The organism is Pseudoduganella flava (assembly GCF_007830495.1).
In the GTDB taxonomy this organism is placed as follows: domain Bacteria; phylum Pseudomonadota; class Gammaproteobacteria; order Burkholderiales; family Burkholderiaceae_D; genus Rugamonas; species Rugamonas flava.
The window spans coordinates 275021-363619 of record NZ_VLKW01000007.1 but is presented as its reverse complement, the minus strand read 5'-3'; the positions used below and the strand labels follow the sequence as shown (position 1 = coordinate 363619).

Sequence of the window (88599 nt, the reverse complement as noted above, 5' to 3'; positions counted from 1 at the left end):
ACGTTCCTGATGCCGGTGGAAGACGTGTTCTCGATCTCCGGCCGCGGTACCGTGGTGACCGGTCGTGTCGAGCGCGGCGTGATCAAGGTCGGCGAAGAAATCGAAATCGTCGGCATCGTCGACACCGTCAAGACGACCTGCACCGGCGTGGAAATGTTCCGCAAGCTGCTGGACCAGGGTCAAGCTGGCGACAACGTCGGCCTGCTGCTGCGTGGTACGAAGCGTGAAGACGTCCAGCGTGGTCAGGTTCTGGCCAAGCCGGGCTCGATCAAGCCGCACAACCACTTCACCGGCGAGATCTACGTGCTGTCGAAAGACGAAGGTGGCCGTCACACCCCGTTCTTCAACAACTACCGTCCGCAGTTCTACTTCCGTACGACGGACGTGACCGGCTCGATCGAGCTGCCGGCCGACAAAGAGATGGTGATGCCGGGCGACAACGTGTCGATCACGGTCAAGCTGATCTCCCCGATCGCGATGGAAGAAGGTCTGCGCTTCGCAATCCGCGAAGGTGGCCGTACCGTCGGCGCGGGCGTCGTTGCCAAGATCATCGCCTAATTTTCCAGGCCTGATCTAAAGCGGGGCCGGCTGTGTTATCATGCCGGTCCCGCTTTCTGTTGTAGCGGTTGTACCTTATTTACATTGCCGGAGCATCCTCGCCCGGTTCGTTCTTTTTAAGGAATTAGCATGTCCACCCCGAATCAAAAGATCCGCATCCGCCTGAAGGCGTTCGACTACAAACTGATCGACCAGTCCGCTCTGGAAATCGTTGACACCGCCAAGCGCACCGGCGCCGTGGTCAAAGGTCCGGTTCCTCTGCCGACCCGCATCCAGCGTTACGACGTGCTGCGTTCCCCGCACGTGAACAAGACGTCGCGCGACCAGTTCGAAATCCGTACGCACCAGCGTCTGATGGACATCGTGGATCCGACCGACAAGACCGTTGACGCCCTGATGAAGCTGGACCTGCCGGCTGGCGTGGACGTCGAGATCAAGCTGCAGTAATCGATTCGCGCCGGATGGCTGGGCCATCCTGCTGAGAAAACCGGAACCCGAGGGTTCCGGTTTTTTTTTGTCCCAGCGTTTCGCACCGTCCGAATAAAGTATCAGGCGTTACGACTCGCGGCCGAACGTTCGATGGACGCTTGGCAGTAATACAACAGTTATGCCATCCATACGCACTGTTCCGCAGAATGTTTTTGATAAGACAACCCTAATCGTGAGAAATTGCTAAGAAGCGTTACGAATTGTAACAGCGACCTTTCCACACAAGTTTCGGGAGTCTACGCATGCAGTTAATTCTGAAGACAAGCGTTGTCGCGGTCGCGGCGGCGCTTGCGAGCCCCGCCGCGTTCGCTCAGGCGCCGGCAAGCCAACCCTCGCAGACGGTCTACATCACCGGTTCCAACCTGAAGCGGGTCGACAAGGAAGGCACGTCGCCCGTCCAGGTGGTGACGGCGCAGGACATCAAGGACACCGGCGCACAAACGGTCCAGCAGCTGATGCGGTTCGTGCCGGCCATAGGTTCGGACAGCAACTACGACAGCACCGATGGCGGCTTCTCGCGCGGCGTCGCGACCGCTTCGCTGCGCGGCCTGTCGTCGACCTCGACGCTGATCCTGCTGAACGGCCGTCGCATGACCCCGTCCGCATACGCCGACCCGAACGACGGCAATTCCACGTTGTACGACCTGAACAGCATTCCGATCAGCGCGCTCGACCGTGTGGAGATCCTGAAGGATGGCGCGTCCGCCGTGTACGGCTCGGACGCCATCGGCGGCGTCATCAACTTCATCACGAAGAGTAATTACCAGGGCGCCGAATTGTCCGCCCGTTACAGCGCCAACGACGACGGCGAATTCGCCCGCCGGGGTGCCAGCGGCGCCTGGGGCAAAGGCGACCTCGACACCGACGGCTACAACGTGTTCGTCACGGTCGACGTCTCCAAGCGCGACCGTACGGCATTGCGCGACGCTACCGACATCGCGTTCGAACAGTACCAGCAGTTGAACGGCCGCTTCGCGACGCCGTATGGCAGCCAGGTATCGCAGTACCCGACGTTCTATCGCGAGAGCGCGCCCGGCTCGCGCAACTTCGGCGTCACCCGCGCCAACGCGGACCAGCGACTGCGTACGACGCTCGGCTGCGATCCTTCTGAACAGCTGGTGGGCACGACGCAGATGGGCTTCCCGGCGACCAGCGTGTGGGTCGGCCGCACGTTCTGCAACTACGACCTGACGCGCCACCTGGAAGCGCAAAGCGCAGGCAAGGACGCCGTGCTGATGAGCCGTGGCGTACTGAAGCTGGGCGCCAATGCGCGCGCATTCGCGGAGGTGGCCTATGCCCGGTCCGAGCGCAACTACACCGGCTCACCGCTGACGCTCGGACAGTCGTCCGTGAACAACTTCACGGCGACAGGCGTTGCCGACCCGTTCCAGGCCATCCTGGAAATCGGCCATCCGGACAACCCGTTCCCGAATGCGCGCGCCTCGGTGGGCTACCGCTTCGTCAACACGGACGGCGGCACTGACATCATCAACAAGAGCGCCCGCTTGCTGGTCGGTGCCGAAGGCGACTTCCGCGGCTGGAGCTGGGATACGGGCCTGCTGTGGAACCGGTCCGAGAAAGAAGACACGTACCGGGACCGCCTCTACCTGCCGACGCTGCGCAAGCTCAATACCGGCACGACGCTGGCCCAGCTGGCCGCCGATCCGACGCTCACGCAAGCCGTGACGAATACCGGCCAGGCATCCATCCTGCAGTGGGACGCCAAGGCCAACACGCAGTTCGGCCAGTTGCCGGGCGGTCCGATGGGACTGGCGCTCGGTGTCGAACTGCGTCGCGAGAAGATCAAGCTCGATCCGACGCCGGACCTTGCCGCGGGCAATATCTATGCTCTGGTCAACTCGATCATCGACGGCGAGCGCGACGTGAAGTCCGCCTTCGTCGAGCTGCGCACGCCGATCTTGAAGAACCTGGAAATGGACTTCGCCGGCCGTGCGGACAAGTACCCGAGCATCAAGACGAACTACGTGCCGAAGGTGGGCTTCAAGTGGACCGCGATCGACGGGCTGGCCTTCCGCGGCACCTACGCGAAAGGCTTCCGCGCGCCGGCGCTGGTGCAGGTAACGCCGGGCGGCTCGCAGGTGTTCCTGCGCGATATCTTCGACCGCCGCCGCTGCGAGCCGGACGAGCGCACGCCGAAGCCCGGCGCAACGGAAGTCGATTGCGCCAAATCGGCCGCCGGTACCGGTGGCGCCAACCCCGACCTCGTGCCGGAAAAATCGCGCAGTTACTCGCTGGGCCTGATCTACTCGCCGAGCAGCAGCCTGGACTTCCTCGTCGAGTACTTCCGCATTCGCAAGGAAGGCGAGGTGGTGCAGGGTTCCGCGTTCGAGGCGATCAAGAACGAGGACCGCTTCCCCGAGAACGTCGTGCGCGATCAGAATCCGGCCAACTTCGTGACCGATGCCAACGGCACGCCAATTCCTAACACTGGGCCGCTGTTGATGGTCCGCCTGCCATGGGAAAACCAGGGTTCGACGGAGGTGCGCGGTATCGACTTCGAAGTGCGCCACCGCGCCCGCCTGGGCGAGTGGGGCGCCCTCAGCAGCAAGCTGAACGGCACCTACATGACGCACTATTCCCTGGCGCAGCACCCTGGCGACATCGAGCACAACGTGGTTGGCGGCAATGCCGGGATCTACGACTGGAATCTCTCCAGCAGTATCGACGTGCCGCGGCTGAAGTTCAACCTGGCGAGCGTGTGGACGCGCGGCGACCACGCGGTAAATGCTTCCGTCAACTACGTCGGCTCCGTCTCGCTGAAGCGCTACGTCAATGGCACCACAGTGTACGAGCAGCCGTTCTGCCATTACGGCACCGCCAAGCCGACGGACGCGGAACCGAACCGTAATGGCACGGTGCCACTGTACGAGGACTACTACCCGGATTGCAAGATCGACCCGTGGGTCACGGTCGGGCTGGGCTACACCTATACCGGCTTCAAGAACCTGATGCTCTCGCTGAACATCCAGAACCTGTTCGACAAGCGCGCGCCATACGATCCGGGCCAAGGCATCTCGACATCGTTCGTGCCGCAGAATGGCTACAACGAAGGGCTGCACAACAACTACGGGCGCTACTTCACCGTCAGCGCACGCTACACGTTCTGACGGCTCGCTGGACGGTCCCGGGGCGGGATCGTCCGGTTTGCTGCAGCGAGCACGCGGCGGGAGGGGGCTCCTGCCGGCGTGCGCCGATGGTTGCCCGACCCGCCATTGTGTGCCTGTAAAACAACACTTGCCATAGTAATAGACTGTTACAGAATAAAACGTTCAGATACATCTTTCTTCAGAGTAAATGTTGTGCGAAATTACTCCTGACGCCGGCCGGACCGCCACGAGCGGTTACAAGAGCCGGCGCACCTCGATACAAACCACTGGGAGTAGTTTTGAAGCACACGAACACGTTGAGAAAGCGTGCCATCGCGATCGCGCTGGCCCTTGCCTACACCGAACACGCGGCAGCCCAACAGGCCGCCGAACCCGCGGAAAAAATCCAGCGCGTCCAGATCACCGGCTCAAGCATCAAGCGTACCGAGGCCGAAACGGCCGGCTCCGTGCAGATCCTGACGCGTGCCGACATCGACCGCACCGGCCAGACGACGGCCCTCGGCATCCTGACGACGATGTCGTCCGTCACGACCGACCTGAACTCGGCCAGCAGCAGCTCCGGCAGCTTCGCCACGGGCGCTTCCGCCGTTGAAATGCGCGGCCTGGGCAAGGTTGCCACGCTGGTCCTCGTCAACGGCCGCCGCATCGCGCCGTACGCGCTGGCCGACGGCGCCCAGGAAAACTTCACGAACCTGGACGCGATCGCCAGCGATGCGATTGAACGCATCGAGGTGCTGAAGGATGGCGCTTCGGCGATCTACGGCTCGGACGCGATTGCCGGCGTCGTCAACATCATCCTGCGCAAGCAGTATGAAGGCGCCCAGATCAGGGCCACCTACAAGACGGCGCGGCACTTCGAAGACCTGCGCAACCGGAACGTGTCGGCGATCGTCGGCTACGGCGACCTGGAAAAGCAGGGCTTCAATACCTACCTGACGATCGAAGGCTACAAGCGCGACGGCTACAGCACGGACGACCTGCGCGAACATTACCCGGACTGGCACCGCCTGACCCCGGGCCGCTCGACGTGGGACGCGCGCAGCTCGTTCTCGCCGACCGGTAACTACTACCGGAGCAGCACGAACATCGTGGCCGCACCGGGCTGCCCGGCGGAGGCGATCGACCCGAGCGACAAGCTGTGCAAATGGGACGTGCTGCCGTACACGGGCCTGAACACGGACAGCAAGCGGCACGCCATCGCCAGCGTTACGAACTTCAAGATCGGCAGCGATATCGAAGCGAACCTGGAGCTGACCAACGCCCGAGCGACCAACGACTACATCGTTGCGCCGTTCAGCACCAGCAACGGCAGCGCAACCAGCACGGGCAATATCTGGTACGACGTCTACGGCGGCCGCATGGTCGGCCCGTACTACTACCCGAAACTGCCGGTCGGCCACCCGAACAATCCTTACGACGCGCCCGTCGAATACCGCGCCCGCCTGATGGACACGGGCGACGGCTTCAACTTCAACAGCACCGAGTCCGAGCAGTCGCGCGTCATGCTGTCGCTGAACGGTACCCTCGGCAAGTTCGACTGGCGCTCCGCGGCCGGCTGGATGAAGTCGACGGGCACGAAAGCCACCCGCGCACCGAGCGCCAAGGGCTACACGGACGCGATCGTCAACGGCACCTACAAGTTCGGCCAGCAGAACGACCGCGCGTTGCTGGAATCGATGTTCCCGGTCCGCACGACGGAAGGCAAGGCGGAAGTGAAGTTCTTCGATGCGACGCTGTCCGGCGAAGTGGCGCAGTTGCCCGCCGGCCCGCTGTCGATCGCCGTCGGCACGGACGTGCGCAGCAATGCGTATGAGATGAAGAGCTCGGACAACGTGCTGAACGGTGAGCTGGTCGGCATCTTCGGCCTGCAGGTGAAGGACAAGGTCAACCAGTACGCCGTGTTCGGCGAAGCGACGATCCCCGTGATCAAGCGCGTCGAGCTGAACGCCGCGCTGCGTGCCGACAAGACCGACGGCAGCGATGCCCACGTCTCGCCGAAGCTGGGCCTGCGCGTGAACGCGACCGACAACCTGCTGCTGCGCGCCACGGCGGCCGGCGGCTTCCGGGCGCCGAACATCGTCGAGTCCGGCAACGGCCTGGGCCGCAGCTCGATCGTCAACTCGCTGAATGACCCGCGCCGCTGCCCGATCGCCAGCCAGCTGAACAACCTGATCCAGAATGCGCCGAACGCCACCACGGCCGACAAGGCACAGGCGAACACGTTCCGTAACAACGACTGCCAGGCGTCGCTGCCGAGCTTCGTGGCATCGAACCCGGACCTGAAGCCGGAAACCTCGCGCTCGTTCACGACGGGCCTCGTATTCGAGCCGGTCAAGAACTGGACGCTGGCGGTGGACTACTACCACATCGAGCGCAAGGATGAGATCGGCACTCGCGCGACCGCCGACATTCTGAAAGGCGAAGCGAGCCTGCCGGCCGGCCAGCTGATACGCGTCGACAATACGGGCACGGACAACGAGTTCATCGCGCTGGCGCGCAAATATGCGCCGGGCAACACGGTCGACTTCCAGGGGATCGGCAAGCTGGGCATGGTGTACAACCCGTACGTCAACACGGGCAAGACGCGGGTCTCCGGCATCGACTTCGACGCCGACGGCCGCTTCCGCGTGGGCGACGCCAACATCCGCATCAAGCTGGATGGCTCGTACATGCTGAAGTTCCAGACCTTCCTCGTGGCCGACAACGCCTACAGCGAGAACCAGGCCGGCACCTACGACGTGGGCGCCCGCCTGCGGATGAAGCTGCGCGGCGCGCTGAAGCTGGGCGCCTGGGACCATGGCGTGACGGTGAACTACCGCAGCGGCTTCTCCAACAACAGCCTCGATTCGCCGACCTATTGCGCGACCCAGAAGGTGGCCGAGCAGTACCTGGGCTACTGCGGCCGCGTGGGCAGCAACACGACGGTCGACTACAACCTGCAGTACACGGGTATCGAGCACGTGAAGCTGAACCTGTACATCGACAACGTGTTCTCGCAGACCGCACCGATCAACTGGCGCGACGGCTACCAGCCGTCGGCCCAGTTCCGGGTGGTGGGCGCCTCGGCGACCTATACGTTCTGATCGTGTAACGCGACCGGCAAGACCAGGCCTCGGCCTGGTCTTTTTTTTTGCCCGGCGCCGCGCACCGGGCCGGCAGCGATGTTGCTACCCGGCCGGCTTGTTCAGCATCAGCCAGAAAATGACGACGAGCGCGGAAAACGCGGGTATCCCCAGCACGAACCACAGCCGCTGGTAACGCCAGTACAACGCCGGCAACGGCGCGCCGGCCGCATCGGCCACGCGCGCCAGGTCGCGCATCCGGATCTGCAGCCACACGACAGGCAGCCAGCACACGCCGGCCAGCAGGTACAGCGCGACGGACCACACGATCCACGACGAGGACAGCGGGTAGCCCGCCAGCCAGATCATCGCCAACCCGGTGACCGGCTGGATGATGACGGCCGGCGTCGTGAACACGTAATCGGCCAGCACGGTCCGTTCCGTGACGATGCGGATCGCCCGCACGTCGCCGGCGCGGTCCGTGATCCACTTGAAGAAGGCGATGCCCATGCCGGTGCCGAACAGCACCGTCGAACTGAGCACGTGCAGCAGTTTCAGCAGCATATAGGTGTTCATGAGACGGATTATCGCATCGGCGGCGGAGTAGGACGGTACAATGGGCCGTTGCTCCACTGTCATCTGCCTTGGTCATCTACCGTTTATGAAACGACTCCTCAGTACCGTCCTGCTGGCATCGATCTGTGCCCACGCGGCGCCGTTGCCGGAAGCTGCGCCGGAGAGCCAGGGACTGGCGGGTGAGCGCGTGCGGCGGCTGGACGATCATTTCGCCGCCAGCGTCGCCCGCGGCGAATATCTGGGCGCCGTCGTGCTGGTGATGCGCAACGGCCGCATCGTCGACTTTCGCGCCTGGGGGCACCGCGACCTGGGCCGCCAGTCTCCGCTGGCGCGCGACGCCATCTTCCGCATCGACACGCTGACACGGGCTGTCACCGCGGCGGCCGTGCTCACGCTGCTGGAGGAGGGCAGGCTGGACCTGGACGATCCCGTCGCCAGGTACCTCCCCGAATTCGCCGGCGCCGCGCCGCGCCTGACGATCCGGCAGTTGCTGGCGCAGACGGCCGGCTTCGCGCCGCCGGCGCGGCTGGCCGCGGCGCAGGTGATGGATGCGCCGGACCTGGCCGAATTCACGCGGCGGCTGGCCACGGTCCCGCTCGCCTTTGAACCCGGCACGCGTTTCGCCGACGACGGCATCTGCGCAGCCGTGGCCGGCCGCGTCGCCGAGGTGGTGTCGGGCTTGCGCTTCGATGCGTTTCTGCACAAGCGGCTGTTCCTGCCGCTGGGGATGCGCGACACGGCGTTCGTCGTGCCGCCCGCGCAGCGCCACCGGATCGTCGACGTGGCCACCACCGACGAGCACGGCAAGCTGGCGCCGCCCGTCGAGACGGACGCGGCGCCGGGCCAGCGCCGCCATCCTTACCTGAGCGGCGCGGACGGGCTGTATTCGACGGCGGAGGATTTCGCCCGCTTCGCGCAGATGCTGCTGAACGGCGGCGCGCTGGACGGTGTGCGCGTGCTGGGCCGCAAGAGCATCGAGCTGATGATGCAGAACCACCTGTCGCTGCTGCCGGACCCCACGTGGGACGGCCGCCATGCGGAAGGATACGGCCTGGGCGGCGCGGTATTGCTGGACGTGGCGCGCCGTGCCCGGCTGGGCAGCGCGGGCACCTTCGGCTGGGCCGGCGGCCTGTCCGCCGAGTTCGCGGTCGATCCGCGCGAACGGATGGTGCTCCTGATGATGGTGCAGCACGTGCCGTCGGCGGCCGCGCCGGCCGCCGGCACCGACTTCCACAACCTCGTCTACCAGGCGCTGGCCAGGTAGCCCGTCACAGACTCCCCACTGGGCAATTGCGCGGCGCCATGCCGCGCGCACGGCCGCTTCCACGTGTTTCCGGCCGGGCCCGGCCGGCGGCTCAATCTTTATGCAACAGCAAGTGACATACCTCGTACTTAGTTGTTGCGTCAAGAGGGAAAGCAAAGTACACTAGCCGGCTTCGGTATGGATTTGTCTTTTTTCGTCCGTACCATTTCCAGTAGTGAAGTCAATTCACTGCCTGTAGTTAAACTTAGCCCCGCCCAATCGTAGGTGGGAATGGAGAAAAAATGAGCCTTGGCCTCCTCGGTCGCAAGGTTGGCATGATGCGCATCTTCACGGACGACGGGGATTCGATCCCTGTGACCGTGCTGGACGTATCGAACAACCGTGTTGCGCAAATCAAAACTCCTGACGTGGATGGTTATTCCGCTGTTCAGGTCGCATTCGGTCAACGTCGCGCATCCCGCGTGAACAAAGCCGCTGCGGGTCACTACGCCAAAGCTGGTATCGAAGCCGGTTCCTTCCTGAAGGAATTCCGTGTCGACGCCGCAAAGGCAGCCGAACTGAAAGCTGGCGATGCAGTCGCCGTTTCGCTGTTCGAAGTCGGTCAGAAGATCGACGTGCAGGGCGTCTCGATCGGTAAAGGTTATGCCGGTACGATCAAGCGTTACAACTTCGCATCCGGCCGTGCTACCCACGGTAACTCCCGTTCGCACAATGTACCAGGCTCCATCGGTATGGCGCAGGATCCGGGCCGCGTGTTCCCGGGCAAGCGCATGACCGGTCACCTGGGTGACGTCACCGTGACGACCCAGAACCTGGAAATCGCTCGTATCGACGCTGAACGCCAGCTGCTGCTGGTGAAAGGTGCAGTACCCGGCGCGAAAAACGGCCAGGTTGTTGTATCGCCAGCCGTTAAAGTCAAAGCTAAGAAGGGAGCTTAATCGATGGAACTCAAGCTCTTGAATGCGCAAGGTCAAGCCGCGTCCAACGTCGCTGCCGCCGACACCGTTTTCGGCCGTGATTACAACGAAGCGCTGATCCACCAGATCGTCGTCGCCTATGCTGCCAATGCCCGTTCCGGCAACCGCAAGCAGAAAGACCGCGAAGAAGTCCACCACACGACCAAGAAGCCGTGGCGCCAGAAGGGCACCGGCCGTGCTCGTGCTGGTATGTCGTCGTCCCCGCTGTGGCGTGGCGGCGGCCGCATCTTCCCGAACTCGCCTGACGAGAACTTCACCCACAAAGTGAACAAGAAGATGTACCGCGCGGGTCTGTGCTCGATCCTGTCCCAGCTGGCTCGCGAAGAGCGCCTGGTCGTGATCGAAGATCTGTCGATCGAAGCTCCGAAGACCAAGCTGCTGTCGCAAAAGCTGACCGGCATGGGTCTGGATTCGGTCCTGATCGTCACCGACAACATCGAAGAAAACCTGCTGCTGGCTTCCCGCAACCTGCCGAACGTGCTGGTCGTGGAGCCGCGTCACGCAGATCCAATGTCGCTGGTCTTCTACAAGAAGGTCCTGGTTACCAAAGCGGCACTGGCCAAGATTGAGGAGTTGCTGGCATGAGCGCCGTCAAATTTAGCGAAGAGCGCCTGATGAAGGTGCTGGTGGCGCCGGTCATTTCCGAGAAAGCTACCATGCTGGCGGAAAAGAACGAACAGATCGTGTTCCGCGTAGCGCCGGATGCGACCAAGCCGGAAATCAAGGCCGCCGTTGAACTGCTGTTCAAGGTCGAAGTGGAATCGGTACAAACCGTGAACCGCGAAGGTAAAGTGAAGCGTTCGGGCCGTTTCGTCGGTCGTCGCAACCACACCAAGCGCGCGTTTGTGTGCCTGAAGCCTGGCCAGGAAATCAATTTCGCCGAGGAGGCTAAATAATGGCACTCGTTAAGATGAAGCCAACCTCGCCAGGCCGTCGCGGCATGGTGAAGGTCGTGAACGCCGACCTGTACAAAGGCCGTCCGTTCGCAGCCCTGGTCGAGAAAAAATCGAAGACCGCCGGCCGTAACAACAACGGCCACATCACCACCCGTCATATCGGTGGTGGTCACAAGCAGCACTACCGCGTCGTCGACTTCAAGCGCAACAAGGACGGCATCCCTGCGAAAGTGGAACGCATCGAATACGATCCGAACCGCACCGCGCACATCGCCCTGATCTGCTACGCCGACGGCGAGCGCGCCTACGTCATCGCCTCCAAGGGCATGGCTGTCGGCGACACGCTGATGAACGGTTCCGAAGCGCCGATCAAGGCCGGTAACACGCTGCCGATCCGCAATATCCCTGTGGGCACGACGATGCACTGCGTCGAAATGCTGCCGGGTAAAGGCGCGCAGATGGCACGTACCGCCGGTGCCGGCGTCGTGCTGATGGCTCGCGAAGGTACCTACGCTCAGGTGCGTCTGCGCTCCGGCGAAGTGCGTCGCGTGCACATCGAGTGCCGCGCCACGGTCGGTGAAGTGGGCAACGGCGAACACAACCTGCGCAAGATCGGTAAAGCCGGTGCGATGCGTTGGCGCGGTGTGCGTCCGACCGTCCGCGGTGTCGTGATGAACCCGATCGACCACCCGCACGGTGGTGGTGAAGGCCGTACCGCAGCTGGTCGTCATCCAGTGTCGCCATGGGGCCAGCAGACCAAGGGCAAGAAGACGCGTTCGAACAAGCGCACTTCTTCGATGATCGTCTCGCGCCGCGGCAAGAAATAAGGATAAATCATGACTCGTTCATTGAAAAAAGGGCCGTTCTGCGACGCCCACCTGGTGAAGAAAGTCGAAGCCGCGCAAGCGACGAAAGACAAGAAGCCAATCAAAACCTGGTCCCGCCGTTCGACGATCATGCCCGATTTCATCGGCCTGACGATTGCTGTGCACAACGGCAAAGTGCACGTGCCCGTGTACGTCTCCGAGAACATGGTTGGTCACAAGCTCGGCGAGTTCGCGCTGACCCGTACGTTCAAGGGTCACGCTGCTGACAAGAAGGCGAAGAAATAATGGAAACCAAAGCTATCCTCAAAGGCGTGCGCCTGTCGGATCAGAAAGGCCGTCTGGTTGCCGATCTGATCCGCGGCAAGAAGGTTGACGCCGCGCTGAACATCCTGCAGTTCAGCCCGAAAAAAGGCGCCGCCATCATCAAGAAAGTGCTGGAGTCCGCTATTGCGAACGCCGAGCACAACGATGGTGCCGACATCGACGAACTGTTCGTGAAAACGATCTACGTCGAAAAGGGCCCGATCCTGAAGCGCTTCACCGCGCGTGCAAAGGGCCGTGGCGACCGTATCTCGAAGCAGTCCTGCCACGTCTACCTGACGGTCGGAAACTAAGGAGCCAAGATGGGACAGAAAATTCATCCAACCGGCTTCCGTCTGGCCGTTACCCGTAACTGGGCTTCCCGCTGGTACGCGACCAACGGTAACTTCGCTCAGATGCTGAACGAAGATCTGAAGGCACGTACGTACCTGAAGAAGAAGCTGAAGAACGCTTCCGTCGGCCGCATCGTCATCGAGCGTCCGGCCAAGAACGCGCGCTTCACCGTGTACAGCTCCCGTCCGGGCGTTGTGATCGGCAAGAAGGGCGAAGACATCGAAGTGCTGAAGTCCGAGCTGACCAAGATCATGGGCGTGCCGGTGCACGTCAATATCGAGGAAATCCGCAAGCCGGAAATCGACTCGCAGCTGATCGCCGATTCGATCGCTCAACAGCTGGAAAAGCGGATCATGTTCCGCCGTGCCATGAAGCGCGCGATGCAGAACGCGATGCGCCTGGGCGCCGTCGGCATCAAGATCATGTCGTCCGGCCGTCTGAACGGCATCGAGATCGCTCGTACCGAATGGTATCGCGAAGGCCGCGTGCCTCTGCATACCCTGAAGGCAGACATCGACTACGGCACGTCCGAAGCGTCGACCACCTACGGCATCATCGGCGTCAAGGTGTGGGTGTACAAGGGTGACCGCTCCGCTACCGGCGAAGCGCCTGTCATCGACACCCCGGCTGACGAGAAGAAGCCCCGTGGTCCGCGCCGCGACGACGGCAAGCCGGCAGGCCGTGGCCGTCCGGGTGCCAAACCCGCAAACGCACCAGCCGGTCGCCGCGCTGCGAAGCCGGCTGCAGCTGAATAAGCAGGAGAACAAGCATGCTGCAACCATCTCGCAGGAAATATCGTAAAGAGCAGAAAGGCCGTAACACCGGCATTTCGCACACGCGCGGCACGGCCGTGTCGTTCGGCGAATTCGGTCTGAAAGCCGTGGCTCGCGGTCGTATCACCGCGCGCCAGATCGAGGCTGCTCGTCGTGCCATGACCCGTCACATCAAGCGTGGCGGCCGTATCTGGATCCGTGTCTTCCCGGACAAGCCGATTTCGAACAAGCCGGCTGAAGTCCGTATGGGTAACGGTAAGGGTAACCCGGAGTACTACGTGGCTGAAATCCAGCCGGGTAAAGTGCTGTACGAAATGGACGGCGTGGCTGAAGAACTGGCACGCGAAGCGTTCCGCCTGGCTGCTGCCAAACTGCCGCTGGCTACCACCTTCGTGGTGCGCCAGGTCGGCCAATAATTGGAGTGAAATATGAAAGCATCTGAACTCCGCGGCAAAGACCAGGCAGGTCTGCAGAAAGAGCTGAACGACCTGCTGAAGGCACAGTTCGGCCTGCGTATGCAAGCCGCGACGCAGCAGCTGTCGAACAACTCGCAGCTGAAGAAGGTTCGCCGCGACATCGCACGCGTCAAAACGGTAATGAACACGAAGGAAGCCAAATGAACGAACCAGTGAAACAGTCGCTGAAGCGCACGCTGATCGGTAAAGTGGTGTCCGACAAGATGGACAAGACCGTTACCGTGCTGATCGAGCGTCACGTCAAGCACCCTCTGTACGGCAAGATCATCGTGCGCAGCAACAAGTACCACGCGCACGACGAAGCCAACCAGGCCAAAACCGGTGACACGGTGGAAATCCAGGAAGGCCGCCCGATCTCCAAGACGAAGGCGTGGACGGTGACCCGTGTAGTGCAAGCTGCACAAATCGTCTAAGAAGAAGACCGGACCGGGACCGTTGCGTCCCGGTCCGTTTTCCAATTAGTTCTTGCAGGCCCGCAGGTTGTATGTAATACTTGCGGGCTTCGTTCATGTATCCGCCGCTAAGTGTCTCTCCGCAGACGCGGTTTCGCGGTCAGTACTGTATGAAGGTCAAGCACCCAAACAGTGATGCAGCAGCATCTCTGGCGGGACCAAGACTGACCGAGAGGTCCGCATTGTGTGGATTCTTCGGCTTAAGTTGGGAAAGAGAATACTATGATTCAAACTGAAAGCCGGCTCGAGGTAGCCGACAACACCGGTGCGAAAGAAGTCATGTGCATCAAGGTGTTGGGCGGTTCCAAGCGCCGTTACGCTGGCATCGGCGACGTGATCAAGGTCACGGTTAAAGTGGCGCAGCCTCGCGGCCGCGTCAAAAAAGGTGAAATTTATAACGCCGTGGTTGTGCGCACCGCTAAGGGTGTGCGTCGCCAGGACGGTTCCCTGGTGAAGTTCGACGGCAACGCCGCCGTTCTGCTGAACTCCAAGCTGGAACCGATCGGTACCCGTATCTTTGGCCCGGTGACGCGCGAACTGCGCACCGAGAAGTTCATGAAGATCGTGTCCCTGGCACCGGAAGTCCTGTAAGGAGTCGCAATGGATAAGATTCGTAAAAACGACGAAGTCGTCGTCCTGACCGGTAAGGACAAGGGCAAGCGCGGCGTAGTGACCCAGCGCGTCGACGCTGAGCATGTCGTGGTGGAAGGCGTGAACGTGGCCAAGAAGGCCGTCAAGCCGAACCCGATGACTGGCGTTACTGGTGGCATCGTCGACAAGACCATGCCTATTCATGTGTCGAACGTTGCGCTGTTCAACGCCGCGACCGGCAAGGCAGATCGCGTTGGCTTCAAGCTCGTGGACGGTAAAAAAGTCCGCGTCTTCAAGTCGAACGGCGAAGTAGTGAAAGGGTAATCAGAAATGGCCCGTCTGCAACAACTGTACAAAGACAAGGTCGTCTCCGAGCTGACCGAGAAATTCGGTTACAAATCGGTGATGGAAGTGCCGCGCCTGACGAAGATCACCCTGAACATGGGTCTCTCCGAAGCCGTGGCGGACAAGAAAGTGATCGAGCACGCCGTTGGCGACCTGACGAAGATCGCCGGCCAGAAGCCGGTCGTGACGAAGGCTCGCAAAGCTATCGCAGGTTTCAAGATCCGCGAAGGCTACCCGATCGGTACGATGGTGACCCTGCGTGGCGCCCGCATGTATGAATTCCTGGATCGCCTGATCACCGTGGCCCTGCCGCGCGTGCGCGACTTCCGTGGCGTGTCCGGCCGTTCGTTCGATGGCCGCGGCAACTACAACATCGGCGTCAAAGAGCAGATCATCTTCCCGGAAATCGAGTACGACAAGATCGACGCGCTGCGTGGCATGAACATCTCGATCACCACGACCGCCAAGACCGACGACGAAGCGAAAGCTCTGCTCGCCGCATTCAAATTCCCGTTCAGGAACTAAACGATCATGGCAAAACTCGCACTGATTAACCGTGAACAGAAGCGTGCTGACCTGGTGGAGAAGTATGCCGCCAAGCGCGCAGCTCTGAAGGCCATCATCGATGACCAGTCCAAGTCGGAAGAAGAGCGTTACGAAGCACGCCTGAAACTGCAGGCCCTGCCGCGTAACTCCGCGCCGACGCGCCAGCGTAACCGCTGCGCCATCACCGGCCGTCCACGTGGCACCTTCCGTAAATTCGGTCTGGCCCGTATCAAGCTCCGTGAATTCGCCATGCGCGGCGAGATCCCGGGTATGACCAAAGCCAGCTGGTAATAGGAGAACAAGCAATGAGTATGAGCGATCCTATCGCCGATATGCTGACCCGCATTCGCAACGCCCAGGGCGTCAAGAAGACCTCCGTTGCAATGCCGTCGTCCAAAGTCAAAGTCGCTATCGCCAACGTCCTGAAGGACGAGGGTTACATCGAAGATTTCGCTGTGACCACGAATGAAGGCAAGTCGGAACTGCAAATCGGCCTGAAGTACTACACCGGCCGTCCGGTCATCGAGCGCCTCGAGCGCGTGTCCCGTCCGGGCCTGCGCGTCTACAAAGGCAAGGATGAGATTCCAACCGTCATGAACGGTCTGGGCGTGGCCATCGTGTCGACTCCGCAAGGCGTCATGACCGACCGCAAAGCGCGCGCTACCGGTGTTGGTGGCGAAGTCATCTGCTTCGTGGCTTAAGGAGTAACACATGTCTCGAGTAGCTAAAATGCCGATCGCCGTGCCGGCTGGCGCCGAAGTCGCCATCTCCGCACAAGCGATCACCGTCAAGGGCCCGCTGGGCACCCTGACCCAGAGCCTGAACGGCCTGGTCAAAGTGGAAAACAACAACGGCACGCTGACGTTCGACGTGGCCAACGACAGCCGCGAAGCCAACGCGATGTCCGGCACGCTGCGCGCGCTGGTCAACAACATGGTCAACGGCGTCACCAAGGGCTTCGAGAAGAAGCTGTCGCTGGTGGGCGTGGGTTACAAGGCACAAGCACAGGGCGACAAGCTGAACCTGTCGCTGGGCTTCTCCCACCCGGTCGTCCATGCGATGCCGCAAGGCGTGACCGTGGCAACGCCGACCCCGACCGAAGTGGTGATCAAGGGTATCGATCGCCAGAAGGTTGGCCAGGTTGCCGCTGAAGTTCGTGCTTACCGCTCCCCTGAGCCGTATAAGGGCAAGGGCGTCCGCTATGTGGACGAAGTGGTTAAGATCAAAGAAACCAAGAAGAAGTAATTAGGGGCTGACGATGGATAAAAAGCAATCTCGTCTGCGCCGCGGACGTCAAACCCGCATCAAGATCGCGCAACTGAAAGTGAACCGCCTGTCGGTCCACCGCACCAACCTGCACATTTACGCGAACCTGATCAGCCCGGACGCTAAGGTTCTGGTTTCGGCGTCGACCGTGGAAGCAGAAGTGCGCGCCGAACTGGCCGGCAAGTCGGGCAAGGGCGGCAACGTCGCCGCTGCCGCTCTGGTTGGCAAGCGCGTCGCCGAAAAGGCAATCAAGGCAGGTATCACCGAAGTAGCGTTCGACCGCTCCGGTTTCCGTTACCACGGCCGTGTGAAGGCGCTGGCAGATGCCGCGCGTGAAGCCGGTCTGAAGTTCTAAGGGTACGATCATGGCAAAAATGCAAGCAAAAATGCAGAGCGACAAGCCGGATGACGGCATGCGCGAAAAAATGATCGCGATCAACCGCGTGACCAAAGTGGTCAAGGGTGGTCGCATCATGGGCTTCGCGGCGCTGACCGTGGTTGGTGACGGCGATGGCCGCATCGGCATGGGCAAGGGCAAGTCGAAGGAAGTGCCGGTCGGTGTGCAGAAAGCAATGGAAGAAGCACGTCGCAACCTGATCAAGGTGCCTCTGAAGAACGGTACGCTGCAGCACAGCGTGGTTGGCCGTCACGGCGCGTCGCGCGTCATGATGTCCCCAGCCAAGCCTGGTACCGGCGTCATCGCCGGTGGTGCAATGCGCGCGATCTTCGAAGTGATGGGCGTGACGGACGTGGTGGCGAAATCCACCGGTTCCTCGAACCCGTACAACCTGGTGCGCGCCACCCTGGACGGCCTGTCGAAAATGAGCACTCCTGCCGAGATCGCCGCTAAGCGCGGCAAGTCGGTGGAAGAGATCCTGGGCTAAGGAGAAACCGCATGAGCACTATCAAAGTCAAACTGGTCAAGGGCCTGATCGGCACCCGCCAGGACCACCGCGCCACCGTGCGTGGCCTGGGCCTGCGCCGTGTCAACTCGGTTTCCGAGCTGCAGGACACGCCATCGGTACGCGGCATGATCAACAAGGTCGCCTACCTCGTCAAAGTCGTGTCGTAAGCACGATCTGGAGAAAACAATGGAATTGAATACCATTCAACCAGCCGAAGGCGCGAAACACGCCAAGCGTCGCGTTGGCCGCGGTATCGGCTCCGGCCTGGGCAAGACTGCCGGCCGTGGTCACAAGGGTCAGAAATCGCGTTCGGGCGGCTTCCACAAAGTCGGCTTCGAAGGCGGTCAGATGCCTCTGCAGCGCCGTCTGCCGAAGCGTGGCTTCAAATCGCTGAACGCAACCTTCAAGGCTGAAGTTCGCCTGTCCGACCTGAACGCCCTGGCAGTGTCCGAAGTGGACCTGCTGGTGCTGAAGCAGGCCGGCGTGCTGAACGTGCTGGCACGCGACGTGCGCGTGATCGCTTCCGGCGAAATCACCAAGGCAGTGTCCATCAAGGGCCTGAAGGTGACCGCCGGCGCGAAAGCGGCCATCGAAGCGGCTGGCGGCTCGGTAGCCTGAGACGCTTAAGCTTGAACGGAGCGAAAATTGGCGACTAATCCGCAGCTTGCTAAAAGTGCCGCAGCCGGTTTCCCCTGGAACCGTCTGTGGTTTTTGCTGGGCGCTCTGGTAGTCTACCGCATCGGGGCTCATATCCCGGTGCCGGGAGTCGACCCGGTACAGCTGGCCGCACTGTTCAAGTCGCAGGAGGGTGGCCTGCTGGGCATGTTCAACATGTTCTCCGGCGGCGCCCTGTCGCGCTTCACGGTGTTTGCGTTGGGCATTACGCCCTACATCTCGGCCTCGATCATCATGCAGTTGGTGTCGATCGTGTCGCCGCAGATGGAAGCGCTGAAGAAGGAAGGGGAGTCGGGTCGTCGCAAGATCACCCAGTACACCCGTTACGCCACCGTTTTCCTGGCCTTGTTCCAGGCATTCGGCATCTCGATCGCACTGGAAGCCCAGCCGGGCCTGGTGCTCGATCCGGGTATGGCCTTCCGCTTCACCTCCGTCGTGACGCTGCTGACCGGCACCATGTTCGTGATGTGGTTGGGCGAGCAGATTACCGAGCGTGGTCTCGGTAACGGCATCTCGATCATCATCTTCGCCGGTATCGCCGCCGGTCTGCCGAACGCCCTGGGTGGCTTGTTTACCCAGGTGTCGACCGGTGCGATCAGCGCGATTTCCGCCATCATCATCGTGGTACTGGTCGCAGCCGTGACCTATGCCGTGGTGTTCGTGGAACGTGGCCAGCGCAAGATTCTGGTGAACTATGCCAAACGTCAGGTCGGTAACAAGATCTACGGTGGGCAAACCAGCCACCTGCCGCTGAAGCTGAACATGGCAGGCGTGATTCCGCCGATCTTCGCATCGTCGATTATCTTGTTCCCGGCCACCATCGTGGACTGGTTCTCGCGTGGTGCGGACAACAGCAACCCTGTCGTCCGCTTCTTGAAAGATCTGGCTGCATCGCTGAGCCCAGGCGAGCCTATCCATGCATTGCTGTATGCCGTGGCAATCGTGTTCTTCTGCTTCTTCTACACCGCACTGGTGTTCAACAGCAAGGAGACCGCGGACAACTTGAAGAAGAGCGGGGCCTTTGTGCCAGGGATTCGTCCCGGTGAGCAGACTGCCCGCTACATCGACAAGATCCTGACCCGATTGACCCTGGCAGGCGCCGTCTATATCACCCTGGTATGCCTGTTGCCGGAGTTTATGCAAGCCCAGTGGAAAGTGTCGTTCGTCTTCGGCGGCACCTCCCTGCTGATTATCGTAGTGGTGACCATGGACTTCATGGCCCAGGTCCAGAACTACGTGATGTCGCAGCAATATGAATCGCTGCTGCGCAAGGCGAACTTCAAGGGCGGTATTCCGACCCGTTAAGCGACAAGGTCACCATGGCAAAAGACGACGTTATACAGATGCAGGGCGAGATTCTGGAGAATCTGCCGAATGCAACATTTCGAGTAAAGCTGGAAAACGGCCACGTGGTTCTTGGCCACATTTCGGGTAAAATGCGGATGAACTATATCCGCATTCTCCCCGGCGACAAGGTCACGGTGGAGTTGACGCCGTACGACCTCTCCCGGGCCCGTATCGTGTTCCGGACCAAGTAATTGTAAAAATCGAATCCAAAGAGAGTGCAAAATGAAAGTTAACGCTTCAGTCAAGCGGATCTGCCGCAACTGCAAGATCATCAAGCGCAAGGGCGTCGTTCGTGTTATCTGCGTCGAACCGCGTCACAAACAGCGTCAAGGTTAATCGAGGAATAACGAATGGCACGTATTGCAGGGGTTAACATCCCAAATCATCAGCACACCGTGATCGGCCTGACGGCAATTTACGGTATCGGCCGTCCGCGCGCGCAGTTCATCTGCGCACAGACGGGTGTGGCGACCAACAAGAAGATCAAGGACCTGGACGACAGCGAGCTGGAAAAGCTGCGTGATGAGATCGGCAAGTTCGTTGTTGAAGGCGATCTGCGCCGTGAACTGTCGATGAACATCAAGCGTCTGATGGACCTGGGTTGCTACCGCGGCATGCGTCACCGCAAGGGCCTGCCGGTCCGCGGCCAGCGCACCCGTACCAATGCACGTACCCGCAAAGGTCCGCGCAAAGCCGCTCAATCGCTGAAGAAATAATCTAGGGAACCACTATGGCTAAGCAACAAAGCAGCGCAGCAGCAGCGCGCGTTCGTAAGAAGGTCAAAAAGAACGTCGCTGAAGGTATCGCTCACGTTCACGCTTCCTTCAACAACACGATCATCACGATCACCGACCGTCAGGGCAACGCTCTGTCGTGGGCAACTTCCGGTGGCGCCGGCTTCAAGGGCTCCCGTAAGTCGACCCCGTTCGCAGCGCAGGTTGCTGCCGAAGCGGCTGGTAAAGTTGCTCAGGAATGCGGCGTGAAGAACCTGGAAGTGCGCATCAAGGGCCCGGGCCCGGGTCGCGAATCCGCTGTTCGCGCGCTGAACAACCTGGGTATCAAGATCACCGAGATCCAGGACGTGACGCCAGTGCCGCACAACGGCTGCCGTCCGCCGAAGCGCCGTCGTATCTAATTCGGGTACGGCAACGGAGCGATTCTGCGCGGATCCGGTCCATATGGACTGGTTGCCGTCAGGCCGATCGATTCGTCGTATCTGATTCCCGCCTGGGAAGCTCCTTCGAGGAATCCCGCGGAAATTCGACAATGGCCGGCCCGTGCGCTGCACGGCCGGCCACCGTCGCTCGTAGCAAAAATCGCTGGAACAGTTGATCGGAAACGGTTATACTGTCCGGCTATTTTCGCCTGTCCATTTTTTTGGTCAGGCTTGTTGAGCCACCGTCTGGCACACACCAGACTAGCGCCTGGCCGCATCCGATGCGGCGCTGGGGCGTCATTTTTATTATTTAAGGAAACCACCGTGGCACGTTATATCGGACCGAAAGCAAAACTCTCCCGCCGTGAAGGCACCGACCTGTTCCTGAAGAGCGCACGCCGCTCGCTGGACTCCAAGTGCAAGCTGGACATCAAGCCTGGCCAGCACGGCGTCAAGTCGGGTGCCCGCACCTCCGACTACGGCAACCAGCTGCGCGAAAAGCAGAAGGTCAAGCGTATGTACGGCATCCTGGAGCGTCAGTTCCGCCGCTACTTCGCCGAAGCCGACCGCCGCAAAGGCAACACCGGCGAAACGCTGCTGTCCCTGCTGGAAACCCGCCTGGACAACGTTGCTTACCGCATGGGCTTCGGCTCGACCCGCGCTGAAGCGCGTCAGCTGGTGTCGCACAAAGCGTTCACCGTGAACGGCAACGTCGTGAACATCCCGTCGTACGTCATCAAGGTCGGCGACGTGATCGCCGTGCGCGAAAAGGCCAAGAAGCAGACCCGTATCGTCGAAGCGCTGTCGCTGGCTGAACAAGTCGGCATGCCGGCATGGGTGTCCGTCGATTCCAAGAAAATGGAAGGCACCTTCAAGTCGCTGCCGGAGCGTAGCGAAATCGCCGCCGACGTCAACGAATCGCTGATCGTCGAACTGTATTCGCGTTAATCGTTGTTGACGCTGTAGTCCAGTTGTACCAAGCCCACTCCTAGCAGTGGGCATTTTCACTAATGCCATCAGCCTTATCGGTGTAACGAGCCGAGGGTAATGAAAAGGACATTTAACAATGCAAAACAGTTTGTTGAAACCACGTATCATCGACGTCGAAACGCTGGGCGCCGGTCACGCAAAAGTCGTGATGGAGCCGTTCGAGCGTGGCTACGGCCACACGCTGGGCAATGCCCTGCGTCGCGTGCTGCTGTCGTCGATGATCGGCTACGCGCCGACCGAAGTCACCATCGCCGGTGTCGTGCACGAGTACTCGTCGCTGGACGGTGTGCAGGAAGACGTGGTTGACCTGCTGCTGAACCTGAAGGGCGTGGTCTTCAAGGTCCACAACCGCGATTCCGTCACGCTGACCCTGAAGAAGGAAGGCGAAGGCGCCGTGCTGGCATCGGACATCGATCTGCCGCACGACGTGGAACTGATCAACCCGGATCACGTGATTGCTCACCTGACCGCAGGCGGCAAGCTGGACATGCAGATCAAGGTCGAAAAAGGCCGTGGCTACGTGCCGGGTAACGTCCGTCGCCTGTCGGAAGACACGAACAAGACGATTGGCCGCATCATCCTGGACGCATCGTTCTCGCCAGTGCGCCGCGTGTCGTACGCCGTGGAATCGGCTCGTGTCGAACAGCGTACCGACCTGGACAAGCTGATCATCAACATCGAGACGAACGGCGTGATCACGCCGGAAGAAGCGATCCGCCAGTCGGCCCGCGTGCTGGTTGACCAGCTGAACGTGTTCGCCGCGCTGGAAGGCACGGAAGCCGCCGCCGAAGCACCGTCGCGTGCTCCGCTTGTCGATCCGATCCTGCTGCGTCCGGTGGACGACCTGGAACTGACGGTCCGTTCCGCGAACTGCCTGAAGGCCGAGAACATCTACTACATCGGCGACCTGATCCAGCGTTCGGAAAACGAGCTGCTGAAGACGCCGAACCTGGGCCGCAAGTCGCTGAACGAGATCAAGGAAGTCCTGGCTTCCCGTGGTCTGACCCTGGGCATGAAGCTGGAAAACTGGCCGCCGGCTGGTCTCGAGAAGTAATGCAGTACCGCCCGCGGCATGTTGCCGCGGGCGTTTTATCTTACTAACCGACCCGCGCCTGACGTTCACCCGTCTGGCGATCGAAGAGTTCGGATTTAAACATTATCGAAAGGAAGTACCATGCGTCACCGTCACGGCCTCCGTAAACTGAACCGTACCTCGTCCCACCGTCTGGCAATGCTGCGCAACATGACCGTTTCGCTGCTGCGCCACGAAGCGATCAAGACCACGCTGCCGAAGGCAAAAGAACTGCGCCGCGTTGTCGAGCCGATCCTGACCCTGGGCAAGACCGATTCGCTGGCCAACAAGCGTCTGGCATTCTCCCGCCTGCGCGATCGTGAAATCGTCCTGAAGCTGTTCGCTGAACTGGGCCCGCGTTACGCAAACCGCAACGGCGGCTACCTGCGTATCCTGAAGATGGGCTTCCGCGTCGGCGACAACGCACCGATGGCTTACGTCGAGCTGGTGGACCGTCCGGAACCGACCGACGTCGAAGCAGCACCGACCGCTGAAGAGTAATCTTCGCTGTCTGATGAAAAAGCCGGGCTTGCCCGGCTTTTTCTTTTGCGCTGGTGTACCATCAGGCAGTTCCATTGCACGAGTAGCCGTATGTCCATCCTGCCGCGCCTGTTTGCCGCGATTGCCGCGTTCCTGTTCCTGCTGTCGCCCGTCCGGGCCGACGAGGAATTCCTCGATCCCCAAGTCGCGTTCCAGTTCTCCGCCCGCGTCGTCGACGGCAAGACCATCGAGGCGACGTGGAAGATCGCCGAAGGCTACTACATGTACCGCGAGCGCTTCGCGTTCCGCGCCGCCGGCGCGCAGCTGGGCGCGCCGCAGATCCCGCCGGGCAAAGTGAAGTTCGACGAGACGTTCAACAAGGAAGTCGAGACGTACCGCCACAGCGTGACGATCCGCATTCCCGTCGAAGCGGCCGCCGCGTTCACACTGACGGCGACGGGGCAGGGCTGTTCCGACAAGGGCCTGTGCTACTCGCCGCAGGATGCGACGGCGCGGCTGTCTCCCACTGGCGGCAGCGGCGCCCCCTTCAGCCTGCCGGCAATGAGCCGCGCCGGCGACGCGCAGGTCGATCTGCCACCGGATGTGCCGGCGGCGGCCGCCGCGCCGCAGAGCGAGATGGGCCGCATCGAAGGCGCGCTGCACGACGGCCGCCTGGCCGTCATCGTGCCGCTGTTCGTGCTGCTGGGGCTGGGCCTCGCGTTCACGCCGTGCGTGCTGCCGATGGTGCCGATCCTGTCGTCGATCATCGCCGGCGAAGGCGACAAGGCAACGCGGGCCCGCGGCTTCGCGCTGTCGCTCAGCTACTCGCTGGGCATGGCGCTCGTCTACACGGCGCTCGGCGTGGCCGCTGGCCTCGCCGGTCGCGGCCTGGCTGCCGAGCTCCAGAACCCCTGGGTGCTGGGAACGTTCGGCGTGCTGATGGTCCTGCTGGCATTGTCGATGTTCGGCGTCTACGAGTTGCAGGTGCCGGCCGTGCTGCAGACGCGGCTGGCGGCCGCGTCGGGACGGCAGTCCGGCGGCAAGCTGGCTGGCGTGTTCGCGATGGGCGCGATCTCGGCGTTGATCGTCGGCCCGTGCGTGGCGGCGCCGCTGGCAGGTGCGCTTGTCTACATCAGCCAGACGCGCAACGTCGTCGTCGGCGGCAGCGCACTGTTCTCGATGGCGGTCGGCATGAGCCTGCCGCTGATTCTCGTCGGGGTGTCGGCCGGCGCATTGCTGCCCCGCGCCGGCGCGTGGATGGACGGCGTCAAGCGCTTCTTCGGCGTGCTGATGATCGCGATGGCGTGGTGGCTGGTGTCGCCCGTCTTGCCGCCCGTCGTGCAGATGGCCGGCTGGACGTTGTTGGGAATTGCCTACGGCATTTATCTGCTGCGCACCTATAAAGGCTGGATCGCGCAAACCGTCGCCGTGCTGTTCATTGCTTTCGGCATCATTCAAATGATCGGCGTGGCGACCGGCGCGCGCGATCCATTGGCACCGCTGGCCCATTTGCGCGGCGGCGTCGAAAAAGGCCTGGAATTCAAACGCATCCGTAATATCGCTGAATTGGATAATGTTCTCGGGAATACCGGCGGTAAAACCGTGATGCTCGATTTTTATGCCGACTGGTGCGTGTCATGCAAGGAAATGGAAAAGCTGACCTTTACGGACAAAAACGTGCAGCAACGCCTGGCGAACACGATCCTGATCCAGGCCGACGTTACCGCGAATAATACGGACGACAAGGCGCTGCTGCAGCGCTTCAAGTTATTCGGCCCGCCGGGCATCATATTCTTCGATGCCCAAGGCAACGAGATTGCCGACAGCCGGGTGATCGGTTTCCAGGACAGCGGCAAGTTCCTGCAGTCGCTCTCCAAGCTGCCGTAACGGCCGGAAGAACAAGGGGCGCCCGCAGAGGCGCCCCTTCTTTTACTCCCTCCATGCCAGAATCTGGCGCGAACACGCCTTGATCTGGCACAAGCGGAGGGCTTCAACCGCGCCGATGCATGCCGCGGTGATTGGGGCCGCCGGCGGTCTGCTCGTCAAACACTTTCTGCTGCGCCGGGCTCAAGGTCGCATAGAACGTCTTCAACGCGGACAGCCGGGTTTCCTGTTGCTGCAGACGGGTTTTGGACAACTCGATCCACTTTTCCATCCGCTGTGGCGCCGGCAATTCCCTGAACGCCACCCGGTCCGCATGGCCGGCCGGTTGCTTCGGTGCGATCGCGGCAATATAGGTTTTCCACGCAGCTTCCTGGCTGGTATTCAGCTTCAGGGCGTCGTGCAGCTTTTGCTGGCGTTGCTCGAAACGCTCTGCACGTTTTGCTGGATCAAATTTCGTTGCCGCATAGGGATGTTTGGGCGGCGCTTCTTCCGCATGGGCGGCAAATGCCGCCGAGCCGAGGCTCAGAACCGTCACACCGGCGATAATGCTTTTACGCAGAATATTCATTTCTAAATCCTTCCAGGGTTGGCTTTTAAATGTGCACCGCACATCTGCATCTTCTCAACGCAGTGTTTCGCCGACGTTTCCTGGAGGCGCGTTTTTGTATCCGTTTGTTTCGTGTACATTATGGAAAGATCATATACAAGACGATACAAAGCGCCGTTGGTCTTCGCCTGCCGAACTGGCGATAATTGAGGCATGGAGCCTACCTCGACCATTCTGATCGTCGACGACGATCGCGATATCCGCACCTTGCTGGCGGATTACCTGGAGTCCAACGGCTACCGCACGCATGGGGCCGCGGACGGCACCGCCATGTGGAAGCTGCTGGACGAGACGAAGCCGGACCTGATCGTGCTGGACCTGAACCTGCCCGGCGAGGACGGCCTGACGTTGTGCCGCAAGCTGCGCGCCCACTCGAACCTGCCCGTCATCATGCTGACGGCGCGCAGCGAGCCGCTGGACCGCATCCTCGGCCTGGAAATGGGGGCGGACGATTACCTGCCGAAACCGTTCGAGCCGCGCGAGCTGCTGGCGCGGATCCGCAGCGTCCTGCGCCGCAGCAATGCGATGCCGTCCGGCGGCGTCGACAAGGCCACGCAGATCCGCTTCTCCGGGTGGACGCTGGACCTGACGGCGCGTCACCTGCTCAATCCGGATGGCGTCGTGATCATGTTGTCGGGCGCCGAATTCCGCTTGTTGAAAGTCTTCCTCGAGCACCCCAACCGGGTGCTGAACCGCGACCAGCTGCTGAACCTGACGCAAGGCCGCGACGCCGATCCGTTCGACCGCTCGATCGACATCCAGATCAGCCGCCTGCGGCAGAAGCTGGGTGAGGACGCGCGGGTGCCGCAGATCATCAAGACGGTGCGCAACGGCGGCTATGTGCTGGCGGGCACCGTCGCGGTCGAGCCGCGCACCTGACCGTGGCGATGGGCACGCTGAAGGCGTTCGTCAATTCGATGACGGGGCGGGTGTTCCTCGCCCTGATGGTCGGCATCATCGCCTCGGCGGCGTTGACCCAATGGCTGGCCGTCAACGAACGCCAGCGCACGCTGGAGCGTTACCGCAACTTCCATGCACTGGAGCGGGCCGAGCAGATCATCGAGACGGCGGACGTCGTCCGCCCCGAATCGCGCGCACAATACCTGGCCGTGGCCAGCAAGAGCGGCGTGAAGCTGGAAATCGCCACCGACAACGACCTGACCGTCCACCCGCCCACGGAATTCTCGATCGCGCTGGGGCAGCGCCTGCCGCGCGACTTCCAGGTGATCCCGATGGCGGAGCGCCCGCCGCCCTGCGTGCGACCGCCGCGCACCTTGACGGTGTTCGGCCCTGGCCAGTGGCGCGGCACCTGCGAGTCCGTGAAGATCGTGATGACGGATGGGCAAGTGCTGAAGCTGTCGATCCTGCCGCCGCGGGGCGCGCCGCCCACCGGCCACAACGAGTACGCTGTCTTCGTGCCTTTCCTGTTGTGCGTGGCCGTGCTGGCTTACCTGATCACGCGGATGACGGTGCAGCCGCTGAAGCACCTGGCGCAGGCCGCGAAGGACCTGGGCAACGACATCAACAAGCCGCCGCTCGAGCTGACGGGCGCCGCCGAGATCCGCCAGGCCAGCGCCGCGTTCAACGCGATGCAGGCCCGCATCCGGCAGTACATCGCGCAGCGCACGGAGATGCTGGCGGCGATCACGCATGACCTGCAGACGCCGCTGACGCGAATGCGCCTGCGGCTGGAGAAGGTGGGGGACCAGGATCTGCAACAGAAGCTGATCGGCGACCTGTCCGCGATGCAGCAGATGATCCGCGAGGGGCTCGACCTGGCGCGCAGCATGGATACGAACGGCGCCATGCAGAAGCTGGACCTGGATTCGCTGCTCGACAGCGTGTGCGCCGATGCGCTCGACGCGGGCCAGGCAGTCGAGCTGAAGGGGCACGCCGGCATGGCGTTGCTGGGCCGGCCGCTGGACGTGCGGCGCTGCCTCGTGAACCTGATTGACAACGCCGTCAAATATGGCCAGAAGGCCCACGTGACGGTGGAACGCCTGGCGGGTGCGGCCCGTATCCGCATCCGCGATGAAGGGCCGGGCATCCCGCAGGACCAGCTGGCGCGGGTGTTCGAACCCTTCTATCGCCTGGAAAGCTCCCGCTCGCGCGCGTCCGGCGGAACGGGGCTGGGCCTGACGATCGCCCGCAATATCGCCGAGCAGCACGGCGCAACGTTGTCTCTTGCCAACGGAGAAGGCGGCGGATTGGAGGCGGTGCTGACACTGCCGGAATTTTATGCAGGGAAGTAATCAATCGGTAGCGAACTGGTGAGACAATGACCGGTTAATGCCATACGGCAAGACCGCGCCGCCACCGCGAACACATCATTATCTGCACTACATAACAATGAAAAAGACCACTTTGGGAGTACTGGTTGCTGCTGCCGTCGCCATCGGCGCCGGCGCGTGGCAGTTTACGCGCGCGCCGCACGGAGAACCTCAGGGCGAGCAACATGCAGGCGCCGGTAACAAGGGGCGCGGCAATGGCCCGACCACCGTGAACGTTGTCACGCCGAAGCGGCGGGACGTGCCGGTAACGTTGCAGGCCAACGGCACCGTGAGCCCGATCAGCACGGTGGACCTGCACCCGCAGACGACCAGCACGATCGTCAAGGTGCATGTGAAGGAAGGCCAGTTCGTCAAGGAAGGCCAGCTGATGTTCTCGCTGGACAGCCGCAGCGAATCGGCCAACCTGGACAAGGCCGAAGCCCAGGTGCAGCGCGACCGCGCCAGCCTGGCCGACCTGGAACGGCAGTACAAGCGCAGCATGGAACTGCTGAGCCAGAAGTTCATCGCACAGGGCGCCGTCGATACGCTGAAGAGCCAGGTGGACGCGGCCCGCGCGCTGCTGGAGGCGGACATCGCCGCCGCGCGCGCCGTCCGGGTCGACCAGAGCTACACGACGATCAAGGCGCCGATGACGGGGCGGGTCGGCGCCATCAACGTCTATCCGGGCAGCCTCGTGCAACTGTCGACGTCGCTGACGACGATCACGCAGCTCGACCCGATCAACGTCGCGTTCACGGTGCCGGAGACGAGCCTGGCCGCGCTGCTCGATGCGCAGCGCGCCGGCAAGGTGCCGGTGCAGGTGTTCCAGAACAATTCCACGACGCCGATCGAAGGCCACCTGTCGTTCATCGACAATACGGTCGACCCGCAGGCCGGCGTGATCCGCGTGAAGGCGCAGTTCGACAACCGCGACACGCGGCTGTGGCCGGGCCAGTACGTGAACACGGCGCTGACGGTGCAGACGCTGAAGAACGCGCTCGTCGTGCCGCAGAACGCGATCATCACGAACTCGCATGGCACGTTCGTCTACACGGTGGGGCCGGACAACACAGCGAAGGTGGCCAACGTGGAGCGCGTGCATGCGTTCGGCGTCGATGCGGCGGTGCGCGGCCTGGCCGGTGACGAGAAGATCATCGTCGAAGGCAAGCAGAACCTTCGCCCCGGCGGCAAGGTGCGCGTGGCCGACACGCGGGGGGCCGACGTGAGCAGGCCCGATGCACGCGTGGCCGAGCGGGGCAATCCAAAGGGCGCCGAATGAACCTTTCCGAGCTCTCGATCCGGCGCCCCGTGATGGTGGTGCTGCTGTCGCTGTCGCTGATCCTGGCCGGCGTGCTCGCGTACAGCAAGATCCCGGTCGCGGCGCTGCCGAGCTATAACACGCCCGTCATCAACGTGTCGGCCGACCTGGCCGGCGCGAGCCCGGATACGATGGCGTCGTCCGTCGCGCTGCCGCTGGAAAAGCAGTTCTCGACGATCGCCGGCCTGACGATGATCACGTCGACAAGCACGCAGGGCAACACGTCGCTGACCTTGGAATTCGATTCGAGCATCGACGTCAACGAGGCGGCTGTGGACGTGCAGGCGGCGCTGCTGCGCGCCCAGCGCCAGCTGCCGCAGGAGATGACGGACCTGCCGTCGTACCGCAAGATCAACCCGGCCGATGCGCCGGTGCTGTTCATGGCGATGAATTCGCCGTCGCTGTCGCTGTCCGAACTGAATGACTATGCTGAGAACCTGATCGCGCCGAGCCTGTCGACGTTGCCCGGCGTGGCGCAGGTGACGGTCAACGGCCAGAAGCGCTTCGCCGTGCGGGTGCGCGCCAAGTCGGACCTGCTCAATGCCCGTAACCTGACGCTGGCCGATCTGCAGGCGGCCATCAAGAGCGCCAACGCGAACACGCCGCTGGGCGTGCTGGACGGCCCGCAGCAGACGCTGACGATCCAGGGCAATGCGCAGCTGATGCGCGCGGCCGACTACCGCGACCTGATCATCGCCACCCGCAACGGCGAGCCGGTACGGCTGCGCGATGTCGCCGACGTCGAGGACAGCTTCCAGTCGATCAAGTCGTTCGGCAGCTACAACGGCGAGCGCTCGATCGTGCTGCTGGTGCAGCGCCAGCCGGACGCCAACACGGTGCAGGTCGTCGACGGCGTGAAGGCGCTGCTGCCGCGCTTCCGCTCGCAGCTGCCGGAATCGATCAGCATTAACCTCGTTAACGACCGTTCCGTGTCGATCCGCGAAGCGATCCACGACGTGAACCTGACGCTGGCGCTGACCGTCGTGCTGGTCGTGCTGGTGATCTTCCTGTTCCTGCGCCGCGCGGCGGCCACGTTCATCCCGGCGATCACGATGCCGATTTCGCTGCTGGGCGCACTGGCGCTGCTGTACGCGCTCGGCTACAGCCTCGATAACATCTCGCTGCTGGGCATCACGCTGGCGGTGGGCCTCGTCGTCGACGATGCGATCGTCGTGCTGGAAAACATCGTGCGGCACATCGAGCACGGCAAGAAGCCGCTGCAGGCCGCGTTGACCGGCTCGCGCGAGATGGGCTTCACGATCGTGTCGATCTCGATCTCGTTGGTGGCCGTGTTCATCCCGATCTTCTTCATGCCCGGCGTGATGGGGCTGATGTTCCACGAATTCGCCGTCGTCGTCGCGCTGTCGGTGCTGGTATCGGCCTTCGTGTCGCTGACATTGGTGCCGATGCTGGCCGCGCGCTTCCTGCCGGCCGATTCCACCGAGACGTCCGGCGACGACACCTTCATCGGCCGTCATTTCGAGCGCATGTTCCGCGCCGTGCAGGGCGCCTATGCGCGCACGCTGGACGTGGCGCTGCGCCACCGCTACGTGGTGCTGGCGATCGCCGTCGGCACGTTCGCGTTGACGGTCGCGATGTACGTGGCGATCCCGAAAGGCTTCTTCCCCGAGGAGGACATCGGCCAGTTCCGCGTCAACACGGAGGCGTCGGAAGACATCTCGACGAGCGCGATGCTGGCATTGCAGGACCGCGTGGCCGCGATCATCAAGGCCGACCCGAACGTGAAGGACGTCGTGTCGTTCACGGGCGGCGGCAACACGGGCCGGATGTTCGTCGTGCTGAAAGCCCGCGAGGAGCGCAAGAAGATGGCGGACGTGCTGGAAGGCTTGCGCAAGAAAATGCGCGGCGTGGCCGGCATCGCCGTCTACATGTCGCCGGTGCAGAACCTGCAGCTGGGCGGCCGGCAGTCGAAGAGCCGCTACCAATACACGTTGCAGTCGGTGAGCCCGGATGCGCTGTCCGAGTGGGCCGAGCGCTACCTGGATCGCATGCGTTCCGACCCCGACTTCCGCGACGTGACGAGCGATTCGCAGCAGCGCGGCCTGCAGGCCAGCCTGAAGATCGACCGCGACAAGGCCAGCAACCTGGGTGTGGCGATCGGCGACATCCGCACCGCGCTGTACCTGGCGTTCGGCGAGCGCCAGGTGTCGACGATCTACTCGTCCGCGGCCAGCTACTACGTGATCCTGGAAGCGGCCGACGAGGACCGGCGCTACGAGGATGCGCTGACGAAGGTCTCGGTGCGCAACTCGGCCGGCCAATTGGTGAAGCTGTCCAGCTTTGCCACGGTGGAGCGCACCGTCGGGCCGACGGCCGTCAACCACCAGGGCCAGCTGCAGGCGATCACGCTGTCGTTCAACCTGGCGCCCGGCGTGCCGCTGGGCCAGGCGACGGCGAAGATCGACCAGATGGGCAAGGAATTCGGCCTGCCGCCGTCGATCATCACGAGCTATGGCGGTGACGCCGCCGTGTTCCAGAGCCAGCAAGGCAGCCAGGTGATCCTGATCATCGCGGCGCTGGGCGTCATCTACGTGCTGCTGGGCGTGCTGTACGAAAGCTTCATCCACCCGCTGACGATCCTGGCCGGCCTGCCGTCGGCGGCCGTGGGCGCGCTGCTGACCTTGCGGCTGTTCGGCATGGACCTGACGATGATCGCCATCATCGGCATCCTGATGCTGATCGGCATCGTCAAGAAAAACGCGATCATGATGATCGACTTCGCGTTGCAGGCGCAGCGTGAGCAGGGCATGGCGCCGCCCGCGGCGATCCGCGAGGCATGCATCCTGCGCTTCCGGCCGATCATGATGACGACCCTGGCGGCACTGATGGGCGCGCTGCCGATCGCGCTGGGCCTGGGCGCCGGCGCGGAACTGCGCCAGCCGCTGGGCCTGGCCGTCTGCGGCGGCCTGATCTTCTCGCAAGTGATCACGCTGTACATCACGCCCGTGATCTACCTGTTCCTCGACAAGTACAGCGGCAATGGCCCGATGAGCGACGCCGAGCTGGACGAAGCGACGGCCCAGCCGAAGGTCGAGCTGAAAGCGGTCAACCTGGCCAAATAAAGAAATTTCCAAAAATCGGGGTCAGACCCCGATTTTTGGGAATATTTGCGTCCGAACATTACTTAGCGCGGGCTGAACCCGGCCGTATGGGCGCCCACAGGATGGATACATACGGTAACATCCGTTAATTGCAAGCTCGCGTAAGCTTCCCCGACTTGGCCCGGCAATTCCGGTTTGTGCACAGAAAACGGTTTATCTTGTTCCAGTTCAGCCATACCCACGGTCCCGACGAAGTCTGCCCCACCTGCGGCCAGCCGCTGCCGCCCGGTGGCTATACTCCCCGGTATGGCGACGACAAGCCGAATCGCACCGGCATCGCCATTGCCGTCGGCCTGCACCTGCTGATCCTGGCGCTGATCCTGTTCAATCCGCAGACCTTCATCAAGCTCAAGCCGCCTGCGAAGGAGGGCGAGATGGTGTGGATCGCGCCAACGTCGCCGACGCCCACGCCGCCGAAAAAGCAGCCGACGCCGGATAAGCCGACGCCGCAAAAGCAACCGAAAGTCGCCCAAGCCAAGCCGCGTCCGGCACCGCAGCCGCGCACGAATCCGAACGCGATCACCGAGCCGCGCAAGCGGGAAACCTATACGCCCCCGGTGAAAGCGGACATGACGCCACCTCCGCCGGACGTGACCGACATGTCGCAGATGGTCGAGGCGGCACGCCGCCGCCGCGGCGCCGTCGAATCGCCGCCAGCCGACTCGGCCGAGAGCGAGGATGCGAAGGCCAAGGCCCGCGCGGTCGCCAACATCATGGGCGCCCAGGGCCGCAACGCGGCCGGCGAGCGGGAAGACTCGGGTGGTATCTTCGATGTGCAGAACCAGACCTTCAACAGCGCCGACCTGAAATTCCGCGGCTGGAACACGAACTTCAAGCGCCGCTGGCTGACGCAGGTGCACGTGGAACTGGGTGGCGAGATCGACATCGAGAACGCCATCGTGACGAAGATGATCGAGTTGATCCGCAAGGAAAAGCCGGGCGATTTCGAATGGGAATCGCACCGGCTCGGAAGGGTCGTGAAACTGTCGGCCCGCAGGGAGGATGAGGCGGAGCTGCGCGCGTTCCTGATCAAGGAAATGTTCCCGCGCTACGTCCGCCCGGCGGGACGTTAAATCGTTTTCCGCTGCGGGGCCTCGGTGGCCTCGCCAATCCAGTACAGCAGCGCCGCGGCCGGCATCGCCATGCCCGCCATCAGTGCGGCATGCCAGCCGTGGCGGGCATAGACCCAGCCGCCCAGTGCCGAGCCGATGGCGCCGCCGGCAAAGAACATCGCAAAGTACAGGCCGTTCAGGCGGCTGCGGACGTGCTCACCCAGCGTGAAGATCGCGCGCTGGCCCAGCACCAGGTTGGCGGCCACTCCCATGTCCAGCACGATCGAGGCCACGACGAGGATCGCCAGCGCCACGTTGCGCGAGCCGGGCGCCAGCAGCGGCAGCGCGAAACCGATGATGCCAAGCCCCAGCGCCGCCGCGGTGGCAGCCGTGCTGTGACCGGCATCGGCGAGGCGGCCAGCAACCGGCGAGGCGACGGCGCCCGCCATGCCGACCAGCGCGAAGATCGCGATACCCGTCTGCGACAGGTGGAACAGCGGGCCGGCCAGCACCTGCGGCACGACGGTCCAGAACAGGCTGAACGAACCAAACAGGCCGGCGTGGTAGGCGGCGCGGCGGCGCAGCACGGGCGTCGTCTTGAACAAGGTCCACAGCGAACCGATCAGCTTCGGATAACTGGTTCCGGCTTGTGGTTGGCGGACGGGCAGCTTCAGCCGCAGCACCAGCGCGACCACGGCCATGATGACGGCGGCACCCGCGAACACCGTGTGCCAGTTCGTCCGGTCGGCGATCAGGCTGGCGGCAGGTCGCGCCAGCATGATGCCCAGCAGTACGCCACTGACGACCTTGCCGACCGTGTGTCCCCGTTTCGTTTCATGCGACAGGTGGGCGGCGAACGGCACGAGGACTTGCGCGGCCACCGAGCCGAGGCCGATGGCCAGCGCCGCTGCGAGGAAGACCCAGGCGGTGGTCGCGAAGGCGGCCGCCAGCAGCGCAAGCGTGGTGGCGGCGAGCGCGGTGACGATCAGGCGGCGATTTTCCAGCAGGTCGCCCAGCGGCACGATGAACAGCAGGCCCAGCGTATAACCGATCTGCGTCAGCGTGACGACGAGCCCGGCGGCATCGGCCGACAACCCCGTCGCCGCCGCGATCGGGCCGACCAGGGTCTGGGCATAGTAGAGATTGGCGACGATGAGCCCGGCGGCCGTGGCCAGCAGCAGCACCATCGATGGTGCGATGTGTTCGTTGGAAGTTTTCATGGCTTGTTCCCGGTAAATGAACGGAACAGTCTACGCAGCGCCCGGCGGGAATTCCCCCGCCGGTGGCATCGCGCCGCACAGGCTGTTTGGATGGGAAAAGTGTACGGAACGAACGGGAGAAGATAATCTACCAATAATCCACCTATACTTTTCACATCATGTGAACAATGAAGGCGGAAATGGACAAGCTCAGGGCCATGCAGGTGTTCGTACGGATTGTCGAGGCCAACAGTTTTACCAAGGCGGCCGAAACGCTGGGGCTGCCCCGGGCAGCGCTGACGGCCACGATCAAGAACCTGGAAGCGTATCTGGGCACGACCTTGCTGCAGAGGACGACGCGTCGGCTTGCGCTGACGCCGGACGGCGCCGACTATCACGCGCAGTGCGTGCAGATACTCGAAGCGGTCGAGGCATCGGAGCGGACGTTCCGCGGCCCGGCAGCCGCCAAGCCGCGCGGCACGCTCCGCATCGATTTGCCGGAAGCCCTGGGCCGTCATGCGGTACTGCCCCATCTGGCCGGCTTCGCCGACGCCTGGCCGGAGCTGGCGCTGACGCTGAGCTTTTCGGACCGCGTCGTCGACCTGACGCAGGAAGGCATCGACTGCGCGCTGCGCGTGGGCGAGCTGCAGGATTCGTCGCTGGTGGGCCGGCAGATCGGCAGCATGCGCTTCGCCACGTGCGCGTCGCCCGCCTACCTGGCGCGGCACGGCACGCCGCAAACGATCGACGCGCTGCGCGCCCACCAGGGCATCACGCACTTCTCGGGCCGCACGGGGCGGCCGTTCGATTGGGACTTCGTCGTCGACGGCAAGCTCGTCAAGCTATCGGTGAATGGCCGCGTGGCCGTCAACAACGCCGACGCGAACGTCGCCTGCGCGCTGCAAGGCCTGGGCATCACGCAGGCCGCGCTGTACCAGGTGCGCGGGCACCTCGAGCGAGGCGAACTGGTCGCGCTGCTGGAACACACGCCACCGGCGCCGATGCCCGTCTCGCTGCTGTACCCGCAAGGCCGGATGGCCGCACCGAAGCTGCGCGTGTTCGCGCAATGGGTGACGGAGCTGCTGGCGCGCGAACCGGACCTACGCCTGAACAATATTTCCTGAATTCGGGGACTGTCCCTCAAAACAGGAAATATTTCCAGATTTGAGGGACAGTCCCTCGTTGTTTTACAACCAGCTCAGCAATGAGATGCGGCGATCGCGAGGCGGGCCGCCAGAGTGAGAGCGCGCTGACGTGGCCCGGCGCAGGTGCCAAAAACGCCACAGGGGACTGTCCCTTGTTTCAGGAAATATTTCCAAAAACGAGGGACAGTCCCCTGTTGTTTTGCGACCAGCTCAGCTATGGAGGCTTACAGGCCCTTCAGCTTGCGGGCGATGTCCAGTGCGAAGTAGGTGAGCACGCCGTCGGCGCCGGCGCGCTTGAAGGACAGCATTGCTTCCATCATCACTTTGTCGTGATCGAGCCAGCCGTTCTGGGCGGCGGCCTTGATCATCGCGTATTCGCCGCTGACCTGGTAGGCGAACGTCGGTACCTTGAACTCGTCCTTCACGCGGCGGACGATGTCCAGGTACGGCATGCCCGGCTTGACCATCACCATGTCGGCGCCTTCCTGCAGGTCGCCGGCCACTTCGCGCAGGGCCTCGTCGCTGTTGGCGGGGTCCATCTGGTACTGGTTCTTGTCGCCCTTGCCCAGGTTCTTCGCGGAGCCGACGGCGTCGCGGAACGGGCCATAGAACGCTGACGCGTATTTCGCCGAGTACGCCATGATGCGCGTGTGGATGTGGTTCTTTTCTTCCAGCGCCTGGCGGATCGCGCCGATGCGGCCATCCATCATGTCGGACGGGGCGACGACGTCCACGCCCGCGTCGGCCTGCGCCAGCGCCTGGCGCACCAGCATGTCGGTCGTGACGTCGTTGATGACGTAGCCGTTGTCGTCGATCAGGCCGTCCTGCCCGTGGCTCGTGTAAGGGTCCAGGGCGACATCGGTCAGAATGCCTAGGTCCGGATAGTTCTTTTTCAGTTCGCGCACGGCGCGCGGCACCAAACCTTCAGGATTTGTTGCCTCGACGCCATCGGGCGTCTTCAGTTTTGCGTCGATGACGGGGAACAGCGCCAGCACCGGAATCCCCAGGTTCACGCACTCCTCGGCGACCTTCATCAAGACGTCGACGGACACCCGTTCGACGCCCGGCATCGACAGCACCGGCTCGCGCTGGTTGGTGCCATCGAGGATGAATACCGGGTAGATCAGGTCCGCCGCCGTGACGACGTTCTCGCGCATCAGCGCGCGGGAAAACGGGTCGCGGCGCATGCGGCGCATGCGCATCGCGGGGAACTGGGCGGAGAAGTGGGGGCTGTGCATCGCGGTCTTCCTGTCAGGGTTGTTCGGGGGCGGGGGCGTCGTCGTTCAGGCCGGCCAGTTCTTCGATCTTCGCGGTCGCCTCGTCGATGCCGATGCGCTTCAGTGCGGAGAACAGTTGCACGGTGAACGGGAAGCCCTCGCCGTCTTCGTCGACATAGCTGTCCAGCTTGGCCTGGGCCTGGCGCAGCGTGTTGATGGACTCGTTGAGGTTGAGCTTGTCGGCCTTCGTCAGGATGCAGTGGATCGGCTTGCCGGTGGGGGCGAACCATTCCAGCATCTGGATGTCGAGGTCGGTGAACGGCCGGCGCGCATCCATCATCAGCACGAGCGCGGCCAGCTGGTCACGGCGCTGCACGTAGTCGCCCAGCAGGCGTTGCCAGTGCAGTTTCGCGTCGCCGGATACCTCGGCGTAGCCGTAGCCCGGCAGGTCGGCGATCAGGCAGCGGATCTCGTCGACATTGGTCGGGTCGTGCCGGTGCATCGCCACGTGGGCGCCGCCGATCGAGAAGAAATTGATGTGCTGTGTGCGGCCCGGCGTCTTCGACGCGAACGCCAATCCTTTCTGGTTGCACAGGATGTTAATGGCGGTCGATTTGCCGGCGTTGGACCGTCCGGCAAACGCGATTTCGGGCACCGTCGTTCGGGGTAGATCTCTCAGGTGATTGACGGTCGTGAAGAAGCGTGCTTGCCAGAGTTTGGACATAAAATTGCAACGAATACAGGCAGTTATGCCGGGAAGCTATTGTACAATAAGGAGTTCTCAGCCGTGATTCGTCCTCTTTTTGCTGCGGTAGAAGCTGGAACTGCGCGGACCAAAAATAGCCAACAAATAGCCAACATTTTTTTGACTCGTTTCGATAGGGAGTCTGAATGAACCGTCTGTTCTCACCAGTTGTAAGCTCGATGTTCCTTGCCTTGATGGCATTCTCCGGCGCGACGTATTCGGCGGAAGCGCCGAAGGCGGCCAAGGTCGATCCCGCGAAGGGCAGCACGCTGTACGCCGACGGCGACAACGCGCGCGGCCTGCCTGCTTGCGTGTCGTGCCACGGTGCCGCCGGCAATTCGACGATCACGGCCAATCCGAAGCTGGCCGGCCAGCCGCAGGAATATCTGTACAAGCAATTGGTGGACTTCACGAAGCCGGAACGCGCCAATCCGGTGATGACGACCTTCGCGAAGATGCTGTCGGACGAAGAGAAACGCAACGTCGCCGCCTATCTGGCCACGCAATCGAGCAAGCCGGGTGCCGCGAAGAACCGCGAGACGATCGACCTGGGCAAGAAGATCTACCGCGGCGGCATCGCCGAGAAGAACGTGCCGGCCTGCGCGAGCTGCCACGGCCCGGCCGGCGCCGGCAACCCGGCGAAATACCCGCGCATCGGCGGCCAGCACCAGGATTACACGATCGCCCAGCTGGGGGCGTTCAAGGCCAATGGCCGCAAGAACAGCCCGGAAATGACGACGATCGCGCAGCGCCTGTCCGACGATGAAATGAAGGCCGTCGCCGACTACGTTGCCGGCCTGAAATGAACCCGCGCCGCAGGGCGCGATAAAACACGATGATGGAAAATGAAAAAGGCGGCACCGTATCCGGGCTGCCTTTTTCTTTTTTGTTAGACTGCCTGCGGCCTCACTACCCCGAACCAGATCTCGCATGAGCATTACGACCACAGGCATCCGTCTCCAAACCCGCCGGCCGGCACTGAACGAAGCGTTCGAACTGCTTTCCTCGATGCGCTTCGCGATCGCGATCCTCGTGATGATCGCGATCTCCGCCGTCATCGGCACCGTCATGCAGCAGAACCAGCCGATGCCGAACTACGTCAACCAGTTCGGCCCGTTCTGGTTCGAGGTGTTCGACAAGCTCTCCCTGTACGCCGTCTACTCGGCCTGGTGGTTCCTCGTGATGATGGGCTTCCTCGTCGTGTCGACGTCGCTGTGCATCGTGCGCAATACGCCGAAGATGTTGAAGGACATGAAGAGCTGGCGCGAGAACGTGCGCGAACGCTCGCTGCGCAACTTCCATCACAAGGCGGAATGGCAGTCGCCGCTTGCCAGCGATGCGCTGGCGGCGCAGATGGCGCAGCGCCTGGTGCATGCGGGCTACCAGGCCAAGGTCGTCGAGAAGGAAGGCGGCACGCTCGTTACCGCGAAGCGGGGCGCGGCCAACAAGTTCGGCTATATCTTCGCGCACAGCGCCATCGTCGTCATCTGCATCGGCGGCATGCTCGATTCGGACCTGCCGATCCGCCTGCAGGAATGGGTGCTGGGCAAGGAGCCCTTTTCCGGCAACGGCCTGATCTCGGAAATCCCGGCCAAGCACCGCCTCGGCCTGTCGAACCCCACGTTCCGCGCCAACAGCATGATCCCGGAAGGGCAGGCCAGCGGCACGGCCGTGATCCCCCGCGCGGACGGCGTGTTGATCCAGGAGCTGCCGTTCACGATCGAGCTGAAGAAATTCAATATCGACTTCTACAGCACCGGCATGCCGAAGCTGTTCGCCAGCGACGTCGTGGTGCGCGACAACGCCACCGGCGAAACGAAGGCCGCCACGATCGAAGTCAACAAGCCGCTGATCTGGCAGGGCGTGGCGATCTACCAATCGAGTTTCGAGGACGGCGGCAGCAAGCTGAAACTGACTGGCTTCCCGATGCAGGGCTCCGGCAACCAGCGTTTCGAGATCGCGGGCGAGGTGGGCGGCTCGACGAAGCTGGACGACGCGCACACGATCGAATGGGCCGACTTCCGGCCGTTCAATGTGGAGAACACTGCGAACCAGGATCCGCGCGCCGTGAAGAAGGGCGAGCCGGTGGCGGACGGCTTCGCGCAAGGCCTCGGCAAGCACCTGGGGTCGGCCGCGAAGAACGCCAACAACAAGGACTTGAAGAACGTCGGCCCCAGCGTGCAGTACAAGCTGCGCGACAAGACGGGCCAGGCGCGCGAATACCAGAACTACATGCAGCCGGTGCTGCTGGAAGGCGCGCAGGTGTTCCTGTCCGGCGTGCGCGCGAACCCGGGCGACCCGTTCAGCTACCTGCGCATCCCGGCCGACGACGAGCACAGTGTGCGCGACTGGATGCGCCTGCGCGCGGCGCTGCACGACCCGGCGCTGCGCCAGCGCGCGGCAAGCTCGTATGCGCAGCGGATGTCGCCGAAGGGCTCGACGGTGCAATCGCAGCTGGCGCTGTCGGCCGCGAAGAGCCTGGAGATCTTCGCGGGCGACCAGCAGGCGGGCGGCTACATGGCCGTCAGCCGCTTCCTCGAGAAGGTGCCGGCGCAGGAACAGGAGAAGGCCGCGGACATCTTCATGAAGATCCTGAACGGCACGCTGTGGGAGCTGTGGCAGGCGGCACGTGCGCAGGACGGCTTGGCGCCGGCGGCGGTCGACGAAGCGCATGCCCGCTGGCTGCAGCTGGCGATGAACGCGCTGTCGGACAGCTTCTTCTACGGCGCCCCGGTCTACCTGCAGCTGGACGAGTTCACGCAGGTGAAGGCTTCCGTGTTCCAGGTGACGCGCTCGCCGGGCAAGGCCGTCGTCTACTTCGGCTGCCTGCTGCTGGTGCTGGGCGTGTTCGCGATGTTCTACATCCGCGAGCGCAGGCTGTGGGTATGGATCCGCCAGGAAGAGGGCGGCGCGCATGCGCTGATGGCGATGAGCACGCAGCGCCGCACGCTCGACTTTGACAAGGAATTCAACGAATTGAAGGAAAAGCTGCCGCAACCGGCGTAAGCTGTCGAAAACGGCTGGAGATCATCATGGACATCACGCAAAACCAAACCTATGCCGCGGCCCCGGGCTACTTCCGCCGGCTGTCCGCGTTCGACTGGGTGTTCGCGCTGGCGCTGCTGGCCGGCGCCCTGTTCGCGCTGAACCGCTACGGCGCCTACATGGACATCTACGAGAAGGCGATCCTCGTGCTGTCGGCACCCACGTTCGCGGCGCTGGGCTGGCACTGGAAGCCGGTGCGCTGGCTGATGCCGACCATCGCCGTGTTGGCGCTGGCCGCGATCGCGCTGTACGACGGCAACCTGGAAGCGGCGAACACGCGCTTCTGGCTGCGCTACATGCTGTCGTCGCAATCGGCGATCCTGTGGATGAGCGTGTTGTTCTTCCTGTCCACGCTGTTCTACCTGATCGGCCTGGCGGCCCGCGTGCCGGCGGCGCAGGACGGTGTAAAGGGCGCGGTCCATTCCCCGGCCGGCGGCGCGATCGGCTCGCGGCTGTGCTGGGCCGCCGTGCTGCTGGGCTGGACAGGCATGATGGTGCGCTGGTACGAGTCCTACCTGATCGGCACGGACGTCGGCCACATCCCGATCTCGAACCTGTACGAAGTGTTCATCCTGTTCTCGCTGATCACGGCGATGTTCTACCTGTACTACGAAGAGCGCTACGCGACGCGCCAGCTGGGCCCGTTCGTGCTGCTCGTGATCTCGGCCGCCGTCGGCTTCCTGCTGTGGTACACCGTGTCGCGCGACGCGTCCGACATCCAGCCGCTGGTGCCCGCGCTGCAAAGCTGGTGGATGAAGATCCACGTGCCGGCGAACTTCATCGGCTACGGCACGTTCGCGCTGGCCGCGATGGTCGCCGCCGCCTACCTGCTGAAGTCGCACGGCTACCTCGCCGACCGGCTGCCGTCGCTGGAACTGCTCGACGACGTGATGTACAAGGCGATTTCCGCCGGCTTCGCATTCTTCACGATCGCCACGATCCTGGGCGCGCTGTGGGCCGCCGAGGCCTGGGGCGGGTACTGGTCGTGGGACCCGAAGGAGACGTGGGCGTTGATCGTCTGGCTGAACTACGCGGCGTGGCTGCACATGCGGCTGATGACGGGCCTGCGCGGCCGTCCGGCCGCCTGGTGGGCGCTGGTCGGCCTGCTGGTGACGACGTTTGCCTTCCTCGGCGTGAACATGTTCCTGTCCGGCTTGCATTCCTACGGCAAGCTCTGATTACAGAGTTGTAATCTTCCAGTCATCTGCGTGTTATCCGGTTTGGTGTAAGGTTCTCCTGACCTTACCCAATCCGGAGCTGACATGCTGATCAAACGTTCCCCCAACGGTATCGACCTGCCGTTCCCTTCCGAAATCACGCCGCGCCATGTGTTCGAGTCGCGCCGCGACTTCATCCGGCAGATGGCCGTGGGCTCGATCGCCAGTGGCGCGCTGCTCGAGATGCTGTCGCGCGAGGCATTCGCCCAGGGCGCAGGCGCGAAGCTGCCGGCCAAGCTGAATCCTGCGTATTCGGCGCTGGACAAGCAGACGTCCCAGAAGGACGCCACGCACTACAACAACTTCTACGAGTTCGGCACGGACAAGAGCGACCCGGCCGAGAACGCGCACACGCTGCGCACCCGGCCGTGGACGGTGGCGATCGAGGGCGAGGTGAAGAAACCGATGACGCTCGACATCGACAGCCTGCTGAAGCTCGCGCCGCTGGAAGAGCGCGTGTACCGGCTGCGCTGCGTGGAAGGCTGGTCGATGGTGATCCCGTGGGTCGGCTACTCGTTCGCGGAAATCATCAAGCGGGTGGAACCGACCGGCAACGCGAAATATGTCGAGTTCACGACCTTGGCCGACCGCAAGCAGATGCCGGGTGTCGGCACCCGCGTGCTGGACTGGCCGTATGTCGAAGGCTTGCGCATCGACGAGGCGAACCATCCGCTGGCGCTGCTGACCCTGGGCATGTACGGCGACGTGCTGCCGAACCAGAACGGCGCGCCGGTGCGCATCGTGGTGCCGTGGAAGTACGGCTTCAAGTCCGCCAAGTCGATCGTGAAGATCCGCTTCACGCGCGACATGCCGCGCACCGCGTGGAACCGCGCAGCGCCCAGCGAGTACGGCTTCTATTCGAACGTCAACCCGGAAGTGGATCACCCGCGCTGGTCGCAGGCGTCCGAGCGACGCATCGGCGAGGACTCGTTCCTGTCGCGCAAGCGCAAGACCCTGATGTTCAACGGCTACAACGACGTCGCGTCGCTGTACGCCGGCATGGACCTGAAGAAGTGGTTCTGATGAATCCGACCGCCAAGCAGGTCAGTGCGATCAAGGCGGCCGTGTTCGTGCTGGCGTTGCTGCCGTTCGCCAAGCTCGTTTACCTGGTGCTGACCGATGCCCTCGTCGAACCGCTGCAATACATCACGCGCGCCACCGGTGACTGGACCTTGTACTTCCTGTGCATCACGCTGCTGGTGACGCCGCTGCGCCGCCTGGCGAAGTGGAACTGGCTGCTGAAGCTGCGCCGCATGCTGGGGCTGTACGCATTCTTCTACGGCGCGCTGCACTTCACCACGTTCCTGTGGTTCGACCACTTCTTCGACGTGGCGGAGATGCTGAAGGACGTGGGCAAGCGGCCGTTCATCCTCGTCGGCTTCGTCGCGTTCGTGCTGTTGATCCCGCTGGCCGTGACGAGCACGAACGGCATGGTCAAACGGCTGGGCGGCAAGAACTGGATGTGGCTGCACCGGCTGGTGTACGTGATCGCGCCGCTGGGCGTGCTGCACTTCTGGTGGATGAAGGCCGCCAAGAACGATCTCGCGCAGCCGCTGCTGTTCAGCTTTATCGTTGGGCTGTTGCTCTTGATGAGGGTTTGGTGGGCAAGGAGCCGGCGAAGCCCGGAGATAACCAACGGCAGAGGCCGGGGTCAGACCCGGCGGGTCTGACCCCAGGGTTTGCTTTTGGGGTGACGGCGGCCCTGTCGGCGCCTTACTTGATCACCGACTCGAGCACAAACAGCTCTTCCGGCTTTTCGCGCCGGCGCACCAGGTGCACCTGGTTGCCGTCGACGATCACCTCGGCGGCGCGGCCGCGCGTGTTGTAGTTCGACGCCATCGTCATGCCGTACGCGCCGGCCGCCTTCATCACGAGCAGGTCGCCCGCTTCGGCGGGCAGTTCGCGGTCGCGAGCCAGCCAGTCGCCCGATTCGCAGATCGGCCCGACCACGTCGAACACGGCGCCGCCGGCCTTGCCCTGCACGACAGGCTGCATGTCCATCCATGCCTGGTACAGCGCCGGGCGGGCCATGTCGTTCATCGCCGCGTCGACGATGCAGAAGTTCTTTTCCTCGCCGTGCTTGATGAATTCGACCTTCGTCAGCAGCACGCCGGTGTTGCCGACGATCGAGCGGCCCGGTTCGAAGATCACCTTGATGGCCTTGCCGCCATGTTTTTCGGCGCGCCATGCCTCGACGCGGCGGAACACGCGGCCGACATAATCGCCGGCCGGGGCTGGCGCGTTGTCGCCAGCCACGCCGTAGTCGATGCCAAGGCCGCCGCCGATATCCAGGTGGTGCAGGTGGATGCCTTCCGCCGCCAGCGCGTCGATCAGCTCGATCAGGCGGTCCAGCGCATCGAGCAGCGGCTGGTCGTCCAGCAGCTGCGAGCCGATGTGGCAGTCGATGCCGGCGACCTCCAGGTGCGGCAGCTGCGCGGCCTGGCGGTACGTGTCCAGCGCGTCGGAAAACGCCACGCCGAACTTGCTGGCCTTCAGGCCCGTGGCGATGTACGGATGGGTTTTCGGGTCGACGTTCGGGTTCACGCGCAGCGATACTCTAGCCTTCTTGCCCATCGCGCCGGCCACCTCGTTCAGGCGGTGCAGTTCGGGGATCGACTCGACGTTGAAGCACAGGATGTCGTGCCCGAGCGCCAGGCGCATCTCTTCCACGCTCTTGCCGACGCCGGAGAAGATCACCTTCTTCGGATCGCCGCCGGCGGCGATCACGCGCAGCAGTTCGCCGCCTGACACGATGTCGAAGCCGGCGCCGCGGCGTGCCAGCAGGTCCAGGATCGCCAGGTTCGAGTTGGCCTTCATCGCATAGCACACGAGGGCATCGCGGCCCGCGCACGCATTCGCGTACGCGTCGAAGTTCTCGAGCAGCTGGGCTTTCGAATACACGTACGTGGGCGTGCCGAACTGTTCGGCGATCGCGGGCAGCGCAACGCCTTCGGCGTGCAGCACGCCGTCTTGGTAGTGGAAGTGGGACATGTTCGAAATGCGGTGGTTACTGTTGGGATGCGGGAGGAGTCGACGGCACCGGGGCTGTCGCGGGCGCCACGCCTGGCTTGCCGACCTGCGCATCCGGCTTGGCCGGTGGCTTCGGCAGGTACAGGGGGCCGGTCTGGCCGCATGCCGCGAGCAGCGCGGCAATCAAGGGAAGCGCTAAGGTGGACTTCACGATTAGAATCTCGTTATGACAGAACCTATGGAGTGTAGCATGACCGAAACCGAATTCCTGGACCTGGCCGACAGCACGCTGAATGCGATCGAAGCCGCGCTGGACCGCCTGAACGACGACAACCGCGTCGACGTCGAATGCAGCCGCAACGGCAACGTGCTGGAGATCGAGTTCCTGCACAACGGTTCCAAAGTGATCGTCAACAGCCAGGCCGCGATGCAGGAACTGTGGGTGGCGGCGCGCTCCGGCGGCTTCCATTACCGCCGCGTGGACGGCAAGTGGGTCGACACGCGCGACGGCACGGAGCTGTTCACCGCGCTGTCCGCGATCGTCACGGAGCAGGGCGGCGCGCCCGTCGTGATCAGCGAATAAGGCAGGCCGGCGGCTCAGCCGAGCCGGTTGTCCGCGATGTGGTAGTGCGGGTCTTCGAACGCGTTGACCTCCACCATGCCCTTGGCCTTGTCGAGGATCTCCAGGCAGTCGGGCGATAGATGGCGCAGGTGCAGCGTCTTGCCGGCCTGCTGGTAGCGGGCCGCCAGCGCGTCGATCGCTTCCACGGCCGAGTGATCGACCACTTTCGCGTCGCGGAACTCGATCACCACGTGCTCCGGGTCGCCCTTCGGGTCGAACAGCGCCATGAAGCTTGCCGTCGAGGCGAAGAACAGCGATCCCTTCAGCGTGTAGACCTTCCAGCCGTTCGCGTCGGTCGTCACGGTCGCGCGGATCTCCTTTGCGTGCTGCCATGCGAACACCAGCGCGGCAAACACGACGCCGGCCAGCACGGCCACCGCCAAATCCGTCAGCACGGTAATCACGGTGACGCCCACCACGATCACGGCATCCTGCCGCGGGATCTTGCGCAGCGCCTGCAGGCTGCCCCACGCGAAGGTTTTCTCGCACACGACGAACATCAGGCCCACCAGCGCGGCCAGCGGAATCGTCTCGATCCAGCGCGACAGCAGCACGATGAAGCCCAGCAGGAAGATGGCGGCCGTGATGCCGGAAATGCGCTGCCGGGCACCGTTGTTAATGTTGATCATGCTCTGGCCGACCAGTGCGCAACCGCCCATCGACGCGAAGAAGCCGCTTAGCACGTTCGCCAGGCCCTGTGCCATGCTTTCGCGGTTCGGTCGGCCGCGCGTATCGGTGATGGCGTCGATCAGGTTCAACGTCAGCAGGGTTTCGATCAGGCCGATCGCGGCCAGGATCAGCGAGTAGGGCAGCACGATACGGAGCGTTTCCAACGTCACCGGCACATCCGGCACGTGGAACGACGGCAGGCCGCCGGCGATCGTGCCCATGTCGCCCACCGTCTTCGTGTCGATGCCCAGCGCCGCCACCAGGCCGGATACGGCGAGGATGGCCGCCAGCGAGGCCGGTATCGCTTTCGTCAGCCGCGGCAGCACGTAGATGATCGCCATCGTCAGCACCACCAGCCCGAGCATCGTCCACAGCGCCATGCCGCGCAGCCACTGCCCGTGCATCTTGAAGTGGCCGAACTGGGCGATGAAGACGACGATCGCCAGGCCGTTGACGAAGCCCAGCATTACCGGGTGGGGCACCATGCGGATGAACTTGCCCAGCCTGAAAGCGGCGAACAGCAGCTGGAACACGCCCATCAGCACGACGGCGGCAAACAGGTATTCGGCCCCGTGCGTGACGACAAGGCTCGTCATCACCACGGCCAGCGCGCCGGCGGCGCCGCAGATCATGCCGGGCCGTCCGCCCAGCGCGGACGTGACGAGGCATACGATGAAGGCCGCGTACAGGCCTGTCAGCGGGCTGACCTGGGCCAGCAGCGCGAAGGCGATCGCCTCCGGCACGAGTGCCAGCGAGACGGTGATGCCGGACAGGACATCGGTGCGCAATTGCGCGGTTGTTACATCTGACATGATCGGCTCACAAAAAAAATCGGGGACGTACCGCCGCGGCGATACGTCCCCGGTGCTGCTTCAATTTAGAACAGTTCGTTCTTCACCGCGTCGCGCGCCTTTTCCTCTTCCGGCGTGCCGCGCGTTGCGCCTTCCAGGCTTTCGACGCCGACGCCCGGCGGGTTTTCGGCGTAGTAGTAGTCGCCGTTCGCCATGATGATGCCGTCGGGGACGGGGCGCTCCTCGATCGGGATGTTCTTCAGCGCCTTCTGCATGTAGTTGATCCAGATCGGCAGCGCCAGGCCGCCGCCCGTTTCGCGGTTGCCCAGGTTCTTCGGCTGGTCGTAGCCGATCCAGGCGATGCCGACAAGCTTGGCCTGGTAGCCGGCGAACCACGCATCGACGGAGTCGTTCGTCGTACCGGTCTTGCCGGCCAGGTCGGGGCGCTTCAGGATCTGTTGCGCTTTCGCGGCCGTGCCGTAGCGCGCCACGTCGCGCAGCATCGAATCCATCAGGAAGGCATTGCGCTCGTCGATCACGCGGTTGCTCTCGACGCCGGCGCGGTCCGGCGCCGCCTGCGACAGCACGCGGCCGTTCGCATCCGTCACCTTCGAGATCAGGTAGGGCGTGACCTTGTAGCCGCCGTTCGCGAACACGGAATACGCGCCTGCCATCTGCAGCGGCGTCACGGCCCCGGCGCCCAGCGCGAGCGTCAGGTACGGCGGGTTCTTGTCCGCCTCGAAGCCGAAGCGGGTCGCGTATTCCTGGCCATACTTAGCGCCGATCTTGTGCAGGATGCGGATCGAAATCATGTTCTTCGACTTCGTCAGGCCGCGGCGCATCGTCATCGGACCTTCATACTTGCCGTCGTAGTTCTTCGGTTCCCATGCCTGGCCGCCCGTCTGTCCCGCGTCGAACGAGATCGGCGCATCGTTGATCACCGTAGCAGGCGACAGGCCGCGCTCCAGCGACGCCGAATAGATGAACGGCTTGAACGACGAACCCGGCTGGCGCCATGCCTGCGTCACGTGGTTGAACTTGTTGCGGTTGTAGTCGAAGCCGCCGACCATCGCGCGGATCGCGCCGTCTTCCGTGCTGGCGGCAACGAACGCCGATTCGATCTCCGGCATCTGCGTGATCAGCCAGTCTTTCTCTTCCTGCATCACGCGGATCACCGCGCCGCGGCGCACGCGGCGGTTCGGCGCGGCCTTCTCCGACAGCCAGGCCTTCGCCATCTCCAGGCCGGCGCCCGTGATCGTGATTTCCTCGCCGGACGCCGTCACGGCCGTCACCTTCGACGGCGACGCGGACAGCACCATCGCCGCGACGATGCCGTCGCTGTCCGGATGTTCGGCCAGCTCCGTCTCGATCACTTCGTCCGCTTCGGAGCGGCTCTTCGGCAGGTCGACGTAGGCTTCCGGGCCACGATACGCGTGGCGGCGTTCGTAATCCATCACGCCCTTGCGCAGTGCCAGGTAGGCGGCGTCCTGGTCGGCTTTCGTGATCGTCGTGAACACGTTCAGGCCGCGCGTGTACGTGTCTTCCTTGAACTGTTCATACACCAGCTGGCGCGCCATCTCGGCCACGTATTCGGCATGCACGCCGAATTCGCTGGAATCCGTCTTCACCTTCAGCTGTTCGTTCTTCGCCTGTTCGAACTGGGCCGGCGTGATGTAGCCCAGCTGCGCCATCCGCTGCAGGATGTACTGCTGGCGCGTCTTCGCCCGCTTCGGGTTGACGACCGGGTTGTACGCCGACGGGGCCTTCGGCAGGCCGGCCAGCATCGCCGCTTCGGCGATCGAGATGTCCTTCAGGTTCTTGCCGAAATAGATCTGCGCGGCCGACGCGAAACCGTACGCGCGCTGGCCCAGGTAGATCTGGTTCATGTAGACCTCGAGGATCTGGTCCTTCGTCAGGTTTTGCTCGATCTTCCATGCCAGCAGCGCTTCATACGCCTTGCGCTTCAGCGTCTGCTCGGAAGAGAGGAAGAAGTTGCGCGCCACCTGCTGCGTGATCGTCGACGCGCCCTGGCGCGCACCGCCCGTCGCGTTGTGCAGCGCCGCGCGCAGGATGCCCCAGTAGTCGACGCCGCCGTGCTCGTAGAAGCGATCGTCCTCGATCGCCAGCACGGCCTTCTTCATCACGTCGGGAATGTCCTTGAAGCGCACGAGGTTGCGGCGCTCTTCGCCGAATTCGCCGATCAGCACATTGTCGGCCGAGTAGATCCTGAGCGGCATCTTCGGCCGGTAATCCGTCAACGTGTCCAGCGACGGCAGGCTGGGGTAGGCCAGCGCCAGGCCGAACACGACGAGCAGCACGACGACCAGCACCAGCCCGACCAAAGAGGCCAGCGCCATCAGCAGCAGATTCTTGGAGGATTTGGCCTTGCCGGTGGAAGCGTTGTTCGGAGGAGTCATGCGGGGAATGCCTTCGTAATTTTGTGCAAGCATTATAAGCGAGCCGCCCGGCGCGACGGCGTTCCCTCAGGTGCTCCTCAGGCACGACTAAATTTCCTTGCAGAAATAGTTACGCTAGTCAACAACTGTCTTATCGGCCCGGCTACTCAGTCTGAAAACTGTGTGGTTTTCGACGCACAGCGAACGCCTGGTGCCCCCCAGAAATACCTTTACAGTTGCTCTGAGGAATTGCTAGCATCCACCTTACCGTCCTGCATTTGTAACGTAACTGACGGTTTCTAAACGGTTTTTTTCTAAATATGCAAATAGTCCCGACGCCGGCCAGCTGCCGCGCGGGATGGGGAATGCAGCGATGATGCCTGATCTGAAGACCCTGTTCGGTGGCGCCGCGCCGCCGCTCGTCGGGCTCGACATCAGCAGCTCCGGCGTGAGGCTGGTCGAGCTGACCGATGCCGGCAAGGACGGCATCCGCCTCGAGCGCTGCGCTTCCGAGCCGCTGCCGCGTGGCGCGGTGGCCGACGGCAACGTGGAAAACCTGGACCAGGTCGTGGATGCCGTGCGCCGCCTGCTGAAGAAGAGCGGCACGCGGGCACGCAACGTGGCGCTGGGCATGCCGCCCGCCGCCGTCATCACGAAGAAGATCGTGCTGCCCGCCGGCCTGTCGGAGGAGCAGCTGGAAGTGCAGGTCGAATCGGAAGCGAGCCAGTACATCCCCTTCGCGCTCGACGAGGTGAGCCTGGACTTCGACGTGATCGGCCCCGTCGCCAACTCGCAGGACGACATCGAGGTGATGCTCGCGGCCGCGCGCCGGGAGAAGGTCGAGGACCGCGTGGCCGTGGCGGAAGCGTCCGGCCTGAAGGCCTCGGTGATGGATATCGAATCGTATGCGGCGCGCGCCGCGCTGGACCGGCTGGTCGCGCAGATGCCGGGCGCCGGTGCCGGCCAGGTGGTGGCGCTGTTCCAGGTCGGCGCGACCGTCACGCAGATCTCCGTGATGCTGGACGGCGTCACCGTGTACGAGCGCGAGCAGCCGTTCGGCGGCAATTCGCTGACGCAGGACATCGTGCGGGCTTACGGCCTGTCGTTCGAGGAAGCGGAAGCGCGCAAGAAGAATGGCGACCTGCCGGCGGCCTACCAGGCCGACGTGCTGCAGCCATTCCTGGAATCGGCCGCGCTGGAAGTGACGCGCGCGATCCAGTTCTTCTTCACGTCGACGCCGTTCACGAAGATCGATCAGATCTTCCTGGCCGGCGGCAGCGCCATGTTGCCGGGGCTGCTGGACATCATCGCCAACCGCACCCGCATCTCGAGCGCCGTGATCTCGCCGTTCAAGGGCATGCAACTGGCGCCGGGCGTGCGTGAACAGCAGTTGCGTGCGGACGCGCCGGCCTATCTGGTCGCGTGCGGCCTGGCATTGAGGAGGTTCGGCTGATGGTTCGCATCAATCTGCTGCCGCACCGCGAGGAAAAGCGCCGGCTACGCAAGAAGGCCTTTGCCGCGCTGATGGTGCTGGCCGCGCTGGTCGGCGTGGGCATCGTGCTGCTCGTCGGCGGTTACAACGCCCGCGCGATCGCCGTGCAGGAACAGCGCAACAGCGTGCTGCGGACGTCGATCGCCGCGCTGGACGCGAAGATCGCCCGCATCGCCACGCTGAAACAGGAAATCGAGGCGCTGAAGGCACGCCAGCAGGCTGTCGAGGATTTGCAGGGCGACCGCAACCAGCCCGTCTACCTGCTCGACGAGCTGGCGCGGCAGACGCCGGACGGTGTCTACCTGAAGAGCTTCAAGCAGGAAGGCCAGAAGGTGAACGTGAACGGCTACGCGCAATCGCAGGAGCGCGTCTCCGAGCTGCTGCGCAACCTGTCGAGCGGCTCGCCGTGGCTGGAGCGCCCGGACCTGATCGAGGTGAAGGCGGGCGCGATCGGCCAGCCGAGGAACCAGCGCAACGTCGTCGAGTTCTCGCTGGCCGTGGCGATCAAGCGGCCCCGCGACAAGGACGACCACCGGGACAGCCCGGACAACGAAGGCGGCAAGCACCCGGCCGCGAAGGCACCCTGACATGGCAACGGACATCAAACGCATCGCGGACGGGCTGACCGACCAGTTCCGCGGCCTGAACGGCGTGCACCCCGGCCAGTGGCCGCTGGCGCCGCGCGTGCTGTGCGGGATCGGCGTCGCGCTTGGCGTCGCGGTGCTGGGTTATTTCGGCTACTGGCAGGGCCAGTTCGAGGAGCAGGAGGCGGGCGCCGCGCAGGAGCAGCGGCTGCGCGACGAATACCGGCTGAAGACGGCGCAGGCGATCAACCTGGAAGCGCTGACGGCGCAGAAGGCGCAGGTCGACCAGTACGTCGTGCGCCTCGAGAAGCAGTTGCCCAGCAAGGCCGAGATGGCGGCACTGCTGTCGGACATCAACCAGGCGGGCCTGGGCCGCGGCCTGCGCTTCGAGCTGTTCAAGCCGGGCCAGGTCGTCGCGCGCGACTACTACGCCGAGCTGCCGATCGACATCAAGGTCACGGGCAACTACCACGACCTGGGCGCCTTTGCCGGCGACATGGCGAACCTGCCGCGCATCGTCACGCTGAACAATATGGAGCTGGTGACGAACAAGGATGGCGGCCTGACGTTGAACGCCGTCGCGAAGACCTTCCGCTATCTCGACCAGGAAGAAGTGGCGGCGCAGAAGAAGGCGGCGGCCGAGAAGAAGAAGGGGGCGAAGAAATGACGAACCGGATTGCTTCCCCCCTCGCTCCCGCCCTCTTGGCGGCGCTGCTGGCCACGCAACTGGCCGGCTGCGGCGACCGCGACGAGCAGGAAGTGCGGCAGTGGATGAAGGAAGTGGACGCGACGACGCACGTGGCCGTCAAGCCGCTGCCGGAACCGAAGACGTTCGTGCCGTTCGCCTATGCGTCGGCCGGCCAGCCGGACCCGTTCAACCCGAACAAGCTGCTGACGGAGCTGGCGAAGGCACGCCCCGGCGGCGGCAGCGCGCCCGATATGGGGCGGCGGAAGGAATACCTCGAAAGCTTCCCGCTCGACACGATGAAGATGGTGGGAATGCTGAGGAAGGGCGGCACCGTGTTTGCGCTGCTGCAGATCGACCGCTCCGTGTACCAGGTGAGTACCGGGCAGCGGCTGGGCCAGAACTTTGGCCTCGTCACGGCGGTCACGGAAAACGCCGTGAACGTGAAGGAAACGGTACAGGATGCGAGCGGCGAGTGGGTCGAACGCATGTCCAGGTTGGAGCTGCAGGACAGCAAGGAGAACAAACAATGATCGCTATCGACACGATGCGCCGAACGGTTGGCCGCGCGCTGGGCCACGCCTGCGCGGCGCTGGCGCTGCTGGGCGCCGCCGCGAGTGCGCAGGCGCAGGCGGGCAATGCGATCGCATCCGTCACTGCCAACCAGCAGGGCTCGAACGTGATCGTCAAGATCGCCCTCGACCACGCTCCCGACAAGGCGCCGATCGGCTTCGCGATCACGAACCCGCCCCGCATCGCCCTCGACTTCGGCAAGACGGCGAACGCCACCGGCAAGACCACGCAGGAGATCGACCTGTCCGACCTGCGCAGCGTGAACGTGGTGCAGGCGGGTGAGCGCTCGCGCCTCGTGTTCAACCTGAAGCGCACGCTGAACTATGCGACGGCGATCGACGGCAACAACGTGATCCTGACGATCGAAGGCTCCGGCGGCACGGCCACCGCGGTCGACGCGCGCGGCCTGCCGGCAGCGAAGGCGCCGGCACCGGCCGCGGCTCCCGTGACGGCTACCGGCGCACCGTTGCTGCGCGACCTCGATTTCCGCCGCGGCAGCAATGGCGAAGGCCGCGTCGTCGTCGACCTGCCCAGCAGCCAGGTGGCGGTCGACGTGCGCCAGGGCCCGAACGGCGTGACGGTCGACTTCCTGAAGACCGGCCTGCCGCAGGCACTGCGCCGCCGGCTGGACGTGACGGACTTCGGCACGCCCGTGTCGCGCATCACGACGGCGCCGCACGGCGAGAACGTGCGCATGCAGATCGAGGCGAAGGGCCTGTGGGAGCAGAGCGTCTACCAGAGCGATACCCAGCTGGTCGTCGACGTGAAGCCGATCAAGGAAGACCCGAACAAGCTGACGCAGGGCACCCAGGGCTATCGCGGCGAGAAGGTGTCGTTCAACTTCCAGAACATCGAAGTGCGCGCGGCGCTGCAGGCGGTGGCCGACATCTCCGGCCTGAACATCGTCTCGTCCGACAGCGTGACGGGCAGCCTGACGCTGCACCTGAAGGAAGTGCCGTGGGACCAGGCGCTGGACGTGATCCTGCAGGCCAAGGGCCTGGACATGCGCAAGAACGGCAACGTGATCTGGATCGCCCCGAAGGACGAGCTGCTGACGAAGGAAAAGCTGGAACTGGAGCAGCGCGCGCAGATCGCCGACCTGGAGCCGCTGAAGTCGGAGATCTTCCAGCTGAACTACCAGAAGGCCGAGGCGTTCAAGATGGTGTTTGGCCTCGATGGCGCGAGCGATGCGAAGAACCGCATCCTGTCCAAGCGGGGCAGCGCGATCATCGAGCCGCGCACGAACCAGCTGTTCGTGACGGACATCGCGGCGAAGCTCGATGAAGTGCGCAAGCTGATCTCGAAGACGGACATCGCCACCAAGCAGGTGCTGATCGAAGCCCGCATCGTCGAAGCGAACGACGGCTTCACGCGCAACCTGGGCGCGAAGCTGGGCTTCGCCGACATGCGCGGTCTGCAGGGACAGCAGCCCGGCTGGGGCATCGGCGGCGGCCGCGGCACGCTGTCCGGCAACATGACAGGTGTCGGCCAGGTCACCGGCCAGGTCGAGATGACGGATGCGAACAACGACTTCGGCAACACGCAGTTCATCAACCTGCCGGCCGCGCCGATCAACGGCGTGGCAGCGGGCAGCCTGGCCATCAGCCTGTTCAACGCCGCCGCCAACCGCTTCCTGAACCTGGAGCTGTCGGCGCTGGAGGCGGACGGCACGGGCAAGATCATCTCGAGCCCGCGCGTCGTCACGGCCGACAAGTCGGTGGCGACGATCGAGCAGGGCCTCGAGCTGCCGTACCAGGTGGCCACCAGCAGCGGCGCGACGTCGATCGTGTTCCGCAAGGCGAACCTGCGCCTCGAGGTGGTGCCGCAGATCACGCCGGACGGCAACGTCGTCATCGACGTCGACGTCAACAAGGACAGCGTGGGCACGGAAACGCGCGCCGGCTACGCGATCGATACAAAGCACGTGAAGACGCAGGTGATGGTCGAGAACGGCGGCACCGTCGTCCTGGGCGGCATCTACCAGCAGACCGAGCGCAACACGGTCTCGAAGGTGCCGCTGCTGGGCGACGTGCCGGTGCTCGGCTACTTGTTCCGCAACACGAGCCGCACCAACGAGAAGACCGAACTGCTGGTCTTCATCACGCCGAAGATCGTGCAGGACCGGATCAGCGCGCGTTGAACCACGGTGCGGGCACCCGGCTTCCGGCCTGGGGTCCGCATCGATTCAGCCATCATCCTGCAAGTAGCCCGGCCGCACTGCTGCCGGGCTTTTCTTTTGCCGGCCATCGGCTCGGATTACAATGGTGCGATACGCACTAATCTGATCCGCGATGCAGAATGTTTTTTTGGTAGGCCTCATGGGGGCGGGCAAGACGACGATCGGCCGCCTGCTTGCCCGCAAACTGGGAATGCGCTTCGTCGATTCCGACCACGAGATCGAGACCCGCACCGGGGCCACGATCCCGTGGATCTTCGAGATCGAGGGCGAGGCGAGCTTTCGCCGCCGCGAAGCGGACGTGATCCGCGAGCTGTGCGGCCAGGAGGGCATCGTCCTGGCCACCGGCGGCGGCGCGATCCTGAACCCGGATTCGCGCGCGCTGCTGCGCGAGCGGGGCACCGTCATCTACCTGCGCGCCAGCATTCCGAGCATCCTCGCGCGCACGAGTCACGACAAGAACCGGCCGTTGCTGCAGACGGCCGATCCGCGCCGCAAGCTGGAGGAATTGATGGCGCAGCGCGAGCCGCTGTACCTGGAGATGGCGCATCTCGTCGTGGACACGGGCAGACCTAACGTACAATCGATGGTCCAGATCATCATCAACCAGCTGGACGCCCTGGCTTGCCAGGCCGCTCCGAACTGTACGACGCAGGCAGAACCTTCGATGAACGAACAAACCAATATCCTCCTGAACGTGGACCTGGGCGAGCGCAGCTATCCGATCGCCATCGGCCCCGCCGTGCTGGACGACACCGCGCTGCTGGCGCGCCATGCGGGCAGCCACAAGGTGGCGATCGTGACGAACACGACCGTCGCGCCGCTGTACCTGGAACGCCTCGCCGCGCCGCTGAAGGCCGCCGGAAAGGACGTGATCGCCATCGTGCTGGAGGACGGCGAAGAGCACAAGCACTGGGGCAGCCTGATGCGGATCTTCGACGCGCTGCTGGAAAACAAATTCGACCGCAAGAGCACCCTGATCGCGCTCGGTGGCGGCGTGATCGGCGACCTGACGGGCTATGCCGCCGCGTCGTACATGCGCGGCATCGACTTCATCCAGGTGCCGACGACGCTGCTGGCGCAGGTCGATTCCTCCGTTGGCGGCAAGACGGGCATCAACCACCCGCTGGGCAAGAACATGATCGGCGCGTTCTACCAGCCGAAAGCGGTACTGGCCGACACGTCGACGTTGCAGACGCTGCCGCAGCGCGAGCTGGCGGCCGGCCTGGCGGAGGTGATCAAGTACGGCCCGATCATCGACGAGGCATTCTTCGAGTGGACCGAGGCGCACATCGACAAGCTGGTTGCACGCGACAAGGCGACACTGGCCTACGCGATCGCGCGCTCCTGCGAGATCAAGGCGGACGTCGTGCGGCAGGACGAGCGCGAAGGCGGCCTGCGCGCGATCCTGAACTTCGGCCACACGTTCGGCCATGCGATCGAGGCGGGCATGGGCTACGGCGCCTGGCTGCATGGCGAGGCCGTCGGCTGCGGCATGGTGATGGCGGCCGACCTGTCGCACCGGCTCGGGTTCATCGACCGCGCCACGGTCGACCGGATCCGCACGCTGGTCGAGGCGGCCGGGCTGCCCGTCAAGGCGCCGGACCTGGGCGCCGAGCGCTGGCTCGAACTGATGGAAGTCGACAAGAAGAACGAAGGCGGCGCCATCAAGTTCATCCTCCTGAAACCCTTGGGCACGGCCATCGTGACGAGCGCGCCGCAAGACGCGCTGCTCGCCACGATCGCCGCCTGCGTGGAGTAAGCATGGAAGAAGCGCTCGCTCCGTATGCCGCGCATTCGGATAAAGGGCGCGGCCGCCGCTATCCCGAAACCCCGCACGCGTCGCGCAGCCAGTTCCAGCGCGACCGCGACCGCATCATCCACTCGACCGCGTTCCGCCGGCTGGAATACAAGACTCAGGTGTTCCTGAACCACGAGGGCGACCTGTTCCGCACGCGCCTGACGCACAGCCTGGAAGTGGCGCAGATCGGCCGTTCGCTGGCGCGCAACCTGCGCCTGAACGAAGACCTGGTCGAAGCGATCGCGCTGGCGCACGACCTGGGCCACACGCCGTTCGGCCACGTGGGGCAGGACGTGCTGAACGAATGCATGAAGGACCACGGCGGCTTCGAGCACAACCTGCAAAGCCTGCGCGTTGTCGACCACCTCGAAGAGCAGTACGGCGCCTTCGACGGCCTGAACCTGATGTTCGAGACGCGCGAAGGCATCCTGAAGCACTGCTCGGTGACGAACGCGCGCCAGCTGGGCGAAGTGGCGCAGCGCTTCCTCGACAAGACCCAGCCGTCGCTGGAAGCGCAGCTGACGAACCTGGCGGACGAGATCGCGTACAACAGCCACGACATCGACGACGGCCTGCGTTCCGGCCTGATCACGATCGACCAGCTGGAACAGGTCGATTTCTTCGGCCGGCTGTGGCACGAGGTGCAGACGGCGTTCCCGGGCCTGACGGGGCGGCGCGCTATCTACGAGACGTTGCGCCGCCTGATCACGGCGCTGGCGGACGACCTGATCGTCACGTCGCTCGCCCGCATCGCCGAAGCGAATCCGGGCAGCATCGACGACGTACGCGCCGGCCCGCCGCTGATCCGCTTCTCGGACCCGATGCGCAAGGATGCGACCGAGCTGAAGCGTTTCCTGCGCGAGAACCTGTACCGGCATTACAAGGTCAACCGAATGCGCCTGAAGGCCAGCCGCATGGTGCGCGAGCTGTACGAAGCGTTCACGGCCGATCCGCAGTTGCTGCCGCCCGATTACCGGGAACCTTCCGGCGATCCGACGAAGCAGGCACGCCGTATTGCCGACTACATTGCCGGCATGACGGACCGTTACGCGATCCGCGTGCACCGGCAGTTGTATTCCCTCGAAGAACTGTGAGTGACAAGTATCAAGCTGATCCGATGATCCGCTTGACCTTTGCCGTTGCGTGGACGACGATGAGTCCACGAAGACCAATGGGGGCTGCGCCATGGAAGAAGACACGCAAACCATTACGCGCAATGGCAACGGCAACGAGCGCCGTTTGGCGGCCGTCGAGCGCGACGTTGCCGTGATCCGCTCGAACTATGCCACCAAGGAAGACCTCGTGAAGCTGGAATCGAAGGTGCAGGATCGCTTGTCGCGCCTCGATAACAACCTGTCCGAGATGGAAAACCGGCTGATCCGGTGGTTCTTCGCCACCACGGTGTCGCTGGCCGCTGTCGCGTTCAGCGCCGGCAAGTTCCTGTAAAACGCCGCGTTAGAACATCCGCCCCTGCGCATCCGTTCCCAGCAATTCCAGCAGCAGTTTCTTCACTGGCGCCGGCAACGCCGCGTCCGCGATCTTCCCCGTATCGAGCCACAGGTAGCGTCCATCGGCCGCCAGCGGCGCGCGTTGCGCCAGCGTTGCGAGCACCGGCACGATCTGCAGCCGGTAATGCGTGAAGACGTGCGTGACCACGTTCAGCCGCTCGCGCGATTCGGGCACGCCTAACGGCAGCAGCGCGCGGGCGACGGCTTCGTCGTCGAGCTCCGGGACATCGTCTTCCGTCATCGCCACGTGGCCGGCCACTTCCGGCAGCGACAGCAGGCCGCCCCAGATCCCGGCCGCGGGGCGCTGTTCCAGCAGCACCTGGCCGCCGTGCACCACCACCAGCAGCACCGCGTGCTTTTCCGGCGTCGCCTTCCTTGGTTTACGCACCGGCAGCTCCTTGACCCGATCGGTGGCATGCGCCACGCAGCGCGGCTGCATCGGGCAGCGCGTGCAATCCGGGCTGCTGCGCGTGCACAGCGTGGCGCCCATGTCCATCAGCCCCTGCGTGTAGGCTTCGATGTCCGCGGCCGGCAGCAGCGCCTCGGCGCGGCGCCACATCGCCTCCTCGGTCTTGCGCTCGCCGGGATAGGTGTCGATGCCGAACACGCGGGCGAACACGCGCTTGACGTTGCCGTCCATGATCGCCGCGCGCGTGCCGCTGGAGAACGCGGCAATCGCCGCCGCCGTCGAACGGCCGATGCCGGGCAGTTCGGCCAGCAGTACCGGGTCGGACGGGAACACGCCGCCGTATTCGGCGACGACGCGCTGCGCGCATTTGTGCAGGTTGCGCGCCCGCGTGTAATAACCGAGGCCGCTCCACTGCGCCATCACGTCCTCGACGGGCGCGGCGGCCAGGTCGTGCACGGTGGGGAAGCGCTCGAGGAAGCGCGCGTAGTAGCCCAGCACGGCGGCGACTTGCGTCTGCTGCAGCATGATCTCGGAGAGCCAGATGCGGTAGGCGTCGCGGGTGTTCTGCCAGGGCAGCGTATGCCGTCCATGCTGGCGCTGCCAGGCGATCAGGGTGGCGGAAAAAGCGGGGTCTTCCAATCGTTCGTACTGCAAGTAATACCTTTCGTTGCGGCGTGCTATGCGGCGGCAGCCAGTTCCATGTCGATCGCGGTGCCGATCGCCTCGGCGAGCTGCGCCAGCCTGTCCTTCTGTTGGTCGAGCGCCGCCTTGGCCTCTTCGAAGGCGGCGATCTTCTGTTCCAGCGTATCGGTGGCGTCGTGGATGCGCTGGATCGACGCCTGCCGGTGCTTCAATTGTTCGCGGTGCTGGCGGATCTGCGCCTCGAGCGGCGCCATGATCACCTTCAGCCAGCTTTCGGCATCGGCATTGGCCGTCTTGAAGCAGCGCTTGACCTGCGAGGCGATCGTGTCGAAGAAGCGTTCCATCAGCACGACGCGGCTCGTGGTCAGCAAGGTCGTCGCGCCGAACTGCTTCTGGTAGATCGCTTCCACGTCCGAGATCTGGGCGCGGTACTTCGCCAGCGCGAACGGCGGTGGCGGCGCCAGCGCAAAGCCATGCTCCGCCGAGAACTTGCGGAACATCCCGTCCATCATGTCGCGGATCTCGACGATCTTGCGGTCCGATTCCTCCAGCTCCGCGTGCACGCTGTCGAAGAATACGCGCACGGCGTCGCGCAGGCCGGTGGAGAAGTGGCTGCGCGCCATCGCCGCCCGTACCTGCAGCACGTGGTCGCGCAGCACGTCCATGCCCAGCGTGGCGTAGAGCTCCGTCGACAGGCGCGTGAACACGGCGCGCGTGGCCTGCAGGCGGAACAGGCTGGCGTCAAATTCCTTCTTCTCCGCCTCGACGCGGCGCACCATGTGCGCGATCACGTTGTGGTTCTTGCCGCGCAGGCTTTTCAGCTCATGCAGCTGTTCGACGATGCCGCGCAGCTTCGCAGCCAGCATCGCCTGCTGCGCGCCGGACAGCGCGTGCAGGTCTTCCGTCAGCCGGCGGCGCACGATCTCGCGCTTGGCGGGAATCAGTTCGTCGAACAGCGCCTGTTCCAGCTGGGCGATGCGGCTGCGTTCGAGCAGGTCGCCGTCGCCGGTGATCTTCGCCACCAGCGCCTTGTGCGCCGAGACGGGGAACACCTGGCGGTCGTCGACGCCGAGCAGCTGCGCGGCGTGCGCCTGCTGGCGGGCGATCTCCGCATCCACCTCGGCCGGGGGGCGCAGCGGGTCCCACATGCCGTCGATCTTGTTCAGCACCACGAGCCGGCCTGCGCCGGCGCCGATGTGTTCGCGCCAGACTTCGATGTCGCTCTTCGTCACGCCCGTGTCCGCGGCCAGGATGAACAGCACCGCGTGCGCGTGGGGGATCAGGTTCAGCGTCAGTTCCGGCTCGGTGCCGATCGCATTCAGCCCGGGCGTATCGAGGATCACGAGCCCTTGCTGCAGCAGCGGGTGCGGGAAATTGATGATCGCGTGGCGCCAGCGCGAGATCTCGATCATGCCGTCGGCGCTGACGCTGGCGGCAAGGTCGGGATCTTCCGGGTCGTACAGGCCGTAGCGGCGCGCCTCGTCGACGGGCACGGCGCGGGTCTGGCTCACCTCGCGAAACGCGTCGTGCATCTCGTCGGCCGCGCCCACGTTCAGCGGCAGCACGGTCCAGGCATCCGGGTCGTCGCGGTAATCGCTGGTCGACAGGTTGCCGGCCCGCGTTTCGATGGGCAGCAGCCGGATCGACGCGGACAGCGCCGGGTCGTACAGCAGCTCGGTGGGGCACATCGTCGTGCGGCCGGCCGCCGAAGGGAGGATGCGCTGGCCGTAGTCGGCGAAGAAGATCGCGTTGATCAGTTCCGACTTCCCGCGCGAGAATTCGGCCACGAACGCAACGGACAGCTTGTCGTCCGCCAGCCGCGCCAGCGTGCGGGCGATGCGCTGCGCCGTCGCGGCATCGAGCAGGTCGGCGCTGGCTGCCTGGGCGCGGTAGTTCTGCAGCGCGGCGACGACGCCCTGGCGCCAGGCACTGTATTGTTCGAGGTCGCGCACCATGGCCGTCACCGTTGGCAATTGACGCAGTAGAACGTCGAACGCTGCCCCTGCTTGATCTGGCGGACAGGCGCCGCGCAGATGCGGCACGGCAGGCCCGCGCGGTCGTACACGAAATACGACTGCTGGAAGTAGCCGGACTGGCCGTTCACGCCGATGAAGTCGCGCAGCGTGCTGCCGCCCTGGACGATGGCCTCGGCCAGCACGTCGCGGATCGCCTGCGCCAGCTTGTCGTAGCGCGCGCGGCCGATGCGGCCGGCCGGCGTCTTCGGGTTGATCCCGGCGCGGAACAGGCTTTCGGAACAGTAGATATTGCCGACGCCGACGACGATGTCGCCCGCCAGCAGCGCGGCCTTCACGGCCACCGAGCGGCCGCGCGTCTTCCGGTACAGCAGTTCGCCGGTAAACTCCGGGCCGAGGGGCTCCACGCCCAGGCCGCGCAACAGCAGGTGCGTATCGAGTTCGCCTTCCTCCTGCGGATGCCACAGCACGGCGCCGAAGCGGCGCGGGTCCGTCAGCCGCAGCACCTGCCTGCCTTCCTTCCCTTCGACGACGAGGTCGAAGTGGTCGTGCTTCTGCGCGGGCACGCCGGGCGGCAGCACGCGCAGGTGGCCGCTCATGCCGAGGTGGATGATCAGCGTGCCATGCGCGAATTCGACCAGCAGGTACTTGCCGCGCCGGCCCGTCGCCTGCACCGTGCGGTCCGCGAGGATCTCGGGCAGGCTGGCCGGGAACGGCCAGCGCAGACCGGCGCGGCGCAGCACCACGTCGCGCACCGCGCGGCCTTCGATATGGGGCGCGACGCCGCGCCGGGTGACTTCGACTTCCGGTAATTCTGGCATAGGGCAGGAGTGGCGAAAAACGATGCCGGAAAACTATACTTCGTTACACCTGCAATCCGCGCAGGCGATGGGTTGGGCGTAGAATCAAGGTTTGACCGATCCTGGATGCATCCCTTGAAGAACGCACTCGCCATTGTAACCCTCTCGGCCCTGCTGTCCGCGTGCGCTGTTGCGCCACCAAAACAGGGGGGCGACGACGCCACCACCGCGCCGTCACCGGCGCCGGCCCCCGCGGCCCAGGAGCCGGCGGCGGAGGGATCCGGTACCGCCGGGCTGGCCGCCACGCTGCAGCATGAGGAAAAGCTGCCGGCCGTGGAGCTGACCAGCGACCTGCTGTACAAGCTGACGAAAGCCGAGCTGGATTTCAAGCGGGGCCAGTGGCAAAGCGCCTATGTGTCGATGATGGTGCTGGCCCAGCAGACCCGCGATCCGCGCCTGGCGCGCCGCTCCGCCGAAATGGCGCTGGCGGCCAAGCAGGGCAACGAGGCACTGGCGGCGATCCGCCTGTGGCGCGAGCTGGCACCCGATTCGGATGAGGCGGTGCAGTACTTCCTTGGTTTTTCGGTGTTGGGCGACGATCTGTCCGAGTCCGAGCAGGTGTTCGCGCAACGGCTGAATGGCGCGCCGCGCGAGGCGCGCGGCCTGGTGATGTTCCAGATGCAGCAATACCTGCTGCGGGCGCGCGACAAGGCCGCCGCGTTCGCGCTGATGGAGCGCGTGCTGGCGCCTTACGGCGGCATGATGGAAAGCCACCTGGTGCTGGCGCAGGGCGCCTATGCGGCCGAGGACAAGGACCGCGCGATGCGCGAGGCCAAGCGCGCCTTGGAACTGAAGCCCGATTCGGAACTGGCGGCGCTGACGATGGCACAGGTGATGGGCGACGTCGACGCGGCCGGCCAGCTGTTCGCCGGCTTCCTGAAGCAGAACCCGAACGCGCGCGAAGTGCGTTCCGCGTATGCCCGCCTGCTGGTCGAACAGAAGCGCTACGACCAGGCCAAAGGCCAGTTCCAGCTGATGCTGAAGGGTGACCCGGACAACCCGGCCACGCTGTATGCGCTCGGCATCATGTCGATGCAGTCGAACGACCCGCAGGCCGCCGAGACGTACCTGCGCCGCTTCGTCGACGTGCTGGCCAACAGCGAGGAGGGCGAGCGCGACCCGTCGAAAGGGCTGATGCTGCTGGCGCAGATCGCCGAGGAGCGCGGCGATCTCGATGGGGCGCTGGGCTGGCTGGACAAGGTCAGCGCCGACGAGCCGCGCCTGTACATGACGGCGCGCCTGAAGCGCGCGTACCTGACGGCGAAGAAGGGCGACGTGGAGCGGGCCCGCACGATGCTGCACGAGATCGCGGCCGTCGACCCGGCCGAGCAGGCCGAGGTGGTGCAGACGGAAGGCCAGCTGCTGCGCGACGCGGGCCGCGGCGCGGAAGCCTATACGCTCCTGGCCGATGCCGTGAAACGCTTCCCGGACAGCCCCGACCTGCTGTACGACTTCGCGCTGGCGGCCGAGAAGCAGGGCAAGACCGACGAGATGGAAGCCGCGCTGCGCAAGGTGATGGAGGCGGTGCCGGAAAACCATCACGCGTACAATGCGCTCGGCTATTCGCTGGCCGACCGCGGCGTGCGCCTGGACGAAGCCTACGCGCTGATCGCCAAGGCCCTTGAGATGGCGCCGGGCGATCCGTTCATCATGGACTCGATGGGCTGGGTGCAGTTCCGCATGGGCCGCCTGAAGGATGCCGCCGACACGCTGCGCCGCGCCTACACGATCCGCAACGATGCCGAGATCGCCGTCCACCTGGGCGAGGTGCTGTGGCAGTTGGGCGAGCGCGGCGAAGCCCAGAAGCTGTGGCGCGAAGCCCGCGCCAAGGACCCGAAGAACGACGCGCTGCGCGATACGCTGGCGCGCCTGAACACCAGTTTATAAGGACCGCATGACTGCAACCCGCCTGATCGCCAGCGCCGCGCTGGCCGCCGCATTCCTGTCCGGCTGCGCCACCGCGCCACGCACGCCACTGTCCACCACCGCCGTGGCGCCGTACGTCGACAAGCTCGAGCTGGCCGGCAACCTCTCCGTCAATTACGTCCGCGACGGCAAGCGCGAAACGCTGTCGGGCAAGTTCACCTGGCGCCAGGACGGCAGCCGCACCGACGTCGAGCTGGCGTCGCCGCTGGGGCAGACGATCGCGACGATCGCCGTCACGCCGGGCGAGGCGGTGCTCACGGAAGGCAACAAACCGCCGGTCAGCGCGCCGGACGTCGACGCGCTGACCGCCCGCGTGCTGGGCTGGCCCCTGCCGGTGGCCGGCCTGCGCGACTGGCTGCAGGGCTACGCGATGGCCGAGAGCGGGCAGCGCTTTGCCGCCAGCCCGGCGCGGAACCAGCTCACCACGCGCGACGGCTGGCAGCTCGAATTCGTCGCGTGGCAGGACGACGCGACGCCGCCGAAGCCGCGGCGCATCGACGCCCGCCGCGGTGCCGGCGGCGACGTGGAGAACATCGAGATCCGCATCGTCGTGCTGGAACGGACCGACCGATGAACAGCCTGACGCACTGCCCCGCGCCCGCGAAACTGAACCTGTTCCTGCACGTGACGGGCCGCCGCCCGGACGGCTACCACCTGCTGCAGACCGCGTTCGTGCTGATCGACCGGGCCGACACGCTCGACTTCACGCTGCGCGATGACGAGGCGATCCGCCGTGTCACCGACGTGCCCGGCGTGCCGGAAGAGCAGGACCTGATCGTGCGGGCGGCCCGGCTGCTGCAGCAGGAAGTGCTGCGCCGCACGGGCGCGTTGCCGCCGGGCGTGGACATCGCGATCGACAAGATCCTGCCGATGGGCGGCGGGCTGGGCGGCGGTTCATCCGATGCCGCAACGACCCTGATGGCGCTGAACCGCCTGTGGGATGCCGGGCTGACGCAGCAGGAACTGATGGACCTGGGCCTGCCGCTGGGTGCCGACATCCCGTTCTTCATCTTCGGCGAGACGGCGTTCGCGGAAGGTGTCGGCGAAGCGCTGCGGCCGGTGGCTGTGCCGGCCCGCTGGTACGTCGTCATCGAGCCCGGTGTGCAGGTGCCGACGGCCAGCATTTTCACTTCGGAACATTTGACAAGGAACACACCGCCCGTCATAATGTCGGACTTTTCCAGGCACTACGCCGATTCGCAAGATGGGCGGCAGTTTGGAAGGAACGATTTGCAACAGGTGGCCACCCGCTTGTTCCCGCCGGTAGCAGAGGCGGTAGAATGGCTGGCGGCACACGGCGATGCAAGGATGACCGGTTCGGGAGCGTGCGTGTTCTGCGCGTTTCACAGTGAACCAGAGGCCGACGCGGTATTGCAGCAGATACCGTCCATCTGGAAGGGATGGAAAGCGCGGACTCTCGAGAAACATCCGTTGCTGCGCCGTTTCGCCGGCAACTAGCGGAAAGCTAGTCGAAAGTTGCGGAGCGTAAAAAGATTTGGCGTTACGTCGTTTTGCTAGTATAATGCTCGCCATCTGACGGAACGCAGTCAGTCAAGTGTAGGGGAATCGCCAAGCTGGTTAAGGCACCGGATTTTGATTCCGGCATACCAAGGTTCGAATCCTTGTTCCCCTGCCACCAATTCCTCGGGTCTGTCGATGCGAGAGGCTCCAGACCTGAGAATAACAAAAAATGCCCCTGCCGAGCCGGGGCTTTTTTATTCCGACACCGGATTTAAGTCCGGTGGTATTTCAAGTTCAAAGCTTACCTTCCTGGGACTCCCATGGCTTATGAAAACCTGATGGTTTTTACCGGCAACGCTAATCCTGCGTTGGCAGAAGGGGTCGCGAAAAATCTCGGCATCCCCCTCGGCAAAGCGGTCGTTTCGAAATTCTCGGACGGCGAAGTAATGGTCGAAATTAACGAAAACGTCCGCGGTAAAGACGTCTTCGTGCTGCAATCGACCTGCGCGCCGACCAACGACAACCTGATGGAACTGATCCTGATGGTCGATGCCCTGAAACGCGCATCCGCCGGCCGCATCACCGCGGCCATTCCGTACTTCGGCTATGCCCGCCAGGACCGCCGTCCGCGTTCCGCCCGTGTCGCCATCTCGGCCAAGGTCGTCGCCAACATGCTGGAAGAAGCCGGCGTCGAGCGCGTCCTGATCATGGACCTGCACGCCGACCAGATCCAGGGCTTCTTCGATATCCCCGTCGACAACATCTACGCTTCTCCGATCCTGCTGGGCGACCTGCAGAAGAAGGACTACCAGGACTTGCTGGTGGTGTCCCCGGACGTGGGCGGCGTGGTGCGCGCGCGCGCGCTGGCCAAGCGCCTGAACTGCGACCTGGCGATCATCGACAAGCGCCGTCCGAAAGCCAACGTGTCGGAAGTGATGAACATCATCGGCGACGTCGAAGGCCGCAACTGCGTGATCATGGACGACATGGTCGACACGGCCGGCACGCTGGTGAAAGCCGCTGAAGTGCTGAAAGAGCGCGGCGCCAAGAAGGTCATCGCGTATTGCACGCACCCGGTGCTGTCCGGCCCGGCGATCGAGCGCATCACGAGTTCGTCGCTGGACGAGCTGGTGGTGACGGACACGATCCCGCTGTCCGAAGCCGGCAAGGCCTGCGGCAAGATCCGTCAACTGACCTGCGCACCGCTGCTGGCGGAGACGTTCAAGCGCATCATCAAGGGCGATTCCGTGATCTCCCTGTTCGTCGACTAAGCGTCAGCGAACCGCAAGCATTCCTGCGGCGCGACCGGCTTTTCTGCCGGCCGCGCCGCGTGTTTTATCCGGCAGCGTGCGAGCGGTGCCGATTTTCGAAGCTTCCTGGTCGCGGGAAGCTTCATAACGACGGGGTGAGAATCCCGGCTCTTTTTGGAGTATCAAATGAAAGTTGTTGCATTCAAACGCGAACTGCAGGGCACGGGTGCGAGCCGCCGCCTGCGTATTTCCGGCCAGACCCCTGGCATCATCTACGGCGGCACCGAAGCCCCGGTGACGATCGCCCTGGACCACAACGCGCTGTACCACGCGCTGAAGAAGGAAGCCTTCCACTCGTCGATCCTGGACATGGAAATCGACGGCCAGGTGCAGAAAGTCCTGCTGCGCGACTTCCAGATGCACGCATACAAGCAACTGGTGCTGCACGCTGACTTCCAGCGCGTCGACGCGAACCAGCCGATCCACGTGAAAGTGGCACTCCACTTCGAAAACGCCGAAGTGTCGCCGGCCGTCAAACTGCACGGCGCAACGATCAGCCACGTGGCCAACGAGATCGAAGTGTCCTGCCTGCCGGGCAAACTGCCTGAGTTCATCTCCGTCGACCTGACGAACATGGACGTCGGCACGACGCTGCACGCATCGGACCTGAAGCTGCCGGAAGGCGTGTCCATCCTGACGCACGGCACCGACCTGACGATCGCTACGGCATCCGTCCCGGCCGGCCAGGTGTCCGCCGAAGCCGCTGCCGAAGAGAAGAAGTAATCTTCGCTTCTGCGAAAGAAACCCTGCTCCGGCAGGGTTTTTTTTCGCTAATATTTCTTTGAAAATGGGGCCTGTCACCATTTTTCGAGCAACTTATTCATTCCTGCCATGACCATCCGCCTGATCGTCGGCCTCGGTAATCCCGGCGCCGAATATGAGCAAACCCGTCACAACGCCGGCTTCTGGCTGGTCGACAATCTCGCCACCGGCCCGCTGCAACGCGAGAGCCGCTTCAATGCGCTGGCGCAAAAGACCTCGATCGGTGGCAATGAGGTCTGGTTGCTGGAACCGCAGACGTACATGAACCGCTCCGGCCAGTCCGTCGGCGGCATCGCGCGCTTCTTCAAGATCAACGCCGACGAGATCCTCGTCGTCCATGACGAGCTCGACCTGCCGCCCGGCGCGGCCAAGCTGAAGAAGGGCGGCTCGTCCGGCGGGCATAACGGCTTGAAGGACATCACCGCCGCGCTCGGCACGCAGGATTACTGGCGGCTGCGCATCGGCATCGGCCACCCGCGTACCTTGAACCTGACGCAGAACGTAGCCGACTTCGTGCTGCATCGCGCGCGCCGCGAAGAGCAGTTGCTGATCGACGAAGCGATCGAGAAAAGCCTCAAGATCATCCCGCTGGCCGTCGCCGGCAAGATGCCGGAAGCGATGATGCAGCTTCACAGCAACTAATCGTTGCGTCCAATGAAACTTGTCGAGGGAAAGATAAGTTCCCCATAGGCAGCATCATGGCGCTGTCTTATACTGGCTCCGCGCATGTCGCGCTCAGCCAGACGACTCCCATGAAAATCACCGGCCATCCGATTGCACTTGCGTGGCACCAGTACCGTCATCGGATCGCCTTGGCCTGTGCGATATTGGCCGGCGGCGCGCTCGCCGGCTGGGGCGTATACGCGGTCAGCTATGAGCGCCAGCTGGTGCGCGTCGAACGGGCATCCGGGCCACGGCTCGACCGCTTCGCGACCGTATTGTTCGCGCCGCCCGCCCGCTACACGTATCTGCCGCATCTGCTGGCCAACTTCCGCACGCTGCGCGAGGCGCTGGAACAGCCGTCCGATCCGGAGCTGGTCCGCAAGGCCAACGTCTATCTGAACCGCCTGCAGCACAGCACCGGCGCGACGGCACTGTACCTGCTCGACCCGCAAGGCACGGCGATCGCATCGAGCAATTGGCAGAGCAAGGGCAGCTTCGTCGGCAAGAACTATGCGTTTCGGCCGTATTACACGCGCGCGCTGGAAGAGGGCGGTGCCCATTTCTACGCGATGGGTGTCACGTCGCGCACGCCGGGCTTCTTCCTGTCGCAGCTCGTCAAGGTGGCCGGCACGGACGAGGTCCTGGGTGTCGCCGTCGTCAAGGTCGACCTGACGATGCCGTCGATTACGGACGGCAGCGGCGAGATTCTCGTCACCGATTCCGGCGGGGTGGCGTTCCTCAGCTCGCGCAAGGATTGGCAGTATCGGCCGCTGAACGAGCTCGGTGCGCGCGAAGGCGCCAGCGTCGAGCGCACCCGCCAGTACGAAGGCGTGTTGCGCGCGCCGCTGAACCTGCATATCGAACAGCAGCTGGAAAGCGGCGCGGCAATTGTCGCGCTGGACGAGAATGGCCGCACCGACCGCTTCTTCATGGCGCGCCGCCCCGTGCCGGAGACCGACTGGCACGTGAACGTGCTGCTGCCGTTGGAAGACATCGAGACGACCGCGCTGCGCCTCGCGGTGATTACCGCCATCAGCATCGTACTGGTGGCCACGTCGCTGATGTACCTGTGGGAGTTTCGTCTGTGGTTGCGCGAGCGCGAGCGGTCCCGCACGGCGCTCGAGAACGCGCATGGCGCGCTGGCGCGCCAGCACGAGGAGCTGAAGGCGTTGTCCGAGGAATTGCGCGTGCAGTCGTTCACGGACAGCCTCACGGGCCTGTTCAACCGGCGTTACTTCATGGAGTCCGCCGAGCGCATGTTGGGCACCGCACGCCGCCATGGTGAACCGCTGGCCCTGATGGTCGTCGATGCCGATCACTTCAAGCGCATCAACGACGAGCACGGCCACCCGGCCGGCGACGAGGTGCTGCGGGTGCTGGCCCGCGTGCTGCTGGAGGAGACGCGCGACGGCGACGTGGTCGCGCGCTACGGTGGCGAGGAATTCATCGTGGCGCTGCCGCGCACGGGCGAGACGGCGGCGCTGGCCGTCGCGGAGCGGATGCGCGAGCGGATCGTGTTGCAGAAGGTGGTTGTCCCTGGCGGCACGCTCAGTGTCACGGTGTCGATCGGCGTGGCGGTCGCGCCGCGCGGTGCCGCGCACGTCGAGGAGCTGATCCGCCGCGCCGACGCGGCGCTGTACGAAGCCAAGCGCGCCGGCCGCAATCGCGTGCAGGCGGCCGACCTGCAGGATTCACTGTTGACGGGGTAACGTCACGCGGAACGTGGTGCCCTTGCCGACTTCGCTCCGCACGTCGATCGTGCCGGCGTGCTTGGTGACGATGCCGTAGGACAGCGCCAATCCCAGCCCCGTGCCCTTGCCGACCGGCTTCGTCGTGAAGAACGGGTCGAAGATGCGACCCAGGTTTTCCGGCTTGATGCCGTGCCCCGTATCCTCCACCTCGACCCACACATTCTGCTTGTCGAAGCCGGTGCGCACGGTGATGCGGCCCTTTTCCGCGATCGCGTGGCCGGCGTTCATCAACAGGTTCATGAACACCTGGTTCAGCTGCGACGGCAGGCATTCGATCTGCGGAATGCCGGCGTATTCCTTGACCACCTCGGCCTTGTATTTGAGGTCGTTGGCAACGAGGTTCAGCGTGCTGTCCAGGCCCCGTTCCAGGTTGGCCCATTGCCGGTCCGATTCGGACACGTGGGAGAAATCCTTCAGGTCCTGCACGATGTTCTTGACCCGTTCCAGGCCCTCGAGCGATTCCGAGAGCAGCGCGCCGATATCTTCACGCAGGTATTCCGCGTCGACTTCGTGCTTGAGCGCCTGCAGGCGCTCGCGTGCGTCGGCAGGCACCAGGCCTTCCAGCTCCTCGTAAGCGTCCAGCAGCTTGAGCAGGCCGCGCGAATACACCTGCAACGTGCCCATGTTCGTGTTGACGAACGCGATCGGGTTGTTGATCTCGTGCGCCACGCCGGCCGCCAGCACGCCGACGGACGCCATCTTCTCGGCCTGCAGCAACTGGTTCTGTGCCGCGCCCAGCTTGTCGATCAGCTCCTGCTGGCGTGCCTTTTCCTCTTCCAGGGTGGCGTTTGCCGTGAGCAGTTCCGCGGTGCGCTCGTCGACCCGGGCTTCGAGCTGGTCGCGCGATTCCCGCAACGCTTCTTCGGCCAGCTGGCGTTCCGTGATGTCGTTGTAACCGAACACGCGGCCGATGATGCGCTCGCCCAGGCGCTGCGGGCGCGACGTGCATTCGAACACCTTGCCGCCCTTCAGGTGGAACAGGTCGAGCGTCTCCTCCTCGGCCACCAGCTCCGTCAACCGCGCACGGCACACGTCGGCCTCCGCCACCTGGCTGCACAGCCAGTCGAGAATGCCGGCATCGTCTTCCGCGTGCAGCAGCGCCTCGGGAATGCGCCACATGCGGGAGAACTGGCGGTTCATGCTGGCGATGCGGCCGTGCCAGTCGATCACGAGGATGCCGTTGCCGGTCGATTCGAGCGTCGCCTGCAGCCGCGACAGCGTCTGCGCCAGCGCATCCTCCACCTCATGCTCGTGCTGCACGTCGCGCGCCTGCACCAGCATCAGCGCAGCATCGCCGTGCCGGATCGCGCGCACCGACTTCACGACGGTCAGCAGCTCGCCGTCGGCGCGGCGGTACTGGCCTTCCTGCGCCTCGATGTCGCCGCACTGGCCGTTCTGCACTTCTTCCCAATAGAACACGTCCTGCAGCGCACTTTCGATCTCGGTGATCGTCAGCGCCAGCAGCTCGGCCTTCGTGTAGCCGAGCAGCTGTTCGACGGCGCGGTTGACGCCGACGATGCGCAGCTGCGCCGGTTCCACCAGCATCATCATGCTGGGGCTGTGATCCAGCATCAGCTGGGCCAGGCCATTCATGCCGCACCGCCGGTCTGGCCGGGCTTGCCGGCATCGAAGTAGTAGCTGACGCGCTTGCGCGGGCTGAGGTAGTTGTAGACGGCCGGCGGCACCTGCGCCGGCCGGATCGCCTTGACGATGTTGAGCTCCGTCTCGCGTTCGAGGTTGACGATGATCGCCTCGTTCTTCGGCACGTTCGCGTCGTACACCACCAGCATCGGCTTCATCGGCTTGGCCGTGTTGACGGTGGTGACCATCCCCAGCATGCCGTTCGACAGCTGCACGATCGTGCCGGGCGGGTAGACGCCCAGGCAGCGGATGAACACCTGCAGCAGCTTCGGATCGAATTTGCCGCGGTGCTTCGCGAACATCGTCGACAGCGCTTCGTGCGGCGTCATCGCGACGGCGATGTCGGCCGGGTTGCACAACTCGTCATAGTGGTCGGCGATCGCGACGATGCGGGCCAACAGGCCGATCTCTTCGCCTTTCAGGCCACCCGGATAGCCGCTGCCGTCGAACAGCTCGTGATGCTCGCGGATCAGGGCCGTCACGGCCGGCAGGCAATGCATCTTCTGCGTGATCTCCATGCTGTGCTGCGCATGCGTCTGGAACAGGTGCAGCTCGGCCGCCGTCAGCGCGTCGTGCTTGTGGACGATCTTGTCCGGCAGGTTCTTCCAGCCCACGTCGTGCAGCAGCGCACCCATGCCGAGGGCCGCGGCGACGGGCTGCGGCAGCTTGATGTCGCGCGCCATCATCGTCGCCAGCATCGTCACGTTGAGCGAATGGCAGTACATCTCTTCGCCACCGGTGCTGTCACCCATCACCTGGATCGCCAGCTCGGGCGCGCACAGGATTGATTCGGTGATCTGGTTGACGAGGATGGACGCCTGGCGCGCGCTTTCCTCGGGCCGGGCGAACAGGTTGCGTTCGATGTCGTGGATCGCGCGCGCCGTGTCCTGGAATGCGCGCTCGACGCGGGCGGTGGATTCGCGCAGCACGCGCAGCCGCTCGACCATCGCGCGTTTCGCCTCCAGCGCGGGCGACGTTTGCGGGGAGGGCGCTGCCGCCGCCGCGGCGGCGGTTTGCCCGGCCGAAGCGGGCAGCGGCCGCACGTCCGACAGGTCCGGGTTGTAGCGCACGGTGGCGAGGCCAAGGCCGCGCAGCGTCGCCAGCTGTTCTTCCGTCTTGATCTTGAAACGGCTGAACGTGAACGGGTGCTCGAACCATTTCAGGTCGAGTTCCACGTACAGGCCCACGCACAGCTGGTCCATCGAGATCTGGGTCGTGTCGGTCATTGCATGCCGTCCTTCATGGCGAGCCGCACCAGTTCGGGCAGCGAATCGGCGCCCGTCTTTTCCATCACCTTCGCGCGATGGTTTTCGACGGTGCGCGCACTGATCCCCAGTTCCGCGGCGATCATCCGGTTGGTCATGCCGTGCACCAGCAAGCGCAATACCTCGCGCTCGCGGGGCGTCAATTCGGCCAGCCAGTCCGTTGCCGGCGCGGGCGGCGGCGCGGCACGCGAGGCAAGCGCCTCGCGCAGCACGGCACGCAGCTCGTCGTCGTTCCACGGCTTCTGGATGTAGCGGAAGATACGGACGTTATTCAGCGCATCGAGCAGCACATCGAAATCGGACGTGGCGCTCAGCATCAGCCGCACCGCTTCGGGCTGCAGCGCCTTCGCGCCGGCGAGCAGTTCGAGGCCGTTCATGCCGGGCATCCGGTAATCGGACACGACGACGTCGAACGGCACCTGCTCGCAGCGATGCAGGGCGGCCTGTGGATCGGTAAACGTTTCAATCATCGCTAGCTCGGGCGGAAAGGCGGGCCGCAGGGAGCGTTGCAGCGCCCTGAGCACGTTGACCTCGTCGTCCACCAGCAGGATCCGCGCCATTGTTTCCATCTTGTACAGCGTTGTTGTCGCTGACGATTGGAGCACGGTTCGGACTGCCGATGCAACGCTATTGGCACCAGTGTAGCCGCAAGGTTGCCCTCTGGCATGAGTAGAGATACGGATAGGGGCGCTATAATGCGCACATTTTCCGCAACGCGCCCAGCACTCGCCGGCGGCGGCATTCATTTTTTCACAAGGAATTCCATGAGCCTCAAATGTGGCATCGTCGGCCTGCCGAACGTCGGCAAGTCCACCCTGTTCAATGCGCTGACGAAGGCCGGCATCCCGGCCGAGAACTACCCGTTCTGCACGATCGAGCCGAACGTGGGCGTCGTCGAGGTGCCGGACCCGCGCCTGAAGCAGCTGGCCGAGATCGTCAAGCCGGAACGGATCGTCAACGCGATCGTTGAATTCGTCGACATCGCCGGCCTGGTCGCCGGTGCGTCGCAGGGCGAAGGCCTGGGTAACCAGTTCCTGGCTCACATCCGCGAAACGGATGCGATCGTCAACGTCGTGCGCTGCTTCGAAGACGAAAACGTGATCCACGTGGCCGGCAAGGTCAGCCCGCTGGACGACATCGCCGTGATCCAGACCGAGCTGGCGCTGGCCGACCTGACGACCGTCGAGAAAACCATCCACCGCGAGCAGAAGAAGGCCCGTTCCGGCGACAAGGAAGCGGCCAAGCTCGTCGCGCTGCTGGAAAGGGTGCAGCCGCAACTGAACGACGCGAAACCGGTGCGCGCACTGGGCCTGACGGCCGAGGAAATGGCGCTGATCAAGCCGCTGTGCCTGATCACGGCGAAGCCGGCGATGTACGTGGCGAACGTTTCGGACAACGGCTTCACCAACAACCCGCTGCTGGACCAGTTGACCGACTACGCGAAGGCGCAGAACGCGCCGATCGTGACGATCTGCGCCGCGATCGAAGCCGAGATCGCCGACCTGGACGACGAAGACAAGACCGCGTTCCTGGCCGACATGGGCATGGACGAGCCAGGCCTGGACCGCCTGATCCGCGCCGGCTTCAAGCTGCTGGGACTGCAGACCTACTTCACGGCGGGCGTGAAGGAAGTGCGCGCGTGGACGATCCACGTGGGCGACACGGCACCGCAGGCGGCCGGCGTGATCCACACGGACTTCGAGCGCGGCTTCATTCGCGCGCAGACCATTTCGTTCGAGGACTTCATCACGTACAAGGGTGAGGCCGGCGCGAAGGAGGCGGGCAAGATGCGCGCCGAGGGCAAGGAGTATGTTGTCAAGGATGGGGATGTGTTGAACTTCTTGTTCAACGTGTAAGCGAAACTGTCTCTTGTTACTTGACCTCGACTCTTAGTCTGCGTTTTGCGATGGGCGCTGGATTGACGTGACGCACGCGTCGGCGATCAAGTCAACGATTTCACGTCCGTCAGCATGACTTTGACACCGTGCCATTCAAGGGGCAGCCCAGCAAACCGGGCTGCCCTTTTCTCATCCACTCTCGCGCTGCATCATGATCGAGCGGTAGCGGCCTGGTTCGCCTTCCCGGCCTGCTGCAGTTCGACGCTGGTCCAGATGTGCAGCGTCTTGACGAGCGCCAGCATGTCGGCGCTGGCGCCGCGTCCGATGTGTTGACAGCGGTTTTTTTGCGCGCCGCTTCATAAACCTCGGTCGATCTGCTTTTTTCGAGGCCCGTGACAATCTGAGAGATTCGATTTATTAACATATGTTACCCTTTGTAATTTTGTACTGAGGGAAGACATATGGTCGCGCGCAGCTTTGAAGGCACTACGGGCAATGACACCATCGCCTCTGCTATCGACGGCTTGCCAGGCGTCTACGCGGGCCTGGACGGCGACGATATCCTTCAAAGCACCCAAAGCGCGGATACCCTGCTCGGTGGCGCGGGCGACGACACCCTCAGCGCCACAAGCTCAGCAGCGCTGCTGGACGGTGGTGCCGGTAGCGATACATTGGTGTTCGGCTCGAACGACCAGGCCCCCACCGTGGCGACGGGCGGGGCGGCGACTGATACGTTCGTGCTGCGCGCTAATTCGTCAGGTGCAACCATTACAGACTTCACTTGCGGCTCCGGCGGCGACCGGCTCGACCTCAGCGAATGGTTGGCGTATGCCCGCAATGACGGCGGAGGCAATCCGTTCAGCCAAGGGCATTTCGCATTGTTCCAGTCCGGGGCCGATACTGTCGTGCGGTGGTTTTGGGAGGGCGACAAGGGAGGCAGTGAGCAAGATGTTCTCGTGCTGAAGGGCACGTGGGCCGCGGATTTTGTTGCAGACAACTTCGTCGGCGGGTGGCAACCGGACGGTAGCGCCATCGCGCCCGTCGTGCGGACCCCCTCGGCCGCTGCCGACAGTATCGACGGTGGCTGGGGAGACGATACACTTGGCGGCGCGGCGGGTGCCGATACGCTCGCCGGCGGCCGTGGCGACGATGTGCTCGACGGAGGTGCCGATGGGGACCGGCTTGCCGGCGGCGCTGGCGACGATACCCTCGATGGCGGAGCGGGGGACGACACCCTGGTCGCGGATGGGGGAAGCGATCAACTGTCCGGCGGAGCGGGGAACGACGTTCTGCACGTTGTCCAGACGGAGGGGCAGCATGTGACGCTGACGGGCGGCGACGGCACCGATACGTTCTCGTTCGACTATCGCATCCAAGGCGGACAGCAAGGGGCGGAGTGGATCGTCACGGACTTCCAGGCTGGCGACGGCGGCGATCGCATCGACCTGACGCCGTTCCTGAACATGCTGGCGGATGTGCGGCCGGTGCCCGGTAACCCGTTCGATATGGCCGGGGGATACCTGCGGCTGCTCCAGCAAGGTGGCGATACGCTGCTGCAGTTCGCCCCGTCCGGCGTTGCGAACGGCCAGTTCGAGACGGTGCTGACCTTGCGTGGCGTATCCGCGACGGCGCTCACGGCGGCCAATTTCGGCGGCGCTTCCGTCGACGGCGCGCCAATGGCGCCCTTGGCGTTCGTCGGCACGCCAGGCGCGGACACGCTGGCGGGCACCGGCTATGCGGACAGCATTACCGGTGGCGCCGGAGACGACAGGATCGACGGCATGGCAGGGGCAGATACGCTGGTTGGAGGCGACGGCAACGATACGCTCGCAGGCGGGCCCGGCAAGGGCATGCTCGACGGCGGTGCCGGCGACGACCTGCTGATCCAGGACCACACGCACGTCGGCGCGAACACGATGCTGGGAGGGGATGGCAACGATACGCTCGTGTGCGATCCGGGGTTCTCGGATGGTGCCGTAACCGCCGATGGCGGTGCGGGCGACGACCTGTTCACGCTTGCTGTCAACGGGTCGCAGGCCGCGGTGCTGCTGACCGGCGGCACCGGCAGCGACACTTACCGGCTGCTCCATACCTATCCCGGCAACGCGCCGGCTGCGGTCGTCACAGACTTCGACCCTACTGCGGACCGTGTCGACCTCTCGGCGGCGATGAATGAGCTTGACGAGCGCGCGACCGGCGCGAATCCATTCGCGTCCGGCCACCTGCGCCTCACCCAGGTCGGCGCCGATACCCACCTGGAGCGGACGTCATGGGCGGGGCAAAGCACGCTGCTCATCCTGAAAGATACCGCGCTGGCCAGCCTCACGTCCGTCAATTTCGGTGGCATCGATCCGCATGGCACGCCGGTTACAGGCGTGCAGCGCGTCGGCACGGCCGGTGCCGACCAGCTGCAAGGCACCGACTTTGCAGATACTCTGTCCGGTAATGGCGGCGGCGATCGCCTGGAGGGCAATGGCGGCGCCGACGTGCTGACGGGTAGCGACGATGCGGGCGACGTGCTGTTGGGAGGCGGCGGCAGCGACACGCTGTCTGGCGGCGGCGGCAACGACCTGCTTAGCGACGCGGCGATGCCGATAGAGGAATCCACCGGTTCTGCGCAGCTTGCCGGCAGTGACAGTCTTGCGGGAGGCGCCGGCAACGACACACTGTACGGTGGCGGCGACGTCGGCAACGACACGCTCGATGGCGGCGCAGGTAATGATTTGCTGGTGCTGAGGAGGGCGGCGACGGGAACCGTGCAGATCGGCCGAGGAGGCGACGGCGACGATACGATCGTGGTCGGGAATCCCGCAGTCGGGCATTGGCAGGACGCAGGCGCGATATCGGTCAGTGGCGGTGCCGGCTCAGACACGTTCCGCCTGGCGGACCGCAATGCCGCCGAGGTGGTGACGATTACCGATTTCACGGTTGGCACAGGCGGTGACAAGCTCGACCTTCTCGACTATCTCGATACGCTGGCGGCCGCCGGAGAATACGACGGCGGCAATCCTTTCGCGCACGGGCTGCTGCAACTCGTGCAGTCGGGTTCCGATACCCTCCTCACCGTCACCACGGCATCCGGGTTTCCGACAACGATAGCGCGCTTGGCGAACGTGACAGCAGCCAACCTGACGGCCGCAAACTTCGCCGGCGGCTACGCACCCGGCATGGCCCACGTTGCCGGTGCCACGGCAAGCGGTACAGATGGCGACGACGTTATCGGCGGAACGGTATTCGACGACGCGCTCGACGGTGGTGCCGGCGATGACGTGTTGCTCGGCCGTGGTGCGCGGGATACGCTCCACGGCGGAACCGGAGCCGATACGCTGAGCGGAACGGGCACGCTGTTCGGTGACAGCGGCAACGACGTGCTGCTGATCGATCGCTCGGCCGGCCCTCTGCCCCAAGTGGCGGACGGTGGCGACGGCGACGACGTTTTTGTCATCGACCGCCAGGATGGGGCAGGTACGACGCTGACGGGCGGCGCGGGCAGCGATATCTTCCGCATCATGCCGTCCAAGGAGTTATTTCCGCCTGTAGGGACAGCGGTGACGATCGCCGATTTCCAGGCGGGTCCGGGCGGGGACAAGCTCGACCTGTATGAGTTATTGAAGAAAAGCGGCCCGTTCGACGGCGAACCGGGACTGTTTGCTCACGGCCACGTGCGGCTCGAACAGGATGGCGCCGATACCGTGCTGCACTGGTACCAGGCGCGCGCCGGGCTGGGCTATCCAGAGATCGCCGTGCGCCTCGCGGGTGTCAACGCGGCCAGCCTGACCGCAGCGAATTTCGTTGGCGGTATCGATCCAGAAGGTAGCGCAGTGCCAGGCGTGGCAATCATGCTTGGCGCGGCAGCCTCCGGTGCAGACGGTACCGCATTCGATGACACGATTGTCGGCGGCGCTGGAGCCGAGCGGATCAGTGGCCTGGGCGGCAACGACGTACTGACGGGAGCGGTGGGTGACACGCTGATCGGCGGCGCGGGTGCCGACACCTTCGTGCTGCGCGACTCCGGCGTCATGCTGGAGGATGCGGGCAAGGACGATACCGTCCGGATTGAATATAGCACTGCCTATTACAAACCTGATCTCGGTGTCGGCAAGGTCGAGGTGGGCCTGAGCACCGGTATGACACTGGAGGCAAACAACCAGGGCTGGTTGCAGGGCAATACCGGGGCCGATACGCTGCTTGGCTGGAGCCACGGCGATACACTCGACGGGGGCGCCGGCGCGGATCGTCTCGAAGGGCGCGGTGGCGACGATGTGTACGTCGTCGACAACGCAGGCGACGTCGTCGTCGAAGCAGCCGATGGTGGCCAGTCGGACGTTGTGCACACAACGCTCGACCGCTACACGCTCGCCGCGAACGTCGAGCAGTTGGTCTATGTCGGCAGTGCGCGGTTTGATGGTACTGGCAACGAGCTCGATAACCGGCTGACTGGCGGCGCTCTTGGGGACACGCTGCATGGTGGCGGCGGCAACGACGTGCTGTCTGGCGCTGGCGGTAACGACGTCCTCGACGGTGGCGCGGGCACTGATACGGTCGTTCTCGCGGGCGAGCGAAGCGACTATGCGGTGACACGTCCAAACGCGATCGATATCGTGCTGACCCATCGCGTCAGTGGAACGGAAGTAATCGTGCGCAATGCCGAACGGTTCCTGTTCGATAGCCAGGTGTACACCCGGTCCGACCTGCTCACCGGCATGATCACCGACTACGACGATACATTGATCGGGTCCGATGCGGACGACACGCTCGACGGTGGCCTTGGTCCCGACGCAATGCTCGGCGGGGCTGGCGACGACCTGTACGTCGTCGATGATGCAGGCGATGTCATTACGGAGCTCTACGGCCACGATGCCGTGCGTGTCAAGCTTGCGTCCGGCGCCGTGCAACTGGCGTTCGGCGTCGAAGATGGCATCCTTGCGGAAGGCGCGTTTAACGCCGTCCTCGTCGGTAATGAGCTGGACAACCGACTTACCGGCAATGCGCTCGACAACAGCATCGAGGGCGGCGCTGGAAGCGACACGCTGGACGGCGGCGCTGGTGCGGACACGATGGTCGGCGGCGCCGGCTGGGATACGTATTTCGTCGACTCGGCGGACGATGTCGTCATCGAAACAGGCTCGGAGTACGATCAGGTGATCGCTACAACGGCCAGCTACGTGATGCAGGCCGGCGTTGAAGGCCTGATTTATCGCGGCAACGGTCCGTTCGTGGGGACCGGCAACGACGAGTCGAACCACTTCGCTGCGGAAGGCACGGGCGATCTGGTATTCGACGGCCGCGGCGGCGCCGATTCCGTGTCCGTGGACGGCAAGTTGGCCGACTTCGAAATCGCCCGGCCGAATGCTACGGACCTCGTGTTAATCCGGGAGGGCCAGACGCTCACGCTGCGGAACGTGGAGACGCTGATCGTCGGTGGGACCCAATATAGTGTCACGTGGATCCACGCGACGCGCCCATCCGCGTTCGATGACGACATCAGCGGTACTGACGGCAACGATATGATGGACGGCCTGGCGGGCGCCGATACCATGGCCGGCGGGAAAGGCGACGACACTTACGTGGTCGATAACCTGAAGGACGCCGTCATCGAGCGGGAAGGCGGCGGTCACGATACCGTTCTTCTCAATGTCGGCGCTGGTAACGACACCGCTGGCAGTTACTGGCTCGTTGAAATGGTCGAGGACCTGATCATGTCCGACAAGGCCGCCCCCAAGTTGTCCAGTGTGACCGGCAACTACCAGGATAACTACATACGGGGCAACCAGTACGCCAACTGGATCGATGCGTCACTCGGCAACGACACCCTCGACGGCGGCGGCGGTGCCGACACGCTGTACGGCGGGAGCGGCGACGACGTCTATCGCATCGACAACGCTGGCGTTGTCGTGCGCGAGGATCAGAACAGCGGTTACGACACCGTCGTCACGAAGCTTGCCGCCTATACGCTGCAGGCCGATGTCGAAGATTTGCGTTACCAGGGGAATACGTCGTTCACCGGTACCGGCAATGGTCTGGCTAACGTCATCACGGGGGGCATCGGCAACGACACCGTCGACGGTGCCGGAGGAATCGACACCTATGTGGCGGTCGGCGCGTTTGCGGACTACAAGCGGGCGCGGCCTAACAAGACGGATCTGGTGCTGTCGAACGGCACGCAGACGATCACGCTAAGCAACATCGAGAAGGTGCAATTCAGCGATGGCGTGAAGACGTTGGCGGAACTGTACGAGAACGTGGCGTCGGAAGGAAACGACAAGCTGACAGGCTCGGATGGCAACGACAGCCTGAACGGGCTGACCGGCAACGACGAACTGCGCGGCGGCAAGGGCGACGACATCTATGTCGTCGATAACCCCGCCGACATGATCGTGGAGCTGACCGGGGAGGGCCACGACACGGTGCAGGTGGCATTCCGGGCTTCCGGTACCTATGTGTTAGCGTCCGATGTCGAAGATGCGGTCGTCACGGCACCCGCTGCGCTGGCCGTCGGCCTGGCAGGCAACGAGGGCGCGAACACGCTGACCGGCAACGACGGCGCAAACACGCTGTCCGGTAACGGCGGCAACGACTCGCTGTCGGGCGGCAAGGGGAGCGATGTGCTCAGCGGCGGCGCGGGCGACGATCTCCTCGACGGTGGCGAAGGCGCCGATAAGCTGGCCGGCGGCGACGGCAACGACACGTACCTCGTGGATGCCGCGGGCGATACGGTTACCGAGGCAAAGGGGGGCGGCAGCGACACGGTCAACACGACGCTGGCCGCGTACACGCTGGGCGCGGACGTCGAAAAACTGACTTATACGGGTACCAACGCGTTTGCCGGCACAGGCAATGCCGCCGACAACGCGATATCCGGCGGTGCGGGCAATGACAAGCTTGCCGGCGCGGCGGGCAACGATACGCTGGCCGGCAACGGCGGCAGCGACGTGCTCGATGGTGGCTCCGAAGACGATACCGCGGTCCTGACGGGCAATCGTGCCGACTACACGATCACGCGGGCGACCGCGACCGACACGGTGTTTATCCGTGCCGGCGAATCTGTCACGGTACGCAATATCGAGAAGATCGAGTTCGCCGACGGCACGGCGGACCTGAAGGACCTGTACCCGAATCAGCCGACTGACTTCGGCGACTACCTGCGCGGCACCGATGCCGGCGAAACGATCAATGGCGGCCTTGGGAACGACACGATGGCCGGCGGTGCGGGCAACGACACGTACGTGATCGGCGAAGCGCTGGACGTGATCGAAGAGAGTGCCGACAACGGCACCGACACGGCCGAAGTGGCGCTGGCCTCGGGCACGTACACGCTGGTGGACAACGTCGAAAATGGCATCGTCACCGGCAAGGGCGCGGTCAGCCTGACTGGCAACGCTGCCAATAACGCGCTGACCGGTAATGGCGCCGCGAACACGCTGACGGGCGGTGCCGGCAACGACACGCTCGACGGCCAGGCCGGTGCCGACAAACTGATCGGCGGCACGGGCGACGACACGTACGTTGTCGATAATGCCGGCGACACTGTCACCGAAGCGAAGGATGGCGGGAGCGACACCGTGCAGACCACGCTGGCGAAGTACACGCTGGGCGCGTTCACCGAGCATCTCGTTTATACGGGCACCGCGGCGTTCGCCGGCACCGGCAATGCGGAAGCCAACGGGATCATTGGCGGCACCGGCAACGACACGTTGTCCGGCATGAGCGGCAACGACACGTTGGCCGGCAACGGCGGCACCGACGTGCTCGACGGTGGCACCGAAGACGACACCGCGATCCTGGCCGGCAACCGTGCCGACTACACGGTCAAGCGCACGACGGCGACGGACACGGTATTCAGCCGCGCCGGGGAATCGGTCACGGTGCGCAATATCGAGCACATCGCGTTTGCCGACGGCACCGTGGACCTGAAGGACCTGTACCCGAACGAGCCGACGAACTTCGGCGACTACCTGCGCGGCACGGAAGCCGGCGAAACGCTCAACGGCGGCCTGGGTAACGACACGATGGCCGGTGGCGCGGGCAACGATACGTACGTGATCGGCGAAGCGCTGGACGTCATCGAAGAGGGCGTGGACAAAGGCACCGATACGGCCGAAGTGGCGCTGGCGTCGGGCACCTACACGCTGGCGGAGAACGTCGAGAACGGCATCGTCACCGGCAAGGGCGCGGTCAGCCTGACCGGCAACGCAGCCAACAACGCGCTGACCGGCAACGCCGCGGCGAACACGCTGACGGGCGGTGCCGGCAACGACACGCTCGACGGCCAGGGCGGCGCCGACAAGCTGATCGGCGGCGCAGGCGACGACACGTACTATGTCGATAACGCCGGCGACACCGTCACTGAACTGAAAGACGGCGGGACCGATACCGTGCGCACCGCGCTGGCCAAATACACGCTGGCGGCCGAAGTGGAGAACCTCGTCTACACCGGCACCACGGCGTTTGCCGGCACCGGCAACGCGCTGGCCAACACGATCACGGGCAGCACCGGCAACGAGACGATCGACGGCGCAGCGGGCAGCGATACCTATGTCGCAACTGGCGCCTTTGCCGACTACGCGCGCCAGCGCCCGAACGCGACCGACCTGGTGCTCGTGAAAGGTAACCAGACGATCACGCTGAAGAACGTCGAGCAGGTGCAGTTCAGCGACGGCGTGAAGACGCTCGTCGAGCTGTACGACAACGTCGCGTCGATCGCGAACGACAAGCTGACCGGTACCGACGCCAACGACCTGCTGAACGGCCTGGCCGGCGCCGACGAACTGAAAGGTGGCAAGGGCAACGACACCTATGTGGTCGATAACGCCGGCGACATCGTCATCGAGAACGCCGACGAAGGCATCGATCTGGTCAACGTCGCCTTCACAGCCAAGGGCACGTACGCGATGACGGAAAACGTCGAGAACGCGACCGTCACCGCAGCCGCGTCGATCGCGGTGAACGTCACCGGCAATGCGCTCGACAACGTCATCACCGGCAACGATGCGGCCAATGCGCTGACCGGCGGCGCCGGCAACGACGTGCTCAATGGCGGCAAGGGCAGCGACACGCTGACGGGTGGCACGGGCAACGACACGTACTACGTCGACGCGGCCGGCGACAAGGTGGTCGAAGAGGGCAACGACAGCGACGACAAGGTCATCACGACGTTGACGAATTACACGTTGACAAACGGCGTCGAGAAGCTGGTCTACGACGGCACTGCGGCCTTCACCGGCACGGGCAACGGGGCCGGTAACCAGATCGACGGCGCGGGCGGCAACGACGTGCTCTCGGGCGCGGCGGGCAACGACGTCCTTCAAGGCTTCGGCGGCAATGACAAGCTCGATGGCGGAGCGGACAACGACGAGCTGTATGGCGGCGCCGGCAACGATACGCTGCTTGGCGGCGCCGGCGATGATCGCCTGCTGCCGGGCGAAGGCGTCGACCTGGTCGATGGCGGTGAGGGCAAGGACAACGTGGTCGTGCAGGGGAACTTCACCGACTACGCACGCCAGCGTCCGACGACGACCGACACGGTGCTGATCAACCTGACGACGCATGAGCAGGTCACGCTGCGCAACGTGGAGGCCGTGATCTTCGCCGACGGCGAGAAGAGCCTGGAGCAGGTGCACGAGAACACCGCAAGCCCGGACGCAAACAACATCGTGGGCACGGACGGCAACGACCTGCTCGATGGCCTGGCTGGCGCGGACCAGCTGGCCGGCGGCAAGGGCGACGATACCTACGTGGTCGACAACGCCGGCGACGTGGTCACCGAGAACGCCGATCAGGGCACCGACCTGGTGAACGTCGCGTTCACGGCCAAGGGTACCTATGTGATGGCCGAGAACGTCGAGAACGCAACCGTCACCGCGGCCGCGTCGATCGCGGTCAACGTCACCGGCAATGCGCTCGACAACGTCATCACCGGCAACGATGCGGCTAATGCGCTGACCGGCGGCGACGGCAACGATGTGCTGAACGGCGGCAAGGGCAGCGACACGCTGACGGGCGGCGCCGGCGACGACCTGTACTACGTCGATGCGGCCGGCGACAAGGTGCAGGACGACAGCGGCACGGACACCGTCATCACGACGCTGGCCAGCTACTCGCTGACGACCGGTATCGAGAACCTGAGCTACGACGGCAAGGTGGCATTCACCGGCACCGGCAATGCGCTTGCCAACGTCATCACGGGTAACGCCGGCAACGACGTCCTCCGCGGCATGGAGGGCGACGACGTGCTGGTCGGCGGAGCCGGCAACGACCGCCTCACAGGCGATGCCGGTGCCGATACGTTCGTGTTGGGCGAGGGCCTCGACACGGTCACCGACTTCAAGACCGGGGTCGACAAGCTGGCCATCGCACTGAAGATCGGGGATCGCGATACCGTCATCGAGGATGCCGAAACGAAGGCCGCGCCGGGTGGCTTCTCGGTCGACGCGGAACTGGTGGTCTTCACGCAGAACGTGACGAGCCTGACGACGGCGAATGCCGCCAAGGCGATCGGCAGCGCGGCGGGCGACTACGTGCAGGGCGAGACGGCACTGTTCGCGCTGCACAGCGGGACCACGACGGCGCTGTATCTGTTCACCAGCAGTGGTGCCGATGCCGTCGTCAGCGCGGCGGAGCTCACACAGATCGCCACGCTGACCGGTATATCCCAGATCGCCCAGTCCGACTTCAGCGTGGCTGCATCGTCGTAGCCGGGGTGCCACGCCGACCCGGCAACGCCGCGTCCGTGAGAACGGACGCGGCGTTTTGTTTTTTGTCAATGACTTCGATGGCGGCCGGCGCCCGTTAGAGAATGCACTCTCATGCAATATTTGGAGAGATTTCTACGCGTTAACACGTGTTACATTTGGTAACTTTAGCGGACGGCTTTGTCCGCTGTTACCGACTTGTTACGCGCACGGCGCGTCATTCCACTGTAAGGGCTAAGCCATGGCATTGATCGAAGGAACCGCACAAAACGACACTCTGCAGGGCGCAGGGGGCGACACATTCATGGGGTATGACGGTAATGATGTGATTGTCGCGGGGAGCGGCGGCTACAGCGAAATCGATGGTGGCGCTGGTACGGACACATTGTCGGGCCTGTCGGCGCTCGAGTCGTATTTCGGGGTGTCCCGATCGGGACCAGACAGCGTATCGATCAGCGGTATGGTGGACGGCAAGTACACGGCGTATTCCGTGAAGGGCGTCGAATATTTCGATTTCGCTGGAAAAATCTACAAGCTGTCCGACTTCGTCGGTATTGTCGGCACGGCGGGCAACGATAAACTGACGGGGACGACGGGCAACGACACCATCGATGGCCTCGCGGGCGCCGATACGATGACGGGCGGGGCCGGCAACGATACCTACTTCGTCGACTCGTCGGGCGACGTGATCGTCGAAGCGGCCGGTGGGGGAACGGACAAGGTCGAAGGAACCGCCACCAGCTACGTACTGCCCACGAACGTTGAATCTTACTTCTTCAAAGGCACTGGCAACGCCGCGGTTACCGGGAATGGCAGCGATAACGTGATTTATGGCGGCTCGGGTAACGACCGGCTCGACGGAGGTGCGGGCAACGATGACTTTTTCGCGGATGCGGGAGACGACACGATTCTGGGCGGAGCCGGCAATGACACGATCGTGGCCTCTTCAGGCAACGATTACTTTTATGGTGGAGATGGCAACGACGGTGTCATGATGATGGCCGCGCGCGACAATTACATGGTCGTTCGCCTGAACGCCACCGATACGATGTTCTACAACCTGTCGACAGGCGGTGAATTAACCGTTCAGGGTGTCGAGTCGTTCAGCATGGCCGGTACGACGTATTCCATTTCGCAGATCCTCGCTTCGGTCCCGCAAGGCGGTAACGACTGGGTGAAGGCGACCGACGCGAACGAGGTCCTTACCAGTAACGGCGGCAGGGACACGCTGGAAGGCGGCGGGGGCGACGACACCTATCTCGTGACGGGTGCGGATGTCATCGTCGTCGAAGCCGAGAATGGCGGCGACGACACGGTCGAAGTGTCGTTCGCCGGGACCCAGCCGTATCAGCTCGCCGCGAACATCGAGAACGGCCGGGCATTGACCCTGGATGCCGCGGTCGGTCTGGCGGGCAATGCACTCGACAATACGCTGATCGGTAACGCCGGCGCGAACACGCTGCTTGGCAACGGTGGCGACGACATCCTCGACGGTGGCGCGGGCGCCGACCGCCTTGCGGGCGGTACCGGGAACGACATGTACCTGGTCGACAATGCCGGCGACGTCGTGACCGAGGCGGTGGGAGAAGGAGACGATATTGTTGGGACGACGTTGGCCAAATACACGTTGACGGCCAACGTCGAAAATCTGTACTTCATTGGCACAGGGAACTTCGCCGGTACCGGCGGCACGTCCGACGACCTGATCGTCGGCGCCGCCGGCAACGATACCCTGTCGGGGGCGGATGGCAACGACACGCTGTCCGGCCGGGAAGGCGCCAATGTGCTCGATGGCGGCGCAGGTACCGATACGGCATTCCTGACCGGTAACCGCGCCGACTACACCATGACGCGTACGACGGAGACCGACACGGTGTTCAGCCGCGCCGGGGAATCCGTCACTGTGCGCAATATCGAGAACATTCGCTTTGCCGACGGCACCGTTGAACTGAAAACCCTGTACCCCAACGTTGCCACGGACTTTGGCGACTATCTGGTGGGCACCGATGGCATCGACGTGCTCAACGGCGGCCTCGGCAACGATACGCTGGCCGGCGGCGCCGGCGACGATCACTACGTGGTCGACAGCGCCCTGGATGTTATCGAGGAGGGCGCGAACAACGGCAAGGATACGGTCGAGGTTCGAATGGCCTCCGGTACCTACACGCTGGCGGAGAACGTCGAGAACGGCAAGGTGGCGGGCAGTGGCGCCGTTGGCCTGTTTGGTAACGCCGGTAAGAACTGGCTCACGGGTAACGACGCCGCGAACGTTCTCGACGGCGGCGCCGGCAACGATACGCTCGACGGCGGCCTGGGTGCGGATGTGCTGATCGGCGGTGCGGGCAATGACGTCTACCTTGTCGACAATGCCGGCGACAAGATCACGGAACTGAAGGATGGCGGTTCGGACTTCGTCAACACGTCCCTGACGAAATACACGCTTGGCGCGGACCTCGAAAACCTCGGTTACATGGGTGATGCCGCGTTCAGCGGCACCGGTAACGCTCTCGCCAACATCATCATCGGGGGCGCAGGCAACGATACGCTGGCAGGTGGCGCCGGCAACGATACGCTGTCCGGCTATGGCGGCACTGACGTGCTTGACGGCGGCAGCGAGGAAGACACCGTCTGGCTCGATGGCAATCGCAGCGACTACACAATCACGCGGACGACGGCAACGGACACCACGTTCAGCCGCGCAGGCGAGTCGGTCACTGTGCGCAATATCGAGAAGATCGAGTTCGCCGACGGCACGGCGGACCTGAAGGACCTGTACCCGAATCAGCCGACTGACTTCGGCGACTACCTGCGCGG

The 88599-nt window shown here is 64.0% G+C and carries 79 protein-coding genes and 1 tRNA gene; 65 read left to right on the top strand and 15 right to left on the bottom strand.

Translation table 11 applies throughout. From position 1 onward, the window contains the following. From IP92_RS19530 to IP92_RS19515, 4 genes are all read left to right on the top strand, one after another. Positions 1–558 (top strand): EF-Tu C-terminal domain-related protein (locus IP92_RS19530; RefSeq protein WP_260071427.1); only part of this gene is annotated, 558 nt, incomplete at its 5' end. A 129-nt stretch (positions 559–687) separates the two neighbouring features. Further along, the gene (rpsJ, locus tag IP92_RS19525; RefSeq protein WP_050409777.1) at positions 688–1005 is read left to right on the top strand and encodes a 30S ribosomal protein S10; all 318 of its coding nucleotides are present in this window, start codon (positions 688–690) and stop codon (positions 1003–1005) included. A gap of 284 nt (positions 1006–1289) precedes the next feature. Continuing rightward, positions 1290–4175, top strand: coding sequence for a TonB-dependent receptor (locus IP92_RS19520; RefSeq protein WP_145878109.1), 2886 nt, complete (start codon positions 1290–1292; stop codon positions 4173–4175). Between the two features lie 278 nt (positions 4176–4453). After that, positions 4454–7258 (top strand): TonB-dependent receptor plug domain-containing protein, encoded by a 2805-nt coding sequence (locus IP92_RS19515; protein WP_229418859.1) that lies wholly within the window; start codon positions 4454–4456, stop codon positions 7256–7258. An 84-nt stretch (positions 7259–7342) separates the two neighbouring features. Here IP92_RS19515 and IP92_RS19510 read toward each other — a convergent pair whose 3' ends face one another. Next, the gene (locus IP92_RS19510) at positions 7343–7813 is read right to left on the bottom strand and encodes a DUF2269 family protein (protein WP_145878107.1); all 471 of its coding nucleotides are present in this window, start codon (positions 7811–7813) and stop codon (positions 7343–7345) included. 85 nt (positions 7814–7898) lie between these two features. Here IP92_RS19510 and IP92_RS19505 point away from each other — a divergent pair, with 85 nt between their 5' ends. The 30 genes from IP92_RS19505 (at position 7899) to dsbD (ending at position 25392) form a co-directional block, all read left to right on the top strand. Continuing rightward, entirely contained in the window at positions 7899–9077 is a 1179-nt protein-coding gene (locus tag IP92_RS19505; protein WP_158206782.1) for a serine hydrolase domain-containing protein, read from the top strand. 281 nt (positions 9078–9358) lie between these two features. After that, positions 9359–10015 (top strand): 50S ribosomal protein L3, encoded by a 657-nt coding sequence (gene rplC / locus IP92_RS19500; RefSeq protein ID WP_145878102.1) that lies wholly within the window; start codon positions 9359–9361, stop codon positions 10013–10015. Between the two features lie 3 nt (positions 10016–10018). Then, positions 10019–10639 carry a 50S ribosomal protein L4 gene (gene rplD, locus IP92_RS19495; RefSeq protein WP_145878099.1) on the top strand — a complete coding sequence of 207 codons (621 nt, stop codon included), beginning with the start codon at positions 10019–10021 and terminating at the stop codon, positions 10637–10639. Then, on the top strand, positions 10636–10950 hold the full coding sequence (rplW, locus tag IP92_RS19490) for a 50S ribosomal protein L23 (protein ID WP_145878097.1): 315 nt from the start codon (positions 10636–10638) through the stop codon (positions 10948–10950). Before rplD ends, rplW begins: the two co-directional genes overlap by 4 nt. After that, on the top strand, positions 10950–11777 hold the full coding sequence (gene rplB, locus IP92_RS19485; protein ID WP_145878094.1) for a 50S ribosomal protein L2: 828 nt from the start codon (positions 10950–10952) through the stop codon (positions 11775–11777). Before rplW ends, rplB begins: the two co-directional genes overlap by 1 nt. Before the next feature lie 9 nt (positions 11778–11786). Further along, positions 11787–12062, top strand: a complete 276-nt coding sequence (rpsS, locus tag IP92_RS19480; protein WP_093556914.1) for a 30S ribosomal protein S19 — start codon at positions 11787–11789, stop codon at positions 12060–12062. Beyond that, the gene (gene rplV, locus IP92_RS19475) at positions 12059–12391 is read left to right on the top strand and encodes a 50S ribosomal protein L22 (RefSeq protein WP_199271992.1); all 333 of its coding nucleotides are present in this window, start codon (positions 12059–12061) and stop codon (positions 12389–12391) included. Before rpsS ends, rplV begins: the two co-directional genes overlap by 4 nt. A gap of 9 nt (positions 12392–12400) precedes the next feature. Beyond that, the gene (gene rpsC / locus IP92_RS19470; protein WP_145878089.1) at positions 12401–13186 is read left to right on the top strand and encodes a 30S ribosomal protein S3; all 786 of its coding nucleotides are present in this window, start codon (positions 12401–12403) and stop codon (positions 13184–13186) included. A 14-nt stretch (positions 13187–13200) separates the two neighbouring features. Next, positions 13201–13620, top strand: a complete 420-nt coding sequence (gene rplP, locus IP92_RS19465; RefSeq protein WP_145878086.1) for a 50S ribosomal protein L16 — start codon at positions 13201–13203, stop codon at positions 13618–13620. 12 nt (positions 13621–13632) lie between these two features. Further along, complete coding sequence (rpmC, locus tag IP92_RS19460; protein WP_145878083.1) at positions 13633–13824, top strand: 50S ribosomal protein L29; 192 nt, start codon at positions 13633–13635, stop codon at positions 13822–13824. Next, positions 13821–14093: a 30S ribosomal protein S17 gene (rpsQ, locus tag IP92_RS19455; protein ID WP_145878081.1), complete on the top strand. Its 273-nt coding sequence runs from the start codon at positions 13821–13823 to the stop codon at positions 14091–14093. The genes rpmC and rpsQ overlap by 4 nt, the downstream gene beginning before the upstream one ends. Positions 14094–14354: 261 nt before the next feature. Next, positions 14355–14723, top strand: a complete 369-nt coding sequence (rplN, locus tag IP92_RS19450; RefSeq protein WP_107144090.1) for a 50S ribosomal protein L14 — start codon at positions 14355–14357, stop codon at positions 14721–14723. Positions 14724–14732: 9 nt separating this feature from the next. Next, the gene (gene rplX / locus IP92_RS19445) at positions 14733–15047 is read left to right on the top strand and encodes a 50S ribosomal protein L24 (RefSeq protein WP_145878079.1); all 315 of its coding nucleotides are present in this window, start codon (positions 14733–14735) and stop codon (positions 15045–15047) included. Between the two features lie 6 nt (positions 15048–15053). Further along, positions 15054–15593 (top strand): 50S ribosomal protein L5, encoded by a 540-nt coding sequence (gene rplE, locus IP92_RS19440; protein WP_145878076.1) that lies wholly within the window; start codon positions 15054–15056, stop codon positions 15591–15593. Positions 15594–15599: 6 nt separating this feature from the next. Then, a complete protein-coding gene (rpsN, locus tag IP92_RS19435) occupies positions 15600–15905 on the top strand; it encodes a 30S ribosomal protein S14 (RefSeq protein WP_145878073.1) in 306 nt (101 codons plus the stop codon). Positions 15906–15919: 14 nt separating this feature from the next. Next, entirely contained in the window at positions 15920–16315 is a 396-nt protein-coding gene (gene rpsH, locus IP92_RS19430; protein WP_145878070.1) for a 30S ribosomal protein S8, read from the top strand. Positions 16316–16325: 10 nt separating this feature from the next. Further along, complete coding sequence (gene rplF, locus IP92_RS19425; RefSeq protein ID WP_145878068.1) at positions 16326–16859, top strand: 50S ribosomal protein L6; 534 nt, start codon at positions 16326–16328, stop codon at positions 16857–16859. A 13-nt stretch (positions 16860–16872) separates the two neighbouring features. Continuing rightward, positions 16873–17235: a 50S ribosomal protein L18 gene (rplR, locus tag IP92_RS19420; protein ID WP_145878066.1), complete on the top strand. Its 363-nt coding sequence runs from the start codon at positions 16873–16875 to the stop codon at positions 17233–17235. Between the two features lie 10 nt (positions 17236–17245). After that, the gene (gene rpsE, locus IP92_RS19415; RefSeq protein ID WP_145878064.1) at positions 17246–17764 is read left to right on the top strand and encodes a 30S ribosomal protein S5; all 519 of its coding nucleotides are present in this window, start codon (positions 17246–17248) and stop codon (positions 17762–17764) included. A gap of 11 nt (positions 17765–17775) precedes the next feature. After that, positions 17776–17952 carry a 50S ribosomal protein L30 gene (gene rpmD, locus IP92_RS19410; protein WP_028833787.1) on the top strand — a complete coding sequence of 59 codons (177 nt, stop codon included), beginning with the start codon at positions 17776–17778 and terminating at the stop codon, positions 17950–17952. A gap of 19 nt (positions 17953–17971) precedes the next feature. Further along, positions 17972–18403, top strand: coding sequence for a 50S ribosomal protein L15 (gene rplO / locus IP92_RS19405; protein ID WP_137315744.1), 432 nt, complete (start codon positions 17972–17974; stop codon positions 18401–18403). A gap of 27 nt (positions 18404–18430) precedes the next feature. Further along, positions 18431–19765, top strand: coding sequence for a preprotein translocase subunit SecY (gene secY / locus IP92_RS19400; RefSeq protein WP_145878061.1), 1335 nt, complete (start codon positions 18431–18433; stop codon positions 19763–19765). Between the two features lie 14 nt (positions 19766–19779). Continuing rightward, positions 19780–19998, top strand: coding sequence for a translation initiation factor IF-1 (gene infA / locus IP92_RS19395; RefSeq protein ID WP_005663428.1), 219 nt, complete (start codon positions 19780–19782; stop codon positions 19996–19998). A gap of 31 nt (positions 19999–20029) precedes the next feature. After that, the gene (rpmJ, locus tag IP92_RS19390) at positions 20030–20143 is read left to right on the top strand and encodes a 50S ribosomal protein L36 (protein ID WP_005663407.1); all 114 of its coding nucleotides are present in this window, start codon (positions 20030–20032) and stop codon (positions 20141–20143) included. Positions 20144–20157: 14 nt separating this feature from the next. Beyond that, entirely contained in the window at positions 20158–20523 is a 366-nt protein-coding gene (gene rpsM, locus IP92_RS19385; RefSeq protein ID WP_130186538.1) for a 30S ribosomal protein S13, read from the top strand. 14 nt (positions 20524–20537) lie between these two features. Then, complete coding sequence (gene rpsK / locus IP92_RS19380; RefSeq protein ID WP_028101645.1) at positions 20538–20942, top strand: 30S ribosomal protein S11; 405 nt, start codon at positions 20538–20540, stop codon at positions 20940–20942. A 345-nt stretch (positions 20943–21287) separates the two neighbouring features. After that, entirely contained in the window at positions 21288–21911 is a 624-nt protein-coding gene (gene rpsD / locus IP92_RS19375; RefSeq protein WP_145878059.1) for a 30S ribosomal protein S4, read from the top strand. A gap of 118 nt (positions 21912–22029) precedes the next feature. Then, on the top strand, positions 22030–23007 hold the full coding sequence (locus tag IP92_RS19370; RefSeq protein WP_145878057.1) for a DNA-directed RNA polymerase subunit alpha: 978 nt from the start codon (positions 22030–22032) through the stop codon (positions 23005–23007). A 120-nt stretch (positions 23008–23127) separates the two neighbouring features. After that, positions 23128–23526: a 50S ribosomal protein L17 gene (gene rplQ / locus IP92_RS19365; RefSeq protein ID WP_145878054.1), complete on the top strand. Its 399-nt coding sequence runs from the start codon at positions 23128–23130 to the stop codon at positions 23524–23526. A 90-nt stretch (positions 23527–23616) separates the two neighbouring features. Then, positions 23617–25392 (top strand): protein-disulfide reductase DsbD, encoded by a 1776-nt coding sequence (gene dsbD / locus IP92_RS19360; protein ID WP_145878052.1) that lies wholly within the window; start codon positions 23617–23619, stop codon positions 25390–25392. A 103-nt stretch (positions 25393–25495) separates the two neighbouring features. Here the strand turns inward: dsbD and IP92_RS19355 are convergent, their stop codons facing one another. Further along, positions 25496–25957, bottom strand: coding sequence for a Spy/CpxP family protein refolding chaperone (locus IP92_RS19355; RefSeq protein WP_145878050.1), 462 nt, complete (start codon positions 25955–25957; stop codon positions 25496–25498). Positions 25958–26149: 192 nt separating this feature from the next. Between IP92_RS19355 and IP92_RS19350 the strand changes: the two genes are divergently transcribed. The 5 genes from IP92_RS19350 (at position 26150) to IP92_RS19330 (ending at position 33779) form a co-directional block, all read left to right on the top strand. Then, a complete protein-coding gene (locus tag IP92_RS19350) occupies positions 26150–26875 on the top strand; it encodes a response regulator (protein ID WP_145878048.1) in 726 nt (241 codons plus the stop codon). Between the two features lie 17 nt (positions 26876–26892). Further along, positions 26893–28248 carry an ATP-binding protein gene (locus IP92_RS19345; RefSeq protein ID WP_229418861.1) on the top strand — a complete coding sequence of 452 codons (1356 nt, stop codon included), beginning with the start codon at positions 26893–26895 and terminating at the stop codon, positions 28246–28248. A gap of 97 nt (positions 28249–28345) precedes the next feature. After that, on the top strand, positions 28346–29545 hold the full coding sequence (locus IP92_RS19340; RefSeq protein ID WP_145878046.1) for an efflux RND transporter periplasmic adaptor subunit: 1200 nt from the start codon (positions 28346–28348) through the stop codon (positions 29543–29545). Then, on the top strand, positions 29542–32667 hold the full coding sequence (locus IP92_RS19335) for an efflux RND transporter permease subunit (protein WP_145878044.1): 3126 nt from the start codon (positions 29542–29544) through the stop codon (positions 32665–32667). The genes IP92_RS19340 and IP92_RS19335 overlap by 4 nt, the downstream gene beginning before the upstream one ends. 197 nt (positions 32668–32864) lie before the next feature. Then, positions 32865–33779: a hypothetical protein gene (locus IP92_RS19330; RefSeq protein WP_145878039.1), complete on the top strand. Its 915-nt coding sequence runs from the start codon at positions 32865–32867 to the stop codon at positions 33777–33779. Here IP92_RS19330 and IP92_RS19325 read toward each other — a convergent pair. Further along, positions 33776–34978, bottom strand: coding sequence for an MFS transporter (locus IP92_RS19325; RefSeq protein WP_229418858.1), 1203 nt, complete (start codon positions 34976–34978; stop codon positions 33776–33778). The genes IP92_RS19330 and IP92_RS19325 overlap by 4 nt on opposite strands. A 179-nt stretch (positions 34979–35157) precedes the next feature. Between IP92_RS19325 and IP92_RS19320 the strand changes: the two genes are divergently transcribed. After that, on the top strand, positions 35158–36081 hold the full coding sequence (locus IP92_RS19320) for a LysR family transcriptional regulator (RefSeq protein WP_145878038.1): 924 nt from the start codon (positions 35158–35160) through the stop codon (positions 36079–36081). 245 nt (positions 36082–36326) lie between these two features. Here IP92_RS19320 and hemB read toward each other — a convergent pair whose 3' ends face one another. Beyond that, positions 36327–37340, bottom strand: coding sequence for a porphobilinogen synthase (gene hemB / locus IP92_RS19315; protein ID WP_145878035.1), 1014 nt, complete (start codon positions 37338–37340; stop codon positions 36327–36329). A 13-nt stretch (positions 37341–37353) separates the two neighbouring features. Further along, positions 37354–38043, bottom strand: coding sequence for a ribosome biogenesis GTP-binding protein YihA/YsxC (yihA, locus tag IP92_RS19310; RefSeq protein WP_145878033.1), 690 nt, complete (start codon positions 38041–38043; stop codon positions 37354–37356). 167 nt (positions 38044–38210) lie between these two features. Here yihA and IP92_RS19305 point away from each other — a divergent pair, with 167 nt between their 5' ends. The 5 genes from IP92_RS19305 to msrQ all read left to right on the top strand — a co-directional run bounded on the left by IP92_RS19305 (position 38211) and on the right by msrQ (position 43996). After that, positions 38211–38870, top strand: coding sequence for a c-type cytochrome (locus tag IP92_RS19305; protein WP_145878031.1), 660 nt, complete (start codon positions 38211–38213; stop codon positions 38868–38870). A 124-nt stretch (positions 38871–38994) separates the two neighbouring features. Further along, positions 38995–41070, top strand: a complete 2076-nt coding sequence (locus tag IP92_RS19300) for a cytochrome c biogenesis protein ResB (RefSeq protein ID WP_145878028.1) — start codon at positions 38995–38997, stop codon at positions 41068–41070. A gap of 26 nt (positions 41071–41096) precedes the next feature. After that, the gene (gene ccsB / locus IP92_RS19295; protein WP_145878026.1) at positions 41097–42287 is read left to right on the top strand and encodes a c-type cytochrome biogenesis protein CcsB; all 1191 of its coding nucleotides are present in this window, start codon (positions 41097–41099) and stop codon (positions 42285–42287) included. Positions 42288–42371: 84 nt separating this feature from the next. Continuing rightward, positions 42372–43349 (top strand): protein-methionine-sulfoxide reductase catalytic subunit MsrP, encoded by a 978-nt coding sequence (msrP, locus tag IP92_RS19290; protein WP_145878024.1) that lies wholly within the window; start codon positions 42372–42374, stop codon positions 43347–43349. Further along, the gene (msrQ, locus tag IP92_RS19285) at positions 43349–43996 is read left to right on the top strand and encodes a protein-methionine-sulfoxide reductase heme-binding subunit MsrQ (RefSeq protein WP_145878022.1); all 648 of its coding nucleotides are present in this window, start codon (positions 43349–43351) and stop codon (positions 43994–43996) included. The genes msrP and msrQ overlap by 1 nt, the downstream gene beginning before the upstream one ends. 43 nt (positions 43997–44039) lie before the next feature. On the opposite strand, the gene lysA is transcribed toward msrQ, so the two are convergent. Further along, entirely contained in the window at positions 44040–45317 is a 1278-nt protein-coding gene (gene lysA, locus IP92_RS19280) for a diaminopimelate decarboxylase (RefSeq protein WP_145878020.1), read from the bottom strand. A 16-nt stretch (positions 45318–45333) separates the two neighbouring features. Next, a complete protein-coding gene (gene lptM, locus IP92_RS19275) occupies positions 45334–45507 on the bottom strand; it encodes an LPS translocon maturation chaperone LptM (RefSeq protein WP_229418857.1) in 174 nt (57 codons plus the stop codon). A gap of 39 nt (positions 45508–45546) precedes the next feature. Here lptM and cyaY point away from each other — a divergent pair, with 39 nt between their 5' ends. Next, positions 45547–45879, top strand: coding sequence for an iron donor protein CyaY (gene cyaY / locus IP92_RS19270; protein WP_145878018.1), 333 nt, complete (start codon positions 45547–45549; stop codon positions 45877–45879). A gap of 14 nt (positions 45880–45893) precedes the next feature. Here the strand turns inward: cyaY and IP92_RS19265 are convergent, their stop codons facing one another. Both IP92_RS19265 and IP92_RS19260 read right to left on the bottom strand, forming a co-directional pair. Continuing rightward, complete coding sequence (locus tag IP92_RS19265; protein WP_145878016.1) at positions 45894–47399, bottom strand: SulP family inorganic anion transporter; 1506 nt, start codon at positions 47397–47399, stop codon at positions 45894–45896. A gap of 65 nt (positions 47400–47464) precedes the next feature. Next, positions 47465–49735 carry a penicillin-binding protein 1A gene (locus IP92_RS19260; RefSeq protein WP_371860947.1) on the bottom strand — a complete coding sequence of 757 codons (2271 nt, stop codon included), beginning with the start codon at positions 49733–49735 and terminating at the stop codon, positions 47465–47467. Positions 49736–50150: 415 nt separating this feature from the next. Here IP92_RS19260 and IP92_RS19255 point away from each other — a divergent pair, with 415 nt between their 5' ends. The 8 genes from IP92_RS19255 (at position 50151) to IP92_RS19220 (ending at position 58531) form a co-directional block, all read left to right on the top strand. Continuing rightward, positions 50151–51227: a pilus assembly protein PilM gene (locus tag IP92_RS19255; protein WP_145878169.1), complete on the top strand. Its 1077-nt coding sequence runs from the start codon at positions 50151–50153 to the stop codon at positions 51225–51227. Continuing rightward, positions 51227–51853, top strand: coding sequence for a PilN domain-containing protein (locus IP92_RS19250; protein WP_145878012.1), 627 nt, complete (start codon positions 51227–51229; stop codon positions 51851–51853). The genes IP92_RS19255 and IP92_RS19250 overlap by 1 nt, the downstream gene beginning before the upstream one ends. Before the next feature lies 1 nt (position 51854). Continuing rightward, positions 51855–52517 (top strand): type IV pilus inner membrane component PilO, encoded by a 663-nt coding sequence (locus IP92_RS19245; RefSeq protein ID WP_145878010.1) that lies wholly within the window; start codon positions 51855–51857, stop codon positions 52515–52517. Then, entirely contained in the window at positions 52514–53068 is a 555-nt protein-coding gene (locus IP92_RS19240; RefSeq protein ID WP_145878008.1) for a pilus assembly protein PilP, read from the top strand. Before IP92_RS19245 ends, IP92_RS19240 begins: the two co-directional genes overlap by 4 nt. Beyond that, positions 53065–55248, top strand: coding sequence for a type IV pilus secretin PilQ (locus IP92_RS19235; protein WP_145878006.1), 2184 nt, complete (start codon positions 53065–53067; stop codon positions 55246–55248). The genes IP92_RS19240 and IP92_RS19235 overlap by 4 nt, the downstream gene beginning before the upstream one ends. A 178-nt stretch (positions 55249–55426) precedes the next feature. Beyond that, complete coding sequence (aroKB, locus tag IP92_RS19230; protein ID WP_308807595.1) at positions 55427–57046, top strand: bifunctional shikimate kinase/3-dehydroquinate synthase AroKB; 1620 nt, start codon at positions 55427–55429, stop codon at positions 57044–57046. A gap of 2 nt (positions 57047–57048) precedes the next feature. Further along, on the top strand, positions 57049–58179 hold the full coding sequence (locus IP92_RS19225) for a deoxyguanosinetriphosphate triphosphohydrolase (protein ID WP_145878002.1): 1131 nt from the start codon (positions 57049–57051) through the stop codon (positions 58177–58179). A 91-nt stretch (positions 58180–58270) separates the two neighbouring features. Next, positions 58271–58531, top strand: a complete 261-nt coding sequence (locus tag IP92_RS19220) for a hypothetical protein (protein WP_145878000.1) — start codon at positions 58271–58273, stop codon at positions 58529–58531. A 9-nt stretch (positions 58532–58540) separates the two neighbouring features. Here the strand turns inward: IP92_RS19220 and mutY are convergent, their stop codons facing one another. The 3 genes from mutY to mutM are packed head-to-tail and all read right to left on the bottom strand — an operon-like array spanning position 58541 to position 62438. Beyond that, positions 58541–59641 (bottom strand): A/G-specific adenine glycosylase, encoded by a 1101-nt coding sequence (gene mutY, locus IP92_RS19215; RefSeq protein WP_229418856.1) that lies wholly within the window; start codon positions 59639–59641, stop codon positions 58541–58543. Between the two features lie 38 nt (positions 59642–59679). Further along, positions 59680–61599 carry a dynamin family protein gene (locus IP92_RS19210; RefSeq protein ID WP_145877997.1) on the bottom strand — a complete coding sequence of 640 codons (1920 nt, stop codon included), beginning with the start codon at positions 61597–61599 and terminating at the stop codon, positions 59680–59682. A gap of 5 nt (positions 61600–61604) precedes the next feature. Further along, positions 61605–62438, bottom strand: coding sequence for a bifunctional DNA-formamidopyrimidine glycosylase/DNA-(apurinic or apyrimidinic site) lyase (gene mutM, locus IP92_RS19205; RefSeq protein WP_145877995.1), 834 nt, complete (start codon positions 62436–62438; stop codon positions 61605–61607). Positions 62439–62543: 105 nt separating this feature from the next. On the opposite strand from mutM, the gene IP92_RS19200 reads away from it, so the two are divergent. The 8 genes from IP92_RS19200 to IP92_RS19165 all read left to right on the top strand — a co-directional run bounded on the left by IP92_RS19200 (position 62544) and on the right by IP92_RS19165 (position 70308). Then, positions 62544–64364, top strand: coding sequence for a tetratricopeptide repeat protein (locus IP92_RS19200; RefSeq protein ID WP_145877993.1), 1821 nt, complete (start codon positions 62544–62546; stop codon positions 64362–64364). A 7-nt stretch (positions 64365–64371) separates the two neighbouring features. Then, complete coding sequence (locus IP92_RS19195; RefSeq protein ID WP_145877990.1) at positions 64372–64977, top strand: outer membrane lipoprotein LolB; 606 nt, start codon at positions 64372–64374, stop codon at positions 64975–64977. Further along, complete coding sequence (ispE, locus tag IP92_RS19190; RefSeq protein ID WP_145877988.1) at positions 64974–65861, top strand: 4-(cytidine 5'-diphospho)-2-C-methyl-D-erythritol kinase; 888 nt, start codon at positions 64974–64976, stop codon at positions 65859–65861. The genes IP92_RS19195 and ispE overlap by 4 nt, the downstream gene beginning before the upstream one ends. 101 nt (positions 65862–65962) lie before the next feature. Then, positions 65963–66039: transfer RNA gene (locus IP92_RS19185), tRNA-Gln, on the top strand. A gap of 145 nt (positions 66040–66184) precedes the next feature. Beyond that, complete coding sequence (locus IP92_RS19180) at positions 66185–67135, top strand: ribose-phosphate pyrophosphokinase (protein ID WP_145877986.1); 951 nt, start codon at positions 66185–66187, stop codon at positions 67133–67135. A gap of 165 nt (positions 67136–67300) precedes the next feature. Then, positions 67301–67897 carry a 50S ribosomal protein L25/general stress protein Ctc gene (locus IP92_RS19175; RefSeq protein WP_145877984.1) on the top strand — a complete coding sequence of 199 codons (597 nt, stop codon included), beginning with the start codon at positions 67301–67303 and terminating at the stop codon, positions 67895–67897. 108 nt (positions 67898–68005) lie between these two features. Continuing rightward, the gene (pth, locus tag IP92_RS19170) at positions 68006–68578 is read left to right on the top strand and encodes an aminoacyl-tRNA hydrolase (protein ID WP_145877982.1); all 573 of its coding nucleotides are present in this window, start codon (positions 68006–68008) and stop codon (positions 68576–68578) included. A gap of 110 nt (positions 68579–68688) precedes the next feature. Beyond that, the gene (locus tag IP92_RS19165) at positions 68689–70308 is read left to right on the top strand and encodes a sensor domain-containing diguanylate cyclase (protein ID WP_158206783.1); all 1620 of its coding nucleotides are present in this window, start codon (positions 68689–68691) and stop codon (positions 70306–70308) included. On the opposite strand, the gene IP92_RS19160 is transcribed toward IP92_RS19165, so the two are convergent. From IP92_RS19160 to IP92_RS19150, 3 genes are read right to left on the bottom strand one after another with little or no spacing between them, the layout of a single operon-like run. After that, the gene (locus IP92_RS19160; RefSeq protein WP_145877977.1) at positions 70291–71943 is read right to left on the bottom strand and encodes a PAS domain-containing sensor histidine kinase; all 1653 of its coding nucleotides are present in this window, start codon (positions 71941–71943) and stop codon (positions 70291–70293) included. The genes IP92_RS19165 and IP92_RS19160 overlap by 18 nt on opposite strands. Then, the gene (locus tag IP92_RS19155) at positions 71940–73217 is read right to left on the bottom strand and encodes a cyclic di-GMP phosphodiesterase (protein ID WP_145877975.1); all 1278 of its coding nucleotides are present in this window, start codon (positions 73215–73217) and stop codon (positions 71940–71942) included. Before IP92_RS19155 ends, IP92_RS19160 begins: the two co-directional genes overlap by 4 nt. Beyond that, positions 73214–73816 (bottom strand): LuxR C-terminal-related transcriptional regulator, encoded by a 603-nt coding sequence (locus tag IP92_RS19150; RefSeq protein ID WP_158206784.1) that lies wholly within the window; start codon positions 73814–73816, stop codon positions 73214–73216. Before IP92_RS19150 ends, IP92_RS19155 begins: the two co-directional genes overlap by 4 nt. A 204-nt stretch (positions 73817–74020) precedes the next feature. On the opposite strand from IP92_RS19150, the gene ychF reads away from it, so the two are divergent. The 3 genes from ychF to IP92_RS29955 all read left to right on the top strand — a co-directional run. Further along, the gene (gene ychF / locus IP92_RS19145) at positions 74021–75112 is read left to right on the top strand and encodes a redox-regulated ATPase YchF (RefSeq protein WP_145877971.1); all 1092 of its coding nucleotides are present in this window, start codon (positions 74021–74023) and stop codon (positions 75110–75112) included. Between the two features lie 443 nt (positions 75113–75555). Then, positions 75556–85788 carry a calcium-binding protein gene (locus IP92_RS30725; RefSeq protein WP_145877967.1) on the top strand — a complete coding sequence of 3411 codons (10233 nt, stop codon included), beginning with the start codon at positions 75556–75558 and terminating at the stop codon, positions 85786–85788. Between the two features lie 238 nt (positions 85789–86026). Beyond that, on the top strand, positions 86027–88599 hold a 2573-nt coding region (locus IP92_RS29955), incomplete at its 3' end, for a beta strand repeat-containing protein (protein WP_229418855.1).

Excerpts from the sequence above, each read along its gene's own strand:
- rpsJ (WP_050409777.1), top strand. The coding sequence starts at position 688 with ATGTCCACCCCGAATCAAAAGATCCGCATCCGCCTGAAGGCGTTCGAC.
- IP92_RS19520 (WP_145878109.1), top strand. The coding sequence starts at position 1,290 with ATGCAGTTAATTCTGAAGACAAGCGTTGTCGCGGTCGCGGCGGCGCTT.
- IP92_RS19510 (WP_145878107.1), bottom strand. The coding sequence starts at position 7,813 with ATGAACACCTATATGCTGCTGAAACTGCTGCACGTGCTCAGTTCGACG.
- IP92_RS19505 (WP_158206782.1), top strand. The coding sequence starts at position 7,899 with ATGAAACGACTCCTCAGTACCGTCCTGCTGGCATCGATCTGTGCCCAC.
- rplC (WP_145878102.1), top strand. The coding sequence starts at position 9,359 with ATGAGCCTTGGCCTCCTCGGTCGCAAGGTTGGCATGATGCGCATCTTC.
- rplD (WP_145878099.1), top strand. The coding sequence starts at position 10,019 with ATGGAACTCAAGCTCTTGAATGCGCAAGGTCAAGCCGCGTCCAACGTC.
- rplW (WP_145878097.1), top strand. The coding sequence starts at position 10,636 with ATGAGCGCCGTCAAATTTAGCGAAGAGCGCCTGATGAAGGTGCTGGTG.
- rplB (WP_145878094.1), top strand. The coding sequence starts at position 10,950 with ATGGCACTCGTTAAGATGAAGCCAACCTCGCCAGGCCGTCGCGGCATG.
- rpsS (WP_093556914.1), top strand. The coding sequence starts at position 11,787 with ATGACTCGTTCATTGAAAAAAGGGCCGTTCTGCGACGCCCACCTGGTG.
- rpsC (WP_145878089.1), top strand. The coding sequence starts at position 12,401 with ATGGGACAGAAAATTCATCCAACCGGCTTCCGTCTGGCCGTTACCCGT.
- rplP (WP_145878086.1), top strand. The coding sequence starts at position 13,201 with ATGCTGCAACCATCTCGCAGGAAATATCGTAAAGAGCAGAAAGGCCGT.
- rpmC (WP_145878083.1), top strand. The coding sequence starts at position 13,633 with ATGAAAGCATCTGAACTCCGCGGCAAAGACCAGGCAGGTCTGCAGAAA.
- rpsQ (WP_145878081.1), top strand. The coding sequence starts at position 13,821 with ATGAACGAACCAGTGAAACAGTCGCTGAAGCGCACGCTGATCGGTAAA.
- rplN (WP_107144090.1), top strand. The coding sequence starts at position 14,355 with ATGATTCAAACTGAAAGCCGGCTCGAGGTAGCCGACAACACCGGTGCG.
- rplX (WP_145878079.1), top strand. The coding sequence starts at position 14,733 with ATGGATAAGATTCGTAAAAACGACGAAGTCGTCGTCCTGACCGGTAAG.
- rplE (WP_145878076.1), top strand. The coding sequence starts at position 15,054 with ATGGCCCGTCTGCAACAACTGTACAAAGACAAGGTCGTCTCCGAGCTG.
- rpsN (WP_145878073.1), top strand. The coding sequence starts at position 15,600 with ATGGCAAAACTCGCACTGATTAACCGTGAACAGAAGCGTGCTGACCTG.
- rpsH (WP_145878070.1), top strand. The coding sequence starts at position 15,920 with ATGAGTATGAGCGATCCTATCGCCGATATGCTGACCCGCATTCGCAAC.
- rplF (WP_145878068.1), top strand. The coding sequence starts at position 16,326 with ATGTCTCGAGTAGCTAAAATGCCGATCGCCGTGCCGGCTGGCGCCGAA.
- rplR (WP_145878066.1), top strand. The coding sequence starts at position 16,873 with ATGGATAAAAAGCAATCTCGTCTGCGCCGCGGACGTCAAACCCGCATC.
- rpsE (WP_145878064.1), top strand. The coding sequence starts at position 17,246 with ATGGCAAAAATGCAAGCAAAAATGCAGAGCGACAAGCCGGATGACGGC.
- rpmD (WP_028833787.1), top strand. The coding sequence starts at position 17,776 with ATGAGCACTATCAAAGTCAAACTGGTCAAGGGCCTGATCGGCACCCGC.
- rplO (WP_137315744.1), top strand. The coding sequence starts at position 17,972 with ATGGAATTGAATACCATTCAACCAGCCGAAGGCGCGAAACACGCCAAG.
- infA (WP_005663428.1), top strand. The coding sequence starts at position 19,780 with ATGGCAAAAGACGACGTTATACAGATGCAGGGCGAGATTCTGGAGAAT.
- rpmJ (WP_005663407.1), top strand. The coding sequence starts at position 20,030 with ATGAAAGTTAACGCTTCAGTCAAGCGGATCTGCCGCAACTGCAAGATC.
- rpsM (WP_130186538.1), top strand. The coding sequence starts at position 20,158 with ATGGCACGTATTGCAGGGGTTAACATCCCAAATCATCAGCACACCGTG.
- rpsK (WP_028101645.1), top strand. The coding sequence starts at position 20,538 with ATGGCTAAGCAACAAAGCAGCGCAGCAGCAGCGCGCGTTCGTAAGAAG.
- IP92_RS19370 (WP_145878057.1), top strand. The coding sequence starts at position 22,030 with ATGCAAAACAGTTTGTTGAAACCACGTATCATCGACGTCGAAACGCTG.
- rplQ (WP_145878054.1), top strand. The coding sequence starts at position 23,128 with ATGCGTCACCGTCACGGCCTCCGTAAACTGAACCGTACCTCGTCCCAC.
- dsbD (WP_145878052.1), top strand. The coding sequence starts at position 23,617 with ATGTCCATCCTGCCGCGCCTGTTTGCCGCGATTGCCGCGTTCCTGTTC.
- IP92_RS19355 (WP_145878050.1), bottom strand. The coding sequence starts at position 25,957 with ATGAATATTCTGCGTAAAAGCATTATCGCCGGTGTGACGGTTCTGAGC.
- IP92_RS19350 (WP_145878048.1), top strand. The coding sequence starts at position 26,150 with ATGGAGCCTACCTCGACCATTCTGATCGTCGACGACGATCGCGATATC.
- IP92_RS19340 (WP_145878046.1), top strand. The coding sequence starts at position 28,346 with ATGAAAAAGACCACTTTGGGAGTACTGGTTGCTGCTGCCGTCGCCATC.
- IP92_RS19335 (WP_145878044.1), top strand. The coding sequence starts at position 29,542 with ATGAACCTTTCCGAGCTCTCGATCCGGCGCCCCGTGATGGTGGTGCTG.
- IP92_RS19325 (WP_229418858.1), bottom strand. The coding sequence starts at position 34,978 with ATGAAAACTTCCAACGAACACATCGCACCATCGATGGTGCTGCTGCTG.
- IP92_RS19320 (WP_145878038.1), top strand. The coding sequence starts at position 35,158 with ATGGACAAGCTCAGGGCCATGCAGGTGTTCGTACGGATTGTCGAGGCC.
- hemB (WP_145878035.1), bottom strand. The coding sequence starts at position 37,340 with ATGCACAGCCCCCACTTCTCCGCCCAGTTCCCCGCGATGCGCATGCGC.
- yihA (WP_145878033.1), bottom strand. The coding sequence starts at position 38,043 with ATGTCCAAACTCTGGCAAGCACGCTTCTTCACGACCGTCAATCACCTG.
- IP92_RS19305 (WP_145878031.1), top strand. The coding sequence starts at position 38,211 with ATGAACCGTCTGTTCTCACCAGTTGTAAGCTCGATGTTCCTTGCCTTG.
- IP92_RS19300 (WP_145878028.1), top strand. The coding sequence starts at position 38,995 with ATGAGCATTACGACCACAGGCATCCGTCTCCAAACCCGCCGGCCGGCA.
- ccsB (WP_145878026.1), top strand. The coding sequence starts at position 41,097 with ATGGACATCACGCAAAACCAAACCTATGCCGCGGCCCCGGGCTACTTC.
- msrP (WP_145878024.1), top strand. The coding sequence starts at position 42,372 with ATGCTGATCAAACGTTCCCCCAACGGTATCGACCTGCCGTTCCCTTCC.
- msrQ (WP_145878022.1), top strand. The coding sequence starts at position 43,349 with ATGAATCCGACCGCCAAGCAGGTCAGTGCGATCAAGGCGGCCGTGTTC.
- lysA (WP_145878020.1), bottom strand. The coding sequence starts at position 45,317 with ATGTCCCACTTCCACTACCAAGACGGCGTGCTGCACGCCGAAGGCGTT.
- cyaY (WP_145878018.1), top strand. The coding sequence starts at position 45,547 with ATGACCGAAACCGAATTCCTGGACCTGGCCGACAGCACGCTGAATGCG.
- IP92_RS19265 (WP_145878016.1), bottom strand. The coding sequence starts at position 47,399 with ATGTCAGATGTAACAACCGCGCAATTGCGCACCGATGTCCTGTCCGGC.
- IP92_RS19260 (WP_371860947.1), bottom strand. The coding sequence starts at position 49,735 with ATGGCGCTGGCCTCTTTGGTCGGGCTGGTGCTGGTCGTCGTGCTGCTC.
- IP92_RS19255 (WP_145878169.1), top strand. The coding sequence starts at position 50,151 with ATGCCTGATCTGAAGACCCTGTTCGGTGGCGCCGCGCCGCCGCTCGTC.
- IP92_RS19250 (WP_145878012.1), top strand. The coding sequence starts at position 51,227 with ATGGTTCGCATCAATCTGCTGCCGCACCGCGAGGAAAAGCGCCGGCTA.
- IP92_RS19245 (WP_145878010.1), top strand. The coding sequence starts at position 51,855 with ATGGCAACGGACATCAAACGCATCGCGGACGGGCTGACCGACCAGTTC.
- IP92_RS19240 (WP_145878008.1), top strand. The coding sequence starts at position 52,514 with ATGACGAACCGGATTGCTTCCCCCCTCGCTCCCGCCCTCTTGGCGGCG.
- IP92_RS19235 (WP_145878006.1), top strand. The coding sequence starts at position 53,065 with ATGATCGCTATCGACACGATGCGCCGAACGGTTGGCCGCGCGCTGGGC.
- aroKB (WP_308807595.1), top strand. The coding sequence starts at position 55,427 with ATGGGGGCGGGCAAGACGACGATCGGCCGCCTGCTTGCCCGCAAACTG.
- IP92_RS19225 (WP_145878002.1), top strand. The coding sequence starts at position 57,049 with ATGGAAGAAGCGCTCGCTCCGTATGCCGCGCATTCGGATAAAGGGCGC.
- IP92_RS19220 (WP_145878000.1), top strand. The coding sequence starts at position 58,271 with ATGGAAGAAGACACGCAAACCATTACGCGCAATGGCAACGGCAACGAG.
- IP92_RS19210 (WP_145877997.1), bottom strand. The coding sequence starts at position 61,599 with ATGGTGCGCGACCTCGAACAATACAGTGCCTGGCGCCAGGGCGTCGTC.
- mutM (WP_145877995.1), bottom strand. The coding sequence starts at position 62,438 with ATGCCAGAATTACCGGAAGTCGAAGTCACCCGGCGCGGCGTCGCGCCC.
- IP92_RS19200 (WP_145877993.1), top strand. The coding sequence starts at position 62,544 with ATGCATCCCTTGAAGAACGCACTCGCCATTGTAACCCTCTCGGCCCTG.
- IP92_RS19195 (WP_145877990.1), top strand. The coding sequence starts at position 64,372 with ATGACTGCAACCCGCCTGATCGCCAGCGCCGCGCTGGCCGCCGCATTC.
- ispE (WP_145877988.1), top strand. The coding sequence starts at position 64,974 with ATGAACAGCCTGACGCACTGCCCCGCGCCCGCGAAACTGAACCTGTTC.
- IP92_RS19180 (WP_145877986.1), top strand. The coding sequence starts at position 66,185 with ATGGCTTATGAAAACCTGATGGTTTTTACCGGCAACGCTAATCCTGCG.
- IP92_RS19175 (WP_145877984.1), top strand. The coding sequence starts at position 67,301 with ATGAAAGTTGTTGCATTCAAACGCGAACTGCAGGGCACGGGTGCGAGC.
- pth (WP_145877982.1), top strand. The coding sequence starts at position 68,006 with ATGACCATCCGCCTGATCGTCGGCCTCGGTAATCCCGGCGCCGAATAT.
- IP92_RS19165 (WP_158206783.1), top strand. The coding sequence starts at position 68,689 with ATGAAAATCACCGGCCATCCGATTGCACTTGCGTGGCACCAGTACCGT.
- IP92_RS19160 (WP_145877977.1), bottom strand. The coding sequence starts at position 71,943 with ATGAATGGCCTGGCCCAGCTGATGCTGGATCACAGCCCCAGCATGATG.
- IP92_RS19155 (WP_145877975.1), bottom strand. The coding sequence starts at position 73,217 with ATGACCGACACGACCCAGATCTCGATGGACCAGCTGTGCGTGGGCCTG.
- IP92_RS19150 (WP_158206784.1), bottom strand. The coding sequence starts at position 73,816 with ATGGCGCGGATCCTGCTGGTGGACGACGAGGTCAACGTGCTCAGGGCG.
- ychF (WP_145877971.1), top strand. The coding sequence starts at position 74,021 with ATGAGCCTCAAATGTGGCATCGTCGGCCTGCCGAACGTCGGCAAGTCC.
- IP92_RS30725 (WP_145877967.1), top strand. The coding sequence starts at position 75,556 with ATGGTCGCGCGCAGCTTTGAAGGCACTACGGGCAATGACACCATCGCC.